Below are 86,768 nucleotides of genomic sequence, written 5' to 3'. Positions count from 1 at the left end.
GGAGTCCATAGCCGTGGCCCGGTAGTCCTTTGGAGATTGGTCATACTGCTTTTTGAACGAGCGGCTGAAATGGGCGGAGTCCGTGAAGCCCCACTTATAAGCGATTGAGGTAATCGATTCGCCCCTGAAGAACGGATTGGCGAGATCCTCGGCGCTGCGCTTGAGCCGGGCTCGTTGAATGTAGCGACAGACGCTGTCACCGTCCTCTTCGAACAAACGATAGAGGTGGCGCACTGAAATGTTTAGCCCGCCAGCCAAAGCAGCAGGCGTCAACCCGGGTTGTGACAACGACTTGTCAATCACCTTCTGCACATAACTGCGCATATTGCCGCCGTTAAGCGCATCTACGCTGCCAAGGTTGCCTTCTCCAAACTCAAAGCCCGGCTCCAAAAGGGCGGCGAAAGCTGCTTCCAATGCAGCGCCCTGGGCACCGTCTTCGCCTGCGTTCTCGTCCTTGCACATCTGATCCATCAACACATGAAGCATGCGTCCACACGCGTTGCTGGATGTAATCTTTCCTACCAGAGTTCCTCTGCCAGGAACCTGTTTGCGCACCTGATCGCGGGAAAGCGCCAATGAAACATGCTCAATCAGACCCGCCGGCTTGATTTCACAGCGCCCCACCGAGTCCATGAGCATGAGATCACCAGGGGCCAGGTGGATGGTCAAACCACCCTGCTCGACCGTAGAGCGCCCCGAACGCTGCAGGACCAGAAAACAGTGCTGGTCATCATCCAGCGCCGGATTATCACCCAGCCGCCGAATGACGCCAGCGTTCGTACGCAAAGAGGCGACTGGCAAGCCTGCGCGCGTATGAGCTGAGACATCGCCAATGAAGAGCGAATGATTGCAAGCCAATTCCGTTTCGAAACGGCCGCAAATCCCCTGCATGGCAGCGGTCCAGCGATCAAGTCCCTGATGGTCGGGTTGTTGATTCTGCATAGTGGCCTCGGCGCGAAATTGTTGTTATGCGGCCATTGATAACATGTTAACAATGGCCGCACAACTGTCACATTTGGTCGAGTACACTAAGCAAAGGGTATGCCAGGTCGCTTCAGATCCGCTGCAGAAACTCCGTGAAGCCAGACAGGCAGGCAAGTAAATGCGAACGCTGCTGCGGACTAACTTGAATATAGCGACGAAACGCCGGCATCCGGTTGACCACCTCGCTAGCCCCCATATGCTCCAGGGCAAGCTGCCATTGGCCATCGCGGCATTGCAGCGTCAGCCGTTTGAAATCCAGCGGCATCAGCTGCGCCAACAGCGTCGCATCTCGGCCTAAATGATCGCGTACTTGGGCAAAGAGGGCCTGGTCACCGCCCCGGAACACGCATGTGACGCCGGTGCGCCGAAACGCCCCGGTATGGCGCAGTTCCAACCGCACATCGCTCTGTTGCAGGGCAGGCACGCTCAACCGAAACTCGCATGTCACGACGTGCATCAGCAGGTGCGCTTCGACGCTCTCACGCACCTCGGCCTGCCAACCCTGGGGCGGGAAACACAGCTGTGCGACACCCGCTTGCGCCTGCTGTATCTCCAGCGGGCCGAGATTGCGCAGCAGGTGCCCCAAGGTGACACCGGGCCGATAACCGGCAGGCGCCCGAGGCGCTAGCAGCCTTTCACGCAAATGTCTGATCATGTTGCGTACGCTCCGCAGCGTGGCCAGGTTCGGCGGCGAATTCTTTTTCCAGCACATCCTCAACCCGGGCAGGCTTGAACGGGTTGACCTTCTGCACACACACAGACCAGAACAGCGCGTAGGCTGCTGTGCCGCCAAGCATGATGGCAAACGGCACGTAAATATCCGCGGGGTTCATTCCGGGCGGCGTGATAAACAGCATGCCGATGATGATACCGGCGCTGGAAACGATTTGCGGCAACGGGAACAGTGGCGAACGGTAGGCGCGCGGCAGATCTGGGCGACGGATACGCAGGATTACCACCGACAGTGTCACCAACAGATAGGCCGTGCTCCAGGCGCAAACGGCAGCCAGCACGAGGTGCAGGATGTTGTCTGGGTTGCCACCCAGATACCAGGCATGCAGACACGGGATCAGTGCGACCACCAGAATGCACAGCAGGGGCGTCTTGAAGCGCGGATGCAGGTAGGTGAAGACCTTCGGCAACGCTCCGTCTACTGCCATCCCGTAAAGAATGCGCGGCACGCCGGCCATCAGCGTGTTGATGGTTGCCGCACCGGCAAACAAAAAGCCGATACCCAGCCACACTGGGCCGATGTCACCCATCACCTGTTCGGCAAAGCGTGGAATGGCCATGGGCGTATCCAACAGATGTACGCCGGTGGCGGCATCGAGTACGACGTTTTCCACCTGGCGCTTCATCGCCGCGCCGTAGATGAACATGCAACTGGCCACACCAAACAGACCCAGCGCCATGGCGCGTGGCAATACCCAGGCAGAGCGACGCAATTCGGGGGCAAGCGGCGTCACGAACTCGCAGCCGACAAACATGAACATGGCCATACCGATCAGTGAAAGGATGGTCATCGCATCAGAGCCCACCAGGGAGACGCCAAACGGGCCCTCCAGCTCCACCGCAGGTGCAGCGATAAGACCCACCACACCGAACACCATCAGGGTCGTCCACATGCCGAAGGTGAGAATCACCTCCGCGCGACTGAACGCGCTGACGCCGAACGCGTTCAGTACCGCGAACGACACCACAAAACAGACACCCAACAGCCAGGAACCGCCTGCGGACTCAACCAGCGTGTTGAGGTGTTCGAAATTCACCAACGCCATCACCCCAGACAGAATGGTCTCGGCCGTGCCAGCGAACACATGCACGATCAAGTAGGCCGAAAGCGTACCGGTAATGGCGAAGAAACGCCCTATACCACAGTTGATGTAGTCGTAGACCGAGCCGGTGGTCGGCAGGATCGAGGCCGCCTCGGCGAAAGTGGTCGATTGGGCCAACATCATCAACGCGGCGATGACCATGGCGACAGCAAACGCACTGCCGCCGATGCCAAACCCCATGGTCGCGGTGAGAATAACGGGGCTGGCCATGATCAAGCCGACGGTGCTGGCTAGTGCGGTGGGAAAACCGACCGTACCTTTGTTCAAGTGCTCTGTGAGCTTATTGTTAAGTGACATCGTTATGCCCCGACATGTTGTTATGGCTTTGAACGCGGCAAGTGACCCTGCACGCACGGCTGCTACTTGCCTCCCTGCACGCCTACTCTGCGCCCGCCGAAAAATGACGTCTTGCCAATGGCTGCCGCTGCCTTTGTTGCTCCCTGCCAAACCCGCTTACAGCGGCTCTGGCAGGGAAAGTCATGCCGCTGTCACTGGGACGCAAGATCACCGCCTCGCATAGCACTATCCTCCAAGTTTTGGCGGCCTGCAGGCCGGTCCTCACCTGCCCCTCGGAGTTCCCATGAGCGATATCGATCTTCTTCCTTCTGTCAGTGCCTTCCTGGCACGCGATCACGGCCTGTTCATCCATGGCCAAACCGTGGCCAGCCATGACAGCGCGAAAATATCGGTGGTCAACCCAGCCAACGGCCAAACCATCGCTCAAATCGCTGACGCCAACCAAGCCGACGTCGACCGTGCAGTGGATTCCGCTCTCCAGGGCTTTGGCCGCTGGTCGCGGACCAGCCCAGCAGCCCGCGCCGGCGTACTTTTCAAGCTCGCCGACTTGCTCGAAGCGAATCGCGAAGAACTGGCCCAGTTGGAAACCTTGCAATCGGGCAAGCTGATCGGCATCTCGCGTGCATTCGAGGTCGAGCAGGCTGCACACTTCCTGCGTTACTACGCAGGCTGGGCGACCAAGATCACTGGCCAGACCATCACCCCGTCTTTGCCTTCGTTCGCCGGTGAGCGCTACAGCGCCTACACCCTGCGCGAGCCAATCGGTGTGGTAGTCGGCATCGTGCCCTGGAACTTCGCGACCATGATCGCCATCTGGAAGTTGGCCTCGGCGCTGACCACCGGCTGCAGCATCATCATCAAGCCGAGCGAGTTCACGCCGCTAACGCTTTTGCGTATCGCCGAGCTGGCCATCGAAGCAGGCTTGCCGGCGGGCGCATTGAACGTGCTGACTGGCGCTGGCCATGTCGGCAAGGCCCTGATCGAGCACCCAGGCACTGACAAAGTATCATTCACCGGCTCCGTGCCTACAGGTATTGCTGTCGGCCAAGCGGCCATGGGCGCAAAACTTACCCGTGCCACGCTGGAACTGGGCGGCAAGAACGCCGTGGCGTTCCTGCCAGACGTAGGCCTGGAAAAAGCCGTCGACGGCATCATCGAAGCCGGCTTCCTGCATTCGGGGCAGATTTGTGCCGCCGGTGAGCGTTTCTATGTGCACCGCTCGCGCATCGACCCACTGCTCGAAGCCCTCTCCCAACGCTTGGGCCAGTTGAAGGTAGGCTCGCCGCTGGACGAAACCACGCAGTTCGGCCCAGTGGCCAACAAGCCACACCAGTTGAAGCTTGCCGAGCTGTTCGCCACGGCTCGCGCCGAGGGCAGCCAGATCATCCACGGCGGGCGTATTGGGGATGGCCCAGGATGCTTCGTCGAGCCGACTGTGATTCTGGCCAAGTCCGCCAGCGACACCCTACTCAATCAGGAAACATTCGGCCCGGTGGCGACCTTCCTGCCTTACGACAGCGAAGAGGAACTGCTTCAGTTGATGAACGCCTCGCCTTACGGACTAAGCGCCAGCCTATGGACCAACGACCTGGGCAAAGCCATGCGCCTTATTCCAGAAATTCAGGCGGGCACCTTGTGGGTCAACATGCACACCCTGCTCGACCCGGCTGTACCGTTTGGCGGCATCAAGGCCTCCGGCATCGGCCGTGAGTTCGGTTCGGCGTTCATCGACGATTTCACCGAACTCAAATCGGTCATGATCCGCTATTGAGAGGCTTGAGATGTCGCACTGGCTACGCGAACAACTCACCCTTACCTTGCCCCTGGCCATGCATGCGCTGCAGGCCGCGCTCGACGCGGCCACTGAGCAGCAGGTCAAAGTCAGCCTGGTAATCGTCGATGGCAGTGGTCTACCGATCCAAACCGCTCATATGGACGGTGCACCCCGCCCAGCACATGCCATAGCGTTGCGCAAAGCCCTAACGGCCGCGGGGTTCGGAATAGCCACGGCAGACTGGGATCAACGCTTGGAGCGCTGCTCCGAGGCGGTGCGCAACGGTTTGCCGCTGCAGCCAGGGATGGCCTTGTTCGGTGGCGGCGAACCTTTGTGCCATGCCGGGCAGGTCATCGGGGCAATAGGCGTGTCTGGTGCCAGCGAGGCCATCGACACACTCTGCGCCAAGGCCGCCGCCAATCATGTTACGACCCTTCTGCAACCCTAATCTAACGCTGTAAATCTGTATGTGGCCAAGGCGTGCAAGCGCCTTGGCAGCCAGAAACAAGACCCCGACCTGCCCCTCACGCACTAATAAGCCGTCGCAGCCAACCGCGACGGCGCTCGCCAATGCGGGTGCCCACGTACAAGAAAGCGCCTTTTCAAAGGCGACTGACAACGAGGGAAAGTGCAATGGTCAAACCGCAAACGCTGTCGACCCTGGCCCTGGCGGCCCTACTCGCCAGCCAGGTCGCGCCGGCTTACGAACTGTACGCCGACGAAGACAGCCACTTGAATGCTGACATGCTCGCGGTCTGGGGTATGTTCAACAGCCGCAAGAACTATGACGGCACTTCAGGAGGCTCAACCTGGCGCGAAGGTTTCATCAAGTATGGACTCAGTGGTGATCAGGGCCTCGCTGGCAGTGGCACCCTGTATGGCGCATTGAACTGGGTAAGTTCCGCGACCTGGGGCGACGGTGATGCCGCCGGCTACACGGACGGCTCCGAACGCACCACCAAGATCGAGGACGCCTATTTGGGCTGGCGTTCGAGCGACCTGGTGCCGTTACTGGGTAAGGATGGTGTAGATGTTTCCGCCGGCCGTCAGGTGGTCCGCCTCGGCAGTGGCTTCCTGATCAACGACGACGGGCCGAACCTGGGCAATGGTGTCGCAGACGGTACGCTGGATCGAGGTGGCGCTTACTACCTGGCGGCGCGCCATGCCTTCGACCGCACGGCAGTGCTGCGCCTAGGTGGCCAGGACGGTTTGCACGGCAGCCTGTTGTGGCTCAAATCCGACAACCGTGCCCAGGCCGAAACCGAACTGGCTGCCGGTACGCTGGACTACACCCACGCCCTGGGCACCCTGGGCCTGACCTGGATTCACGGCATCGATGTCACCGACCAGTGGGCCAGCGACTTCCAGAAGGCTCGCGAAGGCATGAATGTGTACAGCGTGCGTGGCGAAGGCAGTGCTGGTATCGAAAACGCCAGCTTCGCCTTTGAATATGCCTGGCAGGACAAACACGGGGGACCGGAAAATGCCTGGTACCTGCAGGCCGGCTACACCTTTGCAGACTTGCCTTGGGCTCCGCAACTGACCTACCGGTATACCCGCTACTCGGCTGAATGGGATCCTCTGTTCAGCGGCCTGTCCAGTGGCTACGGCACCTGGTTCCAGGGTGAAGTCGCTGCCAACTATGCCGGCCCGTTCAACAGCAACACCGGCATTCACCATATTGGCCTGAAAGCCAAACCCCTGGAAAACCTCACGGTCGGCGCCCTGTACTTTGACTTCGATACCGTGCGTACCCGCGACAGCTTGAACCTCGATGCCCGCGAGCTCGACCTGTATCTGGAATGGGCCGTCAACGACCACCTGATCATCAGCCCCCTGATCGGCCTGTATCAGCCGCGCAAGCATCAGGATAACGGTGGCAACCAGGTCGGCGGCAACGGCACCAACATCTATAGCCAACTGACCGTGGCGGTACCGTTCTGACATAAAAAAACCGCCGGCCCATGGCCGGCGGTCAAAGCGCTGTATCTATGAAGTATGAAAGCTGCCCTGGTGAGGCGGCGTCACTATCCCCTTTCCTTTCTGAGCCTGCTTGCCTCAGCGTGCCAGCGCCTTTGTCTGGGCGTGACGACCGCTACTCTGCACGTTTGACCTCACGGGCGCGCAAGCATACGACTCGCCAACCTACCGATCGGTAGGTAGCAATCTGAAAGAGATGACCATGCAACCCAATCAATCTTCTTTGGTACCGTTCAGACTAGCTCTGAGCCTCGGCCTGATCGGCGCTCTGGGGCCTTCAGCGGTCGACATGTACCTGGCGAGCCTCCCGGAGATTGCCGATCACTATCAGGCAAGCTTCACCCATGTGCAGCTGACCCTGACGTTCTTCTTGCTTGCCATGGGGGCCGGGCAGCTAGTCTTCGGCCCCATCGTCGACGCCTTCGGTCGGCGCAAACCACTGATGGCTGGCCTATTGATCTTCATCCTGTGCTCATTCGGCGCAGCGATGGCGCCGAGCCTGAACGCTCTGATCACACTACGTTTCTTTCAAGGACTGGGCAGTGCTCTGACCCTGTTGGTGATCATGAGCATGGTGCGTGACGTCAGCCATGGCGTGGCCGCGACCAAACTGTTCGCACTGTTGATGACCATTGAAGGCGTAGCTCCGATCCTCGCGCCGGCTCTGGGCGGCGTGATCGACGCGTATTTCGGCTGGCGGGCGGTGATGCTGGCACTGGCCGGTATGGGCCTGGTGGTATGGATCAACAGTCTTTTGAACCTGCCGGAGACCCTCCCACACAATCAGCGTGAAGCACTAAGCCTTGGCAGCGCTTGCCGAACCTACCTGACCCTCCTCGCTGACCGAAGGTTCCTACGCCCAGCCCTGGCGGTGGCCGCGGTGTTTTTCTTCCTGTTCGCCTACATAGGTGGCGCAACGCTGGTTTACCATCAGCACTTTGGCATGACCGCACAAGCCTTCGGCCTGCTTTTCGGTGCCACCGGTGTGTCAGTGATGCTGGGTGCCCTGTTCGCCAGCCGACAGATCGGGCGCCTTGGCTTGAACAGGCTCAGTGCGCTAGGCGTACGTTGCATGGTTGCTGGCGCCCTGCTGACCTTGGTCAGCTTAGTGGTCGGCCTGGGGATGCCCGGTGTAGCCGGTGGCATGGCTTTAGCTCTATTCGGACTAGGCATAGCAGAATCGACGTTGATGTCGCTGGTGATGTCATCGCAAGAAAAATCCCTGGGCTCGACCGCCGCCCTGCTCGGCGCCATCCAACTATCAGTGTCTTCCAGCGCCTCGCCATTGGCTGCTGTAGTTCTGCAACACGGCCCGGTGGCTTGGGCCGGGCTTCTAGCAGTTAGCACACTGCTGGTCTGTGTGCTGACCACCCTGAGCCTGCGAGACGTGCCAGCAAGCTATTCATTGGCTGGGCATTGAGGAAGTGCAATGAACAATCACTTCCTAGGCTACTTGATTTGCAGCGGAATTATCGTGTTTGGCGTGGTGTACCACCTAAGCGAATGGAGACGTGCCAAACGGCCGAGGCCCTCAACTGACGACCAGAATTGAAGACGAACCGACTGAGCTGGCACAGATGATCAATTGCTCTGGCAGACACAAACAAGACGACCTACCAGTCGTTAGCGAAACTGCCCATTACCTTGAGATCACCTGTCCAGCCCGGTCCAGCCGGGTAACACAACAATAAAACCCCAATACGGCGGCCCCCCAGGTACCGTCCGTACAGTGAGACCCGCTATGACCTTCGACACCCGTATCGATTTCATCTACCTCTCCGAACAGGACATGATCCGCGCAGGCGTGACGGACATGCCCGCCTGCGTCGACACCATGGAAGAAATGTTCGGTTTGCTCTACCACGGCGACTACCGCATGGCCGGTCCGAACAGTGACTCGCACGGCGCAATGATCACCTTCCCCGAGCATTCACCGTTCCCGACCATGCCCAAGCCAACCGCCGACCGCCGCATGATGGCGATGCCGGCTTACCTCGGCGGTAACTTCCAGACAGCAGGCGCAAAATGGTACGGCTCCAACATCGCGAACCGCGAAAAGGGCCTTCCACGTTCGATCCTGATGCTCACCCTTAACGACGCCGACACCGGCGCCCCGCTCGCGCACATGTCAGCCAACCTGCTTTCAGCCTACCGCACCGGCGCGATCCCGGGCGTCGGCGCCCGTCACTTGGCACGCAAGGATTCAAAGGTCATCGGCCTGGCCGGCCCGGGGGTGATGGGTAAGACCACGGTCGCCGCGTTCATGGCCGTGTGCCCACAGGTCGACACGATCAAAATCAAAGGCCGCGGCCAGAAGAATCTCGACGCGTTCGTCAGCTGGTTGAACACCACCTTCCCGCAGATCACCAACGTGCGGGTGGTACAGACCCTGGAAGAAGTAGTACGCGACTCCGACCTGGTCAGCTACTGCAGTTCCGGCGAAGTCGGCAACCCATCCCTCTACCCGCTGGTGAAGCACGAATGGGTCAAGCCCGGCGCCTTCCTCGCCATGCCCGCCCCGTGCAGCATCGACGCGGGAATGGAACAGGCCGACGTGCGCAAGGTGGTGGACAACACCGGCCTCTACGAAGCCTGGTTCGAAGAACTCCCCAAGCCGGCCCACAACCATGTGCCGCTGGTGGGCGTGCGCTTCATGGACATGATTGCCGAAGGCACCCTTCAGGCCGAGCAGATCGAGGACATCGGCAAGATCATTGCCGGTGAAGCGCCGGGACGCCTGAACGACGAGGAAATAATCCTCATGTCCGTCGGCGGCATGCCGGTGGAGGACGTCGCCTGGGGCACCGTGGTGTACCGCAATGCCATCGAGAAAGGCATCGGCGTCAAGCTCAATCTTTGGGAACAACCCGTTCTCAGCTAATCGATTTCTCTCGCAATGAAGGCATCTCCATGACCCAAATCACCAAACTGAAAACCGGCTCCAAGTTTGAAGACATGGCCAGCTACTCCCGCCTGGTGGCGGTCGATAACTGGATCTATGTCTCCAACACTGCTGGCCGTAACCCGCAGACTCAGCTGATCGCCGAAGACGTGATCGAACAGACTCACCAGGTGTTCGCCAATATTGAAAGCGCCTTGGCAGCCGTCGATGCCAGCCTGGCTGACGTCATTTGTTCACGTGTGTTTATTCAGCAGCCGAGCGACGTGCCAGCCGTTATGGAAGTGATCGGCGAGAAGTTCCGTGGCATCGACCCCGCCACCACGGTCACCTGCCCACCGCTGGGTTCTACCGTTTACAAAGTCGAGCTGGAAGTCACCGCCTATCGCGGGGCCTCGCGCGCCGAGGTCAAACTGATTCGCCTCGGCCAGTAAGACCTAACACCAGCACCGTGCCACCTGTACTTATCGCCGCCGAGTAACGCCATGTCCCCTGCTATCGACCCTGTAATCACCTGCCCCCATCAACCGGAAGCGACCACTGTCGTGATCATCGGTGGTGGCATCATAGGCCTTACCGCCGCGCTGACTCTCGCCGAGCGCAACATCCCGGTGGTGGTACTGGAGAAAGGTCGCATCGCAGGCGAGCAGTCATCGCGCAACCTTGGCTGGGTACGTAAAACCAACCGCCATGCACACGACATCCCACTTGCGTTGGCGGCCGATCGACTCTGGGCCGAAATGCCGCAACGGGTCGGGAGTGACGTGGGTTACCGGCAGGCCGGAATCATGTTCGTTGGTCGTAACGACACGCAGATGGGCATGCACGAAGGTTGGCTGAAGAGTGTCGAACACCTTGGTCTGGACTCGCGCCTGCTGAGCAATGCCGAGATCGCCAGAATGGTTCCCGGTGGGCGCACTGACTGGGCCGGTGCTATCTACACTGCCTCAGATGCTCGTGCGGAGCCAACCCTGGCCGCCAGCGCAATTGCCCGTGCGGCGATGGCCAAGGGAGCAGTGATCGTTGAAAACTGTGCGGTACGCACCCTTCAGACCAGTGCCGGATGCGTCAGCGGCGTTGTCACCGAACAAGGCGAGATTCGTTGTGATCAAGTGCTGCTGGCTGGCGGTCTATGGTCGCGTAGATTCCTCGGCAACCTTAAAATCGACCTCCCGACTTTGCCATTGACCTGCTCAGTGCTGCGTACAGAGCCCATGGATGGCCCCACGGAGGTCGCCGTGGGTGCTCCAGATTTCTCATTCCGCAAGCACAAGGACGGAGGGTTCATCATCACCCAACGTGGCAAGCTGGATGCCTTCCTTACCCTCGATCACTTGCTGTTGGGTACACGCTACCTGCCACAGCTTCGCGCACAGCGCGACTTTCTGCAGATCAGTCTGGGCAAATACTTCCTCAAGGACATAGCCCTGGCGCGGCGCTGGAAGGCCACGGATGTATCGCCTTTTGAAAAAGTCCGGGTTCAAGACCCACAGGCAAACGTGGCGTTGAACGAAGACGCACTGCGCAACCTCAGGACTGCGTGGCCGGTGTTTGAGCAAGCACGGATGGCTTCTGCGTGGGCCGGGACCATTGACGTGACCCCTGACTCAAACCCAGTCATTAGTTCAGTATCGACTTTGCCCGGACTGACCCTGGCGACCGGTTTTTCCGGTCACGGTTTCGGCACCTCGCCCGCTGCAGGCCAACTAGCAGCAGATCTGGTATCGCAACAAACGCCGTTGATCGATCCGAGTCCCTATAGCTTTGATCGTTTTCTACGACCGCGGCATGGCGTGAAATGAGGGTGTCTGACTAGCGAAAGACTATTCAGACAACCGCCTGAGTCAATCTACTACCATCACATCGTGTAGTGGTCTAATGATTCCGGACACCCATTTAGGCGAGAATGCTCGCCACAGAGAGGTGTCTGATGACCAAGCAACGCCGTACCTTCACCCCTGAGTTCAAACGCGAAGCTGCCTGCCTGGTGCTCGATCAAGGCTACAGTCATGCCGAAGCAGCACGCTCGCTCGGCTTGGTCGAATCGGCCCTACGCCGCTGGGTTAATCAGCTTCAACAGGAGCGCAGCGGCGTCACGCCGGCCAGCAAAGCGTTGACGCCAGAGCAGCAAAAGATCCAAGAGCTCGAAGCTCGGATAACGCGCCTTGAACGCGAGAAATCGATACTAAAAAAGGCTACCGCGCTCTTGATGTCGGAAGATCTCGAGCGTATTCGCTGATCCACCAGTTCAGCGCCCATGAGCCCGTTGATTGGCTATGCAAGGTGTTCGAAGTCACTCGCTCAAGTTACTACGCACATCGCCATAGAAGGCGAACTCCGGACGTTGAGCGACTGAGGTTGCGTAGTCGAGTGAATGAGTTATTCACGCGCGGACGAAGTGCGCCCGGCAGCCGCAGTATCAAGATGATGATGCAAGAAGAGGGTGAGAAGATCGGGCGGTTCAAGGTCCGCAGCCTGATGCGTGAACTGGCGTTGGTCAGCAAGCAGCCAGGGTCGCATGCGTACAAAAAGGCCACAGTGGAGCGGCCAGATATTCCGAATATGTTGAACCGAGCGTTTGATGCCGAAGCGCCAAATCAGGTCTGGTGTGGCGACATCACTTACGTTTGGGCGCAGGGAAAATGGCACTATCTGGCAGTTGTCTTGGATCTGTATGCACGCAGAGTCGTGGGCTGGGCCCTATCAGAAAAACCGGACGCAGACCTCGTGGTCAAAGCGCTCGACGTGGCTTACGAACAGCGCGGTAAGCCTCAAGGGCTACTGTTCCATTCCGACCAGGGGTCGCAATATGGCAGCCGTCAATTCCGCCAGAGACTGTGGCGCTATCGCGCGCCAGAGCATGAGCCGCCGAGGCAACTGCTGGGATAACGCGCCGATAGAGCGAGTCTTTCGCAGCTTGATCAGAGTGGATACCGACCACGGGCTACCTGACCGGGCAGCAAGCCCAACGAGACATTAGCCAGTACCTGATGAGCCACTACAACTGGATCCGCCCCCCCATCAATTCAACGATGGGCTGGCTCCGGCGAAAGCTGAAGAAAAACTCAAAACTGTGTCCGGAATGAGTTGACCACTACAACACAAACTCGGCCACCAAAGTTCGCCAGTTCCAGTTCCGCGATATACGACCGAAGGCCGCGTCGGAGATTGAGGATATCAGCCACGCGAGCCGACTGCTTGGGCACTCCAAGGAGGAAATTACCAAGCGCGTTTATCGCCGGGTCGGTGAGGTAGTCAGCCCGACCAAATAGGGGGCTGATGCGGAAACGATGCCCAATGATGCGGAAACGATTGTTGTTTTCTGCGCACAAAGAAAAGCCCCGCAGACGTTAATCTGCGGGGCTTTCGAATGGTGGAGGCCGAGGTCGGAATCGAACCGGCGTAGACGGATTTGCAATCCGATACAAGAAAGACCGTTTCATGCGCATTAGGCGAGAAAATCAGTTCCATAACAAATCACGACCCGCGCTCCTGAAACCCGCATTCTAAAAGGGTGGCCGATGCAGTTTTGGAACTGGTTTTGCCCCCCCCTTAGCCCAACTCTGAGCGCTGCATCAGTAGCGCTCAACACAACCTCAGGCACGCTTGAACACACTGGGTTGTGCATGATAGGAGCAGGAGGGCTATTTCAACGGCTTTCAAAATTGTGGTATACAATGAACATTCATGGACCCTGCATTGTGAGTTAATATATGGAAATTGGCTTTAACCACGACTCGTTCGAGAATGCTGTTAGCAGAACCCACCCTGGCGCTAGCTACATACGGGACGGCATCATTTCTCCTGATTTTTGGCAACATAGCAGAGTAAAAGTACTTTTTATTCTAAAAGAGAGCAATGGCTGTTACGAGCCTGATCTCGCTGAGTTAATCAAGAAAGCGGTAACGCACAACCCGAAAAGCAAGCTCTGGCACAGACCGACGTTTCACAATATCGGTCGCTGGGCCTATGGCTTGCAAAACTTCACCTCAACCGCTCCCGCATTTGAATTAGCACATTCTCATAGAAAAAGATCTTTGCTTTCATGCGCTTTTATAAATCTGAAAAAAATCACCGGGGGACGTCGAGCTACTGAAGAAGTCCAGAAATTCGCCGAAACCTATCAGTTATTTTTACGTGAGCAGATCAGATCAATCTCTCCTGACATAGTGGTCATGGGTGGGACGTACAATATTATTAAAGCTGCCGTTCTTCCTGAGCTTCAAAAAGTCGCCCATCGTGTGCACCTATATGGTGGAATCCCGTTTATCAATGCCTTCCATCCAGCTTGTACGGCGGCTCGCCCGGACCTGTATGCTCAGGTGCTGAACAGCTTTCTGCAATATACAGAACAGTCCGCAACACTCATTCGCGAATAGCCGTTTGTAGCGAGGACCTGACTACCGCCTTCCTAACCGCTTCTTACCGCAGTTCCAGTTGTGAAGCCGAGTTATCCAATATTGACCACCTTCCAGTACTGCAGCAGTAGTGTGATATTCGAGCCTCAGGCCGCGCTACAAGCGGCCTGTACATCTGACCTGTCTAATACGGTTCGCCCAGTTTCAGTGACTTTCACCCAGAAGAACCGAGAAGCTTTCGAGCAGTTTTAGACAGCCTCAACACCCCCACCCTGGCGTTCTGCCAACGATGATCCGGCCAGGCTCATCACTCCCCATCCCCTCCCACGATTCGTACTTGAACAGGCTGAGGTGATAGGCCTCTTCGAACTCAATCAGCGCCCAGTAACGGGCGGCCTCGGACAGCTCCAGCATATCGACCAGGTTCTCCGAACTGACTTCACGCCGGCGGTGAGCGGCATAGGCCATTTGATTGAGCACAGCGGCGCGCCCATCTGGATCGGTTACCAAGGAAAATTGGTCGTTCAGCTCATCTAACCAAGCTTTCGGTATCCCCTCTATCATTCTGCCCTGCACCACCAGGACTGCGCGTAAAGCACGCCGTCGACCTCCTCCACCCCGTCGCGGGCAATTGCCGATCAGCGGATCGGTTAAGATGTGGCAAATCCTTAACGCGCATCGCGGCAATCACCCGGAGCTGGTAATCGGACATCACTTGGAACAGCGACTCGGCCAATAGGCACAACCGCTCGATCTCCTCCGCCGGCGCGCCGCCATCCTGGGCCTGGTGATACTCCCGCATTGCGTCGATAGCCTGCTGAATCAGCGGCTCGCCGGCCTCAACCATTCCTCTGAAGGTGCGCTTGTCCAAAAAGTGCGATGCCCTGTCCAGTTGATGGGCTGAGTATAGGAACGGTTATGGTATGTAGACGGGTATCTACTGGTGACTCTAAGACATCGGGCTGATATTATCTGGCCACGCTAGCTTTCCACTCATAGGGACCAAGATAGCTAGAAGCCCTGGACGCCAGCATCCGGGGCTTCGTTTTTTTCTGCGGGCCATCTACAGCCCCTTCGTCCGATCAACCGCAGCCTCACAAGCCAGTCCAGCTATTCGGCTTCGCTCAAGCGCTGCTGGGCAGCGATGGTATCGCAGGTAGCTCGGTGGCCATTCCGCAGTCGCTTGATCTCGTCGTACAGCCCAACAGCAGCAGACTCAGCAGCAGCGGCGCGGCCTTTGGCCAGTTCCAGTTTCTGTCGTGCACTCTCACCCTCCTCATCCGCAACGGCTTGGCGGCGTCGCTCCTCGGCTCTGGCCTGGGCAGCGGCGCGGCGGTCACGCTCGGCCACCTGCAGGCGATAATCGGAGAGCTCAGACCGCGCGGCCGAAGCCTCTGATTTACCCGCTCCTACGCGAATTTCCTGACCTCCAGCCACCAGCAACAGAGCGACCAGCCACCAGCACCAGGCCGGTGCCGAGCCCACCCAGTTCATGCCGCCTCCAGGAACAGGTCCCGCTCAGCGGCACGCCGGCGGACCAAGCCGGCCAGCACCTTCCCGCCAGCTTTGTTCCAGCGCGGGAACTGGTCGGCAGCTGCTGAATAGTCGCGTGCATTGAGCAGCCGGCGGAGCGTGGACGATTCGAGATTGGCAGCACCCAAGTTGTAGATAAAGCTCATCAAGGCGTCCCACTGGTTTTGGCTCAGCGGCGCCTTAATCAGACGTTGTACTTCTGGCTCGAAGCGCTGAACATCGTTCAGCAGCATGCGTTCGGCCTGCTCCTTAGTGATCGACATTCCCGGCTTCACACCCCGGGTAGTGCCGTAGCCGATGGTCCAGATCCCGACTGAATCCTGATAGGCCTGCAGGCGCAGGCCCTCGAACGACTTGATGAGACTCAAACCTCGTTGCGAAGTATGCATGGATTCCTCTCCAGACAAAAAAGCCCGCATTAAAAGACGGGCTGTATTTAAGTGGCGATTCGAGCTGAACTATTGCGAGATAGTATCTTCTAGAGCACGAATTCGCTGCTCTTGATCAATCAATAGCGATCGTAAAAAAGCCGTTTCAAAAATTAAGCATTGTTCGTATCGCAAACCTAGGCGAGTACCATGCGACTCAAAGGCTTCATATTCTTCTTCGAACTCCTCCATGACCGGCACCGGATAAAGCTCTGGCTTACCCGAAGCGTCCAATACCATTAGTCCATCTTCGTCGACCACTTCGATCATTTCCACGCACGGTGTTTCTACAAACCGCTCATGACATTTTAATACCGGCTTACCGTCGACTATTTCGACCGTGCGTGTTTTGTGAGGAACCAGCTCAATTTTCTGACGAGACGCTTTCCTTTTCCTCGTTACTAGCGTACGTATTGGATCCTCACACCAGAGCGCATACTGCGAAACGTTCAACCCATGTGCGGCAAACACGTCTCGAATTTCTTGCGCCATAAATCCAACGTTCAATCGCGCATCATTCATTCCTTTCTTTTCAATAGAGTCATTCCATCTGAAAATAGAGTGCCGAACATCACCCCAAGCCGCCAACTCTCGCTTTGTAAAGTAGCTTTGCTCACCTAACAATTCACTATCAAGTACTCGCTTTGTTTTCAGGACCTCATCAGAGGTATTGATTATATTGTTTGCTGCAAATATCTCTTTTGCCCTGAAGGAGCTTGTGCCGATCTGAAACGCATTGTCCTTACCAGGCCGTAAAAAGCCATCAGTCTGAATATCCCAGACCTTTGTCCCCGCAACAGAGATTGCAATGTTGTTAGCCGCTGGACGATAGAATCCGGTAGCGGGATCTGATCCAGATAGACGAACGGAAGGATCCTCTGCCGAACTGCTACCTGTCGCGACGGCTATAAGACGATTCGCAGTGAGCGCTCCCAAAGGAGTGAGCGTCATCGCCTGAGCGTTCTCAAACCGAGCCTCTAGTCGGTTTGCGCTCGATTGGTTCTGTAGCACAGTCCAACCTTTAGTACTTCCATTGATATCACCACTTAGTTGCAGTGCTGGATTACCGCCGTTGGAGCGAAGGAAAGCCCCAACTCCTCCGTATGAAAGTCCAATACTTCCTTGACGCGGATCTGAATGAATGAAAACACCAGCGATACTGTTTGCGAACTGGTAGATACCATCCACTCCAAAAGGACTTAAGTGCCGACAGTTTTGGATCACAACGCCGTAAGTATTTGTCGTACCTACCGGAGAAGCCTTTGTGGCACCGACCGAACCAGATTTGTTCGGCCACTCAAACACCATGCCATCAAAGACAATTGAGTTGGCGTGATCAAGAATGAAGGGGTTATCACAATAGGTTCTCATTGACCCACTGAAGTAGTGCCCACCTAGAGAGTTCTGCGGTGCAGATGCAGTAGGAATGTCACCGTCGATATAGAGGGTTGTGGTGCCCCACTGATTGTCTACAATGGAACGACTGTGGTGGTCGTTGGCATAGAGACTACCACTATATCGCGTGCCGGAAAGCCCAGTTTTACCATTACCGCAGATTGCCAGACCAATGTCTCCAGAGGTTGAGCAGCTTTCATCGAATGTGTTGTAGTCGATATCGGCCCCATAGATTAAGGTGCCAGCCTTAGGAAAGTAGCCGAAAACAACAAAATTCTTGTGAGAAGTCCAACCAGTGGTAGCGTAATAACCCACATCATAATTTGATCGATTATCCCCCCCAACTGATGTCAAAGCCCCTCCTGCGCTACGAAAATCCATATCCATCACTACAGCAATACCCTCAATATGCGGAGTACCTGCACTTGGATCATCCATAAGACAGTAGGTAAAAGAAGAAAAACGATCTGTTCTTTCGGTAGTGGCTATTGCCGTTCCCGTACCGGAAAAGATCAGAGATGCTCCCGGAAGTTTGGCTTTGTACCCTGGACGTAGAAATATTTTGTCATCAGCCGTGAGAGGAAACGTTCCCAGCGTTGGGGCGAAGTTACCTTTCCACCGAGCTTTTCGCAAAATACCATTCGTACAACGATATACTCCATCTCCAAAATCCAGAGTTTTGCCATACGTAGAGCAGTAGAGATCTGCCTGCATGATAGAGGCCGTATCATCTGTTACATAATCACCAACCGCACCAAAATCTTTTACTGAAACAACATCGCACACATGGTTCTCGTCTGTCACTGTTATGGCTCCATCAATTTTAGGTACAAAAAACCGCTCACAACGGTCATAGTGGGTTCGCTACAATCGTGTAGTCCGCCTCTAGCGCGGACTACACTCGTTTAACCGGGTCTTGCCGAGTTCAGTCCGCAGCAGCGAATCGCTGAAGGTATACAGGTCGCCAAGCTTCGAGCTGCAGATTCTCGGCGTCGATGTGTCAGCTGACCTCAACGTATGAGCCAGCCGCTAGTGACGGGAGAGCAGAACTACTCTGCCTCAAGTGCCGCCAGACGGTCTTTGATTGACGCTTGCTCATGTGCCAGGGCTCGGATCATCAAAGAGTGCAGTTCATTTTCACGGAAGCCGTATCGATCGCCCGCGGCAGCCACCAATCGTACATACGCATCCGCAACAAGTTCGCCGGCTTCACTGTATTGGGCTGGGACAGTTTCGTATTCATCCTCCCAGGTGTCGTGGCATATGAGGCCGTAGCGACACGGGTCAAGCCCCTCCTCCTCAAATATTGCCATGGCACGCTGGACAGTCATGCCCAGGTGAAGACGCGCCCCATCTCCGCCCTTATTATTGATTTCGCCCAACCACTGGTACACGCCCAGCTCATTCGCAAGACGCAACCCAACCTTGAGTTCACGCGAGTCGAGTGTACGAACATCTGTTTTCTCGCGGCCGTCAGAGGTGTTAATCGTACCGGTACCAGCGAACAGAACAGAAGGACGGTTGGACGCCCTACCGAAAGTTGGACCGTTGTCTACCGATGGGTGTAGCACACCATCGGCTTTAAATACCCAAGCAGGATTCACGCCTGCACTGAGCGATAGATCGCCGACACTGTTTGTAGAAAGACCGTAGTAAACAGCCTTTACCGAGTCGTAGAAGCGATGGCCGACCGAGTAAGTCGGAACGTTGAGCACAGAAACGGAACCATTAGCTTCAAACAGTGGTGAACCATCGCGCGAAAAGTATGGGCCAGATCCGTTATCGGCAACAGTAGCGCCGGTTGCCCGTAGAACACTGCCGAATTGAGCACGGTAGCCATACCCAGTATTCCCAACCGCGGTGGAACCCTCTGCGTCAATGATACCTCCTGCCGTGGCATCATATCCGGTGGCGCCATTTCTAGAGCCTTCAGAACGAGGGCACAAAATCATTCCACCATAGGACGCCGAGAACCCCGAGGCCTTGTTGTTAATCGACTGGCAATCGTTTACTTCCAGACGGCCAGGTCCACGAATCTCATAACCGTTCCCCAGATTGCCAGTTGCCCGGCTGCCGCTAGCCCCAAGGAAACTGTTGTTGATGGAGATCATGCCCTGCAGGCCATTTCCTGACGCGATACACTGAGTTAGCCGCATGGCACCATTTACGTCGCAAATAAAACCATCCTCTCCGTTTCCAGATCCGATACTTAGCTTTGCCCGGATGTGACCACCCTCCGCATACCAACCACGCTTGCGGTTGGAGCTCGAGACCACATAGTTGGCTACTAAGTGAGACCGGCCAGCACAGACAATACCTTGTTCGCCAAATCCCGATACGCCAAGTACGGGGCCGGCGATACCATTCCCTGATGGGGAGAAGTTTGCATTGCTGCTAGCGCCACCAGTAATGACTGGAAGACACATGACAAGGCCATGCGCACCCGCTGTGCCCGTGCCAGCAGAAACCGACCAGTCACCCACGATGGCGAACTGATCAAAGCGAGCAAGCGCCTCCCCCCCCTCAAACCTGAAGCCGTCGCAGCCGTTAAATTGGAAGCGGGACTTAAGCACAGTCAGCGTGCCGTTTGTGATTTCACCTGCTGGAAAAGCCGCAGCGTGGTGGGTGTTTAGAACAGTCACCTGCCCAGCGCCGACAGCCGTAATCCTCCAGATGCCACTGTGAGCGTCGTAATCGCCGGTACCAGCCAGAATGCGGAGTATGGCGTAGTCTCCAACACTGATGCCCGTACTGCTTGGGATATTGAGCGTTACACTGTAAGCCTTAGCTGAACCGGTTACCGATACCAAACTGGTTACTGTTTTCGTAACAGGCGCTGAACCCACAATCTGTATACGATTTAGGTCTGGGCTATTAATTACAACCTGTTCTGTCAGCGTGACAACCCCTACTGGGACAAAGATGGAAAGAAATCCATCAACGCGTATCCGCTTTAGCAAGTCCAAAATCGCCGAAGAATTGGCCTGCGTCAGGTTGACCACAAAATTACCAACAGGCACACGAACAACCTGTGAAGTGGCAGCTGATGCATTTACAAATGCACTAGCAGAATCGGTAACCCCATCACCAATGGCTCCAAAATCCATTACCGAAACAATGTCGTGCAAACCATTTACATTTGTCACTGATGTAACTCCATTCTATTGACAATTAGAATCGCCTTCGGCGATCAGACTAATTTCAGGTACAAAAAAACCGCTTGAGGCGGCCGTTTGGTTCAGGCGGGATCAGGCAATGCTGTAGTACGCCTTCATGGCTTCAACCAATTCAGCCAGCTGCGACTTGCCCAGATCGGTCTTCAGAAGCGAGTCGCTGAAGGTGTACAGGTCACCGAGCTTCGAGTTGCGAATGCTTGATGCGTCAATGTGATAACCGACCTCGATGTAAGAGCCGGACGCCGGCGCGTAACTGGCGGGCATGGTCGCGACCGTGAAGGTGACGGCCTGGTTCACGCTTACCGACATGGTGCGGGTTGCGTTGTTGTAGTCCACCACAACAATCGCCCACCCGGCCGCTGGCGAGTTTGCGAAAGACCACGTCCCAGTGGTTCCAGTGTTGCTTCCAATCTTGCTCGGGTAGACGGACGCGGCTGAGCCGTAGGCTCTCAGCAAGGCACTGATATAGGTATCCGACGGGTCGAACCCAGAGAGGAAGTTGATCGGATACGTTCCCGCTGCGTCAGTGGCATTGAGGTTGACCGCCGCCACCAGGGTGAACGAACTGCTGAGACTTCCAGCCGGAAGCGCGAGACCAGCAGAGCCTGATCCATTGATGCCTAGCCCCAGGCGACCTGCAATTTCGCTTACTGCCAAATTAATGGCCTGGCTACCCTTTGGGGTAAGTGCTGCGCCAGTCACACGGCAGCGCCCCACTACCCCGCCGCCAGCGCCAGCCGTGAGCGAACGGGCGGCAACGGAGTGCTTGAGCGTGGAGATCTTGGCCGCGATGGTATCGGGGGTGTTCATATTGACGCGAGGAGCCCCAGCGCCCGCCGCGGCTGTTACGCCTGGTAGAACGATCATTTGTCCAGCCATGTTCATTTCCTTGATTGCTTGGGGTTATGCGGCTTGTACATTGATGCGCTGGTGACAGGTCCAGTTGTAGACAGGCTGGCCGTAGCCATCGAGGTCAGTGCTGCTGTCGCGCAGGCATGCGCGCGGACCGGTAACCGGACCACCTGCGGCGCCCACGGTGCCGATATCGGCAATGCCAATGTATGGGTTTGCCCCTGTGGGGACTGCACTCAGCGTGACCTCGAGGGTGTTATCGCCAAGCAGCTTCACGCTCTGGATAGTGGCCACGCCGGAGTCATCAACGTAACGGATACCCAGGTTGCCCGGGTCGGTGACGTTTACGGTGTCGATTACCAGCGGGCCGGATGGGGTATGGAAGCGCAGCGTCACCACGGAGCCACCCCTGGTGGCCGACACCGCATGGGTTGGCTTCCAAGATGCTCCATTGATGATGGCCTGGGCCGCCCGATCGTGCATGACGCCAAGGCGCATCGAGTTCTCTGCTGCCAGGTGAATCCCGTCAGTATTGGTCTGCAGCCAGTACTTGGGCCCGGCGCAATAGAAGCGGGTCGGGTAGGTCAGCGCCGCCTGCAGCTGTTCCAAGGGGACGAAGCTGGTGGCCGTGCTGTACATCGTCCAGTTGCTGATCTGGTCGAGCAGCAAGGGCACCGTCTGCGGCTGAGCGCTGATTGCACGAATGTCGGTGTCATAGTCGGTCTGCAGCTGTAACAGAGCCGCCAGGTAAACCCCCTGGGCCCGGTTGGCGTCGTTCTCACCGTGAATCCAGTCAACGAACGGCACCCGGTAACCCAACCCCAAACGAACGGCCTCAGCCTTGGCGTTGGTCACAGCGGTGATCAAGTTGGTATACGGCAACGTGCCCTTGCTCAAGGCAGCGATCGCGTAGCCGCCTCGGCCGTGACAGCTGACCAACAAACCGGCATTACTCGGGATACCGCGGGTCCGGTTGAGCTGCGCGGCCAGCTGAACGGCCGGCACTTCGTTGGTCTTGGCTACCAGCGGCTTGAAGGGCGCCACCATGGCTGCCGTGAGGGTATCGTCCTGATTGGTCAGCCGCACCCCGTCCTGCAGAGTCAGAAGGCGGTTCGCAGTCGGCGGCTGCAAGGTGGTTGGTGCGGCAGTCGCGCCCATCGATAGCGACTGGCCGGAGCTGACGATGTGCAGCAAAGTGGTGACGAAAGGGGCTACCGAGCCGGGCAGCGGTACATCGACTGTCACCGAGGAGACTGACCCGCTGCGGCGGATATAGCTGAGCCGGCCGCTGGACACTTGCGGCGAGAAGTTATCGCCGCTCGACGTGACCTGGTACGGCACGCCATCGATAAGCACCCAGATATCCTGGCCGCCAATCGGGCCATCAGCAAATGCACTCACGGCGCCGGTGCTCAGACCATAAACCACGACCTCGCCAGACCACTTGATGCCCAGCAGCACCACGCCATTGGTATCGGTGATGGCCCATGCATACTCGCCAAGAAGGTCAAGGCCTGGCAGCTTGTCCAGAACCGCATGCACAGCACCATTCTTCTTGATGGCGAGGATTGCTCGGAAGTACTGATCGAGAATCGCCCAGGGAAACTCCTCATCAAGAGACTGAGGGTAGGACAGACCATACGCCGTTTCGGCTAGCCCACTGGCCATCTGCGTTGCTTTTGCATTTGGGTAGCTGTCGACGAACATCGCCGCGCCACTTTCGTTCCGATAAACATTGACGTACTCGTCCTGCGCGCTGGAAAGCACGCTGAAGTTGGTGCCGTCAGCAGTTCCTTCCAGCCCTAGCGCTACAGAAGTGTACGGCATCGCTCCGCCAAGCAAGGTCGACAGGTTAGCCATTACCATAGCGCTGGACGGGCGCCATACCCCAGGCGACACCTCCACCATTTTCACTTCCGGCGACAGTAGCAGCTCGTCGGTCTTGTCGATCGTTTGTGTCAAGCGCGCGAGATCTTCTGCTCCGCTCATGTTTACTCCAGGCGAAAAAAAGCCCACCGAAGTGGGCAGAGAATTAGATAGCCGTGGCGCCTGGCCAAGACTTGGTGTACCAGCGTTCCAGCAAGGCGCGGAGCTGGGCCGTCATTACCGCGATTGGCATGCCGGCAAGCAGCGAGGTGAACTCGGCTTCGTCAATGATTGGCAGTTCGAAGAGCTCAAGCGTGGCCGTGTAGCGCCACACGTCATCGCTCACAAACTCGGGACCGGTGTAGATGTCGGTGAACCTGGCGCGATGCGGCTTCAGCCCCAGCGGAGTCCGAAGCGGGCAGAGAAACCAGTCGGCCCACCCGATCCCCCACTTGCACCACCCCTCAAACAGCTTGGCCTCTGCTGTCGAGAGCAACCAGCTGACGGGTAGCAGCGTAGGGACGCTGCCGAACCGCCGCCGCTGCATGGCCCGACCACTCGACATCGTCGTCCTGACTATCGGACTTACGGGCTTGAAGCCGTACCCATCCCCCACTGGCAGCGGGAGATCATCCGGAAAGGTCAGCATCCTCAAGCATCCTCAGGTGCAAAGTTGTCGTCATCCGCGTAGACACGCGCGTCGTAGTTGACCGCCTCCATATCCGCCGAGTAGTCACCCGGCTCGATGGATGTGATGAGGACCGGGTAGCACCACCTGTTCGAGACGCCGAACAGCAAGTGCGGGGGCTCAATCTCCAGGGAAAGATCCGGTTCGAAATCAATCGTCGGGATGATTACTCTGTAGTCGTCCAGGCGCGCCGCAGCCCATGGCCCACTGACAGAACCATCAGGCCTGCGAACTGCGAGCACATGGGTCTTCCCGGATTCCCAAGTAAACGGCTCGCTGCTTTCAACGATTACCGGCCCCTCTCCATGGGAACAATCAACCATTACCGCGGACTGGGCGTACCCCGGAATGTCATCTGCCACAGCGTCATAGCTGAGGTAACCGCTATTGAGCGCCGAGAGCTCGGTGCTCCAGCTGTAGCTTTTGGTCTGGTAGACCTGCGCCCGGCGCTGCCGCATGCCATACCGCCAGGCACGATCGCGGTCAGTGACGCCATCGAGCGTGATTTCCTCGACCCTGCTGAATGCGTCACCGTCCAGCTTGCACTTCACCGTTTCTTCCGCCCAGGTGTTCCCGTCCCGGTACTTGATAAGCACCCCGTCGTAGTCATCCGGTGCCGGCAGTGTGAACGCACGCTTCAGGGAACTGGTCATGTTCTGCGGCGTGTACATCTTGCCGATCTGGGTGCGCAGCTCATCGCGCACGGGCGTGATCCGTCCGCGCTCAAGCGTGAACTTAGCAAACCCGGCCTTCAACGCATCGTTCAGGGCGTCCTTGACCGTGCCCGCCTCCTCTACTGCGAAGTCGAAGTAGTCTCCCCGACTTTGCCAAGTAGCACCGTGGCGCACGAACTCTTCGATATCCAGATCGTCGTCAGTGGCGCCGGCATCCTCCGCTACGTAGTGGACCCAGGGTGCGATGTTCCGGGTAGCTGTCGGCGCCGACCAGGCGCCATCGACCAGCACCGGCAGCTTTCGCGTGCCGATCACTGATACCTGGCTCTCGGACTGTGCTGACAGCTTGGTACCGCCCCGGGCATAGACCGCGATCACCGTCACGCCGGGATAGCGCAGCGGCGCCTTGTCGATTCTGGCGCGCATGCCATACCACTGCACGCGGTCCTGCTTGGTGTTGGCAGTAGACTCTTCACCGATTCGGCGGACCCGCATTTCCCCACGCATGTAGGTCGGGAAGGTTACCGCTCGGGTGAAAGCGATCTGATCTCGGCGGGTTGCAGTGAAGGTCCAGAAAACGGAGGTCCAGTCACCTGCCGTGCTAGCATCGCGGTATTGCGCCTCGACCTTCACGCTGACCTGACGCTGGTTGCCGTTCTTCTCGGTGTAGCGGATCAGGCCACTCGGTAAGAAGAAGTCCAGCTCCACCCGCCGTACAGTCTCGCCCTCCGGGCAGACCACGAACGACCCCGCCCAGTCGCCTTCAGTGGTTGACCCGTCCAGCACGGCGCTCACGCCATTGCTCTGGATCGCGTCGAACCCATCCCACTCATCGTCAACCGAACCGGTGTCGGTCAGGCGGACGACTGTGATCGCTGAAGGCCCATGGCTCTCGTTTTCCGGGGTCTCGCTGTCATCGTCCACGGAATCATCAGAAACTTCCGTGATCCGGTAACGCATGTCGCGATAGCCTATCGATGAAAGCAATTCACCGGTCTGCAGGCCTACAGCTGGAGCGCCGCCGTCATACGCCATGGTCATCGAGGCATCTTGACCATCCGTTGCCGCCTCAGATTTCACGCCCGTCGCAAACACGGGGCTCGCACCCAGGATGTCGACGACTACACCGGTGATGGTCAGGCCGGTACCGGTGAACGGCGCGGCCTGCTCAGCAATCCGCAAGCGCCCGCTCGATGCACTGGCCACTAACGGCGTGCCTGCCAAAGCGGCGTTCACTGCAGACACCAGGCCGGCGAGGTCGGTGGTGGCAGTGGTCAGAGAAACGGGGAAATCGCTGGCTCCCCGAGAAACTGTAAAGCTCAGCGGCGTCACATTGAAGTCGAAGCGCGTAGGCGCCGCGCTGCCGGTTACCATCGAGGCGCTACCTGGCACTGCCGGCGTGCCTGGCACCTCTGGCGTATAACTGGCCACCACGTACTCGCCAGCATTGGCGCCCGATATCTCGATACGCATTCCAACAAACGGCTTTAGCATGGTCAGATGCGGGCCGCTGACCACGGTTGCGCTCCCATCAACCGGACCGGTGTATGTGTACGGGTACGGCACCTCAATGCGAGCGATCATTCCGCTGTCCCAACCGAGCGGGAACCAGCCAGCGCCCTCTGGGACGGTCAGCACATGGTCGGCAACCAGCACCGATTCGCCCGTAAACTGCTGGGCCACGGTGGTGGTTGTCGTGAGCGTGAGCCCTGCCCCGCCGGTGCTGGTTGACCCAACCTCGGTGGAGTTGTGCCACCAGAGCCGAGCCGGCTCATCAGCCAACGACTCGCCTGGGCCGTAGATCCGGTATCGCGCGGTGCTCCCAAGCGATGCGATCGGGGTATCGCCGATCTTCACGTCAGTCGGGTTGATCTCAAACTCACCCACGCCAACGCACAGCAGCATCTCCACCCACTGCTCCGTTTCGTTGACGAAGTAGTGCCGAGGGGGCACCAGGTAGTCAGGGAAGATTCGCGTGCGGCCGGCGACCTCCCGGATTATGTCCCCCACCTTCACCTGGTTGCCGGTGGTCTTCGCCAAGTTCAGGCTCTGCCCCTTTTGCGACTTGTTCGTCGGGGTGGCCAGCGGCTTCTGGGTGAGCATGATGACGCCGACTGCCACCACGGCCGCCACCACCGCCCACACAGCCACCTCAAGGCCTGTGCCCTTGGGCTCTGGGTAGATGCGGACCGTGTCCATCGGAGAAAACTCGACCTTGCCCCAATGGTCAGGTGAAATGAAAACCCCGTTCACCTCGATGCTGATGGGCGGTGCCGAGCGCGGCGCGTACCCTGGCACGTTGCGCTGCAGCCACCCCTCGATCGTCATCACCTTGTCGGTTCTGTGGCGCTCCAGGGGGGAGCCCTCAAGCTTGCTCGGGTAGAATTCGATCACGGTGATAACTCACTTTCAGGTACTGGTCTTGAAATCGCCGAAGCAGCTTGATGGTCGCCCCGCTGGGCTTCATCTCCAGGCCATGCAGCCGGCCTTCGGCCTCAACGATCAGCGCAACGTGGATGCAGATATCGCCCCGCCAGACGCAGGCGATAGCGCCGACCTCCGGCTCGCAGCGCTCCATGCCAACGGCTTCATGGTTGACCGCTCGGGTGAACTCCATCGGCATGGTGTTTCGGACATAGCCCCAGCTCGGTAGCAGCCGCAGGCCGTACACCTCATGACGCACCGCTCTGGCCATTCCCCAGCAATCGAAGCGCGCAGGACCGCGCCCGCCATCCTCGTAGGTGGCGGCCAAGTAGCTTTCAAACATCACACGTACCTAAGGCAGGGGGCGAAACTCAAGGTGTACTTGCGCCTTGGCCAGGCCAAATTGATGTAGTCGGAGTAGCCAGCCTGCAGTTGCACGCTGGCCCCTTCCATGAACCCGCTGAGCACCGTCATCCGGTACGGCTTCTCTGCAGATGCGGACAGGTCGGATGACAGGAAGATCCGGAACACCAGAGTGATCTTCTGCCGGGCCTCCAGCGCCTGATCGATCAGCTGCTGCGCTACGCCGGTGACGTTGTCGATGGCAAAGGTCAGCGTCTGGCTACCACTGTCGTCGCGCTTGGGCAGCGCTGCATCGAACGCTGCGGCGGTGAACTTCACCTTGGCCCCTGTCTCGAGGGTGGCCAACACATCGTCGAAGCCAGCACAGAGGTAGATCGGCGCCGTCCAGGCTGGACAACGAAGCTCAAGGGTCGGAATGATCCACGCCTTGCCGCCAGAGGCGTACAGCGTTGCAATCGCGGTCATCGCCCCACCCTTTTAGCCCCATACGTTTGTTCGTAAGCCTTGGCCAGCACGCCGCCTTGCCGGATACTTGCCACGCAGATATCAAGGATCTGACGACCATCCGGGCCCGTTGACATCTGAACTTGCCCTGCGCGACTGGCATCCTCATACAGGTTGACCTGGGGCGCAGGCTGAACCGGCGCCGGGCTGGTCGAGGGCACTGAATCAGCAGTGGCCGCCGAAGAACTGCCCGGCCCACCAACGAAGGCGGCACGACCGTCGCTGATGGCTTCCAGCGTGCCTACTCCAATGCGCGCGGTAGCCTCAGCATCGAACACGTACTCACCGCGGTGCACCGGGCCGGCGACCTCATCCTTGCGTCCGTGTCCCGTGTAGCCGCCATCCATGAAGCCCACACCCGACATCGCGGTCATGCCCACGGCCGAAGCCAGCGGGTTGGCGATAGTGAGCGCTGTGGCCATTGCACCTGGTGCCAGAGCCGGGCCAACGATTGGAATTGCCGCAGTCGAGGCAAATGCAGCCAGGCCGGCCTGCAGCGCTGTCGCCTGGGCATTCGCCGCCATCATTCCCGCAGCGCTCGCCTGGGTGGTCTTGCCAACGAGCAGCTGAACCCCTTGGTAAATGAGCCACTGCGCGGCCATGTCAGCCAGCGCATTGAGCACCGATTCAGCAAAGCCGCTGAGCATGTTGCCCAGAGCATCACCAGCACTTTCAGTCTCGGTAGCAACATCGGTCATGAAGGTGCTCAGTTCGCTTCGAGCACTTCCCAAGATGTTGGTGGTGGCATCGGCCGCTTGGGCGGAGTAGTTCTGCGCATCGTCAGCGAAGTTTGCCCAGGCCTCATGGACCCCGTTCATCCAGTTGGACTGCTGCTCATCAACCGCCGCGTAGAAGTCCTGCTGTGCCTGGAGCCGTTTACCGAGCTCTTCCTGAAGCACCTGTGTTTCGCTGGCATACAGCTCAGGGGCAAGCTGCCCTGCGTTTCGCTGCTCATTCAGGTTCTGGAGGTCTTCCACGTACTTCTGGCGAAGCGCCAGGTCTGCGCGCATGCGGTCACGGGCCTTGTCGCCCATGCCGATGCCGGCCAGCTCCTGGGCATATCCGTTCGCAGCCGTCTGAGTCCCGGCCTGCTGGGCCGCCCTGAAGGCGCTGAGTTTCAAGTCGTCCTCGTTGGCCTTCTTGATTTTGTTCAGCGCATCCAGTTCAGCAGCCAGCTCAAGCAGCCGTTTCTGCTGGACCTTCGACAGGTTGCCGAGCTTGCCCTGCTGCAGCTCAAAGGACAGCTTGGCGACCTCGGTTGCGTCCTTCTGCTTGTCGCCCGTGGTGTTGATCAGCTCGATCTGGCGCTTGTAGCCTTCCTCAGCTGTCTCGAAGTCTTTCAGCTGCTTTTTGGCAGCCTGTTCTGACTTGGACTCGCCTTCTCGCTTGGCCTTGTTGGCCTTGTCGTTGGCCTTCTTCTGCGCCTCGATGGCGTTGGCTGCCGACAGGATCGCCTGCCTATCTGTCTCGGTGAGGTCCGCATTCTCTGCGATGTAGCGGTTTGCGATCTTGATCGCGTCGTTGTTGTCTTGCAGGCCGCCGAGCTGTTTCTGCAGGGTTTCCAGGTAGGTCTGACCAGCGCTGCTCATGCCGGCCTTCGCGGCATTGTTCGCTTCGGTCGCTACCGTGTTTTCCTTGGTAACCCCGGTGAGGACGCGCAAGGTCTCGGCAATCAGCCCTGAACGCTGGTCAGCATCGCTGACGGCGCCGGCCTGCGTGATCCAGCCCTGAACGGTAGCAGCCGGCAGCTGCAGGCGGGCTCCTACTTCCTTGAGGATGGGCGCAAGGTCGGCACCTGAGGATCGAGCCTCATTAAGTCGGTCGATGACGCCCTGATATTCAGCCAGCTGCCTGTTGTACTGACCACCCGAGTCGCGTGCAGGAGCTGTCACTGTCGCAGAGCGGATGGCCTGGGCAAGTTCGCCATAGGCGTCCTTGATTTCATCCGTGGCCTTGATCTGCTCCTGCTGCCACTTGACCAAGGCTGCTTCGCGCTGGTCCTGGTTCAGCTTCTGGAGTTCCTCTCGAAGCTGCGAGACAGGTTTGTGCAAATCCTCAAGACTGGCACCGGCCTGGTCAGCATTGTCGCGAAGCAGGAGGAAACTTGCCGCCGCAGTGCCCGCCAGCATGGCTAGACCCATTGGCCCGCCAAGGACCGCCATCAGCCCGCCCCTTATGGTCGTGCTCGCCAAATTCGCCTGCGCGATTGCAAGGGCTTCAGTTGACGACTTGAGCGCGGCCTGCTTGGGGATTAGCTGGGTCTGAACCAGAGAAAGTCTTTGCAAGCCAGTAGCTGCAGCAACTGAGGCTTCGGCTTGTAACACTTGTGCTTGCGCGTAGATCCGCTGAGCTTCTGCAGCTCTGATAGCGGATTCAGCGCTTTGTATTTGGGCGGCGCGCTGGGCAAGTGTTGCTTTCACTGCCAAGTAGGTTTTGGCGGCGTAGTTAGTGAGAGCGGCTACACCGGCACCGCCAATTGCGACAGCTATCAGATCAACGTTCTCACCGAGAGTAATGAGTACTTTGGATAGGCCGCCTACAGCGCCGGTCTGCTCCTCCATCTTCCCTAAGAAGCTGCCAATCGCGTTGCTGATGTTCATCAGGGCGTCTTGAACGCTGGTGGACATTTCGGCCGCAGCTTTGCGGTTGACCTCCACATTGCGCAGCAGACCGGTATTGATGTAATCGAGCGACAGTTTGCCTTCGACACCGAGCTTTCGGATCTCCTCGGCGCTCTTTCCGGTGGCGCTGGCAATCGCAGTAACGATGGTTGGCATGGCGTCCTGAATGGACACCCAGCCATCCGCCTCGACTTTGCCGGTCTGCAGCGCCTTCGAATACGCATCCAGCGCCGAACCGGCTTTATCAGCAGCTGCTGCATTGGTCACCAGCAGAAAGCTGAAGCTGTCGGTGATATCCAAAGTTTCCTGGGTGTTGAAGCCCAAGCTACGCATAACTTCCGCAGTGCGGATATAAAGCTCTTGGGCTTCTGCCAGAGGCCGGTAAGTTTCCTGCGCAGTTTGCAGCAAGTGATCTTGAACCAGCTGATACTCGCTTGCGCTACCAGCTGCAGCCTTCATCCTGTCAGACATCTGCTCATAGGCGTCGACTTGCTGGATGATTCCGCCGATCAGACCGGCTCCGGCCACCGCCGCAAATGCGCCACGAATGAGAGTGCCGGCCTGCTGCGCCGCTGCGCCGGCCCGATCAAAAGCTGAGTCGACCTTCGCCAGACTCTGGTCAATCGCCTGGGATGACCGCGCGACCAGCTGATCCGCATTGGCCAACTCCCGACGCAGCTGAGCAGTGGTCGCCTCAATCTGGACCAGCATCCCCAGGACTTGTTGGTCGGCCATATGCGATCCCAAAAAAAGGCCCGCACAAGGCGAGCCTAAACTGTAAAAAAGAGAGTTAGATATTTTTGCTAGAACATACTTGACCAGCGGCTTCGTCAATACTCAGTACAAAAAACTTTCCGGTAGAAAGTTTCATTGCAATGAAAGGTTCGAAACCCGAGTACGCTCCGTATGAGTTTTTAGCATTAACAAGACCGCAAGTAGTTCCATCCTTGGCAATCCGAACATCTTTGAACTTCGAACTTTCTGCATCTTTCAGTTTATCTTCCATTGCGCTTTTCAGTGCAGTCAGATCTGCCTTGGAAGCTGCTGTTCCAGCAGCAAATGCCCCTGAACAGACAAGCAGTGAAAGGGCAGCAGCAAGCGTAATCTTCCTAATCATGAAGGGCTCCGTTTGTTGAGCCGGAAACCATACCAAGATTCTGGCCTCGCTGGCCCCTATGCTTTCCTTCCTGTGAAGGCTTGACGAAGCTTCTCTGCCACTGTTGACGCGCTGGGCTTCTGTTTGCGGCCTTGGGCTTCCCTTTGCCGAAGGGGTTGGTCATCTGCGACCACTCGAGCCTGGCATCCAGTGCCATGAACAGTTCAGGCAGCGGCGTTCGCCAAGCCACATCAGGCTGCCAACCAAGCCAGCCAGTCGCGATTGAGTACAGCCGGTCGACGTAACTCCCATCCTCAATGACGCTTACGCCGTCCCGGCTTGTTCGTTTCCCGCGTCTTTGCCGCGCGGGTTGTACAGCGCGATCAGGTAGCCGTTCAGCTGCATCGACACATCGAGAACGCCGTGCTGCCAAACTTGCTCTAGCACTGCCTTGGCGGCCTTCTCGTCAAGGCCGGCACCGGCCACCAGGATGGCGGCGCAACCGTCGACGCTGAGCGAGTTGATCGCCTGGGAAGCACCGCGCAGGCCACCAAAGCGACTCTCGATCGCCCGCACAGCCTTCAGGGTTGGGGTAAGGGTGAACTCTTCATCACCCAGCTTGACGGTAACGGTACCGTGCAACGTGTTGTTCATGGATCAGGTCCTGTGAGGCCGGGGGCAAAGCCCTGGGCGCTTATGGGGTAACAGGTGCCGGCAGGAGCTCGAGGATTTCCGAGTTGATGCCAAAGGTGATGTTGCGGCGCACCACGTTGTCAGCGGCGCCGGCTGCAACGGTGTTGTTCATCACCTTCGCGCGGTAGTAGAACGTGGTCGGGCTGATGGCCGGGGATGCATCAGGGTCGCCGTCGTTGAGGGTGACCTTGATGTTGTAATCGACCTTGCTGCGATCCTTGTGGGCGGTTTTGACGGCGTTCTGGCCAGCATCACCGTTATCCAGGCCCACGGTCATGGTCATGTCGCCGGCGTCAGCCGTGCCCTTGTACTTGCGCACACGGCCGTCCTCGAGCGACGTGAAGGTCACACTGCTGAAGGTGTCGCCGAACTCGCCGAGGTCTTCGATTTCACCAACACGCACATAGGTGTCGGCCTCGAACTCGGTTTTGGTGGTTGCCCCGGTCTTGCCGCCGATGAACAGGCGGCAGCCAGCGGCTGTATTGAGGTTGTCTTCTGCGGGCATGGGTGATCCTCCAAAGCCACGTTGGATAGAAGCCGCAGCGCGGCCAGTGGGTGAGTCAGTGGGTGGTGATTACACGGACGGTAATCGAGCCCTGATAGGTGATGCCGTCGGCATCGCGCTGGGCGTCGGCCTGCTCAACTCGAACGGAGACGGCACGACCGACTTCCAGAGGCAGGCGGCGCTCGTCCAAGGCGGCGATAACCTCGCCGTTGATGCGCTTGACCTCGGCCTGGCCAAAGGCATCGGACCAGACCGACAGGTACAGCAGACGTGTTTCGCGCTTGCGGCCAGAGATTGGGCTGCTGTTGACCGATACCTCCCGGTCAATGGACACATACGGCATATCCGCATTCAATGGCGCACCGTCGTAGATCGGGCAACTCACCTCAGCTTGAAGCCTGGCGAAGATGGCCTCCTGCAGGGCTAGCGATGGATCAGCCATTGCCTACCCCCTGGCTTGCCTTGCGGAGCGTGCGGCGCACTGCCACTTCGATATCGGCCATCACGTACTCGCGGTTCACGTCCATCGAGGGGCGCAGCCACGGGTGCGCTGGCCTAGCCGGAATATCCGGGTACTTACCGAAGAAGTGCTGACCATCGGACTTGTTCTTGACCGCGCGCTGCCGTATGGCGTTGCGGCGCCCCCTGAGCTGCATCGTGTCGCGGTTCTTGGTATGCACACCGCCTACAGCATTGCGGTCGGCCCTCTGGTAGATCTTGCCCGAATAGCCCTTGGTCCCGTACTCGATGAAGCGCAAGTAGAAGAAGCGTCGGTTATCGCGCTTACCGCGAATGCCGATCTGCGCATCCAAGCCGCTAGGAGCGACATAGATTTTCAGCGCGGCGGCGGCGGCTCCTGTGCCCTTCGGCATCAACTGCTGCTGCGTGGCCAGGACACGCTCAGCCGCGTTGCGCATGGCCGGCGTCAGCTCGTTGTCCATGGTCTTGTGGATGTTGCGCAGCGTTCGCCGAAGGCGGATATCACCGCGCATCTTCGAGCGGCGGGCCATAAGCTACTCCTTGGCTTGGGCGGGCTTCGCGGGCTTTTCGGTTGCGGCCGGCTGATCTTTGATTTCCACCGCGTAGCCACGGGCGATCAGGCCTTCGCCATATTCCTTCTTCACGTCAAAGATTTCGCCCTTCTCGCGCTCGCCAGACGCACCGGTCAGCGGGCCCAATGCTTGGATTTTCATGATTGACCTCATGGGTTGGGTACCGATGAGCACAGTAGCCGCATCAGTGTGTTCTCATTGTCACGCAATACAGCCTCGACCCTGTAAGTGACCCCGCGCCGGGTGACTCGCCAGCCGGCAGCAATGTCGGCGCGCGACCTGGCGATGATCTCGGCAGATACGACGGCCTCAAGCTTTTCAGCAATAGGCGCTACCCGACCACTGGGCGTCCGTATTTCTCCCCACATTTCGGGGCGAGCTGCGGGCAGCCAGGTCACCGTGGCGCCCCCGGACTTGTTGCGCTCCTCGTGCGGGAACGTCACCTGAAAACGGTGACGTAGCGGACCGGCTCTCATACGCCCCACCCAATACGATGAGGGGTCAGGAGCGCCACCGAGCCTTTCGGCAACTCGGTGGCAATGGTCCCGGTCACAACGTCCTCACGGTTCGCGTACAGGTGGCCGAGGATCAGCAAACAGGCAGCGTTGATCTGCTTGTTGCTGACCATGGGAGAGTCGCCAGCCTCGCCGGAAGCGATTGCCTCATCCAGCGCCTGCTGATCGGCATAAAAGCGGCGGTTCAGATAGTCCATCGCCTGCCCTTCCGCCGCCTCGATCAGGAGCTCCAGGTATTCGTCAGCATCGTCGGGGTCCCGGAGATGATGCCGAGCGATGGACATGCTGATAACCGACATCATCTACTCCTTCAGCGGCTCAAGTGATGCCAATTTCCGCTCCACCAGATCCTCAGCATGGCGGCGGGCTACCGTGTACGCTGGACCGCCGCGACGGCGAAGCTCGCCTTCATCCATGTACGACCGCAGCGGATAAATCTGAAGAGTCGCTGGATTGAGGTTTGCCGCGACCTGATCGCCTTCGGCCAACGGATCAGTATCGAGGCCGCTATCAGTTAAGTCTGAAGCTACTTGGCTCGCGCCTTCGGATGCCGCGGCGCCACTAACGGAGACATCAGCACCGGCACCCTGGTCGGGCTCAATTACATCCACTCCAGAGCCCGCGGTTGCTTGTCCTTCTCGTGTCACTTGGCCTGAGCCTTCCGCTGAACCTAAAGCAGCTGCAGGAGCCTCCGCCTCACCTTGTTCTGGCGCGAGTGCAGCGTTAGGTGATGGAGAAGAGCCGGAGCCTTCAGTCCGGCCGGTGCTGAATTCAGTGGCCTCGGCAGGGTCTTTCGCCTCAACCGGGGTAGCGGGTGTTTCCTGTTTACGTGCCATCGGAGTACTCCAATAGGGCGCCATTGCTGACGCCACATTACGAAGAGTTAAGGCGTGCCGGTCAGCTGGCCGGTCACAAAGGCCTCTTCGCGGTAAATGGCGAAGGCCAGACGCTCTTCAGCACGGATCGTCGCCATGTTCTTCTCGAAGTCGTCGCTGTTCTCGGTCGAGATCAGCACTTCGATTTCCATCCGGTCGAAGATCTGCGCGCCGAGCTTGAACGCGCCGACGAGGAAGTCGTCTTGGGTCATGGCCTGGGTAGAAACCACAGGGCGATTCCAGAGTTTCGGGTTGGTGCCTTCCTGAGGCTGGCCGATGATGTAGCGGCCTTCCCCGTCCTTGGTCAGCTCAATGGCCGCCCAGTCGATCGGGTTGAGCACGATGCCGTCGGATGGGAACTCGGCCAGTTCGGCCTGCAGCAGCGCCAGGCGCAGGCGATCAATGCGCTGCTCGCCCACCACAGCTACGCCAGCCGGGGCGGCGTACAGTTGCGCAACGGTCATGAGGCCCTGCAGGTTCACGCCGGTGCCGTTGCCGTAAAGCAACTGAGCTTCTTCCGCCATGTTGAGGCCGTACCGTGCCCGACCGTCGATATAGCTCTGCAGGGCTTTGGCATCGTCCAGCATCTGCCGGCTGGCTTTGAACAAATGGGCGATGGTCCGCACATTTGCAGTGGCCAAGCCAAAGGTCAGGTCGGAGTATGGCTTGGCCGTGGTCTCCGCCACGGTACGGGCGTTATTGGTGAAGCCGGTTTCACGGACGTACTCAATAGAGTTCGATTCGGTGGTGCCCGGCGCGACCAGGTCGCGGACGGTCAGTCGGCGTTGCGGCGGAGCAATGATCCCCGGCAAGCGCTGAGTCTCTACTAGGTCGCCGCCAGTTGCGGTGGTGATAGCAGCCCGCGGTACAGAGACACGACGAGAGCCGCGGAAGGACGAATTCATGTCCTTCATTTCTTCGCTTTCGATCACGAGCGCGCCAACCGACTTCTGCGGTTCTTCTTGATGATTGCGATCGCGACTGGCGTTCACGAGCTTCTGCTCGGCCTCGCCCAGGCGTGCCTGAAGCTCGCCCTGCTTGGCCAGCAGTTCATCGACCTTGGCGCGGGTTTCGATATTCATTTCACCGGAGGCCTTGATTTGCTTCTCGGTGGCCTCGGCCTGGCTTTTGATCTGATCGCCAATGCCCTTGAGGCTGGCGTTGAGTTCCTTGACTTGGGCTTCAAAGTCCATGGTCACTTTCCTTTCAGAGAATTGAGGATGTTGGTTGCCGCGCTCAGAGAGGCGGAGAGGTCTGGCGCGACAGCGCGAGGCTTATCGGGCGGGGCAGCGTTATGCGTACCCCCGCCGGCAGCGCGAGGCATGCCGGACTTGAAATTGGCGAACAGTTCGCGACGCTCTGAGCGAGTCATGCCACCTTTGGCCAGGGCTACATCCATGGCCTTGAGTGCATTGGCCTGGGCGGCATCTTCGGTTTCTCGCTCGGTTACCTCGGTGGACGACAACAGCCCGGTGGCCAAGCCAAGCTCCACGGCACGCTTGCCACGGATATAGGTTTCGTCGTCCATCAGTTCGGCCATGTCCTCCGCCGATTGCCCGCTGGTCTCGGCATAGAGGTCGGCCATCGCGGCGTCGAACTCCTCCATGTCGTTGGCGATGTCGCGCAAGTAGTTGCGATTTCCGGCAAGCCAGGTCCAGCAGTTGTGGATCATGAGGAAGGCACTGCTGGCCACCTCTCGCTTCTTGCCAGCCAGGAAAACGATCGAGGCAGCGCTGGCCGCCATGCCGAGCACCTTGGTGGTGACCTCATGACTGTGCTCTTGGAGGCGGTTGTAGATGGCGATGCCTTCGAACATGTCGCCGCCCGGCGAGTTGATGTAAACGGTCACGTCGCGCTCGCCGATGGCCCGCAAGGCGGCATCGATTCGTTTCAGCGTGACGCCCTCGCCATACCAGTCTTCACCAATCACGCCGTACACCGTGATGGTGTCCGAAGTGTTTTCAACGGCCGCCTGGATCGCGGGATTCCATTTGTCGAGCGCGCGCGGGCTCATCTCACTGCGCAGGCCGCGAGACTGGATCTTGTGTTTCATGGATTACTCCCGTGATTTGCTTTCCGGCTCTTGCAGCCAGTTCATCAGTGCGGCCCGGGCGGCCTGACCATCGTTTTGCTTACCCAGCTGGTCCAGCGGCACCAGGTTCGATTGCACGGTCAGTACATCGCCACCAGGCATGCTGGGAAGGTTTTCTTTCCGCCGCCCCTCGTTTCGAGTCAGGTAGCCGTTCTGCCCCATCGTGCTGAGATAGGCCGCACGGCCTGCGCTATCTGCACGCAGGAATGCTTCAAGCGAGTACTCGGCATAGAACTTGATCCGGTCAACGGCCGTCATGCACCACTTGTTCACACACTGCTCAATTGGCGCAGTGAAGGACATGATGCAGTAGGTGAGAAACGCGATCTGCTGCTGCTCCAGTCCTGTGCCCCAGTTGCTTCCCTTATCGGTCTTCATCACCATCCAGGGAGGGACACCGAACCATCGACAGATCTCCTCGATACTGTGCCCTCTCGACTCCAGCAGTTGCGCATCGGCGGGGTTGATACCAATCATCTCCGGCTTCACACCCTGCTCAAGCACAGGGCTCTTGCCTGCATTCAACGCCCCGGAGATCGTCTTCACGTACTCACGGAACTCGACGCGCTGAGCCGGGTTCAGCGTCTTGTCGACCGAGAATGCGACCGTGGGCATCATGCCGTTGCGGAAAGTGCTGTTGGCGGCATCGTCTGCCGACATTGCCGAACCGAACACATCCGCACCGTACCGAATAGCAGAAAGGCCAACTCGCCCATCCAGGGTAAAGGCCGGGATGTGCAGCATGTCCTGCCGCTGGATCTCTCGCCTCGCCCCCTTTCGGGGCCTGAAGAAATACCTCAGTCGGCCATCGTCGTCGAACTCAAGATCGACCCTCGATGGCATCAGGAAATCCAGGGCAATCACACGCCCGGCTGATCGGTGGATCTCGCAATAAGCGTTGCCCCATAAAAGCATCGAGGCGACGACAGCCTGCCAGAAATGGAACGCAGCCATGTCTTCATTGGGACTAGTGTGCACCACATCGTAGAGCGGGAAGTCTCGCGCACTCTCGCGACTGCCATCTGGCATGCGCCGGTATATGCTCAACGGCAAGCCTGCTACCGAGGTCGAGATGATCCGAACGCATGCCCACACGGTAGAAAGGCGCATGGCCTTATCGACGCTGACTGACTTACCACTACTGGACTGGGCGCCGTTGGAGGCACTCCAGAAACCTCCATCCGACAGCTTGATGGTCTTGCCCAGCCATTCACTCATACTGGCTGAAGGCTTGGTGGCAGCAGCCCCCAATGCCTGGGATAGGGTTTTAATCACTGACAAGCCCTCTGCGGATGAAGCCGGCGATGCAGAAGAAACTCAGCGATCCCGCCAGCAAAGCCCAGCCGGTACCAGCCAGCATCCAGACCCCGCCGCATGCTAAGCAGAAAGCGATCACTGCGCAGGCGATGAAAATATGAAATGCGTTCATGCGATCAGTGGATCCCGAATGCCTGCCATAAAGTTATCCATTCCGCCCCTGCCCTCTGGATTCAGGCTCAGCAGCGAAACAGCGTTGAAAGTTGCCATCAACGGGTCAATCTTTGCGGTTCCCGATGCTTGCTTGGTGATCAAGAAGGCGTTGGCTGAAGGCACGCCCTTGGCATTTCCGCAGGACCAAGCCATGAGCGGCTGACCACAATGGAGCAGCGTGCCCTCGGCAAGCTTGCGTTCCGTGGTTTTGATTGCACCGGTGAGCTTCCAACCTTGCGAGATGCCCACGATCTTGTCTTCCTCAACGCCAGCATCCGCAAGCGCGTCGAGTACTGCCCCGATGCCAGCCGGGTCGAGGCCAACTTTGTCGAGTAGGCCGGTGTCATTGACGCGGGCAACGATGGCCGCAAACTGCTCAACGTCATCACCGATGCGCTCCACAATGGTGATGTCGCCTGCCTTTTCTAGGTCCCTCAACCGTGGCGCTTCTGACTTGCGGCGCTCCAGAACCGAAGGGTGCGCCCAGGCGTGAGCCCAGTGGAACCACCTGCGGGTTCCAGCCTCCCGGCCCATCACAGCAAGACCTAGCAGGTCATCAAGCCCACCGCCGTCTCCGCCCACATCAATGACCTCGCACCGCGTGAGAATTTCATCGAGGTTTAGCCACGTTGCTCCTTGCGGCTCCCAAAACTCTGCCCCGACCCAAGCATCAGACATCAGCGCAAGGCCAATCTCGATGTTCAGGTGCTTGGCCAGGAAGCCGCGCAATTCAGCCTCGCCGTCCAGCTCAGCCTGCATAAACAGGCGCTCAAGCGTAGGTCGGTCGACGGAGTAGTCGATGTTCGGATTGACCAGGTGGAAGTTCTCAGGCTTCCGCGCCTCGCCGCTCTTGATCATCTCTTGAGAGAACTCGTAGATGATCGGCAGGAAGCGGTTGTCGTCGATCCGGCCATCACGCACGCCGCGGGCATAGTTGAGCTTGGAGCGGAACACGCCAGCCGGTGGCTCGTTCGACTGGGTCGTCAACCAGATGATGAAGCCCTCAGGTCGCGACAGCAGACCACCAGTGGCCTCGCGGATCATGTCAGCGGCTTTGGGGTTCTTGCCGAACAGCCAGGCCTCATCGATCAGGACGCCGACCGCCTTCTTGCCGCCCACCACGTCGCTATCCGCAGCCACCACCTTCAACGTGGCGCCGGTCTCGCGATGAGTGATCAGCCGTAGGTGCGGCTGGACATGCAGCAGCGCTTTCAGCTCATCGTCATTGTTGACCATGTCCTTGGCCGGTATGAACGAGTTGTCGGCAATCTCCTTGGTCGGCGCCAAGATGATGAACTCAGCCGAAAGCCGCCAGTTGCGGATCAGCGCCGTCAGCATGATCCCGGCAGCAATCGTGGACTTGCTGTTCTTTTTGGGGATGCAGAGCATCACCTCCCGAATTAGGCGCTCGCCGGTCTCGCTGTTGTAGCTCCCGAAGATGGCCCCGGCGAACGCCAGGACCCACGGTGCACAGGCGGCCTCAATGGTGGGACTGCCCGGGGCATCAACGATCTTCAGCCCCTTGAACACCTCAAGGCCGGCTTCTGCTTCGTCTGGAAACAGCGGATCAGGAATGATTGATTCGCCCGCAGCCAGGCACCTCCACCAGTCCGGGCAGGCTGTTGTCCATTGCATAGATCAATTCTTCACTACGGAGAGGGGCGGCTTGCCTTGGGAATACTTGCCTTTGCCGACCTGTTTCGCGGCCTCGGCCTTTTGCTCTTTCTTGCCCTGGTCCGCGACCTTGCCGTGCGAATACGGCATGAGGGTTTTGGCCGCCTCCAAGCGCAGGCGCATGTCGGCGCCTTCCGCATTCATGAGCTCAGTAAGGAAGGCTCGCGGGTCGTCGGTCTCGGTTAACGACAGCTCGTCGGCCTGTAGGTCTTGGGGCTGTTCATCTTTAACTTTTCGAGAGGGTTTAACCTCGGTGCTGGAAGCCTGCTTTTGTTTCAAACGGCGCCCGACTTCTGCGAGGACATCGGGGTCCTTCGCAAGCTTGGAGCCCGCTTGCGACGCGGTCTTCTCGGAATATCCGGCGGCGATCGCCGATTCGCGATTTGAGGCCCCCGACAACAAAGCGTCAACAAACCGCCGCTTCTTGTCGGTTAAAGCCATGGTTAACTTTTCCTGAAACGGGAAAAAATGTGTACGTGGGGTCGGTGGCGGTCTAGCTAGATGAGAATCCCTAGCTTTTAACCCCCCTACCCCTTTCGCGGCACGTCATTGGCGTGCTTCTGCGTCGCTCCACCTGGTTTCGACGATCCGCTGACGCCTCAGCCACCCAGCCCCGCTGCCTCCTCGGCCTGCTTGACGGAGTCGTGGCACAGCTTGCAGAGGCTCTGCCAGTTGGTCTGATCCCAGAAGAGAACCATGTCTCCACGGTGAGCAACGATGTGGTCGACAACCCTGGCCGCAGTTGTGCGACCGTTCCGCTCGCAGTAGATGCACAGCGGGTTGTCACGCAGGTACTGCTCCCGTGCCTTCTGCCATCGGTAATCGTAGCCACGTTGAGAGCTGGTCATGCCGCTTCGCCAACTGCCTGGTGTCACCACCTTGACCCGAGAGCCTGCGCTCTCCTTGATGCGAGAGCCGAGAGTCTTGAGCCTGGCCATCAGCCTTTCGTTTCGGTGATCAGGCGCACGATGTCATCAGCCCGCTGCTTAACCTCCAGCACCTGACCATCGAAAGTGCGAACGATGGCACAAATGCCGTGCCATTGGCTGCTGGTGCAGGCTTCGTCCACACGAGCGATGGCGGCGGATGCTAGGTAACGCTTGAAGCCGTTGCTGTCGGTCAATGTGATCATCTACTTACCCCTGAGCCTTGCGAGATAGGAACATGTCGGAGTAGCCGCGAAGCTTCTCCACTCCCATGAAACCGACCATGCCACCGGCGAATGTGGCCATGCTTTGTGGTAGCCCCATCCATTCGAGGAGTGGTACCAAGGCCAAGGTGATGAGGCCGCACAAGGCGCCCTCCAAGAACATCTGCCGGCGAGTGCCACCGCCATAAACCACCCGGAGGACGGCGATCGCAACGGACAGGCCGGCGGCGCCAAGCTGGGGCTGATGGGCAATCACCCAGGTGAGTACAGCGGCCCACAGGCCAGGATCCTTCTCAGGCATGTTTGGCATCTCGATTCCTCCCGTTGCGGGGAGCGGAATAGATTCGGCCCCAGCTGCACACCCAGCTCGGGGCGATGGGTGTGGTGGGGCCGAAAACGAAAAAGCCCCGGCGAATGCCAGGGCTCGAAAACAAAAAACCCAGCAAAAGCTGGGTTTTCTGGGATTACTTGGACTGTGCTACCAGCTTGGGTGTTTCTATACCTTTACGAGCACACAGCTGCTGCAAATTGGTATCGGCTTCCTTGAATCGACGCAGCTGCTCCAACGAGGTATCTAGGCTCGGCTTCACGTCACCTATGGTGTTGAACGCTTTATTGCTGAGTGCAAACGTCTTCATTTGTTGCTCCTTGGTCGGGGAAGACGGGAATGACGACATCTTTATTCCCGTAGTACGCCTCTTTCATGTGTTGCAAATGATGCTGATACGGCACGTCATCGAGCAGCAACGCAGCACTGCTCAAGCTGCTCCAACCCAGACGCTGCAGCATCGCATCGAAAAGGTTGTCAAAAACTTTAATCTTCTGCATCAGCGACTGCTTGACCGGATCTTCATCCTTCATGCTTTCTGCAAAGCAGTAGTAGTCGCCATTGTCAGAACACTGCTGTCGAGGCCGGTGGTACATAAGCACTGCTGGCTTCAGGGGCATCAGCGACTTGGCATGCGGTACTGGCCACAACCAGAACCATAGCCACAAAGTGGCTGCCGCGCTCATCAGGTAACGACCAATGGTGATCTCTACCTGAGCCTTGGTATGCACGATCGCGTTAATCAGCGCTGCAAGGGTGTCTACTTCTCCGCCCGCATTATGCCGAATGTGGATCTCAATGAGATCACGCTCGTTCGCTTCAACCAGTGCCTGGACCAACGGTGCGACTGTTTGGACATTCACGATCGTTTTGAGTTCGAGAACGCGACGTTTTCGTTCTTCTTGTACAGCGGGGACCGCTGCGTTCGCTGCGCCTTCCATACCTCTCCCTGAAAATCCACACCCTAAGGCTGCGAATTCTATTCATCCAAACATGGCATAGCAATGGCATTTAGCCAGCACCGGACGCAAAAAAACCCGGCTTCATGCCGGGCTTCGTTAGCCACCCCTGATAAACGCGCAGGAATGACAGGATGTGGAAATAATCGGCCATGCGGCCATTTGATGTCAAGCGGCATTTTCCATCGACAGTCCTTCGTGGTTCAGAATGTCTGCTGCCGCCTCCAGAGCTTCTTCGGCCATCTGCTCCAACACGTCTTCAATACCCTTCCTCCAGCGGCGACGAGTGCGTTCCGGGCGGGCATCCGGGTCCCAGCGATTGATGTCGTAGAACTGAGCCGGCAGAACGATCATGTCGCTCGACCGCCTTCCATCTGCGCCCTTCATCTTGGGAATCGCCCAGGCCGTCACGGCGCTGGTGATGAACAGTTTCGGCGCATGGGAGGCAACCATCGGGATCAGCCGGCTGATCGACTGGACTTTTCGGCCCTTGTGCGTGCTGAACCTGGCCACCAAGACATCCCAGTGGCGCGCCTTCAGCTGGCTATGCAAACGCGCGAACACCCAACAGTCGGCATCCATACGGCTGATTTCGCCGCGCTCCACTGATCTGCTCAAGGTGGCCATGTCGTGGCCGTCTTCGCTGCCTGGCTCGTATAGCTTCTGCCAGGACTGCTTGCTGGTGTTGTCGATCGCTTCTGCAGCCAGGGCCGAGACGACCGCCGCGAGTACGCTGCTGTAAATCATGTCCTTCCCCCTCAATCCCCGGTGTAGTTGCTGCCCCCGGCGCCGAGCCGGTTGCCTTCCTGATACTGCGCACCCGGGCCTTTGGCCAGAGGCTTCTTCAACTGCTCAATCTGCCGTGTCGCGGCCTGCAGCCTCATGCTGAGCTGGGTCACCAGTTCATCCAGTGGCAGGGCCTCGCCAGTTGCAGCCGCTACCCAGCCCGAGGCGTTGCAGTGGTCGCATGGCAGTTCGTGAAACAAGCCCTGAGTGACCGCTCTCCCACGGCACAAAGGGCACTTGCCCAGCTCGATCACAGCCTTCTTGAAGGGTGGGCCGTGCTTCTTCATCAGCCGACCACCTTGAAGCCCTGGGCGCGCAGCGACTTTTCGGCCACCTCGTGCGCCCACTGCCCATCAGGGTCCCCGATGATCAGCTCGAAAGGGTTTTTGACACACGTCGACTTGCGAGAAGCGTCCCACCCCTTCTGGAACGACTCCCAATCAGCATGGGCCAGCGGGTCGATGTAGTTATTGCCCTTGGGGGGCTCGCGGCGGTGATCGCGGGCGTTGGTGCGCTCAAATTCGGCGCGGATTGTGTCGATATTCGTCATTTCGAATCCTCGCTAATTACAAATGCGGTAAGGTCGTTCGGCGCCACGGCTGCTGTGGCCTCTGGCGAATTCTGCGAAATTTCAAATAAGGCCTTGGTAAGGCCGTGAATGGCTGCGAAACCGATCCGATCAAGCCAGGCGTGCCACTTCTCCAGCGCGGCGCGGCGCTGCTGCATGGCCTGGGTGTGGATGTAGGTGCTCGCGATCTTGCCCAGCTTGTGGTTCAGCAGCATCTCGCCGATGTGGCCGTCGATGCCGAGGTCGGTCCAGGTACTGCGGGATACCTTGCGCAGGTCGTGACTGGTCCACTCACTCTGCCCCAGGCGCTTGAACACGTTGCTGGCCTGCGTCTCGCTCAGGCACAGGCCACGGCGATTCGGGAACAGGTACACACCCTCGTAGCCCTCGGCCTGCTGGATGGCCCGGTACCGGGTCAGCAGCGCCTGCACTTGGGCGGTGAGCGGCAGGCGGTGCTCGGTACGGGTCTTGGCGTTGGCGGCGGGGATGAACCACTCGGCCGCCGCCAGCGAGATCTCGCTCCAGCGCGCCATGCGGGTCTCTCCGATCCGGGTGCCGTGGGCCAGCATTATCAGGGCCAGCATGGCGTCACCCGGCTCCTGCTGGAATGCCTGGGCCAGCTGCTGCATCAGCTCCGGCAACTGCACGTCACGCAGGCGGGCTGCCTTGGGGAGGATCTTGGCCTTGGTGAAGTCGTTGAAGCGCATCCCCGCCATCGGGTTGCGGTCGATCAGGCCGAGCTGCAGGGCCTGGCGGAAGGCGGTCAGCAGCAACGCGAACATCTGCCGCAGGTAGGACAGCGACACCTCGGCCTGGCAGGGCCACATCAGGTGCTTGTCCAGTGCATCGGCATTCACGGCAGGCAGGGCCAGATCATCCAGGCGCGGCTTGAGGTGCTGGGCAATGGCGGACCGGGCGCCGGCCTTGCGCTTCGCCGACAGAGAACGGTCGCGGGCCATGCGGTCACCGTACCAGTCGAGCAACTGGCCCACGGTGGCCATGCCGGAAACCACCGGCGCCGTGGCCGGGTCGCGCAGCAGGCGTTGACGCAGCGCGGGCAGTTCGGCAATCACCGCCGAAACGCTCAGTTCTGGCCAGCGGGCGACCGGCACCCACTTCTTGCCGCGCACCAGGTGCCAAGTCCCGCGCTCGCGGTTGCTCCAGAAGCGCAGGTACAGGCCAGGGTGACGCGGGTCGCGCAAATCGCGCACTGACATGTCGGCAGCCTGGCGGCGCACTTCGGCCTCGCTCAGCTTCACTTCACGGGTCGCGCTCATGCGGCCACCGTGGCAGACAGCAGCAGGTAGGAGCGGATGGCCTCGACGGCGTCAATGCTGCCGCGGCACACAATGGCTAGGTAGTTCTCGTTCGTCAGCAGCTGCAGGAAGGCATCCTGGCTGGCCGACACAGGCGCATCGAACGGAGGCTTGGCCTTGAATTCGATGTATAAGCCGAAATAGCCGCCGCGCGCCATCGGCAGCACCAGGTCAGGCACGCCAGCCTTGACGCCCTGCCCCTTCAGCTTGGCGGCCACGGCCTTGATCCGGTGCCCGCCGTTCGGGACGTGGTAGATCAGCTTGTAGGCCTGCGGATAGCGCAGTTGCAGCTCCTGCATCAGCGCGGCCTGCTCCTGCCCTTCCCGGTCTACGGGCTTGGCGCGAGTCGGCTTGGCCCTGAACGGGCGAATGGCGGGCGAATTCATGCGATCAGCACCCCCTCATTGAGCAGCAGCGCTTGGGTGCGCATGACACCCTCGGCGTGGTACTGGCGCGCGGTGGCGCGATCCACGTCACGACTGCGACCGTCACAGGCGTCGTGGCAGGCGCTGCAGGACCAGGCGCCTTGCAGGTCGTGTGGTTTCTTGCCGACGCCGCAGGTTCCGGCCAGGCGGTAGTGCGCCAGGACGGTGGTCTCGGGGTTGCCGTTGCACACGCCAGGGATGCGCACCTGGCACTCGCGGCCGCGCGCGGCCTTGGTCAACTTGGTTTGGCGCATAGATCAAGCTCCTAGCTGTTGTGTTCAACGGCCTGCAAGGCGGGCGCGCATGGCGGCCAGAGCGGTATTGCCGACCTCTGGTGTCCGGTTACCGGCAACCTCGGCGGAAAGTGCCAGCGGCATCTTCTGCAGCGGCTCTCCGGCTACGATCCGGCGGACGGCGATGGTGTAGTTGCGCTCGAACAGTTTCGAGGAAGCATCGGATGGCAGTTTGTTGAGGTTCTCGAAGCCGCACTCCTTGGCCGCGTGCCACACAGCATCGTGGCTCCAGCTACCACGGCCAGCCATCGCAGGATGGGAGTTTCTAGTCGCCTCGCGAAATGCAGCCGCCAAGGTTGGCAGGCCGAGCATCTCCGGCGATGGCTGGCACCACTCGATGAACTTGCCAGGCGAGGGAATGAACTCACGCCCTGACTGTCGGCAGCGCATCAGGCCGAACTGCAGCTGCTCGGGGGTGTTGATGCCTGCCTCGAGGAACGCCGTCAGCCACTGCTGCTTGGCGGCCTTGTAGGTGTTCATGTCCGGCCAGGCCTGTTTCCAAGCGCTGAAGATGGTCCGCAGATCACGGAACAGCCGATTGATCACTGCAGCAGTTTTCCGATCGAGCTCGGCTTTGATCTCGGCGGGAAGCGTGTCCCCAGCAGGGATGTACTGGCCGGTTTGAACTTTGGCCCAAAGACCGTGGGCGATGGTGGCTACCTGGTTCATTGATCATCTCCTCCGTGGAGCCATGAGGTGTCGTCGTCATCGAAAGAGCTCGATTGCGGCGCGCTCGGCTTGCCGGTAGCGGATCGAGCTGCCCGGGCCAGGTCCGATTTCACCCAGTTGACGAGGGCGGCGAGCCATTGCTTCTCGGTCTGAACCAAACCCTTCGCGTCGTGGTGCAACACGAACCCGGCGATTGCCTTGGAGCCGAAGTTGTCCAGGGTGAGCCCCGAACGGAGCGCATATGCTTTGAGTAGGTCCTGATCCGGCACCCACTCCAAGAACATTTCGAATGGCTCGCGCAGAGAGTGAGTAGATCGGTTACCTGACGGATTGGGTGCAGCTGCTGCACCCCGTTCTGCGTTTTCCTGCACCCCGCTCTGCTGCGAGCTGCACCCCGTGCGGTTTCCTGCACCCCGTTCTCTACGAGGTGCAGCAGATGCACCTCGTTTAAGTTGAAGGTCGTACACAATGGGACGGCGATCACGGCGGTCGATGTAAGCTGCCGCGATAGCCTGGTTTCCTGCCACGATCCAGCCAGCTGCCTCCAGCTCGTCGAGCTTTAGGCGGATGGTGCGCTCAGACAGGCCGGTGTCCTCGGATAGCGTTGCAGCCGATGGGAAGGCGCCGCGGCCATCGGTACCGGCATAGTTGGCTAGGCAAAGCAGGACGTGACGAGCTGCAGGGTTCTCCAGAGAGGACTTCGGAATAGCCAGGGCCCAGGTCATGGCTTGTACACTCACAGCGCCCCCCCAGCCTTCAGTTCAGCGAGACGCGCCAGTCCTTTCGGGGTGACCAGAGGATCAAACGCGGCGCGCTCGATACCGGTTTCCGGGTCGGGCCTCAAGGCTGTCACCTTGTGCTTCATCAAGCCCGAGGTGATGCGAGGCTGGTAAGCGATCCATCGCTTGGAACCCTTGCGACGGAATATCCAGCGGTTCTGCTCCAGCCAGTCGAACAACTTCGATGGGGCAACCTGAAGCTGCTTGGCCGCATCGGTGATGCAGATGGCCCCACAAGCAGCAGCCAAACGCTGAATTGCTGCGACCTTCGGGGCTTGTTTCTGGATGACCTGCTGCAGCTCATGGTTCCGCTCTGCTTGATCGGCGGCCAGTCGCAGCGCCTCAGCGAAGGTTTGGGGGATCTTGACCTGCGCCAATACCCGCGCCTCTAGCTCCTGCCAACGGTCGATAATCTTGGCGCGCAGTTGGGCGTTGTATCCGGAGACCAGCACCAGGGTATCGCGCTGGCCAAGCAGGAACTCTGGATAGGATTGGCCGTTTTGTGGGTGGGTGTATGGGGTCTCCTCAGATTTGAGGACACCCTCTGCGACTAATCGGCGGGCATCGCGCAGGACATTGTCATGGCTCTTGCCGGTCAGTTGCGCGATCTCGCGGGTAGACATGACCTGGCGCGCTAGATTCGACGAATCGCCAATAGCTGACACGACAGGTCTGGTGTTGCTCGCATCAATTGCTGAGTGCATAATCGACCTCGATGTGTTTTTGAAGAAGCCGGGCTGCCACCCGGTTTTTTTATGCCTGCGATTCAGGTACTGGATGGATCAGCAGGTGTTTTGGTCATCTACTGACGCAATGCCGTTTCCCGCATCATTTATCTCGGGTCGGGTGATCTACCGGCGCCTTCGGGGTTTGGTCGTTCAGCAGCTACTGCTGCTTGCGGTTGGAATTGGCTAAGCGGCGGAAAGCGCGTGGCTCGTGGTGCCGTCGATTTGGTCCCACGGGAACGACGGGCACAGCTCGGCACGATTCACGGCGCCATTCGTAAGCGCCTCAATCTGTAATGCGCGCTTGGCTGGAACCCTGCGCTCCCCTGAACACCATTGGTTGACGGTTGGAGCCGCAACATTCAGCCGGCGCGCCAATTCCGCCTGGCTGCCCAGCACGCGGGATGCTTCTTTGGCTGCTTCAGCTGATTTCATGAGTTCTGTCCTGGAGATTTATCGATGAATATAAGGCATTACCTTATTCTTAACAAGCCATTGCCTAATTGCGCTAGCAATAGGCCTAATTAGGCAATGCTTACCGGACCAGAATTAGGCGCAGCTATTGAGGCCGCGCGGATCGCCAAAGGCGTATCGAAGAAACAGCTCGCAGACGACTTCCAGGTGAAGCCTCCGTCGGTACAGGGCTGGGTGAAAAACGGCCGGATCGACAAGTCCAAGCTGATGGACGTGATCGCTTACTTTTCTGATGTGGTTGGTCCTGAACACTGGGGGCTTCGCCCTGGCTTCTCCTACGAGAGCATCCAGGACCTCAGTTCGGAACCTGTCGCAGAGCCGCCGCCTACCTCAGCTGCCGACATGGTTCGAGCCATGCTCGCGAAGCAAGGCAAGAACTTGTCGGATTCGGCGCGCGCGCAGTTGATTGCAGCCGCCGAAGCGACCGATGAGGGAAATGTAATTACCGCAGACTTTTCCCGGCCTGGCCTGGTCGGAGACGAGATCCGGATCGCTCATTACGATATCCGGGCTGCAATGGGTGGCGGCCAGCTCCCCCATGACTACCCGGAAATGCTCAAGGACATTCGCGTCAGCCCCAGTCACCTGCGTGAAATCGGCGTTGAGTTCGAAGAGCACTACCACCTGAAGGTGGTCACCGGCTGGGGCCAGTCGATGGAGCCCACCATCAAGCACCGGGACCCGCTGATCGTGAATATCAACGTCCGCGACTTCGTGGGCGATGGGGTGTACCTCTTCGTCTGGGATGACCTGCTCTACATTAAGCGCCTGCAGGTGGCTGATGAAGATCACTACGAGATGATTTCGGACAACCCGCGGCACAAAGATCGGCTGATTCGCCGGGACATGACCTACATCCAGGCCCGGGTGCTACTGGTCTGGAACGCACATCTGGTATGAACCGTCCGCGAGACACGACCATCGGCAAGGAATTAGCGAGCATGCAGCTCTGTTGCACGCTCCACTAGAAAGGGAATTGTATGTCGCGAATGATTTTGGCTGTACTTGGCTTTGCATTGACTCCCGCGGTTTCAGCTGCAGCATCACTGTACGTGCCATCCGACTCCAAGGCCTCCTACACGGTCTTGTCCCGGGATGCCTCGGGCAATGAGCGTACGATCACTACGAAGCGCGTCGGATCAAGTGGCACCTCTTTTTCTCGCCGGCTCTACAACTGCGCAGACCGCACAGTGAAGTACCTCGGTAGCGGCGAAACCCTGGAGCAAATGAAGGACTCCCAGCCTGATCCTCGAATGGGTCCGATTGTGAGCGGCTCGATCGCCGATTACGTTGGCGCAGAAGCTTGCCGGTAACCTGGATTTTTCCATACCTCTCTCTAAGCCCAACCAGAGGCTGCGCCGCGGTCTCTGCCAGGTAGGTATGGGGATAAGAGGAGAGGCAGTGCAGGCTGGCCTACGATAGCCTAGCGCCACCATACTGCTTGCGATGGACGGTATAGTCGTTCAGTATCTTGAATAACCCGCTATTGTGATAATGGACGATTTCAAATGAAGACGGAGCTGAAGCGGTGATGTATGCCAGGGATTAATCCTGAAGTGCTTGTGTGGGCAAGAGAGACTGCCGGCCTCAGCAGGGAGAAGGCCGCCAAAGCTCTGGCCATCGGGGGAAGCAAGGTTTCTGGACCTGAAATGCTCCGGCGATACGAACACGGCGAAAAAGAAGCTTCTAGAACCCTCATTGCGAAAATGGCAGGGGTCTATCGTCGCCCGTTGCTTGTCTTTTATCTACCCTCCCCCCCAGCTCAGGCTGAGCGAGGCGAAGATTTCCGTACACTCCCGGAAGAGCTCCGCATTGAAAGCAAGGGGCCTCTTGATGCGCTAGTTCGTGATATCTATGTGCGACAAGATCTCGTAAAAAACGTCTTACAGGATGTGGAGGAGGCCTTCCCTCGCGATTATGTAGGTAGCATCGGCGTTGACCTTGAACCCTCTATAGTTTCTAAAAAAATCGCCGATTTGATCGGGTTTGATCTATACGAATTCAGACGCTATGGAAAACCTGAGGAAGCCTTCTCTTATCTTCGCAAGCTGATTGAGGACATAGGGACATTCGTTCTGCTCATCGGAAATCTAGGCAGTCACCATACGAACATCCCTGTAGAAGCTTTCAGGGGGTTTGCGCTATCGGACAAAATAGCGCCATTCATTGTAATAAATGATATGGACGCACCGCCTGCCAGGTCCTTTACGTTGCTTCATGAGTTCGCTCACATATTGATGGGCGCCACTGGTTTAAGTGGTAGTCGAGCGGAGCAAAAAATAGAGCGTTATTGCAACGATGTGGCAAGCCTCTTATTGCTACCGGCAAATGAACTAAACAAGAAGGACTGGCACGAAGAAAATATCGATGTACTTTTGCAGAAAATCTCTGCCTTTGCTAGAAGCATAAATATCAGTGGGTCTCTGGTCGCTTATCGCCTTTTCACGTCAGGAGTTATTCAGGAAAACACTTGGAGCGCTCTTTCCCAGAAGTTCAGAGAACTGTGGGCGGCACAGAAGGCTGCGGCAAAAGAAGGCAGAGATGGCTCTAGCGGACCCAGTTATTACGTCGTCCGTAGACACAAGCTTGGCGGAGCCATCGTGAATTTGGTTCAGCGCACCATGCGTGAAGGTGCATTAACTGCGACCAAAGCAGGAAGAGTACTGGGCGTAAAGCCCGCCAATGTCTATAACTTGGTTGGCACATTATAATGGCGCTTGATAGGAAGCTTTACCTGCTGGATGCGAATACGCTGATCACTTCTAACGGCGTTTACTACCCTCAGACAATGGTTCCAGAACTGTGGTCATGGCTTCTGCATCAGAGCCAGAATGGTCGCATTAAAATGCCCATTGAGATTTACGAAGAAATCCTTGCAGGGAAAGAAGATATTTTGACTGGATGGTTGAAGAAACCAGAAGTCAAAAAGAGCTTAGTCCTTCAAGAGAATGCGGATCCCGCTACTGTAGCTCACGTGACTTTCAATGGGTACGCCGTTGATCTAAATGAAAACGAGCTAGCTTATATTGGGCGAGATCCTTTCCTGATATCTTACGCGTTGTCCAGCCCTGCGGATCGATGCGTGGTATCTCTTGAAACATCTAAGCCTTCAGCTCAGCGGCAGAACAGAAAGGTCCCAGACGTTTGCAAGGCGCTTGGCGCGCAGTGCTGTGATGTTTTCAGTATGATGCGAGCACTAGACTTCAAGACCGGATGGGATAGGTAATTCCTCAACGCTTTTTTCACGCCCTGCCCTGCATAGTAAAGGCTCATCCGCATCCCTACGTTAGCCCGCATAGCAGTGCGGGCTTTTTCTTTAGGTGGCTGTGAGCCGCTGCAGATATCAGTAGACCGGAATTAGGCGCTCACGCTGACCTGGGGTGAGATCGTCAATTAAGCCGACCTTGAGAGTCCCAGCCGCAGCATCAGCCAATGGTTTTCCCATATCGGCAGATGCAAATTCTGGAAGCTTGTACATCGCCCCGGTTAGAGGATCAACGATCAGCATGCCGATCAAACCACCAAGCAGGATGTTGCCCCAATACCAACCGCTCAGGCTGGAATCGAGCTCAATGGTCTTGTCTGGGTATCCGTCCTTTTTGAAGTGCAGCTTGTAGGTCTGGCCGGAAAAATACCCTTTGCCAGACTTCAATGTGACGGTGCTTGGGGTGTTGCCTGAGTGGACCACAGTACCGTTTTTATCGGTGATCTCGAAGCTTGCTCCTGGGGGAGCACTTGATACAGCTACTGGGTAGCGAGACTCGCCAACAATACTCGCACACCCTTGAATACCAACGAGCCCGACAACCGCAACCGCCCCAGCCACTTTCCGAAACGTCATTGATACTGCTCCATGTTGCCGTTATTGGCATGGCCGGATATCGGCCGGCGGCGATTGTACTTGGAGCAATATCATTTTGATATCATTCGGAAAGCTTTTCTGACCCGGGTTGTATCCCTAGAAAGGCGCCTCCTCCTCCACCCTCTCCTCCTCCCAATCCTTCTCTACGACCAGGTCGTCGCGATCTTCGGCGTTCTGCGCCTCCCACCTCACCGTCACGCTCTTGTCGTCATTGAACGTCAGGTCCAGCTCCGGCGTTTCGGCCAGCAGCCCCATTACCTCCTCCCACTCCATGTCCCCATCTGTGTCCAGGCGATGGATTGTCACCCAGCGTTGAGCCTGCGCTATCGGGTGATTGATCATCGACGATACCCGCAGGCCCAGCCGCTCAAGGGCGGTCATCTCTTGGCGAGGTTGCGGGGTCGACTTCTTCTGCTTGGCCATACCTTCCTCCATTGACTGTACATACATCCAGTATCAGACAGAGCTTACCCAAGCTATCGAGCGATGCAAGCCCTGAGAGCGGATTAGGCATTTATGGAAAGTTAGGCATTACCTATTTACAAAAGTTAGGCATTGGCTTATCGTGCATTTCATCGAGGCACTACACAGCACCTCGGGAGGCCCTCAAGCCGACCGCTCTTTACACAACCCGACGTGACCACCTCGACGCACCCAGGCCATCACCTGGGTCGGGACAAGCTAAGTCGTCGATCACGCAGCCTCTGGATAGCTGCCGGACTCCTCTCATGGGAGGACGCCAAACCATGCAGCCAGCCGGGAAGAACACCGAACACGAAATGTGTGACCCGGCCAGGTGGGGATAGCCGCGGCAACAAGCATGGAGCGGAAATCAGATTTCACTGGCTGGCCTTGGCGACAGGGCCAGACGGGAAATCAACCCGAGGGCATTACCGTGAACAAAGAAGAGATCTACGACAGCCAAATCAGCCCGCTGATGCTTCAGATCATCGAGATCTGCAAGGCAGAAGGCATCGCGATGATCGCCAGTTTCGATATTGGTCACGATGGAGTAGGGCCAAACGGCGAAGACTGCACAGGCCTTCTCTGCTCGAGCCTGACACCAGACGACAAAGGCAATCCCAATCCGGCATTCCAGCAGGCATTCAGCTTAATCAAGCGCGGCCGGTACGCATCTCCAGCACTGCACATCGCCACCGAGCACGCCGACGGCACGCGGACACTGGCAGCAATCATCTGACTCCCAGACAGCCGGAAAGACGGCACGATCCACCTGGCCCTCCATCACCAGGCTGCATCGGGGTGTGATCTGAGTACCGTCACCCAGCGCGAGAGCAATGGGCGGCAAACGTCATGCAGATCACACCCCGATGCAGTTTTCACAGATTTAAAGCGCATCACCTTTGGCCTTATGCAAGTTAAGGCTCACCGCAGTAAAGATTAATCGACGTACACGCAGGCGAATCCGGGGCCCACCCGGCCAGACCAGATGCATGTGAGGTAGCGCTCACCGCCTGCACCCCTTCCCTTCACATCGACCGCATTAGGCAGGCGCCAGGTCACCTTTCACGGTGGGTTTGGTCACCCGCGCTTGGCGCCTGACCAATGCGGTTGCTGAGGACAATCATGGAAACGATCACTTGCGGCTCATGGATTGGCCAGCTCGGCAAGGCGCTGGCTCCCCGTGAGCTCGAAGCACTGCTGTGGGTGGCTCAAGGCCTCACCACCAAAGAAATCGCCCGCCAGATGGCGGTCAGCCCGGGTACCGTGGCCAACCGCATCGAGGCCGCGCTGTTCAAGCTCGAAGCCGGTCGCCGCATCGAGGCGGTCACCAAGGCCATGCGCCAACAAATCATCAGCCCGCTCTGCATCATGCTCGCCAGCCTCATCGCCATGCATGCGGTGATTGACGACAGCGACCCGATGCGCCGCGACCGCCGAGCTCCCGAGCGCCGCACAGCCCAAGTTCGAATCGTTCGTAAGGCCGAGGCCTTCGAATACCACGCCTGACCCACCCGAGGATCACCCCATGCAGACAGCAATGCACCCTGCTTTCGAGCAGAAGCTTGCCGTGCTCGCGGCACTGCTCGAGCGCAGCAAGTCAGCCAGGAGCGAGGCGCACGCCAAGGTCGGCCAACAGGCCCCGCGCTACCAGGCATCTGGCAAGGGCGGAACGTGGGATGTGGTTGAGATCGCCACGGGCGCGGTGCAGGGCTTCGCCTTTAGCTACCGGGCCGCGCTGCGGTTCGTGGATGCGATGGAGGCCGGCGCGGCCAGCAAAACAGGCACGCGGCAATGAGCAAGCGCAAACCCCACAACATGCGGGCCAGGCTGGAGCGGACCTGCAGGGCCTTGGTGTCGGCAAATCATGCGGCCGTGGTCAACATCGATCCTAGCGACCAGCAGGTGCTGATCAACTGGAAGAACCTCAAGCAGATCTGCGTGCGGCAAGTGGTCGACGCGGTCTGCGACATCCCGCACCGCTGGACCATCTACCTCAGCGTGCTCTGTCGGACGGAGCTCGGTGAGCGGTATCACAAGTCGATCGAGGTCGCGCCCCAAGGTAACTACCGCGCCGAGCACCTGACCGACATAATCGAAACGACCTACATGGACCTGCGGGCCACCGCCAACCCTAATCACCTGGTGGCGGCCGGCTGGATCGCCATACCCACAGACACAACGCTCGACGAAGCAGAGGCCGCAAATGTCTTTGCTGCTGTCGGCGCCTGGAATCAGCAGAAAGCAGCATGAAACGCATCACCGCGCGCGTCCGGCACGGCCGGCGCCAGCAGCAAATCAATTTGCCGCCCAGCGGCTTGGGAGGTATCAGCAATGGCGAAGACGCCAACCCAGCGCAAGCAAGAACAGCGCGAGCGGGACAAGCTGGCGAAGGAAGAGCGCGAGGCCCTTTTGCTGTCACGCCGCATTGTCACGGACCTATACCACAACACGGACAACGCGCTTAAACGATCGATGGAGCGTGCCGGGATCGAGGAAGAGCAGGACCTGATTTCGCGACTCATCCATGGCGCCGATCAACTTACGGACAAGCAGCTCGAAAAGCTGATCCGCTTGCCGTGACGCCCTGGCGTGACAGAGCTACTGCCGGCGCATCTCCTGATCGTGCATTCGGTGCATCAGCTCGGACATTTCCTGATTCTCTTTGTGTAGCTTGCTCAAGTTTTCCTGCGTCAGCTTGCCGCTCCCTACGAGCTCGAAGAGCTTGGCGTGGTAATGGACGAACAGGGCGACAGGAGCAATCTTCCCTACCTGCCCGAGCTTCATCCCAAGCTCAATCTGCTCCGACCGATCTTTCGCTGCTGCTTCCATCACCATCTTGGCTATCTCTCGCCGATGCTGGTAGCGGCTCTGCATCCATATACCAGCAAACGAACTCGCGCCACCTATCAGCGCGCCAATGAGCCCAGCCGCCCAAGCCTCCATAAATCACCCCCTAGCTAAACGGAAGCTTGATTCTGCCACCGGCTGCCCGCCAGCGCCTTCCCCTATTCAACGATAACGCCTCCCCGGCGAGAGACTGGGCCACCTCTCACCGCAAATCCAGTGCATGCACCAGCCGTCGCGCGTCATCGATGTTTAGGATATCGATTGCCCAATGCTCATCATCCTTATGCGATTTGTCGTCAAAGCTCGCAAAAAGCTTTCTGATCTCATCTTTTCGATAGATCCCGTCCTTGAGCACGGGAGGGCGAAAATGGAAATTGAGCTTCTTTTGGGAAGGCATGAATGAAAAATACCGTTTCCCATTTTGATAGATGCGGAAGGACCGAACCTCTCCCTGATTTTTAACGGTCCACTCTACTGAGCGAAAGCAGGTGAACGCTCCAGCGAGGTAGACAAATGCTTCGCGTACATCCGCATCTTGGATGTACTCGTAAAACTCACTAACAAGATCCGAGTCGATGTCGTGCGCAAGCATGTGTCGCTCCTGATCCGGCCCCATGCCGGGCAGAACACCAATAGTCCACTTCCACGAATCACGCCACCCCGGCGAGGGCGGCGCCTGCACGCAAGGACCACAAGATGGCCGAATACAACATCGTCAGCATGAGCGGCGGTAAAGACAGCACGGCCACCCTTCTGGTCGCTCGCGAACTGGAGGTGCCGAACCTCAGCGCCGTTTTTGCAGATACCGGGCACGAACACCCGGCCACCTATGACTACGTGCACTACCTGGCCGAGGCCGTCGGTGTGCCCATCCGCTGGGTAAAGGCCGACTTTGCCCGGCAGATCGCCAGCAAGCGCAAGTTCATCGAAACGAAGTGGCGCGAAAAAGGAGTGCCAGAGTCAGTGGTTCTGGCCGCCCTAGAAGTGCTTCACCCCACGGGCATCCCATTCCTCGACATGTGCCTCTGGAAAGGCCGGTTCCCCAGCACCAAGGCCCGATTTTGCACGGACGAGCTGAAGCGAAACCCGATCATTGAGGACGTTTTCATGCCGCTGATGACCGGCGAGAACCTTGTGCTGTCTTGGCAAGGTGTGCGAGCTGATGAGTCACTGAGCAGGCGGTACCTACCTGAGTGCGACGAGGTCGGCGGCGGCCTGTTCAATTACCGGCCAATCCTCAAGTGGCCAGTCGAGGCCGTATTTGAAGCTCACCGCGCTGCCGGTATCAAGCCGAACCCACTGTACCTTCAGGGCTGCAACAGAGTCGGCTGCATGCCCTGCATCATGTGCGCGAAGGATGAGCTGCGCGAGATTGCCACTAGGTGGCCGGAGGAAGTGTCCAGAGTGCGGGAATGGGAGCGCTTGGTGAGCATCGCCAGCAAGCGCGGTGCCGCCACGTTTTTCGCCACCGTCACCGACCCCACCGTCCGATCCGACGACAAGGTCAGCGCCGAAACCCATGGCATTGACCGCATGGTGGACTGGGCGAACACATCACGCGGCGGACGCCAGTTCGACATGGTCGACCTGTTAGCGCGCACCGACAGCAAACAGAAATGCTCTTCGGCCTATGGCCTCTGCGAATAACCACATTCCAACGACACTTTCAGGCCGCCCAGGCGGATGCGCTGCCGGCAATTCGTTTTCCTACACCCTGCCCTTATAAACTTCTGAGCGGTGGTGGCTCAGGTAGCTTCGCTGCTCCAGTGTGAAGCTGCCGACATTCAAGCTAGATGTCAGCCCCCAGGCAGACACGATTTCCTTAGCAGCGTCGGCAACCAACAAATCCCCGTTGTCCTGGAAAGTTATCCAGCCACGGTCGAAAAGCTTGTCCACGTGAGGGGCCAACATCAAACCATTGCTCCCATCCAATCGCTCTGCATTCGAGCAATCCTTCCAAGGCTTGATGTGGCTAGCGATCAGGAAGCGCTTATCGGAAACTCCGGTCAGACGGCACGACTTCTCACGGTCCAGCACCTGAAGGCGGAATGTTCCCTGGCCGACACGCGAGCGGACCAACTGCTCCCGCTCAGTAGAAGCCAGTTCCTGATTCAACTGGATTTCACGTTCGGCTTCGTCCGCTCTCACCTGGTCTTCCAGCTCATGAACCCGCTCGATAATGGCGCTCCCAGCACTATTGGATAGGCGGAGAACGAAAGAGCCAAGTTCGGGCGAGATACTAGCGAGGTAACATCCCTGATTGCCGTTGCCATTAGCTTGTAAAGGGGAATTTTTCGCGGGTAAGAGGCTTGTGATAGCAGTAATGTGGTCCTTAGGTGAAACAGCCTTGTCCAACTCGGTCCACTCGATAGGAACTAGCCATCCCGTATCCGACCAGTTCTGACCGGCTTGACCAAAATCTTCCGGCTTCGCCTGTTCGGCATAAACTGAAGTCGCAACACCGATAGCTCGAATCTGACCTCCAGCGTAGGAGATAACTACGTCACCGGCCCTAACCAACGTCAGGTTGATGTAGGTCTGGTTTCGAGCGCCATTTTTATTTTTTGTGGGTGACCAGATGTAACCCCCTTCAAGTTCGGCTTGGTAAGTCTGCTTATGGTTGACCCACCAGAAGCGCGAAGTTTCTTGCTCGGGTGAATGCCGCTCGAAAACTACAACCTCTGCACTCAGGTCCAGGGACTTACGTTCCCAGCCAGCTTCGATCCAAAGATGGGCCCAGGTGTGTGAATCATCAGTCCTTGAATTTGCCCACCAAGCGTTGTGATTTCTCGCGACCGGTGGCAGCCCGCCCACTAGCTCATCAATTTGAGCGAAGGTCAACACAACGGAGTTAACAGTCTGGGACCGAAGAAAATCGGCCAGGGGCATGTACTTACTCACCGGTCACCTCTGAGCGCAAAAGCAGCAATCATATTGCCATCATGCACTAGCAGCAATCCTTCCATTCATACAGACCCGCCTCTCCACTCATTGCCACGATATAGCTCGAGGTATCCCCATGCCCACAGAAAACCGATCCAGCAACACAAAGATGGTCAGCGTGCCGCGCGATGAAGTCGAGCGACTGATCAAGCTCCTGGCCTACCAAGCCCATCCATACCCATCGCCTCATGCAGAATACTGGCAGCGCATCCTTGATCAACCTACCGAGGAACGCTACGGAGAGCCAGTGTGGTACATGATCGAGAGCGGCCTGAGCGTAATGCACGCAAAGGACAAAGCGCTGAGCGATTTCCAGGGCTGGGACACTAGCGCCTACCGTATTCCTCTCTACGCCCTCTACAAACCTGAAGAATGTGTCCGCTGCGAAGGGCGAGTTAAGTTCGTTTCTGGCTCCTGCCCACAGTGCGGAGCATTCTGAGCGGCAACCGAAAACCCGAAAGAGCACATTTGTACTCCACCCAACTGTAACCCCTCTCCCCTCTATTACTGCCGCGATATGGCCGCCACGCAGCCCATTTGCAACGCAGTGATGCAATTCATCGTCTCAACCTTCCTGAGAGGAGTTTCAGTACCAATCCCCATCAACATGCTTGAGCTTCTTCAGTTGTTGATCAAGCTCGAGAACCACCAAGTCAGATGCTCCAAATCTTTTACGCATCCAAACCCCTTTTGGAACTATAAGTATGCCCTTTACGGACTTCCTCTCGCCGGCAGCTGAGATAAGGTTCCCGTACAAGCCGACCAGTTTTTGCGCTCTATGGACTGCACTGGATAACGCTGCAGGGCTAAGAACGTGCCTAACCTCGACAACGTAATCGATGGACTCAGTTTTCAAGACAGCATCCACCTCAAAGCTTACACCTGGAGCCGAGTATCGCATATCAGTGAGCAATTTCGACCCAGTGAGCATATTGGTATAGTCCTTTAAAGCATCTACAGCTGCATATTGAAACTTTATAATATTTTTTGTTCGATCTGCTATTGAGGCTTTCCCATCAGCCGCGACCTTAGAAGAGTCGGGCCTGTTAATTTCAAGCGAATCTTGAGACGGTATGCCCTGTATAGATAGCTGGGCTTCGGGTCCACTCGTATTTTGAGTTTCAGTTTCCTCGCCACCCTCATCCGCAAGGGCAGACGATTGCGTTGGATCTTTTGAGCGATTAGCATTAACCGTAGATTCTTCGTCAGCTTCTTCTGCCTGTACGGCCTCTACCGCCTCGAGAGCAGCTTTTTGCGCTGCCTGCTCTGGCGTAGACTTTTGAGCCAGGTAATCCCAGTACTTATCTCTATTAGTGAACATTGCAGCCAACTTTTCCAAAAACTGGAGCTCAGTTACCAATGTAGCAACAATAAAAATAGAAAGACCATAGGTCCATACATTATTTGCCGCAAACGCAAGAGACAGTACTAGACCACTGCCAATCAGCTTAACCTTGGACAGCTCGGAGGATAAGACTGAGTAAATCAACATCCACGCCAAGCCTATAACACCAAAAACCTGTGCCAAAATAGCAGAAGCATGTTCAATTTTTCCTGAAAACAGAAAGCTAGAACCATTTATAAATGCATTACTTGCATAAAAAAATGTCGCCAGCGCAATTAGCCCCGCAATGAAACCAAACCAGACTCCTTTCACCTCTCCCCCTTAGCGTCCTTTATGACAAAATTTTCAAAGGACTTTGCGCAATACCTGCTGCATCAAACACTAATCAGGATCAAATTGCCACCATGCAGCCCCCAATCATGCCTAGCGACTCAATCGCCTACCAGCCCAACAGGCCCTACGTACGGTGCATGGCCCGCCAGAAAAAGTAGAAATTCCATAAAAACATCAGCACTCCTTCAGCTGTAACCCCTCTAGTCTATTCACTGCCGCGATATGGCGGCCAAGGATTCCCCATGTCTAAATCAAGCCTGCTGACCGGCGAGACCTGGTCTGTCGACGATGAAACGTTCCGCTGTGAGAGCCCAGGCGATTTGCTCGATGACCACGAAGAACTCGTGGCCGGCTCCACCGTCTACCGCGGCAACGCTGTGCGCCCAGACCCTGCGGCCTACATCGACACCAAGCACATCATCGAGATGATCGGAGAACGTGCCTGGGATGACTGCGGTGAGGCTGCGGAGGACTGGCCGGCCGTGCCATCGCTGGCCGAGCACGAGCTGCAAACCCTGCTCAAGGCCTGGGCTGCCAAGCACCTGAGCCCTACCCCGTTCTACCGCGTGGAAAACGTCGTGGAATACACGATAACCGAAGCGGACATTGAGGGCCGTCGCGCATGACCAGCCTCGCCCTCTGCCTCCTGCTGCTGGCCACCGGCGCCAGCGCAACCGAGAACGTCATCGACGTGCAGCACGACAGCAAGCGCGGCGTCACCTGCTACGTGCTCAACGGCGTCGGCATCAGCTGCATCCCCGACAGCCAGCTGCAGGCCGGCAACCAGCGCCAGCTCTCCCCGCACGAAACACAACCCGAACCTACACCCGCACTGGCGTCTGGGCGCTGGATTGAAGAGAGGTATCAGCTGTGAGCAAAGCCGCCCGGAAAGATGTGCTCGACGAGATGACCAAGGAAGACCTGGTGGAGTGGATCAGGTCTCAACACTTTTTCATGAAGCCCAAGAAGAGCGATGTGCTGTATCTGCGCTGGAAGCGGCAATCGGCAGACGTTCTGGCCGAAATGGAGAAGGAGAACCGCGCGCTTGACCATCTGGACTTCAGCGAGCGGGATCGACTGGCTCGGCAGTTCAACGCGTCAAAAGATCCAAGTGAGCGGCATCGACTGGTCGAGAAGATCGAGCCTTATAACAAGGCCCTGAGAGACCACCTGAACCGCTCCGAGGCGATCAACCGCAAGCAAAAGCGAGTGGATGCACTCTACGACCAGATCGAGGTCGAGCGGAAAAAGGAGTGCCGATGATGAGCGACCTGATCGAAGTGAGGGTATCCAACCTGGTCGGCGCTCCGCTGGACTGGGCCGTGGCAAGGGCCGAGGGTTTCGAAGCAGATCCTGTGTGCCGAACGACGGTATGGCGCACCCGAACTGACCCCATCAGTATCAGCATCCGCGGCGCAACTGAATGTTTCGGCTATCGCCCCTCGTCTCACTGGGATCACGGAGGCCTACTGATCGACAAGCACAAAGGCACCGCTCAACACATACCCGGCCTTCCCGAAGACACCTGCTATGCAGGCGGCCCCGCCGGCGCAGAAGTTTGGTGCTACGGCCCCACCGCTTTGGTCGCGTTCTGCCGGGGCCTGGTCCACTACAAGCTCGGCGATACCATCCAGGTGCCGAAGGAGCTGATGCCATGAGCGTTTCTGAAGAGCACTTCCAGCGCGCATGCGAGTTCGCAGATCAGCTGATCACGGAGAAGTCCGAATGGCTGCGCAGGGCTTTGAATGCTGAGCGTGACCGAATCGTTTACCGAGCCCTAGCCATCGCTGGATGGCTTGGGGTGATCACGATGGCAATCACCTGGAGCATCCAGCCATGATCCTGCCCCTGATGTACATGGCCTACCTGATCTACAGAGGGCCGCGATGAGCACACCGCCACTTATCAGCAGCCAGCGATACTTGAACCGCGAGGTTATCGCCAGGAAGGTGGCCAAGTTCAAGGTGTTCGTGGTTCGAACAGTGGATCTGGAGATGCGCGGGAAGCTCTATCGCATCATCCTTGATGGCCATCACAACTTGGCGGCAGCCCGACTCATCGGCGCCGAGCCAACCTGGAAAGGACCTCCGCCGAAGCTTGAGCGCTTCATGAAGGGAATGACGACCGAAAGATTCGCCGCCTTCATGATCAACAACCTCACCGACAGCAACTGGTACTTCCACGACACCGGTCAGGTAGTGGAACAGCTACTAGCACCGCAACGGTAAACACTCCCCCCACCACTCAAGCCCGTCGACGGCGCGTCCAGTAGTGCGTCGCGGCAAGCAACACCCCAGGTATAGCCATGCCCAAGCCGCTGTAGGTGAATGCAGGCTGACCTGTCAGCAGCCCGCCCATAACGAATCCGATGCCAGTGGGTATCAGTGTGACAGCTACGTAGCCGAACGGTTTTTTAGCTTCCTTAGCCATATCGCTCCTCCTGTTGTTCCCCGATCAAACCATACGTGCCCACCGACATGCGCGGGTATGGAGAGACTCATGCTCAATTTCCTAGTTCACCTGGTTCAACGTAAGGAAGCCTGCTCCACGCCCATCGCTCGGTCCACCGGAGTTGCCCTAGGCTGTAGCCCGGCAATACCTAGTGCTTGACCCGCTCAAATCCATACCCCCTGAAAAGGCGCGTCGTCAATAAATCCCCCCAACAAATCATGCCACCTCGGCGGGGCAAAGCTGCAAAGAAAGCGCGCCATCCTGATAAGAGCACATTTTTACCCGACCCAATTTATCCCCTCACCTCTATTTACTGTCGATATATGCGATTAAGGAAGGCTTTACTAATAGAAATCTGCCCAACGACTCTATTTGATCAGAATTTATGTGTAACTTCCCATGCTGCGGGCAGCGCCTGCAGCACACCAATCTAAGAGTAATTTATGACTTACGATCTTATGGCGACCAACATTGGCTACCAGTCCGAAACTGCTTCTGCTGCCCCGCGCAGCTTACAATCCTTTATGGAAGAGCACCGGACAATTCGTGATTTCGGTAGTGCTGAAACCGGTCAGGGCCTAGCGGATGATGGCCCTGCCATCACCAAAATGGCAAATACACTCGGGTACGTTGTTATTCCTTCAGGTAACTTCCGCATCATCGGCGACCTTACCATCTCAGTCCCCCAGTACTATCAGGCTGGAGCATGCTTGACCGTGGACAATACTTCCACACTGACAATCACAAATCGTATTCACAGCTCTAACCAATGGATTTTCCAAGGTGCAGGCAAGGTAATAATTAATATCGTCAGCACCATGGGTGAGGACGCAAAGTTGATCACCGCGGGCTGGTTCGGAGTATTTCCAACCAACGCCCTAGTCTCCGATATAGCCGATAGAATGCAACGCGCCTTAAACTCAATGAACGCGCAGACAAGGGAAGGGATTTTACAACTGGAATGCGGGTCCTATCATCTAAGCAAGACCATCTACGTTCCGCGCGGCGTAGAAATTTCTGGTCGCGGTATGCGCCGAACAATCTTTGACATTTCTGGACTTGATTTCACGGTCTTTGAAACCACTGGAAACGCATGTAAATTCTCAAACTTCCAGTTTGAATTTCCAACTGGTCAATCCGGGGTTCGAACAGCACCTTACATCCACGTAAAACACAACACCTGCGAGATTGATAGCATTTGGCTGTACCCGACAACAGTCGGAATTATTATTGATGAAAACTGGTGCACCATCCGTAATCTGCGCGCCACCTACGGCTTGGATCCGCAAGCGCTTGACATTGCAGATACCTGCGTCGTCTGGGCTCGCACAAGCGGCTTTAGCATCATTGACGTGACTATCATCGGCACAACCTTCGCACCTCACCACATTGTGAGAGTAGGCCATGACACCAATATCAGCGCAGGTAACATTGACAACATTCATACTACCCTGCCTGCAACAGCGGTTTTCTTAGACAATCGCAATTGCTCAATCTCTCGGATCAACATAAGCAACATCATCGGAAACCCTGCCAACTCAACTGGTAACCAGCAGTTTGATTCACTGACTAAAATTGTTGCCGCTGGCGCTTATCAATGCACCTACATTACGCTCCATGGCTTGGTTACAAACGGCAATGCTGATTCCTTACTGCATATCGATGGTTCCGACACATCGGTCATCAGCAACATTTCATTGGGCTCTGCTGTCGCTCAGGGTAACACCGGTTACGGTATCCGCTTGATCAACAATGGTACTGGAGCTATTCGCAACATAAATATTGCGAGGGACGTTGATGTATCTGGCCGACCTATTCGACTGGAAACCGTCGGCAACGTTACCTTGTTAAATATTCCCCCTTCATTGCGCGGCTCGCACTTCAGCGCTCCTTTCATAGAAAACTTTACTCTGGGTGATGACCGAGCCCGAATTATTAGCGACAACCGGACAGCGATTTTTGCTGGAGTTTTGATCATTGGCTCATCAAACCCAAGCGTCAATGGAATCTTCAGTTTTCGTGCTGCAAGCTCTAGCAACCATGTAACGATGATTGCAGGAGCAGCCAATATGTCAACTGCCACTACTCCCTTGTCAGGATCTTCAGGCTCTGATGGAAGGTTCACTGTTGGGATTGACTCCTCAGGCCAACTGGTCTTAGAGAATCGCGTGGGATCTAACCTGACGTTGTCGATTACTCTGATGGCAGGATACTAAGGAATAAGGCCTGCCTCCGAATACCACGTACCCGTCGATGAGGTGATAACGCAACAGGTCAGCCTAGCCGCCGCCTAGTCCAAATAGGCTCTTAGTAGCGAATGGGGTACATTTGTTCTCCATTCAGCTATAAATTTCCTCTCTCCATTGGCCGAACATGGCGACGAAGCAACAATCCTGCCCAAAGAAAGGGATCTGGACTACCAACTGCTAAAGCTGCCCACTAGGAACCCTGTACCTAAGTTGGCCGAGATTCTAGGCTCGAATGGCAGCGAGTTAATATATCCAAGAATCTAAAACCTATCATAAGCAACCTGCCTAATTAGGCAAAGGACATATTCATGACTAAAAACACTAAAGTCAGCACATCCGAAGAAAGCGCACAAGAAGATAGTAACCTGTTGAGTGGCGCTATCGCCCGAGCACTTCAAGACGCCTCAACTGAGACACTGCCTGCCATCGAAGATTGGGGCGGGAAAGGTGACTACGTCACTGATAATCTTGTTCCTTTAGCTATGGCAATAGCTTCCGGTGCGAAAGGAGTTAAATTTGGTTTCGGAATCTACTCATTTTCGAATGGTTTTGATAAGCCTCAAGGCTTCCTGATGAAAGGAGAGGTAGCACCCGAGTTCGGATTTGGAACCTTAGACGCAAAGCAATTTTTACGAGAAGGGTATCGACATTTGATGCCAGGAACGGTCCTAGCCTTTAAAGGCCGAGGAACCTTAGTAGCGCAATTCCCCCAAAGATCTGACGAATTTTCAACAGTCCGATACTGCATTCGCTCGGTCAATACTGGACATGGATCTCTGGGTGCCTCCATTAGAGACCTAGCAATAATTCAAGATATGATTTGCATTGATGCAAATGGAAAAGCAACTAAGCCAGGGTTTGAAAACAAAGCCGATTACGAGGTCGGGCACCTGTTCGATGACAGCGCCCAAGAGATCTCCTCAGGGGTCGTAGTATTTGGATATTTCTCTAAAGCTGGCACAGCAATTATATCTAGCACAGGAAACGATGACCCCGATTACAATAAATTTGTCGGCGGCTCTACAATGGGAAAACACGGACTTGCAATTCTCGGGAGCAGTACCTCTGCCAGCTATGGACTCAGCGGAACGGCAGGGTATAACTTCAAAATGTACACCTTAGACCATCATAGTCGAGGCTCTATGACCACAGAGGAGCGCATTGAGTATTATGCAACTGCGGATACTTGGTCCTGCCTGTATATCGATGGCGATGTGGATGCCTCGTCAGCGGAAATCAATGGCCACTATTTTTATGACTGCGTGATGCGAACCAGAGCAAACCATCCTCTCCGACTTGGAAAAGCATCAAACGTGCAGTTCTATGGTGGTGTTTGTGAATTATCTCCTTACGGCATCCCAAACTCAGACACCCCGACCTTTATCGCATCTACCGATGTAAAACGAGGCATAGGCTTTTATGGCATGAGAAACAACTTCCTGAGCACAATATTCAACCCTGAGTTCGTTGGAAAGATTCCAGTCCCCGTGATAGTTTCAGGCGACCCTCTCAACGGACGTCTTGGAGTATTTGGCAAGGCTCCAACAGGCTATTCAGGTACAATCTTAGGCTCCGATGGAAACACTGGAAACTGCTCGGTTCAGTTAACGAGAGATGCAAACAACGGTAGTTCCGACTGGCTTATGAGGATGAATGTCAATCTAGGAGATAATCTTGAATTCAAGCATGCCTCTAAGAGCTCGCCTGCTTTTTCTCTAACACCAGCAGGAATACGCGTACCCACAGCAGGAGAGCGGCTTGTTATCAAAGAACCTCGCCCTGCGCTCTCCATCAAAGACGGGACAATCACAGTAACCGGATCGTACCATGCTGTTACTCCCGAACTTGGGAATGCAGACGATCTAGACACGATACATGGTGGGGTTGAAGGAATGGAACTAGTGCTACGCCCTACCTCCTCAGCGCATGAAATAACCTTGAGACGCGCTATCGGGAACATCAGACTTGACAGTTCAATCAACCAAGTGCTTAGAGGCAGCCTCTCACGAATCACACTTCAATATACCGGTGGCTTCTGGGTCCAAGTTGCACCAGTTTGCAACAATGGCTAGCTAAATCACAAAGACTGCCTGTAGTAGCTCCAAAAGCGCTCCTACAGGCATTAGCGATACTCCTTTCTCGTTAGTAAGCACCAGGATAACTCAACTGCCTGTTGTTCTCGGGCAAGATCGGAATCCAAACAACTTTCTCCTGGTGTTGCCATCATCAACAACATAGAGATTTCCCCCATGGAAACCGAGATCCTTTCGGACGAAGAGCTGGTGGAGATCACCGGCTACAAACCCCGGGCGTGGCAGCGCCGTTGGCTCACAGAAAAAGGCTGGCACTTTGTCGAGAGCCGCGGCGGCCGGCCACTCGTGGGCCGCCAATACGCCCGTCAGAAGCTCAGCGGCGTGGTGATCGATACCGTGCCGGTCGTAGCAGCCCCTCCACCAGCCCCCGCCTGGACCCCTAATTTTTCCCGAGTGAAGTGAAATGCGCCCAAGGAAGACCGAGAATCGCGACTTGCCACCAGGTATGTATCGCCGCAAGAGACAAAAAGCCAATGGCAAGGTGTGGGAGGCCCTGTACTACAGAGACAAGTCGGGCAAGGACATCTTCCTCGGCAATGACTTGATGAAGGCCAAGCTGAAGTGGGCGGAGTTGGAGGCCAAGTCGATGCCGAAAGAACTGACCACGATGAAGGGGATCTTCGACGAGTACCTGCTGAAGATCATCCCAGGCAAGGCCGCCAGGACCCAGAAGGACAACATCTACGAGCTCAAGCAGCTGCGCAATGTGTTCGACTCGGCGCCGATCGACGCCATCACCCCGGCCATGATCGCGCAGTACCGCGACTCGCGGTCGGCGAAGACCAGGGCAAACAGGGAAATCGCCCTGCTCTCCCACGTATTCAACACGGCGCGGGAATGGGGGCTTACCACCCGGGACAACCCGTGCCTGGGCGTAAGGAAGAACAAGGAGAAACCGCGCGACTTCTACGCCAACGAAACAGTTTGGCAGGCGGTGTACAAGGAGGCTCCACCGGAGCTGAAGGATGCGATGGACTTGGCCTACCTGACTGGCCAGCGGCCATCGGACGTACTGTCCATGCGGAAGGACGATATGGAGGGAATCTACCTTCTGGTCAGCCAGGGCAAGACCGGCAAGCGATTGAGGATCGTCCTGGAAGTAGATGGAGTGAAGAACAGCCTGGGCCTGCTACTCGAGCGGATCATGCACAGGACCAGAGAACACCTGTCCCCGTTCTTCATCGTCAACGAGCACGGCAAACGCATGAGTTGGCCAATGTTACGCAACCGGTGGGCAGACGCCCGCGAGGGCGCAAGGGTGAAAGCTGAGGTCGAGAAGAAGCCGGACCTGGCCAACCGAATCGCCCAGTTCCAGTTTCGCGACATCCGACCGAAGGCGGCCTCGGAGATCAACGATCTGAGCGATGCAAGCGTGCTGTTGGGCCACTCGAAAGAGGGAATTACCGAGCGCGTTTATCGGCGCGTCGGGGCCATCGCCAAGCCTTCCAAATGACGAAGTTTTGGGACTGGTCTCAATTAGTTTTGGGACTTCGGTATTTTCTGGTGCACAAAGAAAAACCCCGCAGACGTTAATCTGCGGGGCTTTCGAATGGTGGAGGCCGAGGTCGGAATCGAACCGGCGTAGACGGATTTGCAATCCGAAAGATATTTTCTTTATTTTCAATAGCTTAGGACGATTCTAGTTCCGCAACAAATCACTTCTAGTAGCTCTGCAACCCCTTGAAATCGAGAGAGTTTCAGCTAGGTGCGGAACTGATTTTTCACCAGATACCCCACCTCTGGCGACCTGCCGAATAGCCTCCGATTGCGCCGCAGAACCCTGAGCTGCCTCCCCGCGCAGCCGATTAGCGACAAAACCAGCATACTTCCCTGCCCCCGAGGAGCAGCCATCGCAGCGAGTTACCTAATGGAGCTTCGGCAATTCGGTTCCCCGAACCTTGGCTATCGACCAAGGCTGTGTGAAACGTTCGGCGCGATCCGATTGGTTAGAAAACGACCAGAATTTCGCGCTCCTGCGCGAAATCTGGGTTAGCTGAATAACCAAGCCAGTACATATTTCACGTATGCTCGCGCTCTTCAGAGATCCGTTTGGGTTTTCACACAGTCTGGACCCGAAGCTGCCCTTCGTTCAGGGCAGCAATCGGCCAATGAGCACCAGCTTACGGAAACCCCACCTAGCCAGCAGGCCTAATCGCTGGAGGTGGCCCAGCGCTGCCGGTGTCCACAGGCGAAAATCGGCCTGAAGCGGTCATCCCACGGCTACAACAGATAAGACGGACCATAGCTTTGACTCACACCATCAGTGCCAACCTCGTCAATAAATGGATTCGGGGTCTCTGGATACCCTCAGTACGAACGGGGACTGGCTCTTAAGCCAGCGGAGGGCTAACCTAGTAGCTCTGTAGTGGCTTAACGCCATAGGCGGTAAATAAGAACTGTTATCTGAATTGGCAGGGTTAGCTACGTATGAGTCGTGAAGCTTTCATTCAAGATATCGTCAATCATCTGTTGACCGAGGTTGACCCGCAGGTGCTAGAGGTAATGGCCTCAGACGGTCGCGAAACATGCCGCTCAGGATTAGTCCGCGGATTGATGGGTGGGCAGAATTTGAAGGACCCGCAAGCTTCGCTTTACGTTATGCTCAGCGATGCGCAACGGGCGAAATTTCGCGAAACTTTCGCCAGCCGCTATCGTAGAATGATTATGGAATTTATTGAGTTGAAGGAGAAACTGCTCCATCACCAGAAAATTCCTGAATCAGAGTTCAAGACGGAGATCATTAACTATATCACGCGCTCTGACGCCACTCTAGGAATGTCGATATATCAGGTTGCGGCCAATCACCACGTGACTGAGGCTATCAATGCTGCCAACAGAGAAGTCTTACTCAACAAATTAGATCCCAATAGAATACAAGGCCTTAGCGATAGAGCTAAACTTAATAGCCTAAAGACGAACGTCAACCTGACTTCAGCGCAGTGTACGCAGCTATTTTCCGTGTTAAAAACCTCAGCTAAAGGCATGGTTCAATTGATAGGCTCAGGTAAACCGTTCATTTTTGAAGCGTGCCACATAGCAGAAATTTTGCCTTGCCATAAGACCGAGCCGCGCAACGATTTTGGTTTTATATATGACACTATCAGAACGCTTGCAGGCCAAGATTCACCGAAAAAAACTGTCTACACAGCCATCCGAATGAAGGGTAAGTACACAGGCGTCAACTTCATAGAAGTTAGCCTTGATGCCGCACTCCCTAAACTTGAAGAGGCAATCCGAATCTCAAATGCAGCACAGGTAAAACGATATGGAGAATTCAAGTAGTCATACACGACGACCTCTCAGCTAGCGTAGCGGGCAGTCGATGAATGACTGCATTTGGCCGATTGTTTCCCTTCGCTAGAGACGGCGATAAGGAACCTTCTAGAAAGTAGGTCTCATAAGTGGGCCACTAGCATTCGCCTCAGTCTTGAGGCTCGTCGCATCCGTAAAAACTGAAGCCGACAAGCCCAGGCGAGGTGGGCTTGTCATAGAAATCACTAAGCAGCGACGCTTGCTCACCTAAAAATGCCGTATTTATTCTTAGCCACATTTACAGAATAAGTATGCGCCTCATCAATGCGGCGATACAGACTGTCGGTATAGGGGACCTTCACATACAGATAGTCGTCTTTCGTTATAATGCATACTGTATCAGGTCTGGTTTCTTTAAAAGCATCCGACCCAAAAAGCTCGGCCAAACCTCGCGCAGCGGGGATCCATGAGCTTGGATGATCTTTAGGCTTTTCGCGTTTAACTTGAGTTATATTGCTTGCTGGAAATATGTAATCCTTCCCACCACTTCTAATCAGTTTTATCATCCCCTTGTCCGAGATTTGAATGTCGTCAAAATACTGGGCCATACATACTCCTTTATATATCCGGGTTTTGGTTTGTTTATGCTTGCGCTGTGTGACAGGTTGGGCTTTATCCATATACTACACCCAATGGAAAGTCGGCTCCCCGAGCCTTGCCCATTTTGCCATGTACTATCTTTCCAGGGAGACGCTGATTTCCATGGTAGCTCCGAGTGGCTGCAATGGGTCGATAGCTGCCGATCGCGACTTTCCGCTACCGACCTAAGAGGCGACAACGCTCCACTTCCTGGGTCGGACTGCCTGCTGCTTGAGTCCCCTGATACCGACGTAACGCGTCAGCAACCTCAAACATCGACGGATCGCCGGCATGATCATGGTTTCCAGCCTTCTCATCATCTATTGCCTCCGTTACTACTATAGGCACATTAGTAGTCATAGATAGGGATTTGAACCCGCCGACATGCTCAATAGGCCACTATAGGCCAATAAAAACGGCTATCCTCGCCTGAGCAGATGGCCCATTCGGGCCTCAAGCGTCCCAGAATCTGCCCTAAATTTTCCCTAAAATATCTACGGTACTAGGAGAGCATCATGGACGAGAAAGCCGCAGTCACAGCAGACACCCTGGAGCTGCTGCTACTCAACCAAACCGCCATCAGAGCAGCACTAGAAGAGCTGTCCCTCTGGGTTAGTCAACGTGGCTCGACCCACATCCACGACAACGTTATGGCGGCCCTGATGACGCTGGACACCCACTCGGAGGCAATCTCGACCGGGATCGAGCGCCTACGAGCTTGAATCAGCAAAGCTGCCCACCGCCTCCTATGCTTCATCGGGCGGCCCACCCAGCCCCTGTTGCGTCACAGCACCAACGATGATGGATTGGGCAGACTCTTCACCCGAACCAACGTTTACAGGGGCTTCATCCTAAGCCAACGATTTCCGTACCAATTTAGTACCAACCAGATCTCCATTCGGCCTAACTGCCGATACTACAAATGAACTCGCTGATGCTACTATGGGCCTGCGTTTTTTGGTAACGCGTCGGCCGTGTCGGCAGATATGAGGTGTTTCAGGAGTACAAGCAAAAGCTGAGGGTTCTGGATTGGAACGTGTAGCGATAACATCTGGCTACCTGTTTCAGCGCCGAGTGCATGATGGCAAGTGTTGTCGTTATACGGATTCCTGGGTGGAGAACTTTCGTTTTCACTGTACAAAACCCCACCTCGGTCGTGCGACAGCAACTAGTAGTCCGTCACCGCCTAATAGCGTAGTTTTGTCAGCACTCGCAGCCGCTCGATCTTATCAGTAGGCCTAGCCTCCGGTTCTACTTGATACCGCTTTCACCTAGCCTCAATAGGCTCCGCAATCAGAGGCTCACCGACCTCAAGTAGCCTAAGAAACATCCTATTCATACATGCGCTCCAATTGCGCCCGTCAATACCCTAGCAGCACCTCCCCCACGGTCTGAAGGGGTACATTATTTCGTTGGCAGGTGCCCCCTTCCCCATCAGACCTATCTACTGCATCATGTCATCTTGACATAATCGTGCTGTCAGCAACGCAATTTCAGGAGAGAAAATGATTTTCAGAAGCATTAGGCGCTGGAAAATTTGCCCCGAGACTGAAGGACTTCTATTTTTAGCACAAAGATTAGATGAGTTATTATGGGACTTCACGCTAGATTCTTACAAGCCAGCGAGCCTAAATGCGCCCTATCTATGCAAAGAGGCACTCTCACTCATTAGAGATATTGAAAGCGAACTAATTGACGAGGCAAATTTAAAGCACGTCCTTGAAGAGCTGACATGGAGCATACAAAATGATCCAGTCGCTAAAGAATTACTCGACCTAGGAATTAACTCATATCTTCCAGCATCATATGAAAACCTCATTTTACCTGACTTAAAGCGCAAGCTAGACGTACTAGAGCGGAGCCTAACGCCATATAGATACCTTCATAAATGTTTTAACACTCTAATGAGCGTCGTGCAGACCAACAAAAAGAAAGAAATTGACTCATTACTAAAAAACATCATCACAACATTAATAAATATTGGAATAAGCAAAAAAAGCCTTCACGAAAAAACTCACAGCTATTTTTTTTCCAGCGACGGCCCGGCAATAGATAGCCACACTAGACTAGGCGACTTCCTCAAAGACATTTATCCACAACCCGACGCATTCGACGTATATTTTTTAACGTCAGACCTTATAAGCCAAATTGAAGACTCAATCAAATCTTTTAAAGTCAATATACTCGATGAACTCCCACAAGAAATCCTTCAATTAGCGACGAAAAATGACTTATTAAAACAGCCCAAGCAATGTTACATCGTGATTCGCGATGTGAAAAGCCTAGACATATATTCAGCCCAGGAAGCCGCCACCACAAGACTCGATAAATTAAGCGACCTGTTCACTCTATTCCACCATAGAGAACGCATAACTTACCATCCTACTGCAATAGTATCACAACCATCCAAAGACACTGCCGTCGCGATTAAAATCACAAAAGGCGCAATGGACAAACCGTTTGACATGCCTGCAGAGAAGGCTTCCAAAGATCTAAATCGCTTAATTAGAGGCATCGGGCTGGACGGCTCAAGTTTTGAGAGATTCAACCGAGTTGCCGACCTACATGGTGTATGCGTCGCCACAGACATCGTAGAAAACCAACTTGTCAACTTATGGACAGCATTGGAAACTTTAATACCAACCAGAATGAAAGGGGCAAAAATCGCCAACGTCGTCGAGGCAATGACACCATTTTTGATGACAACTTATTTTAATAGAATCATAGGTCGCCTAGGGCACGATCTTATCACGTGGAATCGCTGGCAATCAAAAAAAATCCTTAACAAAATACCTAACACCAGTGGATTTTCTATCACTCAAAAGATTCTGGCTCTACTATGCGTACCCGGAAATAAACCCCTGAGAGATGAGCTTTATGCTGCACTCGGTGACTTTCACCTACTTAGATTCCGCATATTTTCTATCGCAACAACCCTTGGTGCTCCAGAGAGTGCAAAAAAAGCATTAGACAGGCATGAAAAAGTGGTTAAATGGCAGATCCGAAGAATATATCGGACACGCAATCTAATCGTCCACTCAGGCGCCAAGCCCACATATATTCACGGCTTAGTCGAAAACGGCCATGACTATCTCGACGTACTGCTACTTGAAATAATGAAGCTTGCATGCGGAGACTATCGAACCTCCACTTTGGAGCAAGCTTTTGATCTAGCCACAATTAAATATGAAAAATTCAAAAACCAATTACAAATTCCGGAATTTGACGCATTTAACTGCCAATTTCTAGGAAGCAATAAGAATGCGCTATCTGACATTAAACGCAAACCTTGGAGTAGCGGTTGACAGCGCCTCGATGACTTCCATAGCTCAGTAGCCACGCATACCGGATGTGCTGCAATTAATACCGGAAAAAAAGCGCCTGAGTCCCGTAATATCGGGGCTTAGGCGCTTTTAGCTTTGAGGGGGCGGTACCTAGATCGGCACAGAATGGAGTACGGTATACCCCGATTTCGCCATACGGAGATACTAAGCTTCAAGTGGGAAGGGCGAGCCGAGACGGCACTGCGACAACATCGACCTAGGATAGGGATTTGAACCCGCACACATCGCGTGTCAGGTGGATATGGGGCAAGTGCTGGCTCGATCTACCATAGAGCGCTTATAGATCTTGGTAGACAATGTCGCCAGCGAGCGTTTGGCCGAGCTGGCTGGAGATTCGCCGCCATAGTTATTTACGCCTATTAAGATAATCATTGATCATAGAACTAATATCAATCCCCACTCCATTGAAATTTGGATTTAGCGTCACATACTTATTAATAGCCCCAATGATTGACAAAATACGAGAAACGTTTTTCTTTGGAAGTTCATACAGAGCCACTATCAATTCTTGCACCACACCCATGAAATACGGATCATTAGTCCTAACACTCCTTATCATATCGAGAGCCTTAGAAATATCATTTGGGACTTGAGTTCGCAGCGCCAGCTCACAGACCACTATTGAGTAATCGAAATAATTCACCGAAGACATCTTCACCAAATCTAACCCAGCAAATATATCTCTCGCCCGATCCAAGCGCCCTAGGTAAACCTGAACCTTACCAAGATAAACATTCGCCAATGGTAGATTGCAGACTGAAATAGACTTCGAATAGTACTTTTCCGCCAGATAGTATTTTTTCAACGCGAAGTAACACTGACCTATATCACACAAAATATCGGCAGCTGCCTCAGACGTAAACCTTTCGCCATCGCACTCTAAAAGCAAAAGTTCAATGGCTTTAGCTAACAGTTGCTCATCAGCGAGAATCTCGCCAAGGTGCATGTACCCACGCGCCAGTAACACGCGACCGTAAGCCGTTCTCTCCTCCACCGGGGTCTGCTCGAATTCAGTTATCGCATGCCGCGCTAATCTTTCAGCTCTTTCCGCCTCATTGTGGAGAAAATATTGGACAGCAATAATGAATCGATACTGAAATCTTGATGAAGCGCAGCTTGTTACATCTACAACCTTCGATGCGATAGCTACGACATCAACGTGACCTAACAACCCAGAGTGGGCATCCAAATAAACTTCAAGATACTCCGAACTCTCAACATCCTGCCAGCGAAACTTCGCCATCACAGATCTAGCGCGCGCCCGATCGTTCTTGAATGCAAGAAAGAACAGCGCTTCTTCCGCACACAAAAACCATGCCCATCGTTCGTCCGCAATTGCACCAGATAACTGACGAAGCATCAAAGGGTAATCATCAGCACAGTGGCAGCTTTTGTAAAGAGAGAGCGCCTTTCGCGTCATCTCCTGCATGGACGCGAGGTCCAATTCAAGCATCTTGGTGGCGTCCTTTCCTCTGTGCATATCTCGGACTGTGTGCGCCAAATGGCAGAGGCGATACCAGGTAATATGCGCCCTCAGTTTTTTAAGTTTTTGCACTGCGGTTCGAGGACTAACCTCATCAACCCTGTAATCGTATTTCGGCCACTCATCCTTGCAGCAGTTCTTATATTTGAAGCCGGAGCCGCAGAGGCAGTTCTCTTTTCCACCTGGAGCATACGAATACAGGCCTTCCCACTTTACTCTGCCCAAGTCCACCCCCCCATAATCTGGAGCCACAATGCAAGCAGCCCCAGATCAAATACACACGATGAAGAACGCACCAACTGGAAACTTGTGAAGCTCGTGTGGACACTGCCTTCTAATCGAACCGCTGAATAGATTTTTCTCTGCGGAAGGACTAAGACAGCGGCCCACCCAAGACTGCTGGCCAACATTACTACTAGCTTGAGACTACCCGCAAGCCTGCTTTCCTCAAAACAGTTGACCGAATTCATCCGGTTTCCAGTTGGTAATTATGAGCTCTCCTGTAATTTGCACTGAGCCTTGACGTTGGTTGGCATTGGAGTACCTGATGTCGACGGTCTCGAACTGGAAGCCGTTAAAAGCACGCCGAATGTCGGGATGATCATTGATGCTTAGCATCACCTTGCCCTTGCACCGTTGCATGAAGTCGGCCATGCGCTCGTACTCTTCAAAAGAGAAGTCGACGCCATAGCCAGCTGTCTGCCAGTAGGGTGGGTCCATGTAGAAGAAGGTGTGTGCTCGATCGTAGCGTTCGGCACAGTCGAGCCAGGATAAGTTCTCAACATAGGTTCCGGCGAGGCGCTGCCACGCGGCAGACAGATTCTCCTCGATGCGCAACAGGTTGATGGCCGGCCCCGTGGTGGCGGTACCGAACGTCTGGCCGGTGACCTTACCGCCGAAGGCATGCTGCTGCAGGTAGAAGAACCGTGCCGCACGCTGGATGTCGGTCAAGGTTTCAGGGCGCGTCATCTTCTGCCACTCGAAGATCTGTCGAGAGCTCAGCGCCCATTTGAACTGGCGCACGAACTCTTCCAAGTGGTTCTGCACAACACGGTAGAGAGTGACCAGGTCACCGTTGAGATCGTTCAACACCTCCACCGGGGCGGGCTGAGGACGCATGAAGAACAACGCGGCACCGCCGGCGAAGACTTCGACGTAGCATTCATGAGGGGGAAAAAGAGGGATCAAGCGGTCGGCCAGGCGGCGCTTGCCACCCATCCAGGGAATAATTGGAGAGGTCATAGGTATGCAAGTCTTTACTGTATGGATAAACAGGTGTTAGGCTCGCCGCGCTTTGTGCACAAGGCAGAGGCTGCGGCTGGACTTGCAGGAATGGTCTGCGGGTTCGGCGGGCCGGGCTGGATGTTGGCGCATCCACCCGGCTCGCCTCTTTTTACTTGATGACTGTGCGAACGTAGGCCTGGCAGGCCTTCAGTGCGATCAGTCCTCGGTCACCGTCGTCGGTGATGCCGATAATTCGTTGAGCATGCGCTGGGTCAAGTCCGACGCGAACGGCTCCATGAACCACGCCTCCGGTGCCGGCGGCTTCTCGCATCCCACCGTCACCACCCGGGGCGGCAAAAGCTCCGGCGTCGACAAGGACTGACAGCCGCAAGTCAGCAGTAGCCAGCCTGTCACGCAGGCGAGCTTGAATCTGTTGTGCATAGCTCATCTCCTTCCAATGTGTTTTGCCCTGCTCCTGCAGGCGATCCTCCAGGTCTTTGCGCTGACTTTTCTGCTCAGCCAACTGCTCCAGGGCTGCAACTGCTGCTTCCTCACGCTCACGACCGTAAGCCCGATCCTTATCCGCCAGCTGCTGGGCATAATCTGCAGCCTGGTCAGCCAACCGCTTTCCGTACTCGCTGGCCTGCCACACCCAGGCCCCACGCCCGCCGGCATAGAGCCCGATCGCCACGGCCAGAAGTGCGATACGCCAATTCAGCGACATTACTGCAGTACCTCGAGCGCACGCTTGTAGAGCGCCTGGCGATCCTTCAATCCGTTCAGGCCACCATTGATACGGCGGGTGATCAGCTCGAACACCGAGTCATCGGCCTGCAGCACCTTGTCCGCAAGGCTATTGAGCCCCGCCCTTTGCCAGTACCAGCCGGCCGACAGTGATGCGTAGACCGGCTGCTCGAGCAGGTCGGGGGTGTTGAGCAAGCGACTGTCACCGAACAGCGCCTCGCTGCAGGCCTCATAGTTGTCGCGGCCGGTGATCTGGATAAGCCCACGGCCACGGTACCGCTGACCATCACCGTCAGCCTCCGGGGTATTGCCGAGACGCTGCGCCAGACGCCCGGTATCGTACTTGGCCAAGTAGGCATCGTTACCGAGCTCCCGCACATATAAAAGCTGGCCAGACTCGTGGCCGACTTGCGCAAGGAACGCAGCCATACGCCGAGGGGTGATGATCGAGTACTTGCCCATTGTTGCGTTGAGGCCGGGAACAAAAACGCCGGCTTTTCGGCCGGCGTTGGGGAGGATCTGTTGCAGCTGTTGTACAGAGATAGCCATTTAAGTCTCCAGTGATGGTCTGTTTGTCTGTGCGGTTAAAGCTGCACGACGTCGAGAGGTGTTGAGGTTTTCTTGTTTTTCCCAGCGGCCTTGGCCTTGCCCTTCTTGCCGCCATTGCATTCAACGGTGGTCGACCAGCCGGCTTGGGTGAATACCTGCTCCAGGGAATCCACTAGGTACTCGCCATCAAAGCCATCCTTGAAGCCCTGGGCGTTGATCTGGCGTTCTGCGAACAGGTCGACGCGACCCGGCATTTCCAGGCGCACCCCGGCCGTCGAGCGATTGAACGCCGCCAGGCGCGCCTTAGCGGCCTGCTCGGCAGCGGCCTTGTTCGGGTGTATATGCCGGTCCGTATGCACCGGCGGCAGGCCGTCCGGGGCGTCGTCGTTTTTCAGCTCGATAACGTCCAGGGTGCCGGTCTTGGCGTTGTGATGGGTGGCCTTGACGCTTTTGTGGGTCGAGCGGTCCCCGAGGCGGAACGAGTAGCGGCTAACGTCCGAGCGGCGAATGGTGACCGCCGGCAACGTTTTACCGCTGGCAGTGACGCCCGCCTGCCGCTTGAGGACCAACAGCTTGCCGTTGGCCACCTTGGCGGTACAGTCATGCAACCTTGCAATGCGGGTAATGAAGTTGTAGTCCGACTCACCCAGTTGGTCCGCACGCGGCACAACGGTTTGCACGTCGCAGGCCGGTACCCAGCCATTGCGGCGGGCCACCGTGGCGACAATCTCGGCCAACGTCTTGCCCTCGAAACTGCCGTTGCGGGTGGTCTTGCCACTGCCTCGCATGTCGCTGGCCTTGCCCCGGATCACCAGCGTATCCGGCGGCCCGGTCAGCTCAATCTCATCGACCGTATAGCTATTGATGCGGGTCAGTTGCGCGCCGTCATAGCCTAGAAACACCTCGACCTTGGCGCCCCGCGACGGCAGCGAAACAGCCTGGTCACGGTCATCAATACGCAGCTCGAACTCGTCCGACTCCATGCCGGGCTTGTCGAGTGTGCGCAGCATCAGCAAACGGTCGTTTATCAGGCGCGTGATATCGGTACCGTCAGCGACGATACGAAATTGCGGTTTCATGGATAGCTCCGGTTAGGCGGGATGCTAGTCCCACAGCTGGACGGTCAGCTGGTCAGTTCTAGCCAGTTCGGGAAGGGTGATCAGCACCCCGGCACGGTAGGGCTGCGGCTCGATGGCAAGGCCCGGATTGGCACCCAGGACTGCCTCCACCGTGCCGCTCAAATGCCCGTAATAGTGGAAACAGATAGCGTCGAGTACATCGCCGTCAGACGTTCGACAAATCATCGCCATAGCGCGTGAACTCCAAGGTGAATGCCTGCTTACGCGGGATACCGCCCTGCAGCAGCGTGGGTTGTTCTTCCTCGATATCGGTCAGGCACCAATTGCCCAGCACCTGGCCATAGCCGGTGGTCAGTCCCAGCGGCTGCAGCCGGCCACCAATGCTACGCAAGGTGTCGAGCTGGCCGAGGCCACCCCGGAACGAGGGGAAAATTGCCCCCTTGAGGGTCAGGCGCTCATCACCAATGCCTACCGCCTGCTGCGCAGAGCGCCGGGTAAGGCGCTCCTGAGCCGCCCAGCGGAACGAGGTTTTGCGCCGCAGCTCGTCAAAGGCCGCCGTGTCCAGGTTGAAGTAGAACGGTTCCGCCTTGACGCTCAGAGGCTGCAGAATCAGCAAGTGCGGAAACGCCTTGATAGCCTCCTTGGGTGGGTCTTCCTTGGGGCGAATCGAAGCGCTGGAGAACATTTCAGACAGCGAGAAATTGGACACCATGCCGCTGAGGCCGCCGGCCTGGTTGTACTTGTCCGCGATGTTAGAAATGGCCTTCTTTGCCCGGTCAGCCTGCTCGCCAAACTCGGCCACCCGTTCCTGCACTTGCGTGACCGCGTTGCTAGCCTGGTTGTAAACGGCCAACACCTTGCCGACTTTGGCCTGGGCTTGGGTGATGCTGCCCATAACCCGGTTCAACTGGCCACCGATCAGTTCCCCCACCACCGGCAGGGTTTCCAGCTCGGAAACCGCCCCTCTCATCTGAGTAACTGCCCCATTCATGGGGCCAATCATGCCGTCCACCGAGCGGCGGCCAGCCTCTCCCGCAGCGGCAAGCGACTTCAGGCTGCCCTGCAGCTGCTCCATGTAAGCCATCGGTTTTCCTCCTTACAGGTGCGGCGCGTCGTACAGCTGACGCGCGTTAAGGTCGCGAGTCGCGTCCTCGATCATTTGCATGAAATAAGGCCGCAGCTCATAGGCCAGCGCCTGGCGGTCTGATACATCGCCTTTCACCGTCACCGGAATGCTCAGCTCGAACCGCTGGTCAAGTTTGAGTGATACCGGCTCAGCCTTGGCAGGCGCCGGCTTATCCGCTGCCCGCTGGTAGTCGCCCAGCATTTTCCCCGCCTGAGCCAGGCCGGGCTCCACTGTGCCCGCTGGATGCAGGTTGCCCAGCAGGGCCGCAGAATCGCCGGCCGACTGCCGCTCGAGGGGCGCACCGGGATAACGCACCTGGTCGACGGTCGGCGCCGGCACCCGGAACGAGTCCTTGGAATCGGGCGCCTTTGGATTGTAGGAAGCCACCGGTTTGGTAGGCACTGGCTCCAACCGCAGCGACTCAGGATAGTTACGCGTAACGACCGGTTCGGTTGGCGGCGGCGTGAGCGGTGCACCAGGGAAACGCACCTTGCCAGCGGTCAGCGCCGGTACCAGAAACGGGTCCTTGGACTCGGGGTCCTTCGGCTCGTAGGAAACCGCCGGCGCGGCAGGCGCTGGCACCACCCGCAGCGACTCAGGGCCGTTACGCTTAACAGGCGAATCAGAAGAAACTGGCTCAACCTGCCCATTCCCTTCTCGCCCTTCTGCAGGTTCCCCCTGCTCCGCCGGCGCTGCCGCTGGGTCAGGCTGCACCTTGCTGGCAAACAGACTGCCGACCTTGGCGCCCAGCGCGTCACCGCCCAAGCTCCCAAGGATGCCACCCACCAGGCCGCCAATGGCCGTGCCGACCACAGGAATGATCGAGCCCAGGGCAGCGCCCGTGGCTGCGCCGGCAATGCCTCCGGCCAAACCGCCTACCGCACTTCCGACACCCTCGGCCTTCTGCTCAGGCGGCTGATCGCTGGCCACAGCGTTGCTGATCTGCAGCGCTGCCACCGCAGCACCCAGCACCGGAACCCCCTTCCCAAGGCTGGCCAGGCGTCCAGCGCGGCCAACCAGGCCGGCGACACGGCCCCACCGACTGCGCCTTGGGCTGCGCCGTGCGGTGTCGCCCACGCCACTCTCAATCGGACCGCTGCCCTTACCGCCGCCTGCCTGGGGATTGGTGACGAACACGCGCTGCACCCCGGCAGCACCTGCAGCCCCTTTGGCGACGTTGTACAAGCCTCGGGCCACCCGGATAGCTGCCACGGCCTTGGTGATGGCGAAACCACCTGCAGCCAGCGCTGTAGCCCCAAGAGCCAAGGAAGGCACTTTTTCAGCAATCCAGCCGATGCCATTGGCCGTCGTCCGTAGTACGTCGGCGGCGCCGTCCGTCAGCGGCCGCAGACCGTCACCGATAGCACGGAACGCGTCGTCAATCGCGTTGGCGGTTTCTTTCCACTTCTGCGAGGACGTTTCGCGGCGCTCGGCCAGGTTCTGGTCGAGAATGCCCGCCGCGTCTGCAGACTGGGTTTTCAGGTCCTCATACAGCGCCTTGTTTTGCATGTAAGCCATGAGCGCGGATTTGACCTGCATGTCCGCGAAAAGGTCGCCGGTACGCATGGACTCTTCCAGCGCCTGCATCATGCGCTTGGCTTTCTCGGGGTCCGTCTCCTGATTGATCTTGGCCGCCGCCTCGGCCATGGCGGCGGCCTTTTTGGGGTCGGTCTTTTGGATGTACTGCTGGGCAAGCGCAAAGCTTGATTCAAGCGTCGACATGCCATTCTGCAACCCGGTGTTGAGCGACTTCTGGTAATCGATACCGGCGTCCTTGTACGCCTTGACCGTCTCGCTTGAGCCGATCTTTTCCATCCAGTTCTTGAGGTTGTTGGCCGCCTCGTCGGCACTGCCGGCGGATTTGATCTGCACCTGCAGCATCGAACCCAGCTGGGTGACGGCGTCCATGCCGTAGATACCCTGCTTCGCCATACCGGCCAGCAGTTCGGGGAACCACTTGGCCATGTCGCTGGCTTCGAAGCTACCGGCCTGGCCCTGGTAGGCGATGGCCTCCAGCGCACGCTGCATCACCACGGGGTCGGTGATCTTGGCGTTTTGCCCCAGGGCGTTGATCATTCGGGCAGTGTCGGTACCGTCCGCGCCCTGCCCCACCACAAACTTGGCGGCCACGCTGGAATAGCGCGCGGCCTCCTGCAGGTCCATACCGGCACCCACCAGTTGGTTAAGGACACCCGCCACCTCATTGCGACCCAGGCCGGTGTCCTTGGCCGTGGTGATGATGCCCCGGTTTAGCTCGACTTCCTCGGCCTTGTTGGCCACCCCTGCCTTGATCGCGATATCCCGCACTATCGCCTGATAATCGGCACTGACCTTGGTAGGCACCGCCAAGGCCGCGGTGCCTACCGTGGCCTGCACAACGGTGGACCGCAGGCCGGCTTTGCCCGCCTCGATCTGCTGCAGGCCCTTGGCCTGACGGGCAGCGGTTTGCGCCGTGCGACCCAGCGTGCGGTAGTGATCCTCCAGCCGGCCGACCTCAACGCCTTGTTTACGCAATGCATCAAGGTTGCGGTCCATCTGGTTGCGCAGACCGCGCGCGCTGGCCTCTCCCGCCTCGCTGGCTTTCTTCCACTCATCGCGCAGGCGCATGGTTTCGCCAATGACGCCCTGCAGCACCTTGGCCTCTTCGCCGCGCTTCTTGAGCTTGCCGATTCGGCCCTCAACATCTTTGAACGCGGCGCCGACCGTTGCGCTGACCACTCCGCCGATCACAAGGCCAATGGAAAACTTGTTGTTGGCCATGGTTTCTCACTCCCACGCAGGCACAGCCCGGCGGCTCACTCAGAGAGCCACCAGACCATGCGCGCGAATGGCATTTGCTCCAGCTCGCTGGCCGAGAATCCCAGTTCTCGCGCCAGGCGCTTGGCAAGCGACTTTTGGAATCCGGGGGTGTTAAACCCCGTCTTGATGGACCAGGCGAAAGTAGGCCGCGCGCACACGGTTGTAATCGCGGATGGTCAGCGAATGCAGCTCGGCCGGGGTGGTATCGGTCAGGCGCTGGAACAGAAGCATTTCCAGCTTGCTGTTGTCGTCGCCGGCCTCGGCCTCCACCTCGCGGCTCAGACGGATTGAGGGCGATTGCAGGGTCAGGCGGTCGACCTTCACGCCTTCGCTCTCGATAGGCTCCACCAGGCGCACCACCGCATGCTCCAGGGTCAGCTTGAGCCAGGCCGGATTCTCACCGCTGTCATCGCCCAGCAGTTCCTTGTAGGCCCGCTGCAGGCGGCGGTAGTCGCGCACCTGCAGGGCCGTCAATTGATCCTCGGTCAGCTCGCACAGCGACCCCAGCATGAGCAATTCGCGCTGCTCGTCGTTGTCCCCGGCCTGATGCCCCACCATTAGGTCTTCGCGCACGGTCGGGCAGCGCATGGTCAGCGCCGGGCGCACCTCGCCGTAAACGTCCAAGGGCACGCTCAGGGATACCACGGCGTGACCGCCCTCGATGTTGAGCCAGGTAGGGGTAGTGTTGGTAATGGACATGCTCAGGCTCCTTAAATGGCGAGGTCAGCGCGAACGCTGGCGAGTTGGTCGACACCGTCGATAACGCGGATGCAGTTCACAGGGTCGATTTCGTAGATGACGCGGCCGCCGACTTCCAGCTTGTAGTAGCTAACCGCAATGCTGTGCTTCATTTCGGCCTTCTCGCCAACCTTCCAGTCTCCCGGATCGACTTCCTTGAGCGCGCCGCGCAGGGTGGCGACCACCGCTTTGGTGGCCCCTCCACGGCCTTTGAAACTGCCCCGGAACACGCAGTTGAAGCCGGACAGGTCAAAATCACCAAAATACTTGAGGGTTTCCCGGCGCATGCCGTTGGAGGTAAAGCTGGCCTCCAGCTTCTCCAGGCCCATATCCATCTCAATCGGCGCGTCCATGCCGCCGCCGCGATATTCGTCGGTCTTCATCATGAGCTTGGGCAAGGTCAGCGATGGCACATCGCCCTGCAGGCTGACACCGCCCACCGAGGCACTCATGTTGAACAGAACTTCTGGAATAACAGCCATTGCGCGCCTCCTTAGGCTACGTCGAGAACTTGGGTCAGGTATTCATCGGTCACCTCGATTTCAAAAATCGGGTTCTCGGCAGGCGGCACATCGGTGAAGCGGATCACCCAGATGATTTTGCCCTGGGCCAGCTGGCTGGCCGTGTTGCGCTCGGCGTCGGCGTAGACCTCGAAGTCGATCACCGCCCCGGCGGCCTTGAGGTCGCGCATGAAGGCCTGCACCGTTTCGGTTACATCCTTGACATAGCTTTTGGTGATACCGAGGTCGACGGCCCATTTCATGCCGGCACGCACGGCCGCCATCACCATGTCCACGGTGCGCACCCGCGTGACGAATGCCCACTTGCTATCGCTCGACAGCGTGCGGTTGCCCCACAGGCGATAGCCGCCGTCGCGAATGATGGTGGTGATATTGGCGTTGTTGAGCAGGTTGGCCCGGCAAGTCGGATCGTTGTCCAGGTACTCGACCGCCCGCACGGTGCCGGTAATGTTCTTGATTTCCTTGTTGGACGGCGAAGCCCAGAAACCAATGTTCGCGTCGGTTTGCGCGAACAGGCCGGCCGCCACCGGCGATCCCGCCAGGCCCTCATCGCCGTTACCGGTAACGCTCCACTTCTTGACGCCGGGATCGACCATATACAGCCGCTTGCTACCAAACTCGGTGGCATAGGCAATGGCCGCCTCGTCAGTAGTACCCGGCCCGTCGATCAGGCCGATGGCTTCCAGCTTGTCCGCCAAGGTGTCCAGGGCGGTGGCCACCGCCTTGGTGGCGGTGTGTTTGGGTGCCAACAGCAGGCGCGGTTGCTGGTTGAACAGGCTTTTGGCATCGAGCAAGGCCTGCAGGCCGCTGCGCTTGCCATCGGCCGCCACACCGCCGATCACGGCGCTGGTGATGCTGGCCGGTGTGCCGGCAGACGTAACACCCACGGCGATGATCACGGCCTTGGCCTGGTCGAAAATCTGCAGGCAGGCCTTGGTCAGCGGCGAGTTAGGTCCGAACGCCGCTTTGGCCTCTCGGTCGCTAACGACCATAACCGGCGTATTGGGCTCAGCTAAGCCCACCCCAGGGGTGTAAATGTCGACAATGCCGATCACCGACGACGAGGGCACGCTGATGGTGCGCCCACCCAAATTGACCAGCGAGGTGGTCACGCCATGAAAAAAGTTAGCCATAAATGCTCCCTATAGAAACGAAAAAACCGCCAAAGGGCGGTCGTGTTGAACAGCTGGAAATGTGTTGAGCGTTAGCCCGCTCGGAAGCCGATGGCGAACCAGTACAGCGCGAAGTCCTGTACCGAATTGGCCCACTCGCCAATCATGATGTTGAAACTTTGCCCGGTGGTTTTGCCCTCAATGATCGCCGGGGTCAACGTGGCCGCCGGCACCCCTGGGTTGCTCTTGTGGTAGATCACCGGAATGACAATGAACGGCGCCGCCGAAAAACCACCCGAGTGGAACCAGACCTGGTACTCGGTGAACTGGCTGGGCAAGTCGCCCACGTTCAAGCGCCCCCACTGGGCCATAAAGCCGTTGTCGGTGTCCCAGTAGAAACCGTTCTGTGCCCCTGAGAACTGCGAGCGCACCGCCGCGTTGAGCGCGGTTCGCGCACTGTCAGGCGTGTTGCCCC

General features: G+C 57.1%; 95 protein-coding genes and 4 pseudogenes (1 of these 99 running past the window's edge). 33 read left to right on the top strand and 66 right to left on the bottom strand.

Features of this window, described 5'->3' with window-relative positions; genetic code table 11:
- The 3 genes from feaR to ACF8Q6_RS11565 all read right to left on the bottom strand — a co-directional run.
- Positions 1-942 (bottom strand): transcriptional regulator FeaR (gene feaR / locus ACF8Q6_RS11575; RefSeq protein WP_392498814.1); only part of this gene is annotated, 942 nt, incomplete at its 3' end.
- Between the two features lie 112 nt (positions 943-1,054).
- A complete protein-coding gene (locus tag ACF8Q6_RS11570; RefSeq protein WP_392493350.1) occupies positions 1,055-1,639 on the bottom strand; it encodes a DUF3156 family protein in 585 nt (194 codons plus the stop codon).
- Positions 1,620-3,116 carry an APC family permease gene (locus ACF8Q6_RS11565; protein WP_392493349.1) on the bottom strand — a complete coding sequence of 499 codons (1,497 nt, stop codon included), beginning with the start codon at positions 3,114-3,116 and terminating at the stop codon, positions 1,620-1,622. The genes ACF8Q6_RS11570 and ACF8Q6_RS11565 overlap by 20 nt, the downstream gene beginning before the upstream one ends.
- 283 nt (positions 3,117-3,399) lie before the next feature.
- On the opposite strand from ACF8Q6_RS11565, the gene ACF8Q6_RS11560 reads away from it, so the two are divergent.
- From ACF8Q6_RS11560 to ACF8Q6_RS11515, 10 genes and pseudogenes are all read left to right on the top strand, one after another.
- Positions 3,400-4,887 carry an aldehyde dehydrogenase family protein gene (locus ACF8Q6_RS11560; RefSeq protein WP_392493348.1) on the top strand — a complete coding sequence of 496 codons (1,488 nt, stop codon included), beginning with the start codon at positions 3,400-3,402 and terminating at the stop codon, positions 4,885-4,887.
- 10 nt (positions 4,888-4,897) lie between these two features.
- The gene (locus ACF8Q6_RS11555) at positions 4,898-5,338 is read left to right on the top strand and encodes a heme-binding protein (protein ID WP_392493346.1); all 441 of its coding nucleotides are present in this window, start codon (positions 4,898-4,900) and stop codon (positions 5,336-5,338) included.
- A gap of 185 nt (positions 5,339-5,523) precedes the next feature.
- Positions 5,524-6,834, top strand: a complete 1,311-nt coding sequence (locus tag ACF8Q6_RS11550) for an alginate export family protein (RefSeq protein WP_392493345.1) — start codon at positions 5,524-5,526, stop codon at positions 6,832-6,834.
- A gap of 238 nt (positions 6,835-7,072) precedes the next feature.
- The gene (locus ACF8Q6_RS11545) at positions 7,073-8,290 is read left to right on the top strand and encodes a multidrug effflux MFS transporter (protein WP_392493344.1); all 1,218 of its coding nucleotides are present in this window, start codon (positions 7,073-7,075) and stop codon (positions 8,288-8,290) included.
- 321 nt (positions 8,291-8,611) lie between these two features.
- A complete protein-coding gene (locus ACF8Q6_RS11540) occupies positions 8,612-9,751 on the top strand; it encodes a tyramine oxidase subunit B (RefSeq protein ID WP_392493343.1) in 1,140 nt (379 codons plus the stop codon).
- 29 nt (positions 9,752-9,780) lie between these two features.
- Positions 9,781-10,203: a RidA family protein gene (locus ACF8Q6_RS11535; RefSeq protein ID WP_104886252.1), complete on the top strand. Its 423-nt coding sequence runs from the start codon at positions 9,781-9,783 to the stop codon at positions 10,201-10,203.
- Positions 10,204-10,254: 51 nt separating this feature from the next.
- Positions 10,255-11,571 (top strand): NAD(P)/FAD-dependent oxidoreductase, encoded by a 1,317-nt coding sequence (locus tag ACF8Q6_RS11530; protein ID WP_392493342.1) that lies wholly within the window; start codon positions 10,255-10,257, stop codon positions 11,569-11,571.
- A gap of 128 nt (positions 11,572-11,699) precedes the next feature.
- Positions 11,700-12,860: pseudogene (locus ACF8Q6_RS11525) on the top strand (IS3 family transposase).
- 19 nt (positions 12,861-12,879) lie between these two features.
- Positions 12,880-13,041 (top strand): annotated as a pseudogene (locus tag ACF8Q6_RS11520) (integrase); the annotation flags it as partial.
- A 441-nt stretch (positions 13,042-13,482) separates the two neighbouring features.
- The gene (locus ACF8Q6_RS11515) at positions 13,483-14,148 is read left to right on the top strand and encodes a hypothetical protein (RefSeq protein ID WP_392493341.1); all 666 of its coding nucleotides are present in this window, start codon (positions 13,483-13,485) and stop codon (positions 14,146-14,148) included.
- 237 nt (positions 14,149-14,385) lie between these two features.
- Here the strand turns inward: ACF8Q6_RS11515 and ACF8Q6_RS11510 are convergent, their stop codons facing one another.
- The 43 genes and pseudogenes from ACF8Q6_RS11510 to ACF8Q6_RS11300 all read right to left on the bottom strand — a co-directional run bounded on the left by ACF8Q6_RS11510 (position 14,386) and on the right by ACF8Q6_RS11300 (position 49,056).
- Positions 14,386-14,691, bottom strand: coding sequence for a hypothetical protein (locus ACF8Q6_RS11510; protein ID WP_392493340.1), 306 nt, complete (start codon positions 14,689-14,691; stop codon positions 14,386-14,388).
- Positions 14,692-14,776: 85 nt separating this feature from the next.
- Positions 14,777-14,998: pseudogene (locus ACF8Q6_RS11505) on the bottom strand (hypothetical protein); the annotation flags it as partial.
- Positions 14,999-15,190: 192 nt separating this feature from the next.
- Positions 15,191-15,621, bottom strand: a pseudogene (locus ACF8Q6_RS11500) (DUF2514 domain-containing protein).
- The gene (locus tag ACF8Q6_RS11495) at positions 15,618-16,049 is read right to left on the bottom strand and encodes a lysozyme (RefSeq protein ID WP_392493339.1); all 432 of its coding nucleotides are present in this window, start codon (positions 16,047-16,049) and stop codon (positions 15,618-15,620) included. Before ACF8Q6_RS11495 ends, ACF8Q6_RS11500 begins: the two are co-directional and overlap by 4 nt.
- 69 nt (positions 16,050-16,118) lie before the next feature.
- A complete protein-coding gene (locus ACF8Q6_RS11490; RefSeq protein ID WP_392493338.1) occupies positions 16,119-18,287 on the bottom strand; it encodes a tail fiber domain-containing protein in 2,169 nt (722 codons plus the stop codon).
- Positions 18,288-18,532: 245 nt separating this feature from the next.
- Positions 18,533-20,629 (bottom strand): tail fiber domain-containing protein, encoded by a 2,097-nt coding sequence (locus tag ACF8Q6_RS11485; RefSeq protein WP_392493336.1) that lies wholly within the window; start codon positions 20,627-20,629, stop codon positions 18,533-18,535.
- Positions 20,630-20,731: 102 nt separating this feature from the next.
- The gene (locus ACF8Q6_RS11480) at positions 20,732-21,538 is read right to left on the bottom strand and encodes a hypothetical protein (protein WP_392493335.1); all 807 of its coding nucleotides are present in this window, start codon (positions 21,536-21,538) and stop codon (positions 20,732-20,734) included.
- A gap of 24 nt (positions 21,539-21,562) precedes the next feature.
- On the bottom strand, positions 21,563-23,500 hold the full coding sequence (locus tag ACF8Q6_RS11475) for a hypothetical protein (protein ID WP_392493333.1): 1,938 nt from the start codon (positions 23,498-23,500) through the stop codon (positions 21,563-21,565).
- Between the two features lie 43 nt (positions 23,501-23,543).
- The gene (locus ACF8Q6_RS11470; RefSeq protein ID WP_392498808.1) at positions 23,544-23,942 is read right to left on the bottom strand and encodes a hypothetical protein; all 399 of its coding nucleotides are present in this window, start codon (positions 23,940-23,942) and stop codon (positions 23,544-23,546) included.
- An 86-nt stretch (positions 23,943-24,028) separates the two neighbouring features.
- Positions 24,029-27,133, bottom strand: a complete 3,105-nt coding sequence (locus ACF8Q6_RS11465; protein WP_392493331.1) for a host specificity factor TipJ family phage tail protein — start codon at positions 27,131-27,133, stop codon at positions 24,029-24,031.
- Positions 27,105-27,506: a hypothetical protein gene (locus tag ACF8Q6_RS11460; protein WP_392493329.1), complete on the bottom strand. Its 402-nt coding sequence runs from the start codon at positions 27,504-27,506 to the stop codon at positions 27,105-27,107. Before ACF8Q6_RS11460 ends, ACF8Q6_RS11465 begins: the two co-directional genes overlap by 29 nt.
- Entirely contained in the window at positions 27,506-27,991 is a 486-nt protein-coding gene (locus ACF8Q6_RS11455; RefSeq protein ID WP_392493328.1) for a DUF1833 family protein, read from the bottom strand. The genes ACF8Q6_RS11460 and ACF8Q6_RS11455 overlap by 1 nt, the downstream gene beginning before the upstream one ends.
- Positions 27,988-31,386: a phage tail tape measure protein gene (locus tag ACF8Q6_RS11450; RefSeq protein WP_392493327.1), complete on the bottom strand. Its 3,399-nt coding sequence runs from the start codon at positions 31,384-31,386 to the stop codon at positions 27,988-27,990. Before ACF8Q6_RS11450 ends, ACF8Q6_RS11455 begins: the two co-directional genes overlap by 4 nt.
- Before the next feature lie 55 nt (positions 31,387-31,441).
- Positions 31,442-31,768 carry a hypothetical protein gene (locus tag ACF8Q6_RS11445; RefSeq protein ID WP_129932793.1) on the bottom strand — a complete coding sequence of 109 codons (327 nt, stop codon included), beginning with the start codon at positions 31,766-31,768 and terminating at the stop codon, positions 31,442-31,444.
- A 303-nt stretch (positions 31,769-32,071) separates the two neighbouring features.
- Positions 32,072-32,401 (bottom strand): hypothetical protein, encoded by a 330-nt coding sequence (locus ACF8Q6_RS11440; protein ID WP_392493325.1) that lies wholly within the window; start codon positions 32,399-32,401, stop codon positions 32,072-32,074.
- 40 nt (positions 32,402-32,441) lie between these two features.
- Positions 32,442-32,945 (bottom strand): hypothetical protein, encoded by a 504-nt coding sequence (locus tag ACF8Q6_RS11435; RefSeq protein WP_392493324.1) that lies wholly within the window; start codon positions 32,943-32,945, stop codon positions 32,442-32,444.
- A gap of 55 nt (positions 32,946-33,000) precedes the next feature.
- Positions 33,001-33,387 carry a DUF3168 domain-containing protein gene (locus tag ACF8Q6_RS11430; RefSeq protein WP_129932790.1) on the bottom strand — a complete coding sequence of 129 codons (387 nt, stop codon included), beginning with the start codon at positions 33,385-33,387 and terminating at the stop codon, positions 33,001-33,003.
- On the bottom strand, positions 33,380-33,955 hold the full coding sequence (locus tag ACF8Q6_RS11425) for an HK97 gp10 family phage protein (protein ID WP_392493323.1): 576 nt from the start codon (positions 33,953-33,955) through the stop codon (positions 33,380-33,382). Before ACF8Q6_RS11425 ends, ACF8Q6_RS11430 begins: the two co-directional genes overlap by 8 nt.
- A 3-nt stretch (positions 33,956-33,958) precedes the next feature.
- Positions 33,959-34,138: a hypothetical protein gene (locus tag ACF8Q6_RS11420; protein ID WP_110160072.1), complete on the bottom strand. Its 180-nt coding sequence runs from the start codon at positions 34,136-34,138 to the stop codon at positions 33,959-33,961.
- Between the two features lie 8 nt (positions 34,139-34,146).
- Complete coding sequence (locus ACF8Q6_RS11415) at positions 34,147-34,473, bottom strand: phage head closure protein (RefSeq protein ID WP_392493321.1); 327 nt, start codon at positions 34,471-34,473, stop codon at positions 34,147-34,149.
- Positions 34,470-34,811, bottom strand: a complete 342-nt coding sequence (locus ACF8Q6_RS11410; RefSeq protein ID WP_392493319.1) for a head-tail connector protein — start codon at positions 34,809-34,811, stop codon at positions 34,470-34,472. The genes ACF8Q6_RS11415 and ACF8Q6_RS11410 overlap by 4 nt, the downstream gene beginning before the upstream one ends.
- Positions 34,812-34,814: 3 nt before the next feature.
- Positions 34,815-35,348, bottom strand: a complete 534-nt coding sequence (locus tag ACF8Q6_RS11405) for a hypothetical protein (protein WP_392493318.1) — start codon at positions 35,346-35,348, stop codon at positions 34,815-34,817.
- A gap of 47 nt (positions 35,349-35,395) precedes the next feature.
- Positions 35,396-36,580, bottom strand: coding sequence for a phage major capsid protein (locus ACF8Q6_RS11400; protein ID WP_392493316.1), 1,185 nt, complete (start codon positions 36,578-36,580; stop codon positions 35,396-35,398).
- A gap of 2 nt (positions 36,581-36,582) precedes the next feature.
- On the bottom strand, positions 36,583-37,440 hold the full coding sequence (locus ACF8Q6_RS11395) for a head maturation protease, ClpP-related (protein ID WP_014591180.1): 858 nt from the start codon (positions 37,438-37,440) through the stop codon (positions 36,583-36,585).
- 3 nt (positions 37,441-37,443) lie between these two features.
- On the bottom strand, positions 37,444-38,754 hold the full coding sequence (locus ACF8Q6_RS11390; protein WP_392493314.1) for a phage portal protein: 1,311 nt from the start codon (positions 38,752-38,754) through the stop codon (positions 37,444-37,446).
- Positions 38,747-38,908 carry a hypothetical protein gene (locus ACF8Q6_RS11385; protein WP_085983377.1) on the bottom strand — a complete coding sequence of 54 codons (162 nt, stop codon included), beginning with the start codon at positions 38,906-38,908 and terminating at the stop codon, positions 38,747-38,749. The genes ACF8Q6_RS11390 and ACF8Q6_RS11385 overlap by 8 nt, the downstream gene beginning before the upstream one ends.
- Positions 38,905-40,584 (bottom strand): terminase large subunit, encoded by a 1,680-nt coding sequence (locus ACF8Q6_RS11380; protein ID WP_014591182.1) that lies wholly within the window; start codon positions 40,582-40,584, stop codon positions 38,905-38,907. The genes ACF8Q6_RS11385 and ACF8Q6_RS11380 overlap by 4 nt, the downstream gene beginning before the upstream one ends.
- Before the next feature lie 3 nt (positions 40,585-40,587).
- On the bottom strand, positions 40,588-41,064 hold the full coding sequence (locus tag ACF8Q6_RS11375; RefSeq protein WP_064490651.1) for a terminase small subunit: 477 nt from the start codon (positions 41,062-41,064) through the stop codon (positions 40,588-40,590).
- A gap of 158 nt (positions 41,065-41,222) precedes the next feature.
- Positions 41,223-41,561 carry an HNH endonuclease gene (locus ACF8Q6_RS11370; protein ID WP_392493312.1) on the bottom strand — a complete coding sequence of 113 codons (339 nt, stop codon included), beginning with the start codon at positions 41,559-41,561 and terminating at the stop codon, positions 41,223-41,225.
- Positions 41,561-41,755 (bottom strand): hypothetical protein, encoded by a 195-nt coding sequence (locus tag ACF8Q6_RS11365; protein WP_319297833.1) that lies wholly within the window; start codon positions 41,753-41,755, stop codon positions 41,561-41,563. Before ACF8Q6_RS11365 ends, ACF8Q6_RS11370 begins: the two co-directional genes overlap by 1 nt.
- A 4-nt stretch (positions 41,756-41,759) precedes the next feature.
- Positions 41,760-42,083, bottom strand: coding sequence for a phage holin, lambda family (locus ACF8Q6_RS11360; protein WP_319297835.1), 324 nt, complete (start codon positions 42,081-42,083; stop codon positions 41,760-41,762).
- 154 nt (positions 42,084-42,237) lie between these two features.
- Entirely contained in the window at positions 42,238-42,411 is a 174-nt protein-coding gene (locus ACF8Q6_RS11355) for a hypothetical protein (RefSeq protein ID WP_319297837.1), read from the bottom strand.
- On the bottom strand, positions 42,386-43,042 hold the full coding sequence (locus tag ACF8Q6_RS11350) for a hypothetical protein (protein WP_319297839.1): 657 nt from the start codon (positions 43,040-43,042) through the stop codon (positions 42,386-42,388). Before ACF8Q6_RS11350 ends, ACF8Q6_RS11355 begins: the two co-directional genes overlap by 26 nt.
- 186 nt (positions 43,043-43,228) lie before the next feature.
- Positions 43,229-43,807 (bottom strand): hypothetical protein, encoded by a 579-nt coding sequence (locus ACF8Q6_RS11345; RefSeq protein ID WP_392493311.1) that lies wholly within the window; start codon positions 43,805-43,807, stop codon positions 43,229-43,231.
- Positions 43,808-43,818: 11 nt separating this feature from the next.
- Positions 43,819-44,136: a hypothetical protein gene (locus ACF8Q6_RS11340; RefSeq protein ID WP_319297940.1), complete on the bottom strand. Its 318-nt coding sequence runs from the start codon at positions 44,134-44,136 to the stop codon at positions 43,819-43,821.
- Entirely contained in the window at positions 44,133-44,396 is a 264-nt protein-coding gene (locus ACF8Q6_RS11335; RefSeq protein ID WP_392493310.1) for a hypothetical protein, read from the bottom strand. Before ACF8Q6_RS11335 ends, ACF8Q6_RS11340 begins: the two co-directional genes overlap by 4 nt.
- A complete protein-coding gene (locus ACF8Q6_RS11330; protein ID WP_392493309.1) occupies positions 44,393-45,691 on the bottom strand; it encodes a tyrosine-type recombinase/integrase in 1,299 nt (432 codons plus the stop codon). Before ACF8Q6_RS11330 ends, ACF8Q6_RS11335 begins: the two co-directional genes overlap by 4 nt.
- Complete coding sequence (locus ACF8Q6_RS11325; protein ID WP_392493308.1) at positions 45,688-46,116, bottom strand: VRR-NUC domain-containing protein; 429 nt, start codon at positions 46,114-46,116, stop codon at positions 45,688-45,690. The genes ACF8Q6_RS11330 and ACF8Q6_RS11325 overlap by 4 nt, the downstream gene beginning before the upstream one ends.
- A complete protein-coding gene (locus tag ACF8Q6_RS11320) occupies positions 46,113-46,409 on the bottom strand; it encodes a DUF1364 domain-containing protein (RefSeq protein WP_060494656.1) in 297 nt (98 codons plus the stop codon). The genes ACF8Q6_RS11325 and ACF8Q6_RS11320 overlap by 4 nt, the downstream gene beginning before the upstream one ends.
- Before the next feature lie 24 nt (positions 46,410-46,433).
- Positions 46,434-47,117 carry a replication protein P gene (locus ACF8Q6_RS11315; RefSeq protein WP_392493306.1) on the bottom strand — a complete coding sequence of 228 codons (684 nt, stop codon included), beginning with the start codon at positions 47,115-47,117 and terminating at the stop codon, positions 46,434-46,436.
- The gene (locus tag ACF8Q6_RS11310) at positions 47,114-47,842 is read right to left on the bottom strand and encodes a helix-turn-helix domain-containing protein (protein WP_392493305.1); all 729 of its coding nucleotides are present in this window, start codon (positions 47,840-47,842) and stop codon (positions 47,114-47,116) included. The genes ACF8Q6_RS11315 and ACF8Q6_RS11310 overlap by 4 nt, the downstream gene beginning before the upstream one ends.
- 11 nt (positions 47,843-47,853) lie before the next feature.
- Positions 47,854-48,519 (bottom strand): phage antirepressor KilAC domain-containing protein, encoded by a 666-nt coding sequence (locus tag ACF8Q6_RS11305; RefSeq protein ID WP_392493304.1) that lies wholly within the window; start codon positions 48,517-48,519, stop codon positions 47,854-47,856.
- A gap of 288 nt (positions 48,520-48,807) precedes the next feature.
- Positions 48,808-49,056, bottom strand: a complete 249-nt coding sequence (locus ACF8Q6_RS11300; protein WP_392493303.1) for a transcriptional regulator — start codon at positions 49,054-49,056, stop codon at positions 48,808-48,810.
- Between the two features lie 96 nt (positions 49,057-49,152).
- Here ACF8Q6_RS11300 and ACF8Q6_RS11295 point away from each other — a divergent pair, with 96 nt between their 5' ends.
- From ACF8Q6_RS11295 to ACF8Q6_RS11285, 3 genes are all read left to right on the top strand, one after another.
- Positions 49,153-49,995 (top strand): helix-turn-helix transcriptional regulator, encoded by an 843-nt coding sequence (locus tag ACF8Q6_RS11295; RefSeq protein WP_392493302.1) that lies wholly within the window; start codon positions 49,153-49,155, stop codon positions 49,993-49,995.
- A gap of 635 nt (positions 49,996-50,630) precedes the next feature.
- On the top strand, positions 50,631-51,806 hold the full coding sequence (locus ACF8Q6_RS11290) for an ImmA/IrrE family metallo-endopeptidase (protein ID WP_392493301.1): 1,176 nt from the start codon (positions 50,631-50,633) through the stop codon (positions 51,804-51,806).
- Positions 51,806-52,321 (top strand): DUF4411 family protein, encoded by a 516-nt coding sequence (locus ACF8Q6_RS11285; protein ID WP_392493300.1) that lies wholly within the window; start codon positions 51,806-51,808, stop codon positions 52,319-52,321. The genes ACF8Q6_RS11290 and ACF8Q6_RS11285 overlap by 1 nt, the downstream gene beginning before the upstream one ends.
- Before the next feature lie 117 nt (positions 52,322-52,438).
- Here ACF8Q6_RS11285 and ACF8Q6_RS11280 read toward each other — a convergent pair whose 3' ends face one another.
- Together ACF8Q6_RS11280 and ACF8Q6_RS11275 are read right to left on the bottom strand one after the other, a co-directional pair.
- Positions 52,439-52,936 (bottom strand): hypothetical protein, encoded by a 498-nt coding sequence (locus ACF8Q6_RS11280; RefSeq protein WP_392493299.1) that lies wholly within the window; start codon positions 52,934-52,936, stop codon positions 52,439-52,441.
- A 117-nt stretch (positions 52,937-53,053) separates the two neighbouring features.
- Entirely contained in the window at positions 53,054-53,380 is a 327-nt protein-coding gene (locus ACF8Q6_RS11275; RefSeq protein WP_392493298.1) for a DUF1654 domain-containing protein, read from the bottom strand.
- Between the two features lie 472 nt (positions 53,381-53,852).
- Between ACF8Q6_RS11275 and ACF8Q6_RS11270 the strand changes: the two genes are divergently transcribed.
- The 5 genes from ACF8Q6_RS11270 to ACF8Q6_RS11250 all read left to right on the top strand — a co-directional run bounded on the left by ACF8Q6_RS11270 (position 53,853) and on the right by ACF8Q6_RS11250 (position 56,002).
- A complete protein-coding gene (locus tag ACF8Q6_RS11270; RefSeq protein ID WP_392493297.1) occupies positions 53,853-54,158 on the top strand; it encodes a hypothetical protein in 306 nt (101 codons plus the stop codon).
- A 386-nt stretch (positions 54,159-54,544) separates the two neighbouring features.
- A complete protein-coding gene (locus ACF8Q6_RS11265; protein WP_264359944.1) occupies positions 54,545-54,928 on the top strand; it encodes a response regulator transcription factor in 384 nt (127 codons plus the stop codon).
- A 19-nt stretch (positions 54,929-54,947) separates the two neighbouring features.
- On the top strand, positions 54,948-55,217 hold the full coding sequence (locus ACF8Q6_RS11260) for a hypothetical protein (protein WP_392493296.1): 270 nt from the start codon (positions 54,948-54,950) through the stop codon (positions 55,215-55,217).
- A complete protein-coding gene (locus ACF8Q6_RS11255; RefSeq protein ID WP_392493294.1) occupies positions 55,214-55,672 on the top strand; it encodes a hypothetical protein in 459 nt (152 codons plus the stop codon). The genes ACF8Q6_RS11260 and ACF8Q6_RS11255 overlap by 4 nt, the downstream gene beginning before the upstream one ends.
- 81 nt (positions 55,673-55,753) lie before the next feature.
- Positions 55,754-56,002 (top strand): hypothetical protein, encoded by a 249-nt coding sequence (locus tag ACF8Q6_RS11250; protein WP_392493293.1) that lies wholly within the window; start codon positions 55,754-55,756, stop codon positions 56,000-56,002.
- An 18-nt stretch (positions 56,003-56,020) separates the two neighbouring features.
- On the opposite strand, the gene ACF8Q6_RS11245 is transcribed toward ACF8Q6_RS11250, so the two are convergent.
- Together ACF8Q6_RS11245 and ACF8Q6_RS11240 are read right to left on the bottom strand one after the other, a co-directional pair.
- The gene (locus ACF8Q6_RS11245) at positions 56,021-56,296 is read right to left on the bottom strand and encodes a hypothetical protein (RefSeq protein WP_392493292.1); all 276 of its coding nucleotides are present in this window, start codon (positions 56,294-56,296) and stop codon (positions 56,021-56,023) included.
- A 175-nt stretch (positions 56,297-56,471) separates the two neighbouring features.
- Complete coding sequence (locus tag ACF8Q6_RS11240) at positions 56,472-56,861, bottom strand: hypothetical protein (RefSeq protein ID WP_392493290.1); 390 nt, start codon at positions 56,859-56,861, stop codon at positions 56,472-56,474.
- Between the two features lie 104 nt (positions 56,862-56,965).
- On the opposite strand from ACF8Q6_RS11240, the gene ACF8Q6_RS11235 reads away from it, so the two are divergent.
- A complete protein-coding gene (locus ACF8Q6_RS11235; protein WP_392493289.1) occupies positions 56,966-57,916 on the top strand; it encodes a phosphoadenosine phosphosulfate reductase family protein in 951 nt (316 codons plus the stop codon).
- Positions 57,917-57,976: 60 nt separating this feature from the next.
- On the opposite strand, the gene ACF8Q6_RS11230 is transcribed toward ACF8Q6_RS11235, so the two are convergent.
- Positions 57,977-59,170: an HNH endonuclease gene (locus tag ACF8Q6_RS11230; RefSeq protein WP_392498798.1), complete on the bottom strand. Its 1,194-nt coding sequence runs from the start codon at positions 59,168-59,170 to the stop codon at positions 57,977-57,979.
- 118 nt (positions 59,171-59,288) lie between these two features.
- On the opposite strand from ACF8Q6_RS11230, the gene ACF8Q6_RS11225 reads away from it, so the two are divergent.
- Complete coding sequence (locus tag ACF8Q6_RS11225) at positions 59,289-59,651, top strand: hypothetical protein (RefSeq protein ID WP_392493286.1); 363 nt, start codon at positions 59,289-59,291, stop codon at positions 59,649-59,651.
- Between the two features lie 147 nt (positions 59,652-59,798).
- Here the strand turns inward: ACF8Q6_RS11225 and ACF8Q6_RS11220 are convergent, their stop codons facing one another.
- Positions 59,799-60,869, bottom strand: coding sequence for a hypothetical protein (locus ACF8Q6_RS11220; RefSeq protein ID WP_392493284.1), 1,071 nt, complete (start codon positions 60,867-60,869; stop codon positions 59,799-59,801).
- Positions 60,870-61,132: 263 nt separating this feature from the next.
- Here ACF8Q6_RS11220 and ACF8Q6_RS11215 point away from each other — a divergent pair, with 263 nt between their 5' ends.
- Genes ACF8Q6_RS11215 through ACF8Q6_RS11190 form a run of 6 tightly spaced genes read left to right on the top strand, consistent with a single transcriptional unit; the run spans position 61,133 to position 63,118 of the window.
- A complete protein-coding gene (locus ACF8Q6_RS11215; RefSeq protein ID WP_392493282.1) occupies positions 61,133-61,516 on the top strand; it encodes a hypothetical protein in 384 nt (127 codons plus the stop codon).
- On the top strand, positions 61,513-61,764 hold the full coding sequence (locus ACF8Q6_RS11210) for a hypothetical protein (protein ID WP_392493280.1): 252 nt from the start codon (positions 61,513-61,515) through the stop codon (positions 61,762-61,764). The genes ACF8Q6_RS11215 and ACF8Q6_RS11210 overlap by 4 nt, the downstream gene beginning before the upstream one ends.
- Positions 61,761-62,153: a hypothetical protein gene (locus ACF8Q6_RS11205; RefSeq protein ID WP_392493279.1), complete on the top strand. Its 393-nt coding sequence runs from the start codon at positions 61,761-61,763 to the stop codon at positions 62,151-62,153. The genes ACF8Q6_RS11210 and ACF8Q6_RS11205 overlap by 4 nt, the downstream gene beginning before the upstream one ends.
- Complete coding sequence (locus tag ACF8Q6_RS11200) at positions 62,153-62,548, top strand: phage protein NinX family protein (RefSeq protein ID WP_392493278.1); 396 nt, start codon at positions 62,153-62,155, stop codon at positions 62,546-62,548. Before ACF8Q6_RS11205 ends, ACF8Q6_RS11200 begins: the two co-directional genes overlap by 1 nt.
- Positions 62,545-62,730 (top strand): hypothetical protein, encoded by a 186-nt coding sequence (locus tag ACF8Q6_RS11195; protein ID WP_392493277.1) that lies wholly within the window; start codon positions 62,545-62,547, stop codon positions 62,728-62,730. Before ACF8Q6_RS11200 ends, ACF8Q6_RS11195 begins: the two co-directional genes overlap by 4 nt.
- Before the next feature lie 46 nt (positions 62,731-62,776).
- Positions 62,777-63,118 (top strand): hypothetical protein, encoded by a 342-nt coding sequence (locus tag ACF8Q6_RS11190; protein WP_392493276.1) that lies wholly within the window; start codon positions 62,777-62,779, stop codon positions 63,116-63,118.
- A gap of 16 nt (positions 63,119-63,134) precedes the next feature.
- Here ACF8Q6_RS11190 and ACF8Q6_RS11185 read toward each other — a convergent pair whose 3' ends face one another.
- Complete coding sequence (locus ACF8Q6_RS11185) at positions 63,135-63,320, bottom strand: hypothetical protein (protein WP_392493275.1); 186 nt, start codon at positions 63,318-63,320, stop codon at positions 63,135-63,137.
- 464 nt (positions 63,321-63,784) lie between these two features.
- Here ACF8Q6_RS11185 and ACF8Q6_RS11180 point away from each other — a divergent pair, with 464 nt between their 5' ends.
- From ACF8Q6_RS11180 to ACF8Q6_RS11160, 5 genes are all read left to right on the top strand, one after another.
- Positions 63,785-65,557, top strand: coding sequence for a hypothetical protein (locus ACF8Q6_RS11180; RefSeq protein ID WP_392493274.1), 1,773 nt, complete (start codon positions 63,785-63,787; stop codon positions 65,555-65,557).
- 341 nt (positions 65,558-65,898) lie between these two features.
- Positions 65,899-67,662 carry a hypothetical protein gene (locus ACF8Q6_RS11175; protein WP_392493273.1) on the top strand — a complete coding sequence of 588 codons (1,764 nt, stop codon included), beginning with the start codon at positions 65,899-65,901 and terminating at the stop codon, positions 67,660-67,662.
- Positions 67,663-67,839: 177 nt separating this feature from the next.
- Positions 67,840-68,085, top strand: a complete 246-nt coding sequence (locus ACF8Q6_RS11170; protein ID WP_392493272.1) for a DUF4224 domain-containing protein — start codon at positions 67,840-67,842, stop codon at positions 68,083-68,085.
- A gap of 1 nt (position 68,086) precedes the next feature.
- The gene (locus tag ACF8Q6_RS11165) at positions 68,087-69,136 is read left to right on the top strand and encodes a tyrosine-type recombinase/integrase (protein WP_392493270.1); all 1,050 of its coding nucleotides are present in this window, start codon (positions 68,087-68,089) and stop codon (positions 69,134-69,136) included.
- A 974-nt stretch (positions 69,137-70,110) separates the two neighbouring features.
- Complete coding sequence (locus ACF8Q6_RS11160; RefSeq protein ID WP_392493269.1) at positions 70,111-70,965, top strand: hypothetical protein; 855 nt, start codon at positions 70,111-70,113, stop codon at positions 70,963-70,965.
- Positions 70,966-71,198: 233 nt separating this feature from the next.
- Here ACF8Q6_RS11160 and ACF8Q6_RS11155 read toward each other — a convergent pair whose 3' ends face one another.
- Positions 71,199-71,543: a hypothetical protein gene (locus ACF8Q6_RS11155; RefSeq protein WP_392493268.1), complete on the bottom strand. Its 345-nt coding sequence runs from the start codon at positions 71,541-71,543 to the stop codon at positions 71,199-71,201.
- A gap of 546 nt (positions 71,544-72,089) precedes the next feature.
- On the opposite strand from ACF8Q6_RS11155, the gene ACF8Q6_RS11150 reads away from it, so the two are divergent.
- Positions 72,090-72,296: a hypothetical protein gene (locus tag ACF8Q6_RS11150; protein ID WP_392493266.1), complete on the top strand. Its 207-nt coding sequence runs from the start codon at positions 72,090-72,092 to the stop codon at positions 72,294-72,296.
- A 783-nt stretch (positions 72,297-73,079) separates the two neighbouring features.
- Positions 73,080-74,879, top strand: coding sequence for a hypothetical protein (locus ACF8Q6_RS11145; protein ID WP_392493265.1), 1,800 nt, complete (start codon positions 73,080-73,082; stop codon positions 74,877-74,879).
- A 385-nt stretch (positions 74,880-75,264) separates the two neighbouring features.
- Here the strand turns inward: ACF8Q6_RS11145 and ACF8Q6_RS11140 are convergent, their stop codons facing one another.
- From ACF8Q6_RS11140 to ACF8Q6_RS11085, 12 genes are all read right to left on the bottom strand, one after another.
- Positions 75,265-76,371: a tetratricopeptide repeat protein gene (locus ACF8Q6_RS11140; protein ID WP_392493264.1), complete on the bottom strand. Its 1,107-nt coding sequence runs from the start codon at positions 76,369-76,371 to the stop codon at positions 75,265-75,267.
- 477 nt (positions 76,372-76,848) lie between these two features.
- Entirely contained in the window at positions 76,849-77,643 is a 795-nt protein-coding gene (locus tag ACF8Q6_RS11135) for a DNA adenine methylase (protein WP_392493263.1), read from the bottom strand.
- A 151-nt stretch (positions 77,644-77,794) separates the two neighbouring features.
- Positions 77,795-78,349, bottom strand: coding sequence for a lysis protein (locus ACF8Q6_RS11130; protein WP_392493262.1), 555 nt, complete (start codon positions 78,347-78,349; stop codon positions 77,795-77,797).
- Complete coding sequence (locus tag ACF8Q6_RS11125) at positions 78,349-78,918, bottom strand: glycoside hydrolase family 19 protein (protein ID WP_274094489.1); 570 nt, start codon at positions 78,916-78,918, stop codon at positions 78,349-78,351. The genes ACF8Q6_RS11130 and ACF8Q6_RS11125 overlap by 1 nt, the downstream gene beginning before the upstream one ends.
- A 35-nt stretch (positions 78,919-78,953) precedes the next feature.
- Positions 78,954-79,997, bottom strand: coding sequence for a phage late control D family protein (locus tag ACF8Q6_RS11120; protein ID WP_392493261.1), 1,044 nt, complete (start codon positions 79,995-79,997; stop codon positions 78,954-78,956).
- 24 nt (positions 79,998-80,021) lie between these two features.
- The gene (locus ACF8Q6_RS11115) at positions 80,022-80,228 is read right to left on the bottom strand and encodes a tail protein X (protein ID WP_392493259.1); all 207 of its coding nucleotides are present in this window, start codon (positions 80,226-80,228) and stop codon (positions 80,022-80,024) included.
- On the bottom strand, positions 80,203-81,081 hold the full coding sequence (locus ACF8Q6_RS11110; protein ID WP_392493258.1) for a phage tail protein: 879 nt from the start codon (positions 81,079-81,081) through the stop codon (positions 80,203-80,205). The genes ACF8Q6_RS11115 and ACF8Q6_RS11110 overlap by 26 nt, the downstream gene beginning before the upstream one ends.
- 12 nt (positions 81,082-81,093) lie before the next feature.
- Entirely contained in the window at positions 81,094-83,883 is a 2,790-nt protein-coding gene (locus ACF8Q6_RS11105) for a phage tail tape measure protein (protein ID WP_392493256.1), read from the bottom strand.
- 150 nt (positions 83,884-84,033) lie between these two features.
- Complete coding sequence (locus ACF8Q6_RS11100; protein ID WP_392493255.1) at positions 84,034-84,621, bottom strand: phage tail assembly protein; 588 nt, start codon at positions 84,619-84,621, stop codon at positions 84,034-84,036.
- A gap of 11 nt (positions 84,622-84,632) precedes the next feature.
- Positions 84,633-85,142, bottom strand: coding sequence for a phage major tail tube protein (locus tag ACF8Q6_RS11095; RefSeq protein ID WP_392493254.1), 510 nt, complete (start codon positions 85,140-85,142; stop codon positions 84,633-84,635).
- A gap of 11 nt (positions 85,143-85,153) precedes the next feature.
- Complete coding sequence (locus ACF8Q6_RS11090) at positions 85,154-86,314, bottom strand: phage tail sheath subtilisin-like domain-containing protein (RefSeq protein ID WP_392493253.1); 1,161 nt, start codon at positions 86,312-86,314, stop codon at positions 85,154-85,156.
- A 71-nt stretch (positions 86,315-86,385) separates the two neighbouring features.
- A protein-coding gene (locus ACF8Q6_RS11085; RefSeq protein WP_392493252.1) for a phage tail protein crosses the window boundary here: on the bottom strand, positions 86,386-86,768 show its final stretch. The gene runs 1,192 nt beyond the window's last position; the window shows 383 of its 1,575 coding nt (coding positions 1,193-1,575); its start codon lies beyond the right edge, outside the window; its stop codon occupies positions 86,386-86,388.

This window comes from Pseudomonas sp. GLN_2, from assembly GCF_043106005.1.
Lineage (GTDB): Bacteria > Pseudomonadota > Gammaproteobacteria > Pseudomonadales > Pseudomonadaceae > Aquipseudomonas > Aquipseudomonas alloputida.
The sequence above is the reverse complement of the archived record's forward strand: the minus strand, read 5'-3'. Positions and strand labels throughout refer to the sequence as shown.

Coding starts and splice junctions, on each gene's coding strand:
- ACF8Q6_RS11570 (WP_392493350.1), bottom strand. CDS start 1,639: ATGATCAGACATTTGCGTGAAAGGCTGCTAGCGCCTCGGGCGCCTGCC.
- ACF8Q6_RS11565 (WP_392493349.1), bottom strand. CDS start 3,116: ATGTCACTTAACAATAAGCTCACAGAGCACTTGAACAAAGGTACGGTC.
- ACF8Q6_RS11560 (WP_392493348.1), top strand. CDS start 3,400: ATGAGCGATATCGATCTTCTTCCTTCTGTCAGTGCCTTCCTGGCACGC.
- ACF8Q6_RS11555 (WP_392493346.1), top strand. CDS start 4,898: ATGTCGCACTGGCTACGCGAACAACTCACCCTTACCTTGCCCCTGGCC.
- ACF8Q6_RS11550 (WP_392493345.1), top strand. CDS start 5,524: ATGGTCAAACCGCAAACGCTGTCGACCCTGGCCCTGGCGGCCCTACTC.
- ACF8Q6_RS11545 (WP_392493344.1), top strand. CDS start 7,073: ATGCAACCCAATCAATCTTCTTTGGTACCGTTCAGACTAGCTCTGAGC.
- ACF8Q6_RS11540 (WP_392493343.1), top strand. CDS start 8,612: ATGACCTTCGACACCCGTATCGATTTCATCTACCTCTCCGAACAGGAC.
- ACF8Q6_RS11535 (WP_104886252.1), top strand. CDS start 9,781: ATGACCCAAATCACCAAACTGAAAACCGGCTCCAAGTTTGAAGACATG.
- ACF8Q6_RS11530 (WP_392493342.1), top strand. CDS start 10,255: ATGTCCCCTGCTATCGACCCTGTAATCACCTGCCCCCATCAACCGGAA.
- ACF8Q6_RS11515 (WP_392493341.1), top strand. CDS start 13,483: ATGGAAATTGGCTTTAACCACGACTCGTTCGAGAATGCTGTTAGCAGA.
- ACF8Q6_RS11510 (WP_392493340.1), bottom strand. CDS start 14,691: ATGATAGAGGGGATACCGAAAGCTTGGTTAGATGAGCTGAACGACCAA.
- ACF8Q6_RS11495 (WP_392493339.1), bottom strand. CDS start 16,049: ATGCATACTTCGCAACGAGGTTTGAGTCTCATCAAGTCGTTCGAGGGC.
- ACF8Q6_RS11480 (WP_392493335.1), bottom strand. CDS start 21,538: ATGGCTGGACAAATGATCGTTCTACCAGGCGTAACAGCCGCGGCGGGC.
- ACF8Q6_RS11475 (WP_392493333.1), bottom strand. CDS start 23,500: ATGAGCGGAGCAGAAGATCTCGCGCGCTTGACACAAACGATCGACAAG.
- ACF8Q6_RS11470 (WP_392498808.1), bottom strand. CDS start 23,942: ATGTCGAGTGGTCGGGCCATGCAGCGGCGGCGGTTCGGCAGCGTCCCT.
- ACF8Q6_RS11460 (WP_392493329.1), bottom strand. CDS start 27,506: ATGTTTGAAAGCTACTTGGCCGCCACCTACGAGGATGGCGGGCGCGGT.
- ACF8Q6_RS11455 (WP_392493328.1), bottom strand. CDS start 27,991: ATGACCGCGATTGCAACGCTGTACGCCTCTGGCGGCAAGGCGTGGATC.
- ACF8Q6_RS11450 (WP_392493327.1), bottom strand. CDS start 31,386: ATGGCCGACCAACAAGTCCTGGGGATGCTGGTCCAGATTGAGGCGACC.
- ACF8Q6_RS11445 (WP_129932793.1), bottom strand. CDS start 31,768: ATGATTAGGAAGATTACGCTTGCTGCTGCCCTTTCACTGCTTGTCTGT.
- ACF8Q6_RS11440 (WP_392493325.1), bottom strand. CDS start 32,401: ATGAACAACACGTTGCACGGTACCGTTACCGTCAAGCTGGGTGATGAA.
- ACF8Q6_RS11435 (WP_392493324.1), bottom strand. CDS start 32,945: ATGCCCGCAGAAGACAACCTCAATACAGCCGCTGGCTGCCGCCTGTTC.
- ACF8Q6_RS11430 (WP_129932790.1), bottom strand. CDS start 33,387: ATGGCTGATCCATCGCTAGCCCTGCAGGAGGCCATCTTCGCCAGGCTT.
- ACF8Q6_RS11425 (WP_392493323.1), bottom strand. CDS start 33,955: ATGGCCCGCCGCTCGAAGATGCGCGGTGATATCCGCCTTCGGCGAACG.
- ACF8Q6_RS11420 (WP_110160072.1), bottom strand. CDS start 34,138: ATGAAAATCCAAGCATTGGGCCCGCTGACCGGTGCGTCTGGCGAGCGC.
- ACF8Q6_RS11415 (WP_392493321.1), bottom strand. CDS start 34,473: ATGAGAGCCGGTCCGCTACGTCACCGTTTTCAGGTGACGTTCCCGCAC.
- ACF8Q6_RS11410 (WP_392493319.1), bottom strand. CDS start 34,811: ATGTCGGTTATCAGCATGTCCATCGCTCGGCATCATCTCCGGGACCCC.
- ACF8Q6_RS11405 (WP_392493318.1), bottom strand. CDS start 35,348: ATGGCACGTAAACAGGAAACACCCGCTACCCCGGTTGAGGCGAAAGAC.
- ACF8Q6_RS11400 (WP_392493316.1), bottom strand. CDS start 36,580: ATGGACTTTGAAGCCCAAGTCAAGGAACTCAACGCCAGCCTCAAGGGC.
- ACF8Q6_RS11395 (WP_014591180.1), bottom strand. CDS start 37,440: ATGAAACACAAGATCCAGTCTCGCGGCCTGCGCAGTGAGATGAGCCCG.
- ACF8Q6_RS11385 (WP_085983377.1), bottom strand. CDS start 38,908: ATGAACGCATTTCATATTTTCATCGCCTGCGCAGTGATCGCTTTCTGC.
- ACF8Q6_RS11380 (WP_014591182.1), bottom strand. CDS start 40,584: ATGCAATGGACAACAGCCTGCCCGGACTGGTGGAGGTGCCTGGCTGCG.
- ACF8Q6_RS11375 (WP_064490651.1), bottom strand. CDS start 41,064: ATGGCTTTAACCGACAAGAAGCGGCGGTTTGTTGACGCTTTGTTGTCG.
- ACF8Q6_RS11370 (WP_392493312.1), bottom strand. CDS start 41,561: ATGGCCAGGCTCAAGACTCTCGGCTCTCGCATCAAGGAGAGCGCAGGC.
- ACF8Q6_RS11365 (WP_319297833.1), bottom strand. CDS start 41,755: ATGATCACATTGACCGACAGCAACGGCTTCAAGCGTTACCTAGCATCC.
- ACF8Q6_RS11360 (WP_319297835.1), bottom strand. CDS start 42,083: ATGCCAAACATGCCTGAGAAGGATCCTGGCCTGTGGGCCGCTGTACTC.
- ACF8Q6_RS11355 (WP_319297837.1), bottom strand. CDS start 42,411: ATGAAGACGTTTGCACTCAGCAATAAAGCGTTCAACACCATAGGTGAC.
- ACF8Q6_RS11350 (WP_319297839.1), bottom strand. CDS start 43,042: ATGGAAGGCGCAGCGAACGCAGCGGTCCCCGCTGTACAAGAAGAACGA.
- ACF8Q6_RS11345 (WP_392493311.1), bottom strand. CDS start 43,807: ATGATTTACAGCAGCGTACTCGCGGCGGTCGTCTCGGCCCTGGCTGCA.
- ACF8Q6_RS11335 (WP_392493310.1), bottom strand. CDS start 44,396: ATGACGAATATCGACACAATCCGCGCCGAATTTGAGCGCACCAACGCC.
- ACF8Q6_RS11330 (WP_392493309.1), bottom strand. CDS start 45,691: ATGAGCGCGACCCGTGAAGTGAAGCTGAGCGAGGCCGAAGTGCGCCGC.
- ACF8Q6_RS11325 (WP_392493308.1), bottom strand. CDS start 46,116: ATGAATTCGCCCGCCATTCGCCCGTTCAGGGCCAAGCCGACTCGCGCC.
- ACF8Q6_RS11320 (WP_060494656.1), bottom strand. CDS start 46,409: ATGCGCCAAACCAAGTTGACCAAGGCCGCGCGCGGCCGCGAGTGCCAG.
- ACF8Q6_RS11315 (WP_392493306.1), bottom strand. CDS start 47,117: ATGAACCAGGTAGCCACCATCGCCCACGGTCTTTGGGCCAAAGTTCAA.
- ACF8Q6_RS11310 (WP_392493305.1), bottom strand. CDS start 47,842: ATGACCTGGGCCCTGGCTATTCCGAAGTCCTCTCTGGAGAACCCTGCA.
- ACF8Q6_RS11305 (WP_392493304.1), bottom strand. CDS start 48,519: ATGTCTACCCGCGAGATCGCGCAACTGACCGGCAAGAGCCATGACAAT.
- ACF8Q6_RS11300 (WP_392493303.1), bottom strand. CDS start 49,056: ATGAAATCAGCTGAAGCAGCCAAAGAAGCATCCCGCGTGCTGGGCAGC.
- ACF8Q6_RS11295 (WP_392493302.1), top strand. CDS start 49,153: ATGCTTACCGGACCAGAATTAGGCGCAGCTATTGAGGCCGCGCGGATC.
- ACF8Q6_RS11290 (WP_392493301.1), top strand. CDS start 50,631: ATGCCAGGGATTAATCCTGAAGTGCTTGTGTGGGCAAGAGAGACTGCC.
- ACF8Q6_RS11285 (WP_392493300.1), top strand. CDS start 51,806: ATGGCGCTTGATAGGAAGCTTTACCTGCTGGATGCGAATACGCTGATC.
- ACF8Q6_RS11280 (WP_392493299.1), bottom strand. CDS start 52,936: ATGACGTTTCGGAAAGTGGCTGGGGCGGTTGCGGTTGTCGGGCTCGTT.
- ACF8Q6_RS11275 (WP_392493298.1), bottom strand. CDS start 53,380: ATGGCCAAGCAGAAGAAGTCGACCCCGCAACCTCGCCAAGAGATGACC.
- ACF8Q6_RS11265 (WP_264359944.1), top strand. CDS start 54,545: ATGGAAACGATCACTTGCGGCTCATGGATTGGCCAGCTCGGCAAGGCG.
- ACF8Q6_RS11260 (WP_392493296.1), top strand. CDS start 54,948: ATGCAGACAGCAATGCACCCTGCTTTCGAGCAGAAGCTTGCCGTGCTC.
- ACF8Q6_RS11255 (WP_392493294.1), top strand. CDS start 55,214: ATGAGCAAGCGCAAACCCCACAACATGCGGGCCAGGCTGGAGCGGACC.
- ACF8Q6_RS11250 (WP_392493293.1), top strand. CDS start 55,754: ATGGCGAAGACGCCAACCCAGCGCAAGCAAGAACAGCGCGAGCGGGAC.
- ACF8Q6_RS11245 (WP_392493292.1), bottom strand. CDS start 56,296: ATGCAGAGCCGCTACCAGCATCGGCGAGAGATAGCCAAGATGGTGATG.
- ACF8Q6_RS11240 (WP_392493290.1), bottom strand. CDS start 56,861: ATGCTTGCGCACGACATCGACTCGGATCTTGTTAGTGAGTTTTACGAG.
- ACF8Q6_RS11235 (WP_392493289.1), top strand. CDS start 56,966: ATGGCCGAATACAACATCGTCAGCATGAGCGGCGGTAAAGACAGCACG.
- ACF8Q6_RS11225 (WP_392493286.1), top strand. CDS start 59,289: ATGCCCACAGAAAACCGATCCAGCAACACAAAGATGGTCAGCGTGCCG.
- ACF8Q6_RS11215 (WP_392493282.1), top strand. CDS start 61,133: ATGTCTAAATCAAGCCTGCTGACCGGCGAGACCTGGTCTGTCGACGAT.
- ACF8Q6_RS11210 (WP_392493280.1), top strand. CDS start 61,513: ATGACCAGCCTCGCCCTCTGCCTCCTGCTGCTGGCCACCGGCGCCAGC.
- ACF8Q6_RS11200 (WP_392493278.1), top strand. CDS start 62,153: ATGAGCGACCTGATCGAAGTGAGGGTATCCAACCTGGTCGGCGCTCCG.
- ACF8Q6_RS11195 (WP_392493277.1), top strand. CDS start 62,545: ATGAGCGTTTCTGAAGAGCACTTCCAGCGCGCATGCGAGTTCGCAGAT.
- ACF8Q6_RS11190 (WP_392493276.1), top strand. CDS start 62,777: ATGAGCACACCGCCACTTATCAGCAGCCAGCGATACTTGAACCGCGAG.
- ACF8Q6_RS11185 (WP_392493275.1), bottom strand. CDS start 63,320: ATGGCTAAGGAAGCTAAAAAACCGTTCGGCTACGTAGCTGTCACACTG.
- ACF8Q6_RS11180 (WP_392493274.1), top strand. CDS start 63,785: ATGACTTACGATCTTATGGCGACCAACATTGGCTACCAGTCCGAAACT.
- ACF8Q6_RS11175 (WP_392493273.1), top strand. CDS start 65,899: ATGACTAAAAACACTAAAGTCAGCACATCCGAAGAAAGCGCACAAGAA.
- ACF8Q6_RS11170 (WP_392493272.1), top strand. CDS start 67,840: ATGGAAACCGAGATCCTTTCGGACGAAGAGCTGGTGGAGATCACCGGC.
- ACF8Q6_RS11165 (WP_392493270.1), top strand. CDS start 68,087: ATGCGCCCAAGGAAGACCGAGAATCGCGACTTGCCACCAGGTATGTAT.
- ACF8Q6_RS11160 (WP_392493269.1), top strand. CDS start 70,111: ATGAGTCGTGAAGCTTTCATTCAAGATATCGTCAATCATCTGTTGACC.
- ACF8Q6_RS11155 (WP_392493268.1), bottom strand. CDS start 71,543: ATGGCCCAGTATTTTGACGACATTCAAATCTCGGACAAGGGGATGATA.
- ACF8Q6_RS11150 (WP_392493266.1), top strand. CDS start 72,090: ATGGACGAGAAAGCCGCAGTCACAGCAGACACCCTGGAGCTGCTGCTA.
- ACF8Q6_RS11145 (WP_392493265.1), top strand. CDS start 73,080: ATGATTTTCAGAAGCATTAGGCGCTGGAAAATTTGCCCCGAGACTGAA.
- ACF8Q6_RS11140 (WP_392493264.1), bottom strand. CDS start 76,371: ATGCTTGAATTGGACCTCGCGTCCATGCAGGAGATGACGCGAAAGGCG.
- ACF8Q6_RS11135 (WP_392493263.1), bottom strand. CDS start 77,643: ATGACCTCTCCAATTATTCCCTGGATGGGTGGCAAGCGCCGCCTGGCC.
- ACF8Q6_RS11130 (WP_392493262.1), bottom strand. CDS start 78,349: ATGTCGCTGAATTGGCGTATCGCACTTCTGGCCGTGGCGATCGGGCTC.
- ACF8Q6_RS11125 (WP_274094489.1), bottom strand. CDS start 78,918: ATGGCTATCTCTGTACAACAGCTGCAACAGATCCTCCCCAACGCCGGC.
- ACF8Q6_RS11120 (WP_392493261.1), bottom strand. CDS start 79,997: ATGAAACCGCAATTTCGTATCGTCGCTGACGGTACCGATATCACGCGC.
- ACF8Q6_RS11115 (WP_392493259.1), bottom strand. CDS start 80,228: ATGGCGATGATTTGTCGAACGTCTGACGGCGATGTACTCGACGCTATC.
- ACF8Q6_RS11110 (WP_392493258.1), bottom strand. CDS start 81,081: ATGGCTTACATGGAGCAGCTGCAGGGCAGCCTGAAGTCGCTTGCCGCT.
- ACF8Q6_RS11105 (WP_392493256.1), bottom strand. CDS start 83,883: ATGGCCAACAACAAGTTTTCCATTGGCCTTGTGATCGGCGGAGTGGTC.
- ACF8Q6_RS11100 (WP_392493255.1), bottom strand. CDS start 84,621: ATGTCCATTACCAACACTACCCCTACCTGGCTCAACATCGAGGGCGGT.
- ACF8Q6_RS11095 (WP_392493254.1), bottom strand. CDS start 85,142: ATGGCTGTTATTCCAGAAGTTCTGTTCAACATGAGTGCCTCGGTGGGC.
- ACF8Q6_RS11090 (WP_392493253.1), bottom strand. CDS start 86,314: ATGGCTAACTTTTTTCATGGCGTGACCACCTCGCTGGTCAATTTGGGT.